This window comes from Deltaproteobacteria bacterium (assembly GCA_023382265.1).
Taxonomy (GTDB): domain Bacteria; phylum JAMCPX01; class JAMCPX01; order JAMCPX01; family JAMCPX01; genus JAMCPX01.
Window position 1 is genome coordinate 1 of record JAMCPX010000056.1, and the last position, 115,343, is coordinate 115,343.

Genomic DNA, 115,343 nt, shown 5'->3' on the forward strand with positions numbered 1-115,343 from the left:
AAAAGGAGGATACGTATGAAAATACAACCGTTAGAGGACAGAGTGTTGATAAAACCTCTGGAAGAGAAAGAAAAGAAACTCGGGACTATTATCATCCCGGATACTGTAAAGGAAAAGCCTCAGATTGGCGTAGTAGAGGCGGTTGGTACGGATGAAGAGCTTAAAAAGATTGTAAAGGCCGGTGATAAGGTGCTATTTGGAAAGTATAGTGGGACAGAATTTGAGATCGATGGCGTTAATTATCTCATTGTACAGAAGTCAGATGTACTCGGTGTTTTGAAAGATTAGTGTTCCGGCAGTCCCGCGTATGCGGGACTGTTTTTCTTAGAGGAGGGTTTTGTGAATTTATATAAATTCAAATCATTTGTGTTTATTATTTCTTTTTTATTATTAACAACTATAAATCTTTCTGCTGATCCGGGGAATAATGTAACTGCTACTACTGTTCAGGGAACAATCAGTAAGATTACAGTAGAAGGCACTGCAATGGTAATAAATGGGGATCAAACAACAGCTCGAAATGCTGCTATTAATAATGCATTGAAGAAGGCTGTAGAACAGGAAGTTAGCGCAATCCTGACATCTAAGGCAATAATTGATAATTACAACTTATTGAGTAATAAAATATATTCTAACACCACAAGCTATATTCATAACTACAAAATAATAAGCGAGGGGCAGAGTAACAATATTTATTCAGTTACTGCTCAGGTAACTGTTGGTACGGATCACCTTAAAAATGATTTAAGTGCTATTGGCCTATTGATGAAACAAAAAAGAATGCCAAAGGTTGCTGTGATCATACTTGAACAGAATATAGGTAAAAAAAGATTCGAATCCTCTTTATTCTATGCACCTTCAATGCTTTATGGAGGATATGTTGTAAGGGATGTGAGTATAGTGAATGAAACGGGTGATATGTCTATTGCCGAAAATGAGATGATGCAAAAACTTCTTGATAGTGGATTTAATGTGGTTGATGAGGCAACAGTTTTAAAGGATATAAAACTTCACAACGCCTTAAGGATTGAAAACCTCGATGATGATACGATAAAAGATATTGGTAAAATCTCAAATGCGGATGTTGTTATTTACGGAAAGGCACTTGCCATGCTTTACGGGAAAGTAGAAGGTTCTGAGATGAAGTCAGTGCAGGCAGATGTTTCTTTAAGAGCAGTAGATGCGGATGATGGACGTGTACTTGCATCAGGTGAACAGCATGCTGCATCAGTTAATATAGATGAAATTACGGCAGGTAACGATGCTATAAAAAAGGCTACTGATGAACTTGCCGATTCAATGATAGCCATTATTCAAAATAAATGGAAGCGAGAAATGAACAACGGCTCGATTATCCAGCTTACGGTGAATGGAATAAAAACAGCAGGTGATATTGCTGCCTTAAAAGATGCTTTAATGGCAACATCCGGTGTAAAGGATGCTTATACAAGAAGTATGGGTAATGGATCTGCAACAGTGGATGTTGATTATAAAGGGAGTGCATCATCCCTGGTTACATCATTGCTCAACAATAAAACGATTACAACTTTATACAACATTACAGGTACGACAATGAATACAATCGAGATCGGAATAAAGTGAACCCTGTTAGAAAGTACGTGACTTTAAACCGCACCCTTTTTATAAGGATTTTAAAATTTATAGTATTAGCCCCCGCCATAAACGGCTGGGCTTTCTAACGTGGAAAATTAAACGAACAGTTTTATTAGAAGGGTCGAGTTGTATGATTTAAACGGTTGCCTTTTTAATGCTCTTCGTGTAAATATAGAAACGGTTAATTAGACAGGGAGGATGTATGAAAACAAAGATATTAACAATAATGATAATACTCATTGGTTTTATCTCTTCAAGTTGTGCAACTACTTATAAAGAAGTGGAGGTTCCAGGCCCTTCTCAACAGCCTGTAGCAGGCAGGATTCAAAACTACACAGGACCCAAAAAAAGGATATGTATAGTAGATTTTACGAATAAGACAGAATATGGACAGGGCAGGCTTGGAAAAGCAGCGTCTGACATACTTGCTACGGAATTATTCAAATCGGGCGGATTTATTCTTGTAGAAAGACAAAAAATGCAAGAACTGTTGAATGAACAGTCTCTTGGACAAACAGGTGCTATAAACCCTGCAACAGCAGCAAAGGCTGGCGAGATACTTGGATGTGCAGCCATAGTAACCGGTTCTATCTCTCAATTTGGAGTAAGGGTACTTGGAGAGAACTATGGTGTATACAAGAAAAAGGTTCAGAAAGCCGATTGTACGGTTGATGTAAGAGTAGTTGATACTACAACCGGACAGGTGCTTTTTGCAGATTCTGGCACAGGTGAGTATGAACAAAAAGCAACACAGGTATTTGGTCTTGGGCAATACGCGGGGTATGATGAAAATCTTGGTCAAAACGCATTACGCTCTGCAATCACAAAATTTGTGAGTAATCTTATACAGCAGTTACAATCCGTTCAATGGACGGGCAGAATCGCTGTCGTCAATGGTAACAGGGTCTTTATAAATGCAGGTCAAAAAACGGGTTTACGGATTGGAGATGAATTGATTGTTACATCACTTGGTGAGGAAATAACCGATCCACAAACAGGGCTTGTCATAGGCAGAGAACCAGGTCCTACAATAGGTAGATTGAAAATTATCGCCTTTTTTGGAAATGACGGCTCTGTAGCTTTGGTAGAATCTGGTGGTGGATTTAAAAGAGGGGATCAGGTAAAACTTGCCCAATAAACAGGAGGATTAATATGTTAAAGAAGCTATCCATAGCAGCTATTATGATTTCTTTAATGTTGTTAGGCTGCGGCATGCCGTCAGAAACATTAAAAACAGTAGGCAGCGAAGGGATTGTAAAGATCATTGCAGACCCGGGTAGTGCTGATGTTTATGTTGATGGTAATTATATTGGTAAGGCATATAGATTTAACGGTAATCCGGAATTGCTTAAACTTGCACACGGAACCCATACAATAGAGCTGAAAAAGGATGGCTATCAAACTTACACGACAAGAATATTTGTTGGCAATCAAGCGATTGATACCGTAAACATAATGCTCATAAAGAATCCTTAAAAATCATGTCGGCTCAAATAATGCGGTTAAAAATATGCGGAACTCTTAGCTGTGAATAAAAGGTCTGCTTTGATTACAATACCCAATATCCTTACCTTTATAAGGATATTTTTGATACCCGTTTTATTTTTACTTATAAAAAACAATCAGCAAGAAGCTGCGTTTTACCTTTTGATAGGCATGGGGTTTACTGATTTGCTGGATGGTTTTATAGCAAGAACATTTAATCAAATGTCAAAACTTGGTTCATATCTTGACCCCATTGCAGATAAACTGCTTACAACTTCATTATTTATAACTCTCACGCTTTATAACCACATTCCATTATGGCTTACTATAATAGTTATAGGAAGGGATGTTATAATAGCTGTTGGATTGTTTGTTATCTTTTTGCCTCAGAAGTTTCCTGTGGTTTCACCTTCTTATCTGGGCAAGTTTACAACTTTTGCTCAGGCAATAACATTAATTATTTCCATATCAAGCGGTATAAGATATTTTAATAGCGTACTGAGCAGTTTTTTTATGCCGTCTGTGTATATAACGGCTTTGTTTACCATTGTCTCGTTGATCCAGTATATTCATCGCGGTATCGTAATGTTAGAGGACAGAAGGATGACTGACAAAAGTTAGTTGTTATTGTCCCGTTTTACCCACGCGGTTGGCACTTCCATTATTTATCTGCAACCCGAATGCGTTTTAACCGTCAATCAAGGTTCAAAAATTGGAGTTTAGTATGGATAATTTCAGTAATCTATACTATACTCGGCAAGTTATATAATGGAGGTATAAATTAGAGTATTAAGGTGTCTGCATGTTGAATTGGACAGCCTCTTCAGTGCTCTTGAAGTTTTCATAATGATCGGAATGTATTCTAATTACAAGGAGTAGAGAATGAATAATGATGTAAGGGTTAGGTTTGCACCGAGTCCAACGGGTTATCTGCACATAGGCGGAGCCAGAACTGCGCTTTTTAATTATCTGTTTGCAAGGCATAACAACGGTAAATTTATTTTAAGAATAGAAGATACCGATCAAGCCCGTTCTACAAAAGAATCTGTCGATGCCATCATAAATGGTCTTAGGTGGCTCGGGCTTGATTGGGATGAAGGCCCTTATTTCCAATCACAAAGATACGATTTGTACAGATCACATATAGAGATACTTTTGAAAGAAGAAAAAGCATACAAATGTTTTTGCACGCAAGAAGAGCTTGAAGAAAAAAGGCAAAAGGCATTAAAAGAAAAAAGAAAACCCATCTATGACAGAACGTGCAGAAGCATTAAGGATAAACCTTCGGATAAATCCTATGTTGTGAGATTTAAATCGCCCTTGTATGGAACAACGATCGTAAATGATATTGTAAAGGGCAACGTCGTTTTTAATAACGAAGAGATAGAAGACTTTGTTATTATGCGGAGTGATGGAAGTATGACTTACAACTTCGTTGTTGTTGTCGATGATGTTGATATGCATATTACACATATTATAAGAGGTGATGATCACCTTAACAATACTCCAAAGCAGGTTTTGCTGTATCAGGCGTTTGATTACTCTGTACCTCAATTTGCCCACATACCTCTTATACATGGTGAGGATAGAGCAAGATTATCCAAAAGGCATGGTGCATCCTCGGTAGAGGCGTATAGAGACACCGGTTATCTATCAGAGGCACTGGTCAATTATCTTGTAAGGCTTGGCTGGTCTTACGGCGATAAAGAAGTTTTTACAATGCAGGAGATGATAGAAAACTTTAGTCTTGACAGTGTATCAAAGTCTGCCGCTATCTTCAATCCCGACAAGCTCCTATGGCTCAACGCCTTATACCTTCGTGAAAAGCGTGCAGAGGATATCATAAAACTCTTAGAACCATTTTGTGAAAAGGTTGGTATCGGGTTTGACACAACGCAGGATTTTTTAAAACTTATAGATGAAACCAAGAAGCGATCGCGGACAGTTGTCGAACTGCTTGATATGATGGACTATTACTTTAAGGAAGAATTAAACTATGATCAAAAGATGGCGGGAAAGCTATTTACCCAAGAGAGGGTATCTTCTTTCAATGAGATTATAAAAAGGCTGACATCGATGAATGGTTTTACAAAAGACGGAATAGAATCTGCTATAAAAGGCTATGCCTCAGAAACGGGGGTAAAACTTGGAGATATTGCCCAACCGATAAGGCTTGCAATAACGGGCAGGATTGTAAGTCCAGGGCTTTTTGATATTATGGAGATTCTCGGGAAAGGCAGAGTAATAGAAAGATTGCAAAAAGCAATTAAATATATACAATATAAGGGTAATGTTAAACAGGATTAAGATTCTATCAGGTATCGTTATAGCAACTTTTATATTTGGGTGTGCCCACATCCAATCCTATACTACGCTACAAAAAGATAAGGCAGCTAACGCTTTAAAATTTGCAAAATCACAGGGTGCAACCGTGTATAATAAGGCAGAGTATGAAGAGGCTTTTAAACTTTATAAACAGGGTATAGAAAAGCAAAGAAAATCCATGACGGGTGAAGCAAATACCCTGTTCTCTTTGAGTACCCAATTAGCAAATGAAGTGGCGGTGATTGCAAAAGAAAACAGCATCAGAGCTGAGAAGGAAAGAAAAATTATCTTATCACATGTGCAACAATTTGCTAAGAAAAAGCAAACCGTTACTCTAAAAGTTAAACTTGCTCCATTCCCAAAGCCAGTCATGATTGCAAAATATAATACACCCGCCGGTAAAATAACAAAGACGGTAAAGCAAAAAACTGTCATAAAAACTGTGGTGTTATCAAAAAATAAAATTTATACAGTGGTAAAAGGCGATTGCTTATGGGACATAGCAAAAAAAGGGTACATTTATGGCAATCCGGCACTCTGGCCATTAATATACTGGAAAAATAGAAATAGAATCATAAATCCAAACTATATATATCCGGAACAAAAAATAATTATTCCCGAAAAATCTTACAGCAAAGAAAAGATAAGACGTATAATGGAGTATATCCGCAAAAAGCATTTTTTATAATAATTATACGGGAACATGAGTACACATAACCATAATGGATTAAATAAAAATAAAAAAGGGCTTGTGATAGCCCTTATCATTACGGTTATTTTTATGTTTGTAGAACTGATAGGCGGGTTTTTAAGCGGAAGTCTCGCGCTGATTAGCGATGCGGGACACATGATAACGGATGTATTTGCAATCGGATTCAGTATATTTGCATTCAAAATGGCAGAGAGGCCTGCAACCGAAACAAAAACCTACGGATATCATCGCCTTGAGGTAATGGCTGCATTTATAAATGGTATTATTTTAACAGCACTTTCTTTGATCATATTTTATGAAGCTTATGGCAGGATCGTATCCCCGCAAAAGATAAATGGTATACTGATGCTCTCTATAGCTTCTATAGGATTTATTGCCAATATCATAGGAATAATTTTACTAAAGGAATCTCAGAGGGATAATATAAATACGAGAGGTGCATTTTTGCACATTGTAGGTGATGCGATTTCTTCAATAGGTGTCATAGCCGGCGGTTTGTTTATAATTTTCAGACACTGGTATTTTGTGGATCCTCTAATCAGTATACTGATAGGGGGCATTATTTTGAGAAGTGCTGTGGGACTTATAATAGAATCTGGCGGTATAATGCTTGAGTATGTCCCTCGCGGTATTAAACTTGAAGAAGTTACAAACTCAATACTCGGCGTTAGAGGTGTTTTAAATGTACATGACCTGCACGTCTGGACTATTACCTCGGGTTTTCATGCGATGAGTACACACGTGCAAATAGATGATCAAAAGATAAGCAATGCTACAGAAATGGTACACAAGATAGAGCATATTTTAGGTGAGAGATATAACATAAATCATACAACAATACAGCTTGAGTGCGAAACTTGCAGCGGTATCGTGGTGTGTAGTGCAGCGACAAAATCCGTGAACTCAAAGGATGCGGTTAAAGAACAGGACAGGCTGTAAGGTGAATGCACCTATCTGTCCTGCATTCTTTTGGATTAATATTTTATGGCCGTCTTTCTTGACATAAACAAAATGCTAAAATATGGTTAGAACAATAAAAGGAGGTTATTATGAAATCAATACTGTCAAATAAACATGTGTGGTTTGTATCCGCAGTACTTTTGTTTTCTGCAATTGTGTTATCAAATTGCAGTGGTGGATCCGGTTATGTTCCTGGAAACAGCAACAGCAGTGTATGTTCACAATCACTTTCGGCTGACATGAAAAAGCTTCTTAACTGTCCAACAACACCTTCCGCTCCGCCAACAGCACCTACCAACACTAATTTGCCTCCGTCGATTGTTGTAGCCAATAGCGGCGTTTTTTCTTATAACTGTTTTGTTCCACCAACAGGTTCTACTATTGCAGTAACCGTATCTGCAACAGATTTTCAAACTAATGAATCTATTCCGGATTCTACAATTAATTTTTTCTCTACAACATCAGATACAGTTAAAAATAATCCGCCCGATAGTACCGTTAACACGGGTTCAAACGGGTGGCTGCCGGGTTTACTTCCCACGGGCATTCCAGTTGCAGTTGAGGGGATCAATTCCGCCAGCGGGTATAAAAATACTTATCAGTTTGGTCTTACACTTTCACCTACAGATGCAAACTCTATTTTTAAGGTTTTACTGATTTCAAGTAATACGGTAAACCTCGTCACTGCATTATCGCACGTCACACAGGATTGGACAAATGACGGTGCAATAGCAGGCACTGTATGGGATTGCTCCGGCAACCCAATTCAAAATGCAATCGTGACACTTGTCAATGCAGGCACAGACGTTTCCGTGTCAGCGAATATAATTTATTTCAGGTATAGCTCTGGCCTCGGCGATATTCCGGACCCCACTTTAACATTGACCTCTTCTGACGGGATATTTTTAGCGTTTAATGTTCCACCAGGTGATTACGATGTTATTGCACAGGGCGTTCTGCCAAACGGAAATGCCCTTGTAGAACTCGGGAGAAGCTATGTGGAATCATTTGCAGGTAGTGTAAGTATCTCAAACATACAGCCCGAGACATCCACAACAGTCACTACCACATCAATTCAATAGTTTATGCATGTTGTAAAACCAGGTATTAGAACAAGCCCCTGTAAACAGGGGCTTGTTCTTTAATTGAAAGTCTTGTTATGAAGACCATTTCTGTTGTTACCAAAAAAAGGATTGAGATGATTGATGTTACTTCAGAGATAAACAACATGTTAAAAAGATTGGGGGCTGTAAGAGGCGTATGCTATCTGTTTGTCCCACATACAACCTCTGGTATTACGATAAATGAGAATGCTGATCCTGCTGTTAAACAGGACATACTTGATACACTGGATAAGGTTGCCCCATACAATGACAACTATCATCATAAAGAAGGCAATGCAGATGCACATATTAAATCAAGTGTTATAGGCGTCACATTGTCATTGTTTGTTGAAAACGGCAGGCTTGTTCTTGGAACATGGCAGTCTGCATTTTTCTGTGAGTTTGACGGACCAAGGACGAGAAGCCTTTTGTTAGAATTTACCCCTTTATGAATTTAATATATCATGCACGTACACAAAGAAAACTCATCTGTATGCCTGTCCTTCTATCTATAGAGAGTATCAATAAATTCAAGATTGATTATACAACGGATATGAGTATTGGAGGATTACTTATTCAAACAGAAGAGCCTTATGATAAAGGTACAAAACTTGATATAAGATTTAGGATACCAGGGGCAATTAAGCTTATCGAGGTAAAAGGTGAAGTTGTCTGGTCCCATAAATACATACCTGGAACAGAACCAACACAGGAATCTCTGCCTGGAATGGGTATAAGGTTTTTAGAACTCGATGAACAGAGCAGACACTATATAACGTCTTATGTAGAGAGCAAGAAAGGCATAAGTGAGGAAGACATATTTGTTGACGGGTTTGACTCCACAAATTAAAAAGACATTGGGTTCAAAGATAAGGAACATCTTTATCGCCGGTATAGCTGTATTTATACCAATTATTATTACTATCTTTATTTTGAATGTACTTGTTTCATGGTCTGATGGCTTGCTAAAGATACTCCCTGGTGTAGCAAATCCTTTAACCTATATTCATATACCGGGCATAAGCCTTGTTATTGCCCTGGTGATAATATTTATTATGGGGTTGATGACATACAATTATATCGGCCAAAAGCTGTTAATTATAATGGAAGACATCTTTGCAAAAATTCCATTTATCAAGGGTATCTATTCAGGTGCGAAACAGATAACAGAGGCATTTACAGAAGACAAAAATAAGTTTAGCAGAGTAGTGCTTGCAGAGTTTCCTGGGGCGGGAAGTTATGCAATAGGATTTGCCATTAGTGAAGCAGTTATAAATAATCCGGAACCCGCAAGATATCTTACCGTTTTCATACCAACTGTTCCTAATCCGACATCCGGGTTTTATTTATTTGTTAAACAATCTAATTTATATGAGATAAATATTTCTGTAGAGGAAGCTTTCAGAATCATACTTACTATGGGTGTTGGTATGAACAAACCAATCAATGCGGCACCTTTTATAAAAGGCTTGTAAAAGCTATGAACTTGACTCAAAAAATGAATTTGGGTTAAGTAAGAAAGTTTGTCTTTTTCTTTTGCAAGAAAAACTTATTCTGATTGACTTGTCTGATTAAAACATTTCTGATATAAAACTAATTTTGATATGGAGGACTAATATGGAAGATTGTTTATTCTGCCAGATAGTGGAAGGTAAAATACCGTCCAAAAAGGTTTATGAAGATGAGGATGTAATTGTAATAGAAGATATAAGACCGGTTGCACCGGTGCATTTGCTTGTTATTCCAAAGAAACATATCCCTACACTTGTTGATATAAGACAGGAGGATCAGCTGCTTATTGGTAAGATGATGTTCGTAGCAAAACAAATGGCAGAAAAAACGGGTATTTCTGAAAAAGGATTTAAAGCTGTATTTAATGTTAAACAATGGGGAGGGCAGACAATATACCACATACACCTTCATATAGTAGGCGGAGCTCCTTTAAGAATTCACGTCGCATAAGTGTGAAATTTTATATCCATAACGTGATTCAAGTATCACACTTTTTTCACATCAAATCTCTATTCTATTGATATGTAAGCATTTATAGTCTGGCATGATCTTTGCCTAAAGATATATTCATGTTTCAAAAAACTGTAAAAGAAAAGGTAATATGTGAAGGGTATGGTTTACATACAGGAGAGTTCTCGCGCGTAACAATTCATCCTGCGGAGGCGTCGTACGGAATAGTCTTCATTAAAAAGAACGGCAGTTCAATTAGGTATATTCCTCTTAAACCTCAAAGCATTAAAAACACGTTATTTGCTACAACAATAGGAGACGAGGTAGTAACCATTTCAACAGTAGAACATCTATTAGCAACACTAAATGGCTTTGGAATAGACAACGCTATAATCGAAGTTGAAGGGGATGAACTCCCGGGAGGGGATGGAAGCGCTAACATATTTTCCCAGGCTATTTTTGATGCAGGCGTTATAACATTCTCGGATTTATCAAATGCAATAACTTTTGATAGAAAATTTACAGTAGAATATAATGATGGATATATAACATATCTACCCGATGATTTGCTAACGATAAATGGAACTATAGACTTTAGTCATCCAAAGATATTAAAACAAGTATTTGTTTATAAAAATTCCATGGAACGCTTTATCTCGGATTTATCAAATGCAAGAACTTTTGGATTCTTGAAAGACTATTCCACAATGCAGGCACTCGGGCTTGCAAAAGGTTCTTCGCTTGAAAATACGATTGTACTTGATGAAACGGATGTCATGAATATAGGGGGTTTAAGATACAACGATGAGTTTATTAGACATAAGATACTTGATCTTTTGGGGGATCTTTACATCATAGGTAATACAATCAACGGACGTATAAACAGCTACAAAAGCGGTCACGCACTCAACCATCTCTTTGTACAACAAATAATTTCGATGATGGAAAGCAATACCATAATAGAACAAGAGTTAATAAAGCCTGCCGTTGTATTTTCGTATTAATAAAAAAAAACGATAAAATAATATAATCATTATAGTCAATTTATTCTATCATTTGGGTTTTATAACCCAATATGGGTAAAATGACACATATTTTGAATCGCAGCAATATGTTTATAGTTTTAATGTATTAATAACTAAGTTTTTGAAATATAAGTTTTTATATACCGTTCTAATTCATTCATAATAAAGGGTTTTGTAAAAAGCCTTAGCACCTCTGGTTTTGAAGCATCCTTTGAAACATATGTTGGAGGTAATGAGGTAAGAAGTATTATTTCAGAAAAAGGTTTTGGCATTGCTCTTATAATCGCATCCATACCCTCAGAGGTGACTGTTTCAAGATCAACAAGGAATAAATATTGATCATTACCCCTAACGTGTTTTAACTTGTTTAAGGCGTCAGATACATTGGTATAAAAATAGAACTCATCCATGTAACAAGATAACACCTTTGATAAGGAAATCTTTAATAACTCACAGTCGTCAATAACAATAGCAATATTCATACTAAGACTTTACGCAAGCACCGTGCCAGATTGCACAGTAATCAACTATTACCATTACCCTATTTTATCTTTGTAAAGCAATTAATCCCCTACAAAGGGAATTAGCAGGCAAGCAACTATCTTGACACTGTTTATTTATATATGTTACTAAAGAACATTGATTAAATAAGGAGGCTTTATGGGGAAAAAGATCTTGCTCGCCGATGATTCGATAACCATTCAAAAGGTTATATCTATAACCTTTGCTCCACCAACGTATGATATCACCATTGTTGACAATGGGAACGATGCTATAAAAAAAGTGAGCGAGATAAAACCGGATGTGGTTTTGACAGACATTGTTATGCCTGGCAAAAACGGTTATGAAGTGTGTGAAGCTGTAAAAAGTAATACCGAATTACAGCACATACCTGTTCTTTTACTAACAGGCGCGTTTGAAGCCTTTGACGAACAAAAAGCTAAGCAAGTAGGTGCAGATGCATGGCTTTCCAAGCCTTTTGAGACGCAATCACTTATAGATAAGGTCAACATCTTGTTCTCAAAACCTGCTGTAAAAAAGCCTATCGAAGCTAAACCTGCAACAGCACCGGCACAACCATCCAAACCAGGAGTTCCTCCACCTCCACCGCCGAGGAAGCCTGCAGTTCCCCACCCAGCTCCTGCGAAAGAAGAGATTAATGAACCGGTTGAGGAAATTATGGAACCTGAAACCTTCAGCGCAAGTGAGGAGACTATAGGAGCAGAAAGCGAATGGGAAACAATCCCTCTCAGCGAAGATAACACCGGACCAAATAAGCAAGAGATAGAAGAATTCCCTGAAGAAGAACTAAAACCCCTTGAAGGTCCTGCTATAGGATTTGATGAGCTTGAAGAGGCAATAACCGAATCTGAAGAAAAAACAGAAATGGAAGTTTTACCTGCTGCAGAACATTACGAAAAAACTTATGAAGACCAAGAACTGATAAATTCTGAAGAAATTACAGGGACACAAAAAACAAAGGCTATACAATTGAGTAGAGAGGATGTAACTAAAATTGCATCAGAACAAATAGAAAAACTCTTACAGGATATATTACCCGATACAGTTAAGCAAGCTGTAGGAGCAAAGGTAGAGGCTATTATTAGAGATGTTGCAGAGAAAATTATATGGGAAGTTGTTCCAACTCTCACAGAAACCATGATAAAAGAGGAAATACAGCGTCTAAAGGCCGCTAAAAAGAAAGCCTGATCACCGCTTTCATCTTTGTATAAAAATATTAGCTTAGGCACATTATCCATATATAGATAATCTATGAATACAGTTTATGCTCATAATGACATTGAAGAAAAATGGTATAAAAAATGGATGGAAGCTGGTGTATTTCATTCAGAACCTGATGGCAGGAAACCATATTCAATAGTTATACCGCCGCCGAATATTACAGGTTCTTTGCACATGGGGCATGCGCTTAACAATACATTGCAGGATATACTCATTCGCTACAAAAAGATGCTCGGGTTCAATACACTATGGATACCAGGAACAGATCATGCAGGCATAGCAACACAAAATGTTTTAGAGAAACAGCTTTCCTTAGAGGGGCTTGACAGATTTAAACTCGGCAGAGACAAATTTATAGAACGGATCTGGCAATGGAAAAAACAATCAGGCGATACGATAGTAAAACAGCTTATGCGCCTTGGCGTCTCATGTGACTGGCAGAGACAAAGATTTACAATGGATGATGGACTCTCAAGGGCGGTAAAAGAGGTATTCGTTAGGCTATACACGGAAGGGTTTATATACAGGGATGAATATATTATAAACTGGTGCCCAAGATGTCTTACAGCACTTTCCGATCTCGAGGTTGAACATAAGGAAGAGAACGGGAAATTGTATTATATTGTCTACCCTATAAAGGGAGAGGATATCGGAATAACGGTAGCAACAACAAGGCCCGAAACAATGCTTGGGGATACTGCAATAGCGGTACACCCCGACGATCCAAGATACCAGCAGATGAGGGGAAAAGTGGTGACGATCCCTATTGCCGAAAGGGGCATACCAATTATAGAAGATAAGGCTGTTCACAGAGAATTCGGAACAGGTGCTGTAAAAATAACCCCTGCACACGACTTTGATGATTTTGAGATGTCAAGAAGACACAAACTCACACTAATCAACGTGATAGACAAAAATGGAAGAATGACAAAGGAGACCGGTATTTATTCTGGAATGGATAGATATAAGGCAAGAGAAGCAATCATAGAGAAGCTTCAAAAGTTGGGGCTGTTATCCAAAATTGAAGATTATAAGTTGTCGGCAGGCAGATGTTACAGGTGTGGCACAATAACCGAACCAATGGTTTCGACACAATGGTTTGTCAAAATAAAGTCGCTTGCAGAACCGGCAATCAAAGCTGTAAAAGAGCATAAAACAACGATCATACCGAAACAATGGGAAAAATCCTACTTTGAGTGGATGGAAAATATAAAGGATTGGTGCATATCAAGGCAGATATGGTGGGGGCATAGAATCCCGGCATGGTATTGTGACGACTGCAAGGGTATTACTGTTTCTGCAGAGCTGCCATCGACATGCTCAAAATGCGGAAGTAAGAATATCCATCAGGATGAAGATGTACTTGATACATGGTTCTCTTCAGCACTATGGCCGTTTTCCACACTTGGATGGCCCGATAAAACAGCCGAATTGAATTATTATTACCCTACAAGTGTAATTGTAACGGCATTTGATATCTTATTTTTCTGGGTTGCCCGGATGATGATGATGGGTTTAAAACTGATGAATGATGTGCCATTTGAGCATGTTTATATTCATGCGATTGTCAGGGATGAGTACGGCAAAAAAATGAGTAAAACGAAAGGTAATGTAATAGACCCCTTGATAATTATGGATAAGTATGGGACCGACGCTTTTAGGTTTACACTTGCTGCTATGGCTGCTCAGGGCAGGGATATAAAACTTTCAGAGCAAAGAATAATAGGGTACAGGAATTTTATTACAAAACTCTGGAACAGCACAAGGTTTGTAAGCATAAAAATGGTTGAAGCAGGTATTGTATCGCCGTTTAAACAAAGCAATGAACATCCTATAAATGCATGGATAAACAACAAACTGAGCAGTTTGATAACCGATGTTAAAGATGCCCTCGAAGACTTCAGGTTTAATGATGCAGCTATTTTGATTTATCAGTTTGTTTGGCACGAATACTGTAACTGGTACATTGAAATGGTAAAAATCCACTATAACACAACTCAGGATAAAATCACTGTTAACAACATGCTTTTTGTACATGATACTATTGTGCGATTACTCCACCCATTTATCCCGTTTGTTACAGAGGAGATCTACCATGTTCTCGGTTATGAAGATCTAATAATAAATTCAAAATATCCTGTTCCGGAAATATATTTAATGAGGGATGATACGGTTGCAAACAAGTTGAGTGGAGTAGACGAAATGATAAATATTGTAAAGGTTATAAGGAATATAAGGGCTGAGTGTAACGTGCCTGTTGCACAGGACGTTGATATTACATTTATATCTAAGCAGGATGAACTTGAGATTATACAGCATTATGCCGGATACATAAAAAAGCTCGCACATGTAAATAATATGTATATTAAAACAGAATCCCAGGATATAAGAGGTTCTGCGGTTGATCATCTGCCGGGTCTTGACATCCATGTACATCTTTCAGGTGTGATAGACCCAAAAATCGAGATTGTAAGACTGGACAAAGAAATAGCAAAACTAAATGAAGAATCCCAGAAATATAAGTATAAGCTATCCAATGAAGATTTCCTCAAGAAAGCGCCCGAAGATATCATAGAGGATACAAGGCTTACAAACGACGAACTGCTGGAAAGGTATAGCAATCTTGTAAGTGCAAGAAAAAGGCTTGAAGAAATCTTAAAATGAATGCATTTAAAAAGCTTGTAAAATCCGCCCTTGAAGAAGACATTGGACACGGGGATATAACAACAGATAGCCTCATTAAAGATGATGTTTACGCCGATGCCGTCGTCAGTGCAAAAGAGAATATGATTGTTGCTGGTGTTGATATAGTAGATATTGTACTTCATACAGTTGACCATGAGATTCAATTTCATAGTATAGTAAAAAATGGAGATACTGTAAAAGCGGGTGATACTATTGCAAATATAAAAGGAAAGGCATGCTCAATCTTAAAAGCAGAACGTACTGCTTTAAACTTCCTCATGCATCTTTCAGGCATAGCTACTCTTACAAGGACATATGTAAATGCAATTCACGGGTCCGGAGTTATACTGCTTGATACAAGAAAAACTACCCCTGGAATTAGAATATTTGAAAAATATGCAGTAAGAATAGGCGGCGGCACCAATCATAGGTTTGGATTATTTGATGGTATCCTTATAAAGGACAATCATCTTTTTGTCTCAGAGAATATATCCTTTGCCGTAAATAAAGCAAAAAAATCGCAGCCATTAAAAAGAGTAGAAGTTGAAGTAAAATCTATAAAGGAACTAAAAAAGGCAATTGATGCAAAAGCGGATATTGTTCTGCTTGACAACATGGATTTAAAACAATTGAAAGAGGCAATCAAACTTGCGAAAGGTAAGGTATTAATAGAGGTTTCAGGAAATGTCACACTTGATAATATAAAAGGTATAGCGGCTCTTAAACCGGATTTCATATCCTGCGGTGCCCTTACACACTCTGCACGGGCTATTGATATTTCTATGAAGATTACTAATTTTTACACAAAGGAGTAAACATGAAAAGGATACTTTTAACTTTAATATCTCTCACGCTGCTGCCAGCTATGGCTTTTGCGAAAAATGAACACCATGAGGCGGGTGCTATTATTTTAAAGGATATAGAAAATACCAAACTCTACAGTAACTTCACATATACCACATTATCAACTACTCAGATTAAGATATTGAACAAAAGAGGTGTTACCGATTATTGCGAGGTTGTGATACCCTATTCAACAATGTATCAAAAAATAGATATAGTTAACGCACAAACATTAACAGCGGACGGAAATGTTCTTATGCCGGGTAAAAAGGCTATTAACAATGTTACACCTCCATTCATATTTAGCGCCCCGATATACTCTGATGTAAAGTATAGGACGATCACCATGCCAGGATGCACAGCCGGTGCTACAATCAGCTATACCGTATTAATAACGACCATAAAACCTTACATGAAAAATAATTTCTTTGACAGGAACTCATTTCAAACGAGTGATCCCATAGAACTATCCGAATATGAAATAAGCATGCCCAAGGACATGAAATTCTATTTTAAACAATACAGGTTTGATACAACACCAATGATTTTAGAAAAGGGGAATAGAATTATTTATAAATGGGAGTTAAAGGATGTTCCGCAGATCATAACCGAGGCTAACATGCCGCCCATGTCGGATTTTTCAAAAAGAATTGCAATAAGCACCGTAGGTTCATGGGATGAACTTGCAAAATGGTACTGGGGGCTTGCAGGCACACAGTATGTTTCTGATAAGTCACTGGAAAATAAAGTTAAAGAACTTACAAAGGGATTAAACTCAAGGGATGAAAAAATAAAAGCTATCTATGATTATGTAGCACTTAATATTCGTTATGTTGGAATAGAGTTTGGGATAGAAGGCTATAAGCCGCATAAGGCTACAGAGGTGTTTAAAAATAAGTACGGTGATTGCAAAGACCATGCGACACTTCTTTTAACAATGCTCAAACTCGCAGGGATCACAGCGTATCCTGTACTTGTTGATACAACAGGTATTGCAAAAATGGATCCCTCATTACCGTCGCCGGGGCAGTTTGATCACGAGATTGTAGTAATTCCAGAAGGTAATAAATACTGGTTTTTAGATTCTACATCCGATGTTACTTCATATAAAGATCTGCCTCCGATGGATCAGAGAAGAGAGGTAGTCATAATTTATCCTGATAAAGCACAACTTGTAACCATCCCTATATTTCCGCCAGGAACGAATAATATAATTAACCGTAAGATTGTTAAAATAAACAATGATGGTTCTATAAATATAGATATGAAGCTTATTGCAAAAGGCGTGTACTCTATGGAGTATAAATATATCCTGAGGGGTATGAAACCGGAACAGAGGAGGACATTTGTCGAGTCCCTCGCAACAGGTGTGTGCCCCGCTGCAAATGTGACAGATTATAGTATATCCGACCTGTACAATCTTAATATCCCGGTTACAATAGGAGTAAATTTTGCATGCCGTGATTTTGTTATAAAGGCCGGTGATCTGTTGATTGTTAAGGTTCCTACCCCATCAATGCAGAATCTGTCTGATATAACCGCTAAAAATAAAAGGACATACCCACTTTTTATCGGATACAATCTCGAGAAAAACAGTACTGTCAGCTTAAACATCCCATCGGGTTATAGGATCAGGTATATGCCTGAAAATATGTATTATAAAGATAAATTCGGAGATTACAAAATCAGATATAAAAGACTTGAGAAGCACCTAAGCTATAGTGAAAATCTTATATCAACAGCATATTCTGTGGATCCACAAGATTATAAAGAGTTAAAACAATTGTTTGATAAGATTGTTATTAGCAATAAGAATCAGGTTATTGTGTTTGAGAAGCTGAATTTTAAGAGGCATGTCGTGAAAAGACACAAAGCAACCCATTGAGCTTAATAACGCATTTAAAAATTCAGGGGGGGCCTTATCTTTGTTTCATGGGCGTAAAAAGAAAACTATTCTCCCAATAGAGGGATATACAGATCTCACCGCTGTATTTTGGCGGTTAAAAATTGCATCCGTATTTTTATCATGCCTTGTAATGAGTAGTACTGCTATGTCGGAATCGCTCAATTTAAAAATATCAAGCCCGGCATTTATGGATAATGGTTATATACCTGTAAAATATACATGTCAGGGAAGCGACATAAATCCTCCGCTCATGTTTAAAAATGTTCCTAATAATACGGAATCGCTTGTATTGATAGTAGAGGACCCCGATGCTGCAGGAGGTACTTTTACACACTGGATTATGTGGGGTATCAACCCAAGAATAGAAGAGATAAAAGAGCATGATGTCCCTCAAGGTGCAAAGCAGGGTATGAATGATTTCGGCACAAATGGATACGGCGGACCCTGTCCTCCGTACGGGAAGGCTCATAGATATTTATTCAAATTGTTTGCCATTAACACTGTACTTCATATAAACGGACACATCACAAGACGAGAGATAGAAGAAACAATACACAGCCATGTTATTGCCCGTGCCATGTTTACAGGTTTATATAAAAGGCAATAAAGCATACTTTAAAAAACTCATTCTCTGTGGGTTAACGCATATCTTGAGTTTATTTATTACTTTACAATCTCTACGATAATTTTTGATGCCGCACCTTTCCCGATCGCAGCTTTTGTAGAACCAAAAGAAATTATAATAGGTCCACCCGCAGCATTTACAACTTTTACCCTGCTGCCATAATGAATCCCTATATTTATGAATTTTTTTATCAATCCGATACCGCCATTAAAACTTTTAACAATACCCTCGTCGCCCGATTTTAAATGGCTTAATGGCTTTAGGTTTTGCGTTTTAGGTTCTTTTTCAATTGTTTCCATAAGACTTGTGATAATGATTTTCACTAACAATGTCAATAGACTTTGGATATTGTCCGCAAAAACCGGGTGTAATCATGATGACTTATTGCATTATTCCGGGTTAATGAGTATACATAAAAACAGGGTGGTAGCATTGGAACCAAAAAGTAGAGTAGCGATTACAGGTATATCAGGTTATCTCGGAACACTTCTGTCAAGACTTCTTGTAGAGAATAAGGAGGTTGAGTCTATAACAGGCATTGATCTGAAGGAGCCCTCGTTCAAACATGACAAGATCCGATTCGTTAAGTGCGATATAAGAGACAGGCTGCTATTAAAGGCGATCAAAGGTTGCGGCACGGTTGTACATCTCACATTTGTAGTCCAGGAGCTCAGGGATAAAAAACTGATATACGACATTAATTTAAACGGCACGAAAAATCTCCTTGATGCATGCATGATAAACGAGCCGGGGAAGCTTGTTATCGCAAGCAGTGTTGCTGCCTATGGCTCGGTAAAACGGAACAGTATTATTACAGAGGATTCAGAGCTCCAGGGCAATAGAAGCTCATACTATTCGGATACAAAGAGAATCGTGGAAGGCATGCTTGATGGATTCGAAAAGAAAAACCCGGAAATGATCATTACAAGGATGCGTCCCTCAATATTTTGCGGTAAAAATGTGAACAATTTTCTTAGAGATGTTGTTAAGTCCCCGATTATCACTTATATTAGAGGCAACCCGTACGGCATGCCGCTGGTATATGAGGGGGATGTTGCAGAGGCTTTTTACACTGCAGTGATCGAGGATCACCACGGTGCGTTCAATATACATGCCGGTTTTTTGTCTGTACACAGGCTGTCTGAGATACTCGGGAAAAGGGCTGTAGGAATACCGTACAGGCTTGCAAAGATCCTTGCTGATCTGAATTTCAGGCTCGGGATTTCAAAGTTTTCCAGCCACTGGGTTGAACTTGCAAGGTATCCGATGAACATAAGTATTGCAAAAGCAGAAAAAGTTCTGCACTGGAAACCTGCAAAAACGCCTGAGCAGGCGTTTGTTGAGATGATGGACAGCGTAAAAAATAAAAGGAGGTAACAATGAAGGGTGATCTATTCAAAGGTATTGTTCAATGGGATATGCAGGATGCAAAAGGGTATAAAGGCAAACTCCCGGTATTCTATTATGAGAACACATCCATGACAGCCATATTAACGGCATCTACAGAAAAGGTCATGAAATACATTCCCCATCCGTACATGCATCCTGTTGAGGTATTCCCAGGCAGGTGTCTTGTCGGATTTTCTATGTTTGAGTACCGTAAAACGGATATTGAGCCTTATAACGAATTCAGTATTTCTATAATAATCAGCTTTGGCAAAAAACCAGTACCCGGTATTACAATTCTGTCAAACATGATTAATCGCTGCTTCCATGCCTATGTCTGGCACCTGCCTGTCACAACAGAGAGGGCGCGTTATGGAGGCGTTGAACTTTACGGGTATCCGAAATTCATAGCAGATATAGCTTTCAAGAGAGAGAAAGATCATCTCGAATGCACCCTTTCCGAGAAGGGAAGCAAGATTCTTACTATCAGGGGAAAAAAACAGAGTACCTCGCAGGGTAAGATACTCAGGTTCAAAACGTACTCCATCAAAGACGGCGTTCCCCTGTGTGCGAATATATATACTAATCCGATCGAGTTCAGACAGACCATGAACAGGAATGCAGCAGAACTTGAGATTGGGCCGGATCACACAATATGTGGTGAATTGAACGGTATAGGGCTGAGCAAAAAACCGCTCGTGTTCCAGTATATACCTCTTAATGAGATGATTCTGTTCGGCCCGAGAAACCTTATAGACGATTGAGTAAGGTTATAAATATGGATTTTGAAGCGGAGTACGGAAGTATTGTAGCGAACGACAAAAACGCTCAGGAGGTTCTTGTTAAGGGACGGGAATTCAGGGAAAGATATATAAACCCTGTGGCAGATGAGATTGATAAGAAAATGCTTTTGGACCCTCATTATTCCCCTGATGATATAATAAAGAACGGGTGCGATTACGGGTTCCTCAGCCTACCGATTCCCGAATTTATTGGCGGGGGCGGCAAGACAATTCTTCACAGTGCAATATTGCTTGAGGAGTTGTGTGCTGGATGTTCAGGTATAGGCAATATCTTTGGAGCACATTATCTCGGGCTGTCAGGCTTGATACTTGGTATGGATATAAATCAATATGACAGGTTTCTTTACGAGGTCGTGCAAAAAGAAAAGCAGGGTAAACCTGTTATCTTTTCAGCAGCAGTAACAGAGCCTATGGCAGGAACAGATGTTGAGGATGCTGAATTTCTTCCAAAGGCAAAACTTGTGACATTTGCAAAAAGGGTAAAGGGAGGCTATGTCCTCAACGGTAGGAAGGTATTTATAAGCAACGGGAGCATAGCAAAATATAACGTTGTAATATGCGCGCTTGAGAAAGACAGACCGTTAGAAACCTGGACCGGGTTTACAATCCCGGCAGATGCCAAAGGCTTTTCAGCAAGCAGGGTTGAATTGAAGATGGGACAAAGGGCTGCTCATGCTGCTGAGCTGGTGTTTGATGATTGCTTTGTACCGCGGGAAAACAGAATAGGACTTGAAGGTAAGGGCATGAAGATGACGGAGGTGATCCTCGGTGCATCCAGAGCACCCGTCGCTGCTATTGCAACAGGCATTGCAAGGGGTGCGTACGAAAGGACCCTGGAATTTGCGAAAAACAAGAAAAGCGGGGATGGAAGATTGATTGACAAACAATGGGTGCAGATGGCACTTGCCGATATGTACGCCAAGATACGGATCGCAAGGTACTCATATCTTGAGGCGGGCAAATTTTTCGATGACAATATAACCTCTTCGCTCATGGGTCATAAGATGATTATAAATCCGGTAATGAGGTCGTTGGGTATTATAAGCAGGACAGGCATTGGCATGAAGATCACATCATCGGATGCATTTAAAAAAATCACGACCTGGTATGTGGAGAAAAAAATAAAAAGTGTTTTGGCATATACATCACTTGGTCTGTCCTCACTTTCCAAATTTTCATGTGCAGATACTGCGATCAATGTCTGTCTTAACGCTCTTGAGATCATCGGCAATGAAGGTGCAGAGGAAAGAAATATTGTGGAAAAATACCTCAGGGATGCGAAATTAACGCAGATATATGAAGGTACAAACCAGCTTAACAGGTACACCGTGTATAAAAAACTTATCAAGGGTGACTAATGAGGGAGAAATATGAATATTGATGAGATGGACATTTTTCTAAGCTCAGTGGACAGGTTTATGAAGGCGGGAATAGCTCCGTATATAGATGCCATGGATCTTTATCCTCAGAAGGATCGACCCTTTGATGTTTATGATAAGCTGATAAAATCCGGTGTCATGAATATAGAAGAAATGGGTGAAGAGCTCCACAATCCAGGCAATATAGTAAGGCTACTGTTTACCATATCGGGATACTGTGCCGGAATTGGGGCATTTGTAGGCTACACACTGGCAGGCGAGATGTTAAAAAAAAGGTACGCACCGGAGCTTGTTAACAAAGGCACTGTAGGCATATGCATGTTTGAAGAGCGGGACATTAATATTGAATATGGTAAACCGGATTTCCATGCGGTGTTTAGCAATGGAGTTGTTAATGGGACAAAAAAATCCATTATCATGGGTGGTGATGCAAGTTTTTATGCGGTATTTACAAAAGGCGAAGACGGCTACTATCTTGCATGGATAGACAGACATGCAAAAAATATGAAGTTATCACAGCCTGCCGGATTGCTCGGTATAAGAACGGTTTCATGTATTGATGCGGCATTTGAAGCAACTCCTGTGATATCAGGAACAAAAGACGGACTTGATGCTTTATTATACGCCATTGCCATACTCAGCCTTTTTAATTCGGCCTGTGCATATGCAACAGCGGGTGCAGGGCTTAAAAAGGCATGGGAGTATACGGAACAGAGATACCAGGGCGGCTGGATGATAGAGAATTACGATGCAATAAAGCTTATGTACTCAAAGAATAAAGCCTTAATAGAATCTTCAAAAACGGCAATACTGTCTGTGGCAGACAATTTTGAAACCAGCCCTTCGAAATCCATGCAGGAATTCATCCGGGTAAAGATCAGTGCTACAGAGAATGCCGTGAAAGCCCTGCTTGATGCAATACAGATGCACGGCGGTTATGGTTATATGAGGGATTACGGCATCGAGAAAAGGTTCCGTGATGCTGTTACGCTTTCGCTCTTGCCGGTTGATAACACAAGGCTTTCGCTCATGCTTACAAATTCAGTAAGGAAGTAAAAGCATATTTTTACCACCAGAACGGAATTTTTGGAATTATTCCCCTTTGGGGGAGGCTATGTCACAATGGTCATTGCGAGGAATTGAAACGGCCGAAGCCTGACCGGGGTGGCATATTTACTTCTCTGCCAAGGGTGGCTGGCACCCATCCATGGAATGTACCGGGTATTTGAAAACGTCTGCATTTGTGGTTTAATCCTTTAGCAGTTTTCTTGCTATCATGAGCCTCTGAATTTCCGATGTACCCTCGAATATTCTGTATGCCCTTATATCTCTGAACATACGCTCTACTTTTGTCTCTTTCATAAAGCCCATACCACCAAAAACTTGCATAATCCTATCCGCAACCTTAAATGCAGATTCCGTTGCAAACAACTTTGTCATACTTGATTGCATCCGTATATCTTCACCTTTATCAAAACTGTATGCAGTATCGGCAAGCATTCTGTCTGCTGCATAAAGTTCTGTTGCACTATCGGCAAGCATCCACTGAACGGCTTCAAATTCTGCAATAGGTTTGCCAAATTGTTTTCTCAGTTTTGAATACTCAACACCCATAGATAAAAGCCTTTCACCTATTCCAATTGCAGAGGCTGCTGCAGATAGCCTGCCCTCATTTAATGTTTTCATAGCAATCTTAAATCCTTCGCCGATATTACCAACCACATTCTTATCGGGAACAAAACAATCATCAAATATTACCTCTGCCTGCAGCCACCCTTTACCGCCCATTGTATTATGAATATTCCCTATGCTGTGTCCCTTTGTCCCTTTTTCCACAATGAATGCCGTTATACCGCCTTTTGCCCTTTTTTCTTTATCGGTAACCGCTATAACAGTGAATATGTCAGCAATAGGTGCGTTTGTTATAAAGTGTTTCATGCCGTTTAATATCCATCCGCCATCCGTTTTCCATGCCGTTGTAGCAATTGAAGACGCATCAGAACCTGCACCAGGTTCTGTTAGAGCAAATGCGGCTATAGCTTCACCCGATGCAAGTTTTGGGAGATATGTTTCTTTTTGCTTAACCGTTCCATTATTTATGATTGCCATTGAGCCTATTCCATTGTTTACGCTCATAATCGCCCTTATGGCATCATGCGATTTGGATAGCTCTTTTAATACATAACAATAATCCAGGAGATTCATGCCCGACCCGTTGTATTGTTCAGGGATTCTTAAACCGAACAATCCAAGGGATTTCATTTTATTCAGGAGCGATTCCGGGAGTTTACCCGACTCTTCTATGGCATCTTCAACAGGCAGGCATTCGTCTCTTACAAATTTTTTTGTAACCTCTAAAAAATGCATTGCTTCTTGTGTTATTCTTTCATCCATACGAAAGTTTTATTGTTTCTCCGGTCATTTTATTGGCTGGGGGACTAGGATTCGAACCTAGATAGGCAGATCCAGAGTCTGCAGTCCTGCCATTGGACGATCCCCCAAGGAATAAGGTTTTATATAGTGATTGCAGTATTTATTGTCAATAATAATCCCAATGGCTGCAGTTATAACTTTATATGCAGTATGATAAATTCTATGATAAGATTGAAATGATAAAATACCTTAAAGGAGGTTTTTATGAAAAAGGTACTTATAACAGGGGCAACGGGATTTATCGGCAGTAATCTCCTAACGGCAAACATCTCAAAAGGCAATCATGTCCGCGCATTCGTTCTGCCCGATGATCCTGATGAACAGAAACTCAGGGACCGCGGCGTTGAAATCTTTCATGGGGACATAAGGGAATACGATGCTGTAAGAAAAGCTGCTTCAGGTATGGACATTATTTTTCATTGCGCTGCTGTTGTAACCGACTGGGCGCCATGGAAACTCTTTCGTGAAATTACAATCGGAGGTGCAGAGAATGTATGTAAAGCTGCTGTGGACGCAGGCGTATCAAGGCTTGTGGATATAAGTACAAACGATGTTTTTGGCACCGATGAATCCATAATAATGGATGAAACCTGTCCACTTGAACCATGGGGTGAACCTTATCCGGATTCAAAGATTGAAGCAGAAAAGATTACATGGAAATACTACAATGAAAAAAGGCTTCCTGTAACAATGGTTTATCCGTGCTGGGCATTTGGACCTGGTGATAAAACATTCGTTCCGCTTCTTGCCGATTCAATCATCAGGCATGAACTGATATTCTGGCGAAAAGATGTTATCGTCTGGCCTACATACATAGAAAATCTCGTTGATCTTTTATTGCTGATTTCAGAGGATGACCGCGCAGTCGGCAATGGCTATCTTGTGCATGACGGAGAGTCTGTAACACTGCAGGATTTCTGCAAAGGCATAGCCGATACGCTCGGTGTTAAACCTATTAACACGCATATACCATACTTTACCGCCTATGCAGCTGCTGTTATAATGGAAGCACTCTGGAAGATATTTAATATAAAGAAGAGACCATTGCTCACTACGTACACGGTAAAAAACCTTGGTTCACGATTGAAGTTCTCGATAGCAAAAACAGAGCGTGAACTCGGATGGAAGCCGAAGGTTCCATTTAAACAGGGGTTTGCAAGAACAATGGAATGGCTGAAAACACTTGATCAAAAGACCCTAAAACAAAAATAGAACAGTTTGAAGCCTGCCTGTTGATTATTGACAATACTATGGGCGCAGAAATTGATTATACTTTCCGCAGTAATATGTTTCCTCGTTCAAGCCTTTGAATCAATTGCCATTATCAACGCTGATACAAATCTGTACGCGAGATCAACAGCCGCAGGTTGGACGTTTTCGAAAACATCCGTTTTCCAGTGCCAGTTGGGCAATATCCCTTCATCGTCAAATGCCATGATGCTCATTGCCTTATACCCCCTGGACAGCGGCACAAGCGCATCCGTGGACATAGTTGTAAATACCTCCGGTTTGACATTATCAAACCCATTATTCCTGAGCTGATCTGCAATTGCAACCATACCATGATCAGCCGCATACTTTTTCATCATGCCCTCTTCAACGATGTATGAGACGTGCCCTGCACCGCAGTTATCTATGTTTATTATGAGTGAGTCGTTTAATAGTTTCTGGTGATGTTTCACAAAAGATATCATACCCACCATGCCTACCTCCTCTGCCCCTGTTGCGACAAGGTAAAGCTCTGTATCATCAAGTGGTTCTTTTTTGAATTTTTCCGCTATACCTAAAAGTACACCAACACCCGATGCATTATCATTTGCGCCGTGCGTGTAATCACCTGTTATCTCTCTATGAATCAACATAGCAACCGTTACAATCGGATCGATCGCTAAAATTGCGACAAGGAACTTAAGCCATACTACGTGTGTTATCCAGTACATGGCTGTAAGAATGAACATTAAAAAAAGAGATATCACGAGACCTATAAATGTATTTCTGAATCCCCTTACGAACCTTGGTGAGAACATAATGCCTGAACGGGAGGAATCATAATGTGCGGTTACTATTAATCTGTTTTTAATCTCTTTTGCAGCATGTATATAGCCTATTACATTGCTTGATGTCTTTTTGGGTAACAAAAATGCAACAAGCTCAAAAGATGTGTTCTCCAAAAAGAATGTTACAGCTCCTAAGCCTGTAAGCACAATCGCAATAACCGGATGATGCAACAATAAAAAGATCGCTCCGGCCACACTCATAAGATAGATCAATATATAAGGGTAAGAAAAAGATGTTATTGTTTTGAACGGCTCTAATGAATTCTTAATCCCGATGTTATTAAATGTATTTTTTATATAATCTCTTGCCCCGTATTCTCCCTCTGTAGCAGTTCCTCTTTTTCCTATTTTTACGGAGAGATTATAAATGTGATCTATCACCGGCATCATCCCATAACGTGTATCACAACCTTTGCAGCTTGTCTATGCCTTAATAAAGCTTAAGTTCCTCCGTTTTATCTTTGCCTCTTTTGACTTATAGAGCAACGGGAATACGATGATCATTTACCCTGCTTACAAACTCTAATGCGCAAAATCCGTATGATGTCAGTGTTATAAGTTTTTTATCGTCTTCAAACATATCGATCTTGAGGTCTGCAACCTCTGTATTGCAGCACCATAGCTTTTCTCCATCCGGGTCTGTATACTCAGCACCTACAAATGATTCAATCCCGGCACTGATCTCACCTCTAAACCGTATTCTCCCTATCTTAGAGAAAAATCTCCATACAGGGAATGTGCTGCTGCTTTTGTTCTTGAAAAGCTGGATAATGCCGTTAAGGTAATAGTCCCTGTTAAGGCATCTTATAAAAAATAACGTTAACTCCGGACTAAGTTTATTTCGTATCCTTATCCGTGCTGATATGCCTTCAAAGATTGCATCTTTATCCTCAATGAACATGTTTGAGTTTGCCCATGTCCATTCATCTGCATGCTTTGTACCCCATAGATGGGTCTGCTGACCTGGCTCACCGTTGCAGTAATAGGATTTACCGTTAACCTCAACCATACCATGGACCTTTATACTGAAGTTTGGTGATAACACCTTTGTTTTAGCAATCCCTGTTCTATACATAAGCTTATGTGGAAAATGATGGAAAATCTGAAATAACGGCTCAAATCTTATATCCCATTTTATCGTACCTTTTGCACCCTTAATCTCACCCTCTGCTCCTGTCTGAAAAATTAAAGCATCTTTAATCCTTAATGAAAAGCTATCCTTTTTGATCACTGCATCAGAGATTGAGAATGTGTTTTTGATAGCGATGTTGTTTAATGGATTTCGGGAATCAAAGAAGGTGCCCCATAGCTCTGCAACTGTATTACCTTTTAAAGATGCGAGCAGAGTATACCTTAACCAGTAAGCTGTAGAGCTTTCAGTGTGGTTAAATTTTATGTAGTATACTTCGTAGTAGCCTGGTTTACCATTCCACCTTGTTATATTTGCTGCCTCAGCCTCTGAGATCATCATGCTTTACAGTACCTATTTTTAACCTGTAATACAAGTACGACAGCCTGTAAGATTATATTAACTGCATTTTTCCCTATCCACACCTTTACGCCGAGACACGGCTCTCCCTTTTATGCGGATGCCGGCAATAGGCTGAATCAGTCCTATGTCTGAGAAGGGAGGAGGCGGCAGGCGGGGTTATGAAAGTTTTGACTCCCCACTTATCAGCATAGGAATAAAACCCATTGACCCATGCTTTGTCTTGGAAAACGGGGGTGCCAGCCTATTATGTAAGATCGATGCCTCAAAAATCCGACTCAAGCCATGCCGCTGCTTCTCCCGTTATCGGTTTGATTTTTTGTATTTGTGTTAGATCTATACAATATTAATTGTCTTACAAAGATTAAATCTGGGGGTGGACAAGTCAGTTTGTCATCTTGACATGATATACCAAATAAGCGATATATTCTGCAGTGCTGGACTGGAGGGTCAAGATGAATGCTGTTTACCTATTACTCATTGGTCTTGCAATATTTGCCCTTGGTTATAGATACTATTCCGTATTTATAACAGCAAAGGTGCTTGTATCCAATGAGAAAAGAAAAACGCCTGCTTATACAAAAACCGACGGCAAGGATTTTGTACCAACGAACAGGTTTGTACTGTTCGGACATCATTTCGCTGCAATAGCAGGGGCAGGACCTCTAATCGGCCCGGTGCTTGCCGCACAGTTTGGCTTTTTACCGGGTGCTGTATGGATAATCTTTGGTTCTGTGATAGCTGGCGCAGTTCATGATACCGTCATACTGTTTGCCTCTGTAAGGCATGGTGGGGAAGGTTTACATAACATCGCAAGAAGATACATGGGTAAATTAAGCGGCATAACAACTGCTGTAGCAACATTGTTTATCATAATAACCGCACTAGCGGGACTTGCAATAGCGGTTGTTAATTCAATGAATGAAAGCTCGTGGGCAACATTTACAATTGGTTTTACTATCCCTGTAGCATTGATCGTAGGGTGGTACATGAAAAGCTTTAGGCCCAATAAGATTGCAGAAGCGAGTTTTATAGGTGTAGTACTTGTGTTTGCCGGTGTAATATTGGGCAGAGTTTTTCAAGAATCCGGTTCATCTCAGACGCTTATGTTCTCAAGACATCAGCTTGCCATTATCCTTGCCGTTTATGGATTTAGTGCATCGGTTCTTCCTGTATGGCTGTTACTTGCACCAAGGGATTACCTCAGCACATATATGAAGCTTGGAACAATCCTCTTACTTACAATAGGTATTTTTATCGCGCATCCTTATCTTAAAATGCCTGCTTTAACGCAATTTGTACATGGAAACGGGCCCGTTATTCCGGGTAAGGTATGGCCTTACGTATTCATAACCATTGCGTGCGGAGCAATTTCAGGCTTCCATTCACTTATCAGCTCCGGCACAACACCGAAGATGCTGTCCAATGAAAAGGATATAAGGTTTATCGGCTATGGTGCTATGATCACAGAAGGCTTTGTTGCGTTGATGGCACTAATCGCAGCAAGTGTGCTTCCGCCTGGTGATTATTTTGCAATAAACACGCTGCCCCATGTGTTCGCAAAACTCGGTATGCATGATGTTGAGCTCGCTTCACTCTCAAAGATGGTCGGCGAGCATTTAGCGGGCAGGCCCGGAGGTGCTGTTTCACTTGCGGTTGGTATGGCTTATATCTTTGGGAAGATACCGGGGCTAAAAAGCCTCATGTCTTACTGGTATCATTTTGCGATCATGTTTGAAGCACTGTTTATACTTACAACTATTGATGCAGGAACAAGGGTCGGGAGATACATACTTCAGGAATTTAGCGGGAGTCTCATACCAAAATTAAAAGAGATTTCGTGGCTGCCAGGTGTGATAATAACAAGTGCTGTTATATCGCTTTCATGGGGCTATCTTTTATACTTTGGGAGTATAGGTACTATTTGGCCCATGTTTGGTGTTGCCAACCAGTTACTCGCGGTAATAGCTTTAACTATCGGGACAACTTACATCCTAAATCATGCTGCAAAAAAGGTTTATGCTTTAACCACTTTTATACCATTTCTATTCATGTTCGTAGTAACGTTCACGGCAGGGATAGAGAACATCTTCAATATCTATATGCCCCAATCGACCACTCCTGCAAAGATAAATATTATTCTTACCGTATCAATGCTTTTGCTTGTTCTGATTATCGCGCTTGACGGTATAAGAAACTGGATAAAGCTCCTAAACGGCACTGCCATACCAATAAAGGATGACATAGCAGAGGAACCATTACCCGAGGATATAAAAACCTCTCTAAAAAACCTTGATTAAAATTTTTCATCTTGACATTCTATTAAATATTTTATATAAAATGCTGCAGGAGGTATTAAATATGTGGCGTCCTGCACCAAGATAAAAATTGTTTATCAATTAAATGCATGGTTTTAGTTCATGATCTCTTCACCGTTGGATTTCTGTAGCATATTCGGCGGTTAAAGGAATCGTGGAGGGAGGAAAGGGTAGACGTTTAGGTGAACAGGTTATAGACACCTTTGATAATATTAAGGGGTTTGATTGTTCTAATCTTAAAGAGGTGATTGTAGATCATACTGGGTCTCATATAGAATTCTTTATTTGCAAGCTTTTGTACTGTAAGCAGTTCTACGGGTGTCATCTTATCAGGATAGTATACGAGTGAATCTGGTTCGGGATTGAATGTTGAGAAATTTTCCCAATCTTTTCTATTCCATTTGCCCGTTTTTACAAGACCATCGTATATCTCTGTTCCCGGATAAGGTATAAGAATGGCAAACTTCGCAAAATCCAGAGGCAGGCTTTTCGCAAACTCTATAGTTTGTCTGCTCATCTCGGTTGTTTCCCCTGGTAAGCCGAGCATGAATAAGCCTATGGTCTCAAGCCCTGCCCTATGCGCATTTTCAACGCCTGTTCTTACCTCATCGAGCGTATAATTCTTGTTTACGTTTCTTAATAACTGCTCAACCCCTGATTCTATTCCAAAAATAAGTCTCCTGCAGCCTGCTTGTTTTAACATGCTTGCAGTATTATAATCGATGATATCAACCCTTGTCTCTGTAGTCCAGATCACTTTTTGGTTGATGCCGCTGTTTATCATAGCATTGCAAAAATCATTACTATGCTGTTTACTTAATGGAAAGATAGCATCAACAAAGCCTATCTGCTTTACCTTAAACCTATCTATAAGATATTCAAACTCGTCTACCACCTTTGCTACAGCCCTTTTCCTATAAGCTTCTTTTTTGTATGTAATACCGCAGAAGCTGCAATCAAAAGGACAGCCCCTTGATGAAAGCAGTGTAAGAATTGGTTTATCAATGTCAGCAAATGGGAGTAAACCGTATTTATCTACAGGGAAAAGATGCCACGCCGGATAAGGGAGTACGTCAAGATCCATAAGTAATTCTCTGTCCGCATTTCTTATAACATCCTTACCATTCCTGAATGAAATACCTTTTACGTGTTCGGGTACTGTATTGTTTTGATAGGCAGCAACGAGTTCAGACATAGTATACTCGCCCTCTCCATGTACAATTGCATCTGCATACCCGTTGTTAAGAATCTCGTTTGCAAAATAGCTTGCATGTATATTACCCCATACTACTTTTATTGAAGGATCAAAGCCCTTAATCGCCAATGAGATATCTTCGCACTGTTTTTCTGACGGAGTAAGACATGATAGCCCAACAACATCTGGATGCCAGTCTCTCACAGTATTCATAATACCGTTAGCTCCGAATCTATATGCAAAATCATCTATAACCCTGACATCATGCCCCTGCTTCTCAAGCATAGACGCGATATATGCTATACCTATGCACGGCATAGGCTCCAGCAAATTTTTAAATTTACCAAACTTTGAAAAATTTATGGAAGGATTTATGAGTAGAACCTTCATATTGGTTTAATATACGGTTTTTAAAATAATTGTCAAGATGGGTGTAATAGTCTAAGCCTCTGTAACAGCTTTTATAGATCTCTCGATAGAGCTTAAAAGGTGCGAGATCTCTTTTTTTGTTATAGATAGAGGCGGCATTAACACTATAACATCACCGAGTGGCCTTAAAAAAATACCATATTTTCTTGTTTCATAGCATACCCTTGCACCTATCTTTTCCTCATATAAGTATGGCTGCTTTCCGGGTTTATCCCGGACAAGTTCTATTCCGACCATCAAGCCAAGCTGTCTTATTTCACCAACATGCTTTAATATCGCGATCCTCCTCAAACCCTGCTTGAGTTGTTTTATTTTTGGTTTGATTCTCTTTAGGATCTGCTCCCTTTTAAAGAGCTTAAGGTTTGCTATTGCTGCTGAAACCCCGAGTGGATTTGCTGTATATGTGTGACCATGGTAAAAGGTCTTTTTTTCTTTATACTTGCCAATAAAGGCATTATAAATCTCTTCCTTTGTACATGTTGCGGCAACAGGAAGGTATCCTCCTGTTAGACCTTTTGCAATTGCCATTATATCAGGTTTTATCCCTTCGTGCTCGCATGCGAACATCTTGCCTGTTCTTCCAAACCCGGTTGCGACCTCGTCTGCTATAAGCAATATGCCATTCTTTTTTGTAATTGTTCTAACCTTATTCAGATAACCCGCCGGAGACATTATAAAACCTCCAGCAGCCTGCACCATTGGTTCAACTACAAGTCCGGCAATCCTGCCGCGATATTTTGTTATCAATTCTTCAATCTTGTCTGCACATGCAAGTCTACACGAAGGATACTCGAGCCCAAGCTCGCACCTATAACAGTATGGGGATGGGGCTTTTAGGGTTTTAAATAAGAGCGGCTTATACGTTGCGTGAAACAAATCTATACCTCCTACACTTACAGAACCGATTGTATCCCCGTGATATGCATTATTAAATGAAATGAATATATTTCTTTTTGACGTACCTTTATTAAACCAGTACTGCAGGGCAATCTTTATTCCAATTTCAACCGCGGTAGCCCCGCTATCGGAGTAAAATACCCTTGTGAGGCCATCGGGCACAATATCGAGAAGCATCTTTGCAAGAATTATTGCACCTGAATGGCTTAACCCAAGAAATGTGGAATGAGAGATTTTTTTAAGCTGAGATATGATTGCCCGATCTATTTCTTTTTTTCTATGACCGTGAACATTAGCCCATAAGGAGGATACACCGTCAAGATACCTTTTACCATTTACATCGATGATGTAATTCCCCGTGCCCTTTTCTATGATTATTATCTCCTCTTTCTCCCAGTCCTTCATCTGTGTAAAAGGATGCCAGATGAGAGTCTTATCCATTTTAGAAAGTTGTTTATAGGTATAGCCTTTCATATTTATTCCCCGTTTTATCTGCTCTTTATTACACCAATCTTAAAACAATATCCACTTACCGGGCACACAGAGCATCGTGGAGATACAGGATTGCAGATTGCCTGCCCAAGCGACACGAGCAGATCATTATAAATGATCCAGTATCTCTCCGGGAGTGTCCTTCTCAAAGCCATTTCTGTATCATAAGGCGTTTTTGTTCTTACATATCCAAACCTGTTTGAGATCCTGTGAACATGCGTATCAACACATATACCGGGTTTGTTGTATCCGAGCGATATTACGAGATTTGCTGTTTTTCTTCCCACGCCTTTAAGCTTGATCAGGTCGTCAATTGTATCGGGAACCGTGCCGTTGAATTCGTTAATCAACACATGCGACAATAGTTTAATTCTCTTTGCCTTTGTTCTATAAAAGCCAACAGGATAGATCGCATTTCGAATCTGTTTTTCTTTTAGCAGTGCTATTGATTTCACATCCTTAGCCAGGTTAAAAAGTCTTTCAGAAGCACCCAGTGTAACAGCATCTTTTGTTCTCTGACTGAGGATGGTAGATATAAGTATTTTGAATGGATCATGGCATCTACGGCTTATAACCGTAACAACAGGGGCATTCCATGCCTTGTAAGATTTTTTTAGAATATTTATGATCTTGACTATGTCCGGTTTTACCTCTGCCATATAAGATGTCGTCCTTTAAGCATCATCCGCACAACCCTTTTAGTGTTTTCTTTCATTTTGATGCTGCATATACCTTTTTTATGAATGCCTCTGCGGATTGTTTTGTAGGCTCTATTGTACCTTCTAGTATCGCATCAACGACGGCCTTTTTTATCTCGCCTATCTTGGGGCCTGGCGGGATATTGAGCAGATTTTGTATCTCGCTGCCATCCAAGGGTGATTCAAGCCTGCCCACCTCATCAAGCTTTTGTTCGTGTATCCTTGATTCAAATTCATTAACGCCATTTAACATGTAATCTTGATCTGCGAGTGATGATGCGTCGGCCCTGTGGAGATCAAGTAGTTTATCGAGTATATCATAATTTGTTCTTATAAACTTCTTTATAGTTGAATCCTTCCAATCAGAAGTGTAATTGATCATGTGCCTTTTTATAAGAAGTCCTGCAGTAGCAGCAATTGAATATGGAATCTTCAACCTGCGTGCAAATGCCTCGAACAGCTCTGAACTTTTGTCCTGATGCCCGTAGTATGTTACCTTCTTTCCCTGCTCATGTTTTGATAGCGGTTTACCGACATCATGGAAGAGCGCAGCAAGTCTTGTTGAGATATTTGGTTTGGTTTTATCCATTACCTCAAGGCTATGGATGAATAGTTCGTCCTTATGGTAGTGGGATCTCTGATCAAAACCTACTGTAATTTTAATCTCAGGCATAAGTACATCAAGTATTCCAAGCTCATTCATAAGCTGTATACCTTTAGAAGGCTTTTGAGAATTCATGATCATAAAAAGCTCTTCCCTTATTCTTTCTGCAGCAACTCCATTGATGAGGCTAACATTTGATCTTATAGTATCCTGCAAGCTTTGTTCCATATTAAATTCGAGAATGCACGAGAATCTTATTGCTCTGAGGATTCTCAGTGGATCATCTTTTATCGTCTGTACCGCGTCTACGGGTGTTTGTAAAATTTTATTTTCGAGTGCCAAGAACGCTCTGCCAAGTAAATCTGAAATCTCGTATGAAAATCTGTTTATCCTTTTCATTATAAGCGTGTTTATTGTAAAGTCCCTGAGCAAAAGATCGTCAATGATATTTTTTGCCCTGATTGGAACAAACTCCATCTGAATGTTATAATCGTTATGTATGCCTGTTCTAAAATTACCGAACTTTTCAAAAGAAACCGGATAAAAAAATCCTGCCGATCTATGAAGCTCCATCGGCACTTCTATTGCATCGCCTTTTACAACTATAAAATCGATGTCTTTCGGAGACTTATTTAATAGCAGTTCTCTTGGTGCACCGCCGACTATCAACAGCTCCACATTATGCTTTTTTGCTATCTCATCGGCAAATTCAATGTACCTGTCAATGTAAGCGTTTTCGAATCGCACTATTTTTTTTAACACGGTATCCATATTATGATCTCGAACAATTATAAATATCAGAATTAAAACTGTTTACAAGCAATAGAGTTGATCTGCTAAAATAAGTAGGCTATGAAATATCAATAAAACGGGGCATAGCTCAGTCTGGTTAGAGCGCTTGGTTCGGGACCAAGAGGCCGACGGTTCGAATCCGCCTGCCCCGACCATTTAGGACTAAGCCACTGAAACTTACAGTGTTAAAAAACAGACTTTACTGTTGTATTCCCTTGGTTAAATCGGATTCAAAGCCATCTTTTGTTGTTAACTTATTTGATATATAATCAAAATAGTTCTATAATGTGAAATATTAAAAGGAGTAAGTATGAATAAAAAATTTGTGTATATAGTTGTTCTCTTGGTAACTTTTGATATTATCGCATGCGCACCCTCAATTCCGAAAACAGTTTTATCTAATGTAGATAAGGTAATTACATTTAAAATGCTTATAACAGATCCCGCATTGTACAAGAATAAAATAGTTATACTCGGAGGTGAGATTGTCAGCTCCAAAAATGAGACTAACAATACCACTTCATTGGAGGTTATAGATTTTCCTTTGAAAAGTGATTATAAGCCTCAAATAGGAGATCATAGTGATGGAAGATTTATAGCAGTTAACAATGGTTATCTTGAAACAGAGATATATAAACCTGGCAGGCTTGTTACAATCGTAGGCTCCGTAACCGGTGCAAAGGAAGGTAAGATTGGTGATATGAAGTACAATTTCCCTGTTATAAATATAACATATGTAAAGCTATGGCACATACATCATAAAGAATATTTATATCAATATCCTTATCCAATGTTTTATAACGGCCCTAATTTTTATCCACCATGGTGGTATTATCCTTATGGAATAACATTCCCGTATTAAGGTTTACATAAATGGTGAGTGCATTATTCTTTGCTGTTGTGGTTATTTCATCTAATGGTCATAAATATATCCAGCCAAAAACTTTATACGGAGAGGCAGTCCAGAATTATTATATCCTGCATTCAAACCCTCAGAAGCAACAATACAGGGACAATTGGTTAAATGTAATAAGTGCCTTTAAACATTTATATAAACGGTATCCAAAAAGTAGCTACGCACCTAAGGCGCTTTTTAACATAGGAAATCTTTATAATAATCTTTATAACCGTTCATTTCTTGAAGAAGACCTTGATAAATCCATATCTGCTTTTAAAGAATTGATAAAAAACTACAAAAAAAGCCCTCTTGCCGATGATGCGTTATTAAAGATTGCAGAAATCTACAGGACAAAGAAGGGTAATCAGAGGATCGCATTAACATTTTATAAATCGATTCTAAAAAAATATCCCAGAAGTGATTCAGCCCCGATAGCAAAGTTGTGGATAGTAAAACTTGGAGGGAATATCCCTGAGCAAAAAACCCCTGCAAAATTGTTACCCGCTATAATCACAGGTATAAAGTTCTGGTCAACAAATGATTATACAAGGGTTGTGATAGATTTAAGTAAGGATGTTGCTTATACAGGGCATTTGCTTGAACAAACAGAGAATGGAAAGATAGGTAAAAGAGTATATGTAGATCTAAGCGGTGCCAGTATAACCGGGGACACAGCACCAATTATAGTAAAAGACGGGCTTGTAGAAAGGATAAGGGAGGGACAATTTAAGCCTTCTACTGCAAGAGTGGTTCTGGATCTCGGGAATATAACCGATTATTCTATTTTTAATCTTGAGGACCCTTTCAGAATTATCATAGATGTAAAAGGGAGAAGAAATGATAAAGCAATGACTTTAAAGACTTCTAATCCAACGGTTACAAGTATACTTACACAAAGTTCAACTGTTTCCACAGAAAAGCGGCAAACCGGTACTACATTGACAATTGGAAATATCATAAAAAAATATGAGGACTTGCGGGACGAAAACAACGTAGGGCATGTGGCTATACATCATGAACAACAGGTAAAGTCTGTGGCATATTCGTCGATAAAGACAATCGTAATAGATCCGGGACATGGCGGGAAGGATCCCGGTGCTATCGGGCCAGACGGCGTAGAGGAAAAAAACATCACCCTCGCTATCGGGAGAATCCTTGCCGATAGACTAAGAAAAATCGGTTTTCATGTAATAATGACACGGGACACGAATGTATTTATTCCACTCGAGGAGAGGACCGCAATTGCGGATATGCGTAACGCAGATCTTTTCATATCAATCCATGCAAATGCAAGTATAGATAGACGGACAAAAGGTATAACAACATACTACCTGAGTCCTGCCAGTGATAGAAATTCTTTGATCGTTGCAGCAAGAGAAAATGCAACATCAGCAAAAAAGTTGAGTGATCTGCAGTTAATCCTTGAGGATCTTATGAAGACCGCAAAGATAAACGATTCAAATATGTTCGCACAGGACGTACAAAAGAGTATGGTATCTGAACTCAGGCTGAATAAATATAAGACACCCAATCTTGGCGTGCGTGGCGCTCCATTCTATGTTTTAATGCATACAAGTATGCCAAGCATACTTATAGAAACCTCATTCGTTACAAACCCTGCGGAAGAAAGATTACTTACAGAAAAACGGTATCAGGATACAATTGTTGACGGCGTTGTAAAAGGCATTCTTAAGTATGGATCAAAAATCAAAATGGCGTATCAGTAATACGATCCTCGATCGGACAGGTATGCCTGACCCAAAATACATAATTTGGGTTAATAATTAAATAAGTTTAGAACAGACCCTCCGTATAGTTTACAATATTGTTATAATATTACATTTTTGCAATATTATTTGACACCATCCAAATAGAAAATTGCACACTAAACCTCTCCAATAGCCTATTTGAGGATACTGGCATACGTTGTGCTTTTACCTCTTGCAGGAGAAAAAATATGAAACCAATTAAGTTTGTAAATTTTATTGTGTTCGTTGCAATGCTGGGAACAGCGACAAGCAGTTTTGCCTGGGAAACTACGGAATACTGGACCCCGTGTATTATCGATGTTCACACGTATGCGGTCCCTGAAGTGATGATAGGGAATTTTTTCACTATTAATAAAAAGATAGCAAATGGCGGGGGCGCTTTTCCTACGGATATAGGTCTTGAGATCGGCGTCCTTCCGTTTAACAAGGTGCAGATGGAGGTGGGTATAGACGCTATGGAGCCATCCGATGCTCCCTACATGTTCAATACAAAGATAGGAACACCGGAAGACGCCATGTTCAAGGGGGCCCCAGGACTGGCTGTGGGAATATTCGATATGGGTACTAACCCGTTTACGACAGCATACGACATTGTAGACGCGATCATAGGTAAAACCATTCCTTACATAGGCAGGCTGCATGCCGGTTATTATTACGGCAATCATGCGGTGCTTGTGAACGGTAAAGGTCAGCCGGAAAACCAGGGATGGATGGTCGCTTATGACAGGACCATTCTGACCTTAAACAAGGACTGGCTGAGTTCGATCGTCCTGGCTGCGGATTACGCTTCGGGTAAAAACTATGTAGGTGGAGGAGGCTTCGGGCTTTATTTTAACTGGACTCAAAATATAAGTTTGCTCACAGGTCCTGTATGGTTCAACGATTCCGTCATCAACGGGGCGTGGAAATGGACCACGCAGGTCTATATAAACTTTTAAAGGAGGTAGTTATGAGTGAACAAAAAACAAACACAGCAACGGAAAAGCCAGTTAGGAAGGATGTTTCTAATGGGGTAAAATCGACGCTTGGTCTGACAGGCGTAACGGTAAATGCAATGGCACTGATAGCACCTGGCGCGTTCCTATGGATAACCTATCAAATGCAGGCCGCCGCAACATCGCCCAGCGGAGCTTCGGTAGCTTCCGATATATGGCCGGGTATCATTTTTGCATTGATCCTTGCATTCCTCACAGCACTGTCGTATGCAGAGCTTGCTAAGATTTATCCGGAGTCTGGGTTTGGCAGCTCCTATTACTTTGCTGAAAAGGCCTTTCTGGACCAGGAAAACGAGGCCCATCATAAATGGGCGCGTATTGCCAAACTGCTGACAGGATGGGCTGCGCACCTGTTCTACTGGGTGTACCCGGGTGTCATGGTTGCAATGATGGCCATCCTGATCGGCTACATATACACACAGTTTACCGGGCATACGCTGAACAACACGAAGCTTACGGTCATAGCTGTAGCTTTTGCCGCAGCGACCGGATATATAGCATACCGGGGTGTTACAGGGTCGACCCTGACAGCACTTGTCATCAACATCATCCAGTTGATCTCGTTGATCGGCTTCAGCGTTGCGGCTATTATTTACAGGCTGCACAACCCACAGCATGCAACAATATGGGCATTCACCAGTGCATGGGACGTGGTGAAGATACACTCTTTGCAGGGCGTGCTGATACAGTCCACACTGGCAATACTCATACTGGTTGGGTTTGAAAGCTCCACTGCATTTGCAGCAGAGGCAAAGAATCCAAAACGCGACATTCCAAAGGCCGTCATAATATCTCTCGTGATCCAGGGATTGTTTGCCTATCTCTTCGAATACTTCTCGGCAAACTATATGGTCAGTGAGAAGCTGGTCAATACAGCTGTCAACGGGGCTGTTGCCACCACGGTGACTGGGCTTGCCGCTGCAGGTGCATCCAGTGCACCGATGGGTGACATGGCGATACTCATAGGCAACAGCCTGCTCGGCGGTATAGGGTTCGGATTGATGATCTCTATAGCTGTTACCGTAGCTATTGCGATACTCGGAACAACCCTGAGTGCGATGAACACCGCTGTACGGGTCAGTTATGCAATGGCACAGGACAAGGAGATGCCGGCACTGCTGAATTCCCTGCATGGCCGTTTTGCAACACCGCACCGGGCGATATGGGTGCTTGTAGTCGTGTCCTCGCTCATAGCTGCCGTTGGTGTACGTTCTGTCGTCGGTTTAACCGGGATCACCCTTGCTTCTAACTTAGGGACCTTTGTTCTATACGGTTTGACATGCGTATGGACGATCGTGGCCTTTTCGCAGCGCAAAGGACACAGTGTTATAAAACACATGATCATTCCCGCACTCGGTCTTATGGCTAATTTGGCCATGTTAGGGGCAATTCTTTATCTATACATCATAGGCAGCAGCGATGCCAAAAGTGAGGCGTATATCTGTTTCGGGATAGCCGGTATGTGGGCAGCCGGGAGTGCACTGTACGTAGCAGTAAACAGTAAATGTGAGGGGCGTCCAATTATAGGAATTCAGTATAAGCAGTTATGAATTCTATCAAACCGCAAATAAACTTTTTTCAACTGACGGATAAAGGTCCGGTGCGTGAAAACAACGAGGACGCAGTAGCCTCCTATCAGTACGAAGACGGCGTTTTGATGATTGTGGCAGACGGGCTGGGTGCTCACAACGCAGGTGAGGTTGCTAGCACCATTGCCATAGAAGTAATGGAAAGGGAGATGTCCCTTGCGGCCGGCCCGGTGTTATCAATGAAAAATCTCAGGCATGCCATCCAGCAGGCAAACCTTGATGTCTATCAGAAGGCAATAACAGTCCCTGAATTATACCACATGGGGACAGCGGTGATAGCGAGTGCGATAACTGGCAGCACGCTATTCACCGCTCATATCGGCGATTGCAGGCTCTACATGCTGCGCAACGGCGTATTTACTCAGCTTACCAAGGATCACACGTGGGTCGGGGAAAGGGTACAGTACGGTATCCTCACACCCGAAGAAGCCCGGACACACCCTAACCGACACATGCTCACACGCTATCTTGGTTATGAGCTGCTTGCATCAATAGATTTCTTAAAGATAGATGTCCGGGCCGGGGATATACTTTTGCAGTGCAGCGACGGCGCGTATGAGGCGCTGCTTGATCCGGAGCTGGCTGAAATTGTACGATCAAATAAACCTGAACAATCCTGCACGTCCATAGTCCGTAGATCCCGTGATGCCGGGGCAGAGGACAATATCAGCGTACAAGTAGTATCGGTTGTCACGCCGGGAACCGCTATAGAGCAGCCGTCATGGTGGAGATTCTGGTGGCGGTGAACCTGCTCTCACGGTGTCATACGTTTGACAAGCGGTGTACTTTCAGTTAGTTAAAAGCCTCACATATGAGTGAACTTACCCCCGGACAAATGCTTGATCAATACGAGCTGCTTGACAGTATTGCCAATAGCGGGATGGCGGCAATATTCCGTGCACGCGATACAGAAGACGGTAAAATAGTCGCGGTGAAGGTGCCGCACCTCCAGTATGCAAGCGATATTGTATTCCATCAGAGGTTTCTGAGAGAGGAGCATATAGGCTTAAGTCTTGACCATCCTGGCATTATAAAGGTTTTTCGCACAAAAGAAAAAAGCAGGCTTTACCTTGTCATGGAATATTCAGAGGGTGAACTTCTGAGCAAGCTGATCCAGATGGAACACCGCCTGCCGGTCCCAACTGCTGTTGATTTTGCGGTTCAGCTTTCCGATATACTCATCTATCTCCACGACCGCAATGTGGTACACAGGGACCTGAAACCCGACAATATCATGATCATGCCGGGCGGAAGATTAAAATTGATAGACTTCGGAATTGCACTCGATACGGCCCTGCGCAAGATCACATGGACAGGACTGTCCCAGCCTGTAGGTACCCCCGATTATATGGCACCGGAGCAAATAAAAGGACAGCGCGGAAGTGCACGTACAGATATTTACAGCCTTGGCATCATTCTGTACGAAATGCTTACAGGCAAAACACCATTTCACGGCCAGAATATCTATACGGCGATGCAGGCAAAGATGATTGAAAATCCCATTCCACCGGGTAAACTCCGCGATAGCATATCTCCTCAACTCGAAGAGATCGTGCTGCACGCAATTGAGCGGGACCCCCGTGAACGGTTTAATAGTGCACAGGAATTCCGTGATTCACTCATTCATCAGGATAGAGTGATAGTAACGGATCGTGCCATAAATCAGCATCCAAAATCAAGGATAGCCTTCTGGCTGTGGAAACTGCGGGCTCTTACTCTAGGCATATTATCTTCCGAAAAATAAATAAACTCAAAAGATTAAAAAAATAAAGGTGCGGCAAAATCAAACAATTAAAAATCATGCCTCTATTATATCAGTTCTTTAAGGTTTTCCTGTATTTTGTTTATGTTTTTAGAGATGCCGAAGTTTTTCATTGCTTTTTCTCTTGCTTCTTTACCTATGACTTCCCTTGAAAGAGGATCATTAATAAGTCTGATTATCGTATTTGCCAATGCATCTCTATCTCCTGATCTGTAAAGTATGCCATCAACATCATTCTCTATCAACTCAGTGGGACCCCCTTTATCTGGAGCAACAACAACTTTTCCTGCTGCCATACCTTCCATTACGACCTGACCCAGTGCTTCCGATATAAGCGTTGTAAGAACAACAATATCACTATTCATGATAAAAGCATCAACATCATTTCGGAATCCGGTAAAAAGTATATGATCCGTTATTCCGTATTGGTTTGCAAGCTCGTCCAGATGTTTTTTGAATGGCACATTACCGGGGAAGATATCTCCGATAATCAGGAACATGCTATTTTTGTATTTATCCAATATGAGTTTTGCAGCTTCTATGAATAATTCCTGTCCCTTAATGCGACTTATTCTTCCGATATCGGATACAATAAGGTATCCTGCCTTCCTCAATTCAATTAGCTCTTCCGGGACAGCTACATTTGATGATCGAAATCTGTTAAGATCAATGCCATCATATATGACATCCAATTTCTTTATACATTTCTTACTAACTTGTTCGCCAACGGTATTGCCTATAGCTATTATTTTTTTTGATACGAAACACATAAACGATCTATGAAAAGAAACGAGAGTCGGATAATCGTCGTAAAACTCTCTCAGATGGTAAACATGAGGGACACCGCATAATAATGAGGCAAGCGGAGCACCAATTATCACACTTGTATTTGAGTATACAAGATTTATATGTTCATTTTTAACGATCCGTATAATTTTAATTATAGAAGCAGGTAAGCTGAAAATGTATTTTATAAATTTTATGCCATGAAATATGCCCTTTCTCATAACCCATGGATCAATGAAATAAGTTTTAATGCCGAGCTCTTTCAACTTGTCCGATAGAATACCCTCGTAGGGTAGAATTACTACAGGAGAAAACTGCTTTTTATCAATTCCTTTTATCAGTTCATAAAGGCATCTGTCAGATCCATACATTTCTGAAGAAGAGTGCACAAAAAGAATTTTAATGCGATTGAACTGCTGCATCTTTTATTAATACTGCAATTCCACTGCCCTGATTTTAAACTTTATATCTTTAATGTGAGGTGTCCCTTTTATTGAATTTATTTTTTTTATCATTTCAACTTTTTTAAATGTAAGTTCTTGAAAAATAACGTTGTTATTCACGGCAACAATCAGAATATCATCACTGTTTATTAGAATTGGAGTCGCGACATTTGAGTTGTCCTTATCTACAATATCGGCCCAGTGTTCATAGATCTTCATGCCCTGTCTCTGCTTGTCAAATTTGGTATTGTCCAACTCAATTATAATATCTTTCAGATCTTCCATGTCTCTATGCAAGTTCCTTCTTAAGCGATTTTATCATATTCCCTGCCTTTTCTCTTATTATCTCAGGTAGCTTTGAGTCGTTTGCTATGAGCATTAAATCAGGCATGAGTATGTGAGGTAAAATAGCAATCGTAAGCTCAATAGGCGTATATGGATTCATTGCGATAGAACACTCGATTCTGTACCTGCTTATCCATTTGGAACTATTGTATACCGTTTTTAATATATTTGCTGAGTTGGGTTTTTTTGATACAATTTTGAGTACATCACTTTCCAGTATTTTTGGGTTAGAAAGTAAGCCGCGAATAACCAGCGGATTAGAATCATACAATAGCCTTTCAATAATATCGTGGTTAAGTGATTTTGATAACGATTTTCTCTCACCCAGTGTAAGACCTTCGGTGCGGTAATCCTGAAGCGGCTCATCAATCTCCCGGTTTTTTATGTCTGTTATATTCTCAAGTAATGTCAGTATAACCTCTCTATATCCCTTTTCTCTGGCAATTGTTAACATCCGGTAAAAACCTTTTTCTCCTACCGCATTTTTAATTAAAGATTTATTGGTAAAGATGTTAACGACACGTAGAAACCTCTCCTCTTTCCTATCTGCCATTGTAATAACATACATAATGAGTCCTGCTAATTTATCAACCGGTATCTCTTTTATAAGATCAGCAAAAGCTCCCTCCCTTATTTCCATATCTTTATAAACGAGCAACCTGTTAATCATATTTATCGCCTTTTTTTGGTTGTCCTCGTCCTTCATATACCACTACTACTGTGTTCCCGGATGTGCGCTCTCAGGAATAATTGTATAGGAACTCAAGTTGTTCGGGACATCAAAGAAAACCACTGCAAAAGGAATAGAAGTTTCGGGAGGAACATTAAAATTCTTCAAAGATTGTCCCATTTCATTGTTAAGTTTTTTATTTATCTGATCGCTCGTTAATGTTCTCAGTTCTTCATCCGTAAATACATTTGCTGCATAAAAGGATTTAGAAGAAACAAGGTTGTTATTGTTATCGAGAATACTTGCCTTCAGCTTAATAAAACTCAATGACTTATTTTTTGTATTAGTGACATCACCCTCTATCACAAATAATTGCTGCCCTCTTACGTTTTTCATGAAGTATCCTTTCGAACTCGCAACACTAACGCCAACATTTATCGGTTTTTTGTTAGCAATTTGTTCTGATAGCAGGAGATATACTTTATTAGCTTCCTCCGTAATTTCATGTTTGTACATATACCCGGAATAACCTATGACCGACATTAATATCAGTACTGAAAATATGAGTATAATTTTTTTGAGCACCAATGCCGTATTTTTTGCCGCATCTTCTTCTCTCCCGTGTTTAATGGTTTCTCGTATCATATGTTCCACTATAGGAGTTGGAAGATCCGAAACTTCTGGCGCAGATACGGGCTGATCCTGTGCATGATCTATAATCGGTTCTTCTTTTTTAATAGCATCATTAAAGTCTGATAGCTCGTCTTCCGGTTTAGGCTCAGAGTATTCATGTTCCGGTGATGCCTCTTTGTTTTCTATTAACGCTGACCAATCAAACTCTGTACCGGGATTCTGTACGGCGGATTTTTCCCCAGCAATATCGCCTATTGTCTCTTTTATGGCTTTATCAAGTTCATCATGGATATCGGATTGCAAATAACCTGCGTCTTGTTTAGACTGGGCAAGATTTTCCACATCTTCCTTCTTTGGCTTTTTTACTATAAAGGTATTCCCGCATTTAGTGCATCTTACCTTTACGCCATCTTCTGTAATAGCAGTATCATCGAGCTTGTACTTTGTATTACATTTATCACATATAACGATCATATATACTCTTCTCTTTTCCGCAGAATATTAACAATTAATTTTAAAAGTGGCAAGTAGTAAATAAAATCCGCGCGCCTCCGGTTTTTAATAAATAAAGGCTGATTCATTTAACCTGAAGATTATAAGGTGAGCAAGACTAAAAAAGCCCTGCCTCCGGCCGGGTTTTGATATATTATTCTATGTGGATATATGCCTGCCACAGTAGTAGCAAATCGGAAAGCGCGTTCGCTCAAGCCACAGTGCTCCATTTTATTCCACGGGCTTGTCGAATCAAGCACCATCATCCGCATAGGCAATGGCAAAAACACGGTGTACAAATTGGCAAATGTGCGAATGCGAATGGGGCGTCCTGACATCATATTGAGATATGTGGAGAACTGAGGAGCGCTGAATCGCATCAGACTATAAGCAGCGTAGGTATCCCAGTTGAAAGAAATAATGTTGTCTTGAGGCTGGAGACAACTGAATAGCTGGTTAAGATATTCACATGATGTCCTGCTCGACCATCCGGATGCCGAGAAGGTTATTATTTGTATAGATGCGGAATGTGAAAAAGAAATTAATGAAAAAGTGAAGAAGGTAGAGCAAAGTCTCTCTAATAAAATCGATAAACCTATATTCTATGTAATTGTTGTAAACGCTGTAGAGGGGTGGTTACTTGCAGATACAGAGACTATAAAAAATAGCTTGGAACATAATGCCAATGTCAATATTTCGCCTTCTGCTACCCTCGATTGTAAACCGAAAGAACTCTTAAAAAAATTTTTCACAAAACTAACAAAGATTTTATTCATATGCGTGATAATCCAAAGATTGCAGAAAGACTGGACATTGATGAAGCAGCAAGAAACAACCCAAGCTTGGCTTACTTTGTGGAAAAACTTATGATCCTTAAGATTTCAATCTATATTAGAGATGGGTAGACCTATAGAGGGAAAACTAAAATGTCATCTTCTCAATAAAATGGCATAAAACAGCATTTTCTGTACGTAAAGTTCTCGCTCATTGCACAAACTTCCTTGTTTTTTAAACGCATTTCCTGGGTTCATCATTAGAATTGTCAAATAGAAGAGTTTTTGTGTTGTTATTTTAAAATTCAGTGTTTTAAAGATATTTTTGTGAATCAAAGAATGGGACATGTGATCACATGCCCCATTTGATTCTCATTCACTCCAGTATTGATATTATGCGAACTTACTGAGGTTTTTCAAGCCGTTCCAATTCTTTATTGGTGATGTGTTCTAATGTTTTAATCTGTTCGGGTGTGTAACCGAGTGATTTAAAGTCCATTTCCCCATGTGTAGAATGACATTTATCACACGATAGCCCGATCTTCTTTACTGCGTGATTTACCGATATGTAGGATGTGCCCGGGACCTGCATCGCCATCCATTCCCCGCTCCAGGTGAAGCCCATTGCTTCGAACGGTTTCATACCTGCATCCAATGCCGCTTTTACATTACCCGTCTTGTTATAAACCTCTCTGTTCGGAGCAAGCAGTGCCGGGAAGTTTGCCATCTGGGGGTTATCTTTCAGGAAGCCCATGCCGGGCTCCTGCCACATCTTGAGTTTTTTGTCGAACAGCAGCACCTGTGTCAATCCACGCACAGGATATATCTTTGCACCGGGTGATTTTATACTCGATATCTCAAATGCCATCCAGCTCTGTACATCCTGATGATACTTGGTATTGGGGACCCTCCAGATGTAAACAGGATGGCCCATTGTTATCTTTACCGTGGGAACATAGATGCCCGGTATTGAAGGGATTTTATCGTATTTTGAAAGTTCGCTGTATTTCCCGTTTATGGTATCCTTTACAGGTTTGCCCCAGTTTTCATAGGATATGCCGGATACAACGGGTATATGGCATGTCTGACACGCAATCTTTTCTATATGTGCGTTAAGAATTTTTCCTATCTTACCTTGATGCGGCATATATCCGTGACAGTTTGAGCATGTAACTTTTACGTCTGGCAGATCATTAGCAGCCATGTCGGACTCAAATTGGCCCTTTGGAATTTTATGATGTTCTGTAACATGGCATGTTATGCATTTAAGCCCTGCCTTTGCGTGAACATCAGTCTTAGGTGTATATGGAGTACCTCTTTTATAATCATAAGAAAATGCATGCTCATGACATCTTAAACATGCTTCGTTTGTTGGAACCTTTGTTATACTTAGAGCTGCTTTAAGCGATTTATCTTCTCCCCAGTGAGTACCTGTTGAATCTGTAACAAGCGTCATTCTATCCTTCATATTATAATCCCGGGCATGACAAACCAGACAATCCACCGTGTTTGCCTGATCCTGTGTTGGGGGTTGACCGGGCGGGAGTGGAGGCATTGGCAATGCCCCTATATGGCATACGCCGCATCCTGCAGCCTGAACAGTAAAATGCCCGTTTGTAGAAGCAGTCCAGTTGGAAATGGTAAGAGAACCTGCGAGTGCGCATTCTCTGTTTAACATGCCCCACCACGAGCCGTCGGGTAATCCCTGGACATTCCTGATGGGTGTAGCCATATGCCAGTGCACTGTCTGTGTAATCTCATTTAATGCCTCAGGATGACACATAGCACACGTCTGTGCACCCTGATAACCGTTCTCTTTTATCATCTCGGCTCCGGGATGGACCCATGGTTTCAGTAAACCGTTTTGCTTTGCTAATGCAGTTCCACTAAGCCACAGCAGAGCAAAAGCCGCTAAATAAAACTTAAAATTTGATTTCATGCACTTATCCTCCTATATTATTTTATATAGATTCAATCTATCCTTTTTATAAAGCGTGTCAATTGTTCAGCGTAGAATTGTTTTTTTAATTTTATTTCTGTAACAACTTTTATTCTCATTTTTATTGCTACTTAAAATTGAGTGTGTTTGTATACATAATATGTTAAGGAGGTAATATGGAGAAGATATTTTATAACATAAACATATTTATAATATTGTTTGTTTTGTTTATCCCTGTAACTGCAATAGCTTCATCAAACAATATAGGGCTTTCTTCGGATACTTATGTTGGAGGATATAACCTTGACGTGAATAGCACAACGCAACATTATATGCCTTTTTATGAATCCCTTGATCTTAATTATCCTCTGAATAATTCAGAAATATCTTTCCATGCATCTGGCTGGCTCAGGTATGACGCAATTGATCAGCTTTATTCGGATAGAACTTATTCAGATCTCAGTTATGGGTATTTGAATTATCAGCCCAGGACAGTACCTATTAGATTCAGGCTCGGCAGATTGAACAGCTGGTTTGGAGCTGCGGATGATCATTATGACGGGTTTGAAATGCTTTTGCATACAAAACAGGGTATAGGATTTGGAGCTTTTATAGGGAATGAAATTAATGAGTTATCCGAGTATGAGACAGGAAATATTACAACAGGAGGGAGGGTATCGATAGATAGATATATATTTGGATTAGGTGCATCGGCTTTTTATACAAAACAAGGTATGGAGATAAGACAGGCAAGGTGGGGCCTGGATGGATGGCTAAGGCCTACAAGCATGTTGTATTTATTTGGACGGTATTATTATGATATAGTGGACAAAGAATTATACGATGGTTTAATAAAGGCATCTTTGACTCCAACAAGCAGGTTATTCTTAAATGCACAGTATGCGTATTTTAACCCCGTATCTTTAATAGATAAAACAAGCATCTTCTGGGTATTTTCCACAGAGTTTTACAGAACGATAGAGGGGGACATCGGGTATAGATTGATGGATAACCTTTCAATTGATATTGATGCAACAAAATATATGTACAGTTCGTACGGCAACTCATACAGCTATGGAGGAAAGTTGACATACGATCGATCCCCGTATGCTGCAGGTATTGAATTGCACAAGGCGGATGCAAACCCAACAGATTATTTAACAACAAGGCTTTATGTATTAAGGAACTTCATGATGGGATTTTATGCAAACATAGACATGATTTATGCATCTTATCTTGGAGAACTCAACGGTTATAATCATAGTATTACAGGACAGGTTGCTGTCGGGAAAAATATTCTCGATGATTTAAAAGTTACGATATCAGCCGATTACTTGGACGGACCTTATGTAAGACATGGCGGGTTTGGTATGTTAAGTATTAAATACGATCTATAGGGGGGCATAATGAAAAAATTATTATTTATGACATCTGCTTTGATTTTAATTTTAGCCATTACTTCTTGTAATAAAGTCTTATCCTCTAATAAGGATAGACTTAAATTCTCTCACAAACTTCACATATCAAATGGTATAGATTGCCTTACCTGTCATTCTGGTATTGAAAAAGCAAAGAATGTATCAACAAGTTTTATCCCTGAGATGAGTGTATGCTTTCAGTGTCATAGTGATGCACAAAATAAATGCTCTATGTGTCATACAAATCCCGATAAAGCTCAACCTTTTAAAGTAGAAAAAAAGGATATTGTTTTTGCACATGATGAACACATACCAAGGGTAAAAAATGATTGCACTTATTGTCATACACGTATACCGTTTGAAACAGAGCCGACACCCGGAAATCTTCCAACAATGCAGGTATGCATGACATGTCATCAAAAGGACTATGATTCTCTTAAATGCTCTATGTGTCATACCGAGTTAAGTTCAATATCTATTAAGAGATTAGCAAAATTTTCGCATAATGCCGGCTTCAAGTACAATCACGGGGCTCTTGCAAGAACAGATATACAGAGTTGTGAGCAATGCCATCAACTGTCTTTCTGTGATACCTGTCATAACACACAGGACAAGATACTCCCGGCTATAAGATACCCTGAGGCACCACAGAAGGCACTCATTCACAGAGGGGATTGGCTTGCGGTACATTCCATTGAGGCACAGCAGGATCCCGCATCATGTTATAGATGTCATACTGCTGATAGTTGCAGGGCGTGTCATATAAGAAACGGGGTAGGTGCAGATACATCTTCTCCTGTAGCAGCACCACATCCTACGGGAACAGACTTTTTATTTAATACTGCCTCAAGCCAATTTCATGGAAGGCTTGCAAGACAAAATATAAATACATGCGCATCATGCCATAGCGGTGGGACTGATTCTATATGTGTACAGTGTCATAAAGTTGGTGGTGTAGGCGGGAATCCACATCCGGCTAATTTTAAATCATCTTTAAATCAAAACAAGGACGCTGTTTGTGTAATATGTCATGGACAATAATATTTTTGTTCAATAGCTGAAGTATATAATTTACTTGTTTTTTTGAATAAAAGGATTATTATTTACATAATTCATATATGCTGAATTTTGTCAAAACGTTAATTAAACATAAAGGAGAGCGTATGACGGCCGCTCCTAAAAAAGTTCAAAAGAAAAAGCTAGTAAAAAAGAAGATTTCTATTAAAAAAACTGCTCTATCAAAAAAACCTAAAAAGAGTGACAAATTGGTTTCAAAAGTTGCAAAAAGTAGTATCAGAAAAAAAATATTAAGTAGAAAAAAGAAAGAAAATATGAAGAAAACACATTTGAAAACGCATATTGAAGTAGTAAAAAAAGAATCGATTTATTATAATGAAATAAAGCAAATGCTCTTAAAGATGAAGGCTTCTATTATGGAAGCTCTTGAAAAGAAAAAGCTTTCTCCCGATGAAGAAAAGAATATGGAGATTGAGGAGCTTGATGCGATGGCGGAAGAAAGAAATAGGGAATACGAATATCTTCTCACAAGCATGGATATCAAGAAACTTCGCGAGATTGATGAAGCCTTAACAAAGATTGATAACGGTACTTATGGTTTTTGCGAGGATTGCGGGGAGCCGATTCCAATTGCAAGATTAAAGGCATTACCTTTTGCTAAATTGTGTATTGATTGCGCCTCAAATCTTGAACAGGAAGAGGCTATAAGACAATCATTGCAAAGCGAGAAAGATATATTCTCAAATACAAGCAATGAAGAAGAAGGGGAAGCAGAGTAATCTTAAGGGAATAGGGGTGGTGTAAAAAGTCCCTCTTTTTCATCAAGTCCGAGTGCAAGATTCATATTTTGAATAGCCTGTCCTGAAGCACCTTTGACTAAATTGTCTATTGCAGAAAATAAAATGACGATCGAATCCTGCTCATCAAAGCGCACTGCTATGTCTATAAAATTAGAACCTTTAATCGCATTTGTGTCTGGAAGTTCTGGCGATTTTAAGATCCTCACGAAAGGTTCATCCTTAAAGGCACTTATGAGCAAATCTTCAAGCATCGCTTGCGTTATTTTTTTGTTGCTTTCTGCTGAAGCATAAATTGTTGTAAAAATGCCTCTATTTGAGGGTACAAGATGTGGGACAAAAGTTACATTAACTCCACCACCTGTAATTACATTCAATGCCTGCAATATCTCCGGAACATGCCTATGGAATATGGGTTTGTAAGCCTTAAATCCTTCATGTACCTCTGAGAAATGCAATTCCTGGGATGGATTTCTTCCTGCTCCAGTTACACCAGATTTTGAGTCAATGATAATACGTTCTTTTTTTATAATGTTTGCTTTTAGGAAAGGTGCTAATGGTATAATCGCCCCTGTGGGATAACAGCCCGGATTGGCAATTAACTTTGCAGATTTTATTTGAGCACGATTTAATTCCGGTAGACCATAAATTGCATCTAACAATGAATCATGTTGTTTGGTTTTAAGCCTGAAAGCATCGCTGAGATCTATTATAATTGAGCCGGGATTTAAAAATTCTTTTAAGACAGATTTTGATTGCTCTGAAGGTAATGCGAGAAAAACAACATCAAATTTTTCTGTAATTATATCTTCTATCTTTTTACAGGTTAATCTATAGTAACCTTTTAGAGGCGGAACAACCTTATCGAGCGTGTATCCTGAATTCTTATCTGCTGTAACCGCCTTAACGTCAACCTTAGAATGAAAAGTCAACAGTCTTAATAGCTCTATACCGGAATAACCTGTAGCACCTAATACTGCTACACTATACATGCATTATCTCTTGGTAAACTGGAATCGCTTTCTTGCTGCCTTTCTGCCGTATTTTTTCCTTTCCTTCATTCTTGGATCCCTTGTTGTTAGTCCTTCTTTTTTAAGCCCTACACGTAGATCGCCATTAAAAGCTACAAGCGCCTTTGTAATGCCATGCGCCATTGCCTGAGCCTGTGCTGAAAAACCCCCGCCGTATATGTTTGCGACAACATCAAACTTTGCCTTAGTATCGGTTATATTTAAAGGCCTTAATATATCTTCTCTTACTGTTACTGCAGGGAAATAAGTTTCAAATGGTTTTTTGTTTACAATGATATCTCCCGAACCCGGCTTAAGCCATACCCTCGCAACTGCTGTTTTTCTTTTTCCTACACCGTGAAAAATAAGTTCACTCATTGTTTACCTCCATCGTCCTTTTTAAATATCTGTGCACTATGAGGATGTTCAGGACCAGCGTAAACCTTTAACTTGGTTAATAACTTATTCGATAGTTTATTCTTTGGAAGCATGCCTTTTACTGCATGTGTGATAACCTTTCCTGGATCCTTTTTCAGCACTTCCATAATGCTCATTGTTTTTAAACCACCGGGGTAATGTGTATGATGATGGTATTCCTTTTGTGTTAATTTGTCTCCTGTTAGTTTTATTTTTTCAGCATTTATTACAACTACAAAATCCCCCGTATCTTCATAAGGCGTATATACAGCCTTATCTTTTCCTCTAAGCATAAAAGCTATTTTTGTAGCTAACCTGCCGAGTACTGCCTCATTTGCATCTATTAGATGCCAATTCTTTTTTATGTCTGCCTTTTTTGCAATATAAGTTTTCATGCCTTTCTCCATTCTTCGTTAACCATATAATTATGATAAGCTTTCTTATATACAGTGTAAAAAATAAAAGTCAAGGAAGTGTACAGCCAAATATAATTACGTTATCTTATAGCTTAACCTTAGCAAAATATTATACTATCCTTGCAAATTATTTAAAAGGTGTATAGAACATACATTAATTGAGCTTACCTTGATGAAAAAAAGAAAACTCATAAATATCTGGTTGAATACTATCAAATATAACGCATAATAGACTATGCTAATACAGAAAAAATTATTTTTAAATACGCCGGTATCGGATTCATCACTAACTGGTGTGGCTGAGAAGATAACTAACCATACAAGGCTTGATTCTTTTGATGCAAAGTTAATCTTAAATTCATCAGATATACATCTGATTGGTGCAATGGCTGAGTATAAAAAAAAGGTGAAAAGCGGTAACCTTATCTATTTTACAGTAAACAAACACATAAACTACACAAACGTCTGCAGGGTTCATTGTCAGGTATGTGCATTTAAAAGAGGAAAACATGCATCAGATGCATACGTTTTAGACATAGATCACATTATTAACAGCCTGAAACTGTATGGCGATAATCTTGATGAGGTCCATATTGTTGGCGGTCTTAATCCCGATTTGCCTTTTGATTATTACATATCAATGATAAAAATAATAAAAACAAATTTCCCCGGAATAACTGTTAAAGCATTTACTGCGACCGAGATTAACTTTTTTGCAAGTCTTTATAAAACAACAATCCATGATGTGTTATCCAAATTACTTGATGCAGGCCTGGATACAATGCCTGGCGGAGGAGCGGAGATGTTATCCGATCATATCAGAGCCATGTTATTTAAAGGGAAAGAACAAAAAGATGTATGGCTTGAAACCCATAGAACGGCACACTCACTCGGCATAAAAACTAACGCCACAATGCTTTACGGTCATATCGAAACGGATGACGATATTATCAATCACCTTGAAGAACTGAGAAAACTTCAGGATCAGACATACGGGTTTCTTACATTCGTTCCTTTAGTTTTTCATCCGGACAATACGCCTATGTACAGAAAGGTCCGGACTCCTTCTGCTATACGCAAACTTAAGATTATAGCATTGTCACGGCTTTATCTTGACAATTTTCCACACATAAAAGCTTACTGGGTTATGCTGTCGGAAGGTATTACACAAATAGCGCTCCATTTTGGAGCCGATGATATAGATGGCACGATAGGTGAAGAAAAGGTAACACACGCAGCAGGTGCAAAAACACCTTACGGTCTTGCAAAAGATAAAATGGTCAATATAATCAAGGATGCCGGTTACGTACCTGCTCAGAGAGACGGAATATATAAAATAATAAAATTGTACGATAAATAGTGAAGCTATGAAAATCGCGCGTATGCCATATATTAATGTAGATCCTTTTTTTTATACGCTTGAATATGAAAAGGAAGAACCTCTGATAAACCTTGTTTCTGTATATCCAAGAAGGATGGGAGAACTTGCCCATAGGAAAGATGCACTTGATGCAGGGACTATCTCTGTCATGGATTTCTTAAAGCTTCAAGATACTTATGAACCTCTTGATAAGTTATGCGTTGCAGTAAAATCAAAAGCAGGCAGTGTTACCCTGTTTTCAAAAGCACCTCTGGAAAAATTGAAATTGCGTAAGATCGGCATAACAAATCAAACATCGACATCTAAGGTATTGCTCAGGATTATACTGGAAAACAGGTACGGCATATCATCCATTGAATATATTGATAATCCCGAGCCCGACAATGTCGATGCTTATCTTTTTATAGGAAATGCTGCGCTCACTTATACACATATCGGGTTAAAAGGGTTTAAATATATATATGACATTGGTGAGGAGTGGTATAAATGGACAGGCTTACCTTTTGTTTTTGCTATATGGGCAGTAAATAAAAATATGAAAAAGCCGGATAGACAGCGTCTGATTGGCATATTGAGCGCGTCTCTTGACGTTTTCGGCAAGTATGAAAAATCAATGGCAAAGAAACGTGCAGCAGAATTATCCCTCAGTCCTTCTATTATAGAAGATTACTGGCATTTGTTTATTTACAGGCAAACAGAAACTGTAGATAAAAGTCTTGAGTTGTTTATATCTTATGTAAAACGAATAAAGGAGGTATGGCATGGATAATAAAAAAACCGAGGAGGATTTTAATAAGCCGGACTCTGATCTGTACGATGAAGAAAATGGAACCGATTTTGATCAGTACGAAGACAGTTTTGGGCTTAATGAAGATGAGATATCAAGGATAAGGTTTACCGTTCAGTGTATAAAAAATCCTTTTCCAGAAGATAGTGATGATTGGCTTATTGTACAGGCTTTACAAAAGGAAAAACCGGAGGGATATGAAGAGTTAAAATATGTCCTGATGTCTTTGTTTGATTTTGATAATTTTGATATGACGCCGGATGAGTATACAAAAGAGATATTATACTTTATGATAGAAAACCGGGTCATAAAGTTAGATTAATTAAAAGCATAACACTATGCTGATAACTTTAAATCTTAATTGTGGAGGTAGATTATGAAAAGGTATTCAATAAGAATATCTATAGCTTTACTTACTATATTACTGATACCCGTGTCTGCGTTTTCCAATGGATACACTTCTCCATGGCTTGGCGGCGAGCTTTCAGGTCCCGGTGTGGCTAATGGTGCAGGTGTATACTGGAATCCGGCAGCAATCGGTGCAATAAAGGGGAACAGCATATTTTTTACTTTAGAGCCTACCTATGAATATGTTAGCTATCAAAGATATGGTGTTAATCAAAACGGGTCTCCTTATAACAGGGTTAGTTTTAATGACTGGGCACCCTTACCAACATTCGCTGCAACATTTGAGTTACCGAAAAACTTTGGATTTGGTTTGGGCATTTATGCACCGTTCGCAAGAATCGCAAACTATCCTTCAAATGGTCCTGAACGTTTTAATGGTATTTCTGAAACACTCGCTATAGTGAATATTACACCGGCCTTGACGTACAAGATAACACCCGCATTAATAATCGGTGCCGGGATTAGTTACGTATATGGTTCGCTTGATGTGCATGAAAGTACAACCCTTGATACCGTAAATCCTTCCGATGAAAATCCTTTGTACGAAGCAAAGGTTCATTTAAAAAACAATACGGGTTCTACCTACGGTTGGAATGCGGGGATATACTACCATCCAACGCATAATTTTACCGCGGGCTTATCGTATATGGCAAGAACATATTATACCTTAGAAGGTAATGCCGATATTACAATTTCACCTCAGATGGCAAGCCTAATCGGTTCTTCCCAATTTACGGCAAAATCACAATTGTCTTTCTCAATGCCTCAAATGGTAGCTCTTGGTATACATTTTGAGCCGACGCCTTCATGGATTGTTGATATAACAGAACAATGGATCAATTGGTCAATATATAAAACCATTCATATAAAACTTTATGATGCATCAAACGTTCTTGCAAACAGAGAAGAAAATATGCTGACGGGTTTTGAAGATACTCTAAGTTCAAAGATCTGGACGGGCTACAAAGGATTCAAAAAGTGGCTAATAGCAGCAGGTGCAACTTATGATCCCTCTGGTATCCCGCTTAATCACATATACGCCCTTAATCTTGAATTTAATAAAATCGAGTTATTTGCTGAGGCTAATTATGATATAACAAAATCTTCAACTATCGGAATTGGCTTTGACCATAACATTACACAGGATGCGAATGTTACCGAAAGTGTTATTCAACCGTCATCAAATGGTTTGTATAAGGCTGATATCGAGAAGATTACCTTGCTCTATAATTATAAGTTTTAATAAAAAAGCTTATATATTAAATAGTTAAAATGTATTCTAATCTTGGATAACAATTTATTTTAAAAAGTACTTGAAATTATCAATAACAGTGTATAATATAATACGTTAAAAGAAAAGGAGGGAATATGCAGATAAAAGTTGTAAATGATAACATCTCAAAATATCTTGCGCAGATAGAGAAATACCCTCTTCTTACACCAGAGGAAGAGGAAAAGTTAGCTATAAAATACTATGAACATAAGGACATAGATGCGGCACATAAGCTTGTAACTGCAAATCTTAGGTTTGTTGTTAAAATAGCACTTGAATATAGGCACTATCACACAAAGCTCATGGATTTGATACAAGAGGGTAATCTTGGCATGATGATGGCAGTTAAGAAGTTCAACCCTTATAAAGGTTTCAGACTCATTTCATATGCGGTTTGGTGGATAAGGGCTTATATACAGAATTTCATAATGAAAACATGGAGCCTTGTTAAGATCGGGACTACACAGCTTCAAAGAAAGCTTTTTTATTCTTTGAATAAGAAATCTGCTAATCAAAACAACGTTGAATTATCAATTGACGAGCTTGAGATTGAGAAAAAAGCAAAAGATTTTGAGAACAGGCTTAGGTTAAGCGATGTTTCTCTTGATACGACACTTGATGAAGAAAGCAGAGAGACACATCTTGATCAGCTAACAGACGAAACAGAAGACATAGAAGGAAATATAAGTAAGATAGAAGAAAGAAAAGTGCTGAAAAAGACGGTTAACCATGCACTTGAACTTTTACCAGACAGAGAGAAGTATATTATTAAGTACAGGGTTATGTCGGAAAATCCACTGTCACTTCAAGAAATAGGCGATAGATACAACATATCTAAGGAAAGGGTAAGACAGCTCGAACAAAAAGCGCTTACAAAGTTAAAACATTCTATAGTTCCGGCTATTGTAAATTAAAAAAATTTAAAGGCAGGGATGTCTATTCCTGCCTTTATTATCGTTTTGTTTATAAAACATATTTGCCGGCATAACGCGGTTTGTTCAGTAAGTAATGACCCTGCAATTAACTCCAAAGATGTAATAGGGATGTTTGTTCCTTTAACGCCGCCGTCCGCCTCCTGTAGAAAACCGTTCGCACTATTTGCAAAAGGGCCATATACCCTTTATTGCTTGCAATAAATATTTTTTTGTTATTATTTTAAATAATATATGAAATGGTGGAAGTATGTTTGAAAAATTTAAAGGGATAAATTCGGATAGCATTGGAACGGTAAAATACTGGAAGCAAAAAACTGGGAGAAAGGTCATAGGTGTTATGCCTGCATATTTCCCTAAGGTTGTTATCACGGCACTTGATGCTTATCCTGTTGCTTATATTGGAGAGAATATCCCTATTGTCCAGGCAGATACATATCTTCAGTCATTCTCCTGTACAACTACAAGAACGATACTTGAGCAGGCTTTAAAAGGGGATATGGACTATGTGGATGGATTTATATTCACAACCATGTGTGATAACCAGCAAAACCTTTCCGAGATTTTTAAAAAATTATTCAAGAATAAAAGGACAATAAACTTTATGATACCTTTTGCATCTTCAATCCCAGCGAGAAGCTCATTTACAAAAGCACAAATGGAAAAAACAATATCAGCTCTTGAGCAGATCACCGGCAATATTTTTTCTTTAGAGAACTTTAATAAGGCAAAGGCCATTTATGAAAGGCTGGGTGTACTGATAAACGAGTTGTATGATCTGCGGCGCAGAAGTCCTGCGATTATATCCGCGTATGATTTTTATTCTATTATAAATGCGGGTTTATTCCTGCCGGTAGATGAATACATAAAGTTGTTGGAACCTGTTATCCACGAGTTAAAGAATAAACCAGTTAACAGTGAAGACAATTATAGAGTTATCATATCTGGAATTACCGCGGAGCCGTTATCCCTTACGAAGATATTTGATGAAGTAGGGCTGGCTGTTGCCGATGATGATCTGACCAATGGATCAAGACTATATTCAAAGGGCGTACTTCAGGGAATAGATCAAGAAAGTCTTGATAGATACTTGTTCGGCGGAGAGCCTTGCTCTACATTGTATGACCCTTCAAGGGATAGAAAGGAACACCTTCTTAAAAAAGCAAAAGCACACAAAGCAACCGTTGTTTTCTGGCAAATAAAGTTCTGCGAGCCGGAGGCATTTGATAGACCGGATATAATAGATCATTTGAAGCAGCATAATGTTAAAACCCATGTCTTCGAAGTCGAATTACAGATGAACAGCTTTGAAAGTATAAAAACAAGACTTCAGGCATTTAAAGAGCTTATGGAGGTGTAGAATGACACAATTTAATGTGTCATCCACAATGAAAGAAATAATGGCGGCGTATTATCTTGAAGCAAAGAACGCTTCGTACAACAATACCCCTGTGGCATGGATTACATCGGGCGCACCTGTAGAGTTTCTTTATTCAATGGGCGTAATACCTGTATATCCTGAGAATTACGCACCAATGTGTGCAATAACAAGGGTCAGTAAAGATCTTATAGAGGTAAGTGAAGCAGCAGGATATTCAATGGATGTTTGCTCTTATGCAAGAACAAACATAGGCGTAGATATGACTCAGGGTGGACCTATCATGGGTTTACCAAAACCGGATATGCTTATTGTGGGAACGAATATATGCCATACGGTTGTAAACTGGTTTGCAATACATGCAAGAAAATATAATGTCCCGATGTATATGATTGATATGCCGTTTTTACATGACGGTATGACTCAGGATGCTAAGGATTATGTTGTAAAACAATTTTACGGGTTACAGGATTTTTTATCCAGAACATTAAAAAAGCCTTTTGATAAGGATAAGTTCAGAGAAACGCTCATTTTGGCAGGAGAAACATCCGCGTTATGGAAGAAGATCCTGGAGATCGGGAAGAAAAAGCCATCGCCCATAAACTCTTTTGACACATTTATTCATCTCGCACCTATTGTAACACTCAGGGGTACACAAAGGGCGGTTGATTATTACCGGCAGTTTTATGATGAGCTTGTTGATCGCAGCAACAAAGGCATTGGCTCAATACAGCATGAGAGGATCAGGCTGTTATGGGATAATCTACCCATATGGTATAAGATGAAATACCTTTCTGAAATGCTCGGCAATCGCGGTGCTGCACTTGTTGTATCCACATACACAAACTCATGGGCAGCCATAGAGGGCGATATAGACATAAATCTTGATGAGGCAAAGGCTTATGATGAGCTTGCAAGAGCTTATCTCTCACCTTACATAAACAGGGATTTTAACTATAGGATTGAGTACCTTGTTAACCTGATAAATGAATTTTCACTTGACGGTATTGTATTTCATTCCGACAGAAGCTGTAAACCTTATTCGATAGGACAGTACCTTATAAAAGAAGAAATTACAAAAAGAACCGGTAAGCCATGCCTTATCATTGAAGCAGATATGAATGACCCCAGAATGTTTTCCGATGCACAGGTAGAAACAAGGGTGGAGGCATTCTTGGAAGGTTTTGAAAAATGAAATATTTTGCAGGTATTGATGTAGGTTCCTTAACGGCAAAGGCCGTTTTGATTGATGAGAATAAAAGTATTCTCGGTTACTATGTTCAGCCAATAGGCTATGACAGCCTGGCTTCAGGGACTCACGTGCTTGAGCAGGTACTTAAAAAGGCAGGTCTCAAGCAGGAGAATATTACAGGTACTGTTACAACAGGCTACAGCAGAAAAAGATTCTCCGAATCGGCTATACAGAAAACGGAGATAAGCTGTCATGCAAAGGGCATATCGATTGTGTTTCCTCAAGCGAGAACGCTCATTGATGTAGGGGGACAGGACAGTAAGGTTATGAAGATTGGTAATAACGGCAAGGTCCTTGATTTTGCAATGAACGATAAATGTGCAGCAGGCACTGGCAGGTTTGTAGAGGTTATGGCCCATGCACTCGGGCTCTCACTTAATGGGATATCCGACTCAGCCCTTAATCATAGTAACGAACTTCTGCTCAGCAGTACCTGTACGGTCTTTGCAGAATCAGAGATTGTTTCCCTTTTATCACAGGGTAATATCGTACCCGATATATCATGGGCTATTATGAAGTCTATTGCAGACAGGGTTGCTGCACTTGTTGGCAGGGTCGGTACAGAAAAAGAGGTAGCAATGAGCGGAGGAATGGCTAAAAATCAGGCACTTGTTCAAAGACTTGCGGATAAGCTTGCAACAAGTATACTTGTACCAGAAGAACCCCAGATAATTGGTGCTCTTGGTGCTGCCGTCATAGCCATGGGGCAGTAAAATATTTATACATGCCTGCCACCGGTAAAATTAAGGGACTCTATCAGTATAGGGTTAGAGGGATTAACGGGTAATATTTTCAAAGACCTGTAGCCGCAAAATCGTTTCTTTACAGATGATCACATTTTAATTTGTAAACCGGTAATCGGTATGATATTTAAGTGGTTAAAATGACCAACAAACCTATTAACCCAGTTACACCTGTAGCAAAAAGTGCAGCTTTACTTATTATTAATGCCTGCTATAAAAAAAGCAGGTGTAAATGGGTTAATTTACAAAACATGCGATGGAGTAAATGAAAAAATGAAAGTATTGCTTCTGGCAACGAACAGACTCACGACCCCATACCCTGTATATCCTATAGGCTTGGATTATGTTGCAGGGGCCATAACTCCTCCGCATAAAACGCATATTATCGATCTTTGCTTTGAGGGGGATGAGCCTGATAAAATTGAAACTAGGATAAGGGAATTTGCGCCCGATATTGTAGGATTGTCCCTGAGGAACGTGGATACGTCGGATTCAATTAATACACAGCAATTCATCGATCAGTATAAGGATGTAATATCGATGGTCAGGCGGGCGACACGTGCACAGGTTGTTCTTGGGGGAAGTGCTTTCAGCATATTCCCGGAACAGTTCATGCAGACTTTGGATGCGGAATACGGGATCGTCGGGGATGGTGAACGGCTTGCACAGCTCGTCGATGCCATAGAAAAAGGAGACGACGTTTCTGCTCTGCCCGGGGTGATCGTGAACCCCGGATTTAAATCAACTGCTTTCTCAAACGGGGTAAACGGTGGGAAGATGACAGAGAATTCCTCTTTATGGGAAGGTACTGTTACAAGGGCATTTGATAAAAACCGCCCCTATCTGAATTTTTACCTGAAAAACGGAGGTATACTCAATCTCCAGACCAAGCGAGGGTGTCCATTCAGGTGCATCTACTGCACCTACCCGCTCATCGACGGCAGCTATATGCGGTGCTTTGAACCCGAATCGGTCGGCCGGACGGCGCGGGAGCTTCAGGATGCCGGGGCAAAATTTATCTATATAACAGATTCTTCATTCAATGCGGATGTTGCTCACAGCATTGCCGTGGCTGAAGCATTCGTACGCAATCGCATCAGTATTCCATGGGGAGGTTTTTTCACGCCGAGACACCTGCCTGCGGACTATTTCCGTAAGATGGCGGACTGCGGCCTGACCCATGTGGAGTTTGGTACGGATGCACTTTGCGATGCGACCCTGTCTTCTTATCATAAACCGTTCAAGCTTGAACAGGTGTTTGAGAGCCACCGTATGGCACGCGATGCAGGCCTGTTTGTTGCACACTACCTTATCGTAGGCGGTCCGGGTGAGAACGAACAGACACTTAAGGAGACGCTGGATAATGCTGAAAAACTCGAGCAAACGGTGCTGTTCTTTTTTTTCAGAATGCGGATCTACCCCGGGACTTTCCTGCACACCATTGCCTTGAACGAGGGCAACCCTGAATACAACGATGTCTTCACCCGCCAGGTATTTTATCAGACCGATCCCATGTGGAATAACATGATTGTACGCACAGTACGGGAGCGGTCACACGGGCGGCCTAACTGGATTACCGGATCCGGCGGGGAAAATATGGAGAAGGTCATCTCCCGTATGTACAGCCGCGGCCGTACAGGACCATTATGGGAAAAACTGATCCAGTAGCACCTGTGCAGGTAACAGTGTTTCCGCTTTCCATCGCAGTACTTGCAGGCATCACAGCCATCCAGATTTCGGTCGTTCTTTTTTTTGTATCGCCTTCCATGTTTGTTGTGCCCCTGTCAGTGTTCATCATCCTTTGTTTAGTCGCACCGTTTTTCCCGGGATTATGGTTCTTTATGCCAGTTATTACCCATGGGGCTAAACAGAAAATTGCCGTGGCACTCACCTTTGATGACGGACCGTCTCCGGAAACCACACCGCTCCTGCTAAACCTGCTGGATAAATACGGTCTCCATGCCACGCACTTCGTGATAGGTGCAAAAGCTGCGTCTTATCCGGATCTCATAGAGGGGATACTTTCCAAGGGGCATGATCTCGGAAATCACTCAATGAACCATGACGTTTTTCTGATGCTGAAATCCTCAAAAGTCCTCGGAGAAGAGATTATACAATGTCAGCGTGTGCTGGCAGCATACGGTGTCCGTCCGCTCATGTTCAGACCGCCGGCCGGTATCGTGAACCCGAGGTTGTGGCCAGTGCTTCTGAGACAAGGTTTATACTGCATTACATTCTCCCGCCGCGGCCGGGACTTTGGGAACCGGAGGATGCAGGGGATTGCCCGCAGAATCCTCAGACATGTAAAGGCAGGGGATGTTGTTATGCTGCATGATTGCACACCCAAAACAAAAGAACAGATCGATCACTGGCTCAGGGAAACCGAGGATTTAATAAAAGGAATACTGTCAAAGGGGTTTAAAATTATCCCGCTTTCAGATTTGATCGGGCGGCCAGTTATGGTCCCTGCCGGAGAAGGCAACAGTTCCAATCCCACAGCCGCATTTTACGACGGTATAGCAGGATCGTATGATGATGAACAGCAGGGTACATTGGTTGCGATCTCAAGGAAACCGGAACATGACGCGGTAATAAAGAGACTACCGGGTTTTGTCCGGCCATCGGACAGTGTTCTTGAGATCGGCCCGGGCACAGGCATGTACACGCTTGAGCTGGCACGCATGGCAAAAGAGGTCATGGCAGTTGACGTGTCCGTCAGGATGCTGAAAATCCTTGAACATAAGGCAGTACACAAGCATTTGACGAATATAAAATATGTAAGGGGCGATATCCAGGAAATCTCTCTGGACAGAAGGTTTAATCATATCTGTGCGTTTTCATCTTTGGAGTATGTCCCGGACATTGCAGCCCTGATTAAACTATTATCAGATCATCTTGAACAAGAAGGCACATTATATTTTACTACAGCACACCGGACTTTTTTTCGTTTCTGGACACAGGTTGGCAATGCAATGCGGCAGGGGGTATGGCTTCACGCAAGGAGCATACCCGGGATCAGGAGGGCCCTTCTGCAAGCCGGGCTTACACCAGTAGTCATACAAACCCATGGATTGAATCTGGGATTCAGCAATAGAGTATTCCTTGGGGGGGTCCTCCTTGAGGTCATGGCAAAAAAGACATAGCATTAAGAAAAAAGGAAGTAGTAGTGTGTAAATTTCATCTTATGTTAAATTAATCTATATCAGTAATTATCTATATATTGGTATTACTACTTTTTTCTTATGCTTCATGTTATATATGTTTCTCTAATACACCTTTGTTGCTTCTATAGTATCAAGCGGCATGCCGTAAGCTTACCTTTCCGTTTTGACAGTTACCTATCTCGCTTGCTGCATTATACCCCGCACACCCCTGGTTGTAACCAGGCACAATGGTGCTGCAGCCAGGATAGGCTGTAGAAGACTGGTACAAGGATGGATCTGTTGAAATAGTCCCGGAGCTGCTGCAATAGGAACCATCAGAAGTATAAAAGAATAATTGTGCATTTGTATTTGCACCACTATAAAACCAACCCCAAGGCTGCATACTGGATCGTGTGAGTGCGGAACACGCTGTTAAAATATGTCATAAACCCTCCGTAAAGCTTTATATCTTCTAATTCCCGGTTGACCGGAAACTAAATTCTAATCTGCGTTCAGAGGTGGATAAGGTCGCATTCAGTCTTGATTATATGTAAAGCATAAGAGACTGGAATTGTAAAATTGATTTTTGTGATTGAATATTTATAAGTTAAATATTAATGAGGCTGTGCAAAAAAGATAATCTAAAGCCGGCAGGCATCACAATAGTTCATGCTCTTTTAGTGCATTAAGCATTGCTTCACGCATAACGTCAATAGGTGGTGTAATGCCTGTCCAGATCCTGAAGCTTTCCATCCCCTGATATAAGAGCATACCAGTGCCATTGTGCGTTTTTAATCCATATTGTTTTGCTGATTTTAAAAAGGGTGTTTCTATCGGGTTATAAACAATGTCGGATACTATTACATCCTTTTTTAATCTTGAGAAGTCTATATTGATACTGCCGCTTTCTTTCATTCCAACCGATGTAGTATTAACAATAAGGTCATACCGGTTATTCGATACCTCATTTATACGATCAAGCGGGAGCACCCGTATATCGGAGGCTTTAAAGTATGTTCCGAGATGTTTTGAAAGTGATTCTGCACGGGCTATGCTTCTGTTAACTATGAGCAAAAAATTTATCCCTGACTCAAGTAATGCGAATGCCACTGCTTTTGATGCCCCTCCGGCTCCTATAATAATTGCACGCTTGCCCGATGGATTAAAATCAAGTTCCTGTTTTAGTGAATGTATGTACCCGAGCCAATCCGTGTTATAGCCTTTTAGCTTTCCATCTTCCCTGTTCACCGTATTTACGGCACCTATTTGATGGGCTTTAACATCCATATCATCAAGGTACGGAATGATTGCTTCTTTATACGGGATGGTTACATTAAAACCTTTTAAGCCTTCGTGCTTGAATTGTTGAACGGCAAAGGATAGATCCTGCGGCATTATATCAAAGCTCATATACACATAGTCCATACCGAGTTTGAAAATGGCAGACATCTGCATGGGAACGGATACGCTATGGCCGAGTGGATGACCAACTATACCCAGTATCTCCGTCATACACGAACCTTTATTTTGGATGTACCGATCTCAGATGAAAATATGTTTTTTGCAGTTTTTATATCGTTTAGGATCTTTTGTTTTAGCTCTTCCGCACTCGAGAACCGTTCTTCATCCCTTATCTTATGAATAAATTCTACTTTTACATATTCACCAACAATGTTTTTATTGAAATCGAGTATGTGTACTTCAATTTTTAATTCATGTCCCCCGAAAGTTGGATTCAAACCTATGTTTGCTACGGCATTGTAGCTTTGATTATTTACTATTGCCTTTACAACGTAGACGCCGTTTTGTGGAATAAGCTCCCATCCGGTTTCTATGTTAGCCGTCGGACATCCGAGAATATTTGTGCCGCGGTGCGTGCCTGTTACGACCCTACCTTTTATATAAGGCTTATAACCAAGAAACCGCGCGGCATCTTCAATCTGTCCATATTTCAAGTATTCCCTGATCTTTGAACTTGATACAACCCTTCCGTCTACAATATAGGGGTAAACAATATTTACATTAAAACCAAATTCACTGGCGAATGTTTTTAAAAGTGATACATCCCCGCTTGCCATCCTGCCGAATGTAAAATTATTACCCACGATGATTGTAGAGGGATTGATAAGTTCTTTTAGTATCCTTCTTGCATACTCATGAGGTGAGAGTGTTGCAAAGGAACTTGTGAAATCTGTGACAACAATAGTCTCTATGCCTATCTCTTTTATCATGTCATACTTTTCCTCGTAAGGCAGAAGGAGATAGTATTTTTCATCGTGGTTAAAAAATTTATAGGGATGAGGTTCAAATGTCATAACAACAGGAACTGCGCCAAGTAGCCTTGCCTTAGAAATTGCTTCTTTGAGTATATATCTGTGGCCAACATGCACACCGTCGAAATTACCTATTGTCAGTACACACCCGTCGAGTGTACTGTTTTTATTTATATTGTTAAGAACGTTCATAGCCTATCCTGAATAATGGTATCAAAGAAATCGGTTCCTTTTATGTCTCCGTGTATTGAAAAACTCTTTAATATTGTTTTTCCTATATCGGTAAAACTTGATCTTATCCCGAGAGATTTACCTTTTATTCCATTCATGTAAACAAGAATCGGTATATACTCTCTCGAATGATCTGTTCCCTGAGTTGTCGGATCGCACCCGTGATCAGCGGTTATTATCATCATCGATTGCTCATCCATTATATTTATAAGATCCTTTAATCGCGTATCAAACTCCTCAAGTGCATTCTTAAAACCCCGTACATCATTCCTATGACCGTATAGAGTATCAAAATCAACAAGGTTTGTAAAAACAATACCATGTTCGATTGTTCTGTAAGCCTCGATAGTTTTGTTTATTCCATCATTATTATCGGTCGAATGGATGGAATCTGTTAAGCCTTTACCTGCAAATATGTCTCCTATCTTACCTATACCGATAACATCAAGCCCGTGATTCTTTAATATATCAAGAACGGTGTCCGAACCTGGTGGTATTGAAAAATCTTTTCTGCGTGATGTTCTTTTAAAATGACCCCGAGTGCCTACAAATGGCCTTGCTATGACCCTACCGACATTGTAAGAGTTTAGCATCTTTCTCGCGATATTACAATAATCGTATAACTCGTTGACAGGGATCACATTCTCATGTGCCGCTATCTGGAACACGCTGTCAGCGGATGTATAAACAATAGGCATACCCGTTTTTATATGCTGCTCTCCGAGTTCTTCAAGTATTACCGTTCCAGATGCGGGTTTGTTACCTATAACCCTTTTACCGATGGCCGCTTCAAACCGTTTTATGATTTCATCGGGGAAACCGTGTGTAAATACCCTGAACGGTTCTGTGGTTATGAGACCCATTATTTCCCAGTGCCCTGTTGTTGTATCCTTACCTTTTGATTGTTCCATTGCCTTGCCGAAAAAACCTTCCGGATATGGTTCCGGAAACCGGAAGGGGAAATCAACAATATTTGCAAGCCCGAGTTTATACATGTTAGGCAAACTCAGACCATTTACTGCCTTTGCTATGTTTACAAGTGTATTGCTGCCTGCATCTCCATAGTCGCATGCATCCGGCATTTCACCTATGCCGGCACCGTCAAGCACAATAACAATTATTTTCTTTATAAACTTTAACATTCTTGCTTCATCAACAAAATTATGCTGTAGTATATACAATAAATAAAAAATTTGGTATAGATAAGTCAATAAGAAGGAGGGTATTATGAAATATGTATCTTTGATCATAGGATTGTTTTTTATGGTTATTGCAAGCTGTACAGCAACGAAAACTTCAAACACAGCAGCAGGTTATTACGTACAGGTCGTTGCTGCACAGTACTCGATTCCTGCGGATGGGACTTCAACCACCGTTATTACGGCAACAGTGAAATCTTATACAGGCTTGAGTGTTACCGATGGTACTGTTGTACATTTTCAAACAACCAAGGGCGATTTCGTTACACCAACCGTTTTAGGGCAAACAGCAGATGTCCCTACAAATGGCGGTACAGCCTCAATAAATCTGCAAAGTACTACAACAGCAAACCAGGCAATGGTAACAGCAAATGTAGGAGGTATTAGCAATTATACGTCGATTCAATTTACAGGAACAAGCAGCAGTAATAGTAGTAGCAACGGCAGCAGCAGCGGTAATAGTAATAGCAGCGGTAGTGGTAATTCTGGAACAGGGACAACGCCTACTACTTTTGTGGCGTCTAATCTTACTGCAACCGTAACAGAACTCAGGGTTACACCGTTTAAACCAAATCTGACGACACTAATACTCACAGCGAGTGATGCGGCAGGTAATGCTGTCCCTAACAACACTGCGGTAACATACACAATAAACAATAATCCGGGGGGATGCGCGTTTATTTCTTCATCCGGTGCAAATCTTGGAACTGCATTTACCACACAAACGGTTAGCAGCACCGCTTCCGCACTTTTTAGCAGCGGTACACATTCTGGTGTTGCACTCGTTACAGCAGCTTATTCAATAAGTGGACAGACATTTACCAATTCCGCATGGATTGTTGTAGATGGAGGCCCTGTTGCAGGTGGAGTCCATTTTGGTATGGCAGTAGTGCATGCCAATATGCGGGGGTTAACCTGTTATGGAGAACCGGATCAGGTGAGTGTTTATCTAACGGATAGATACTCAAACCCTGTACCGGATGGTACTCCAGTGTATTTTTCTTCCCGCGGCGGGCTGATAGCTCCAATTGCATATACTGTAAACGGACAAGCAAGTACGACACTTTATTCAAGTATCCTTCCACAGATAATGCTAATTCCATGGCCATCAGATGTCCCTCTGTATGATAATGCATTTGATACAACGGAAACTACCCAACCATTTACTGCTGTGGCAACTACTCCGGTAAACGGATGGAATGAGGTTGTTGCGTATACTTATGGGGAGGAATGGTTTAATGATGAAAATCAGAATGGTGTCCATGATCCAGGAGAACCGGTCATACATCAGGGCGATCCATGGATTGACGCAAACCAGGATTTTACTTATGATACCTATGCAACGTGGTATCATTCAAATGATGGTACTGTATGCAGTACTTATGCTGCCGGGTGTTTTACAGATACAATAACATTAACAGGCCCTCTTGAACCTTATATTAATGATAAGACAGGACTTGAATGGTACTGGCCAAGCACGACCGGTGCACTATATTCCCCACCGGCAGCTGATCCAACCAATTCTGAGTGGTCATCTCAAACCGCTGTATGGAACCATATCATCGTTGTGTATTCCGGTGAACCTGCAATATCATTTACACCGACTGCTGCTACATTAAATACCACAACAGCAACAGTATCTGCATTTACTGTATATTTTGGTGATATGAATGGCAATGCATTATCTGCAGGGAGTACTATTGCGGCAGCGCTGCAGGGACTCAGTGGAGTAAATGTTTCTCCTCAGAACTACGATGCCCATACCAGAACCATAGGTACTTTTGTGTTATCAACTACGGCTCAAAGCACACCAGGCTCCGGATTTTTAGTCCTCACCCTCACAACGCCCAATTTTGGATGTAATGGCGGCAAGGAAGTTGTCTCTATACCGGTTATTGTTCAATAGCTTGGTATCACAATTGAATCCGAAAAAGGCGGGTAAAACCCGCCTTTTTTTATTTGAAGTCGAATATGTAGATTGACTTTTCATATAATAGTAATATCTATTTCTATCCATAGTCATAGTATATGGACAATAAGAAAATATGGATATTGTAACCAACAATCTATCGGATTTATTTGATAAGCTCCGCGGTAGCTTATCTTATCTGCTTGCTACTGACCCTTACAGCTCCATTATAAAACTATTGGCAGGCATTATCTTATTTTATTTAGCATATTTGATAATAAAAAGGCTTTTCTCTCATGGCAGCTCGAATAAGACAAATTTTGCAAGCTCTGCAAGAAATGCGTTACGGCATGGCGATTATGCAGCCGCTGCTGATTATTATATGTACGACGGCAAACTTCAAAAGGCTTATGAATTGTATTTGAAAGCTGGTGCAAAGAAAAAAGCCGCAGATGCAGCACTTCAAATGAAAAAGATCGATAGTGCAATAAATTTAATGCTTGAAGCAGGGGATCCTTCCGGTGCGGCAAAGATAGCAAAAGGTAATAATAATTTTGTCAAAGCTGCTCAGATATATGAATCAATAGATAGTACAACGGAAGCTGCAAGTGCTTATGAGCAGGCAAAGGATTATACAAAAGCAGCGCAGATGTATGAGAGAGCAGAGATGTTCCAAAATGCGGGAGAGCTGTATTTAAAAATAAACAACATTAGCAGAGCAGCGCAATGCTATCTGAAAGCATTCAACAGCGATTATGCAAAGGATAAGATGGAGATTGATCCCGAATATGCGTCAAGAATGGTAGAACTTGCCGATAAAACTGGTGATCTCTTGAGTAAAATCAATATGCACGAGAAGGCTGCAAAAATTTATGCAGTAATGAGGCTTTATGATCTTGCCGCACAGGCTTATAAAAAAGCAAACAAGCCTGTTGATGCAGCTGAGGTCCTTTTAAAAATGAATAAACCGATTGAGGCTGCCGAATTATTGGAGAGCGCGGGTGATCATGTAAAGGCAAATACCATAAAGGCAGAATATTACAGGGGAGAAAATCAGCCGGAAAAGGCTGCGCAGCATTATGAAGCGATAGGCGAATACGTAAATGCAGCAGAGCTTTACGCTATTGCGGGGAATTATAAAAAGTCGGGAGAGATGTATGGAAGCTCGAAAGAGTATGAACTTGCGGCAGAGATGTACGAGAATGCAATGGAGCTTCAAGCATCTGCAGCATTTTATGAAAAAGCGGGTAATCTGATAAAAGCAAAACAGCTCTATGAGTATATTGGAGACAGGAAAAGTCTTATCATCACACTGAGCAAGGAGGGGAAATTCATAGAAGCGGCGGAGCAATACATCCAGCTCGGGCTGGTTGATGCTGCTATACAGGTTCTTCAAAAAGTGACCCCCGACAGAGAATCAGACTACATTCGTGCTTGTGTAATGCTCGGGGATCTCTTTATAAATAAAAGCATGTATACACAGGCACTTGAAAAGTATAAGAAAATTATTGGTAAGAAACCGCTTGATAAAATAACCATTGATGCATATTACGGTGTTGCCGTAGCGCTTGAAAATACGGGTGAGAGTCAAAAGGCTCTTATGATCTATGAAAAGATTATAGCGGAAGATATCAATTATAAGGATACACAAAAACGTATAGATAAAATCAGAAAACAATCCGCAGCTCCTTTTCAAAAAGTGGCATCGGAAATAAAGAGGTATGAGATAATCAAAGAGATCGGCAGGGGTAATATGGGTAAGGTATACGAAGCTTATGACAATGTACTCGAGCGTAAAGTGGCTTACAAAGTCCCTTCAATTGATCTCGAGCACAATGCGGAACTTTTAAATGATTTTTTAAGGGAAGCAAAGTCCGCTGCTGCATTAAATCATCAAAACATAGTAATCGTGTATGACGCCGGTAACCAGGGCAATGAGTATTATATAGCAATGGAGCTGGTGCAGGGTAAGATGTTGAAGGATATGCTGGCTGCAAGGGGCAGCTTACCTCTTAAACGGATATTAAATATTTCTCAACAGCTTGCCAGAGCGCTTGTATACGCACACAATAAAAATGTTATACATAGGGATGTAAAGCCCGGGAATGTTATGATAACAGAAGATAGTACAGTAAAATTGATGGATTTCGGGCTTGCAAAGATCATCCATGATGCAACGCAGCATACAACAAAGATAATCGGAACCCCCTATTATATGTCTCCTGAACAGATCAAAGGTGATAAAATTGATTTTAGAACAGACATATATTCATTTGGGGTGGTTTTATTTGAAATGATCACCGGTACTCCGCCTTTTACAAAAGGAGATATATACTATCATCATTTACACACGGCTCCTCCTTCGCCGAAAGATATCGTGAATGATATACCTCAATCATTAAACGATATTACTGTAAAATGCCTGCAAAAGGAACCAACCATGCGGTTCAATAAGACATCGGATCTCCTCGTCTCAATAACAGCCGTTGTCTGATGCAAGGTTATTAACCCGCGTAATGCATTAAAAAGAATGCACGCGATAGCAAAAAACATATTGCAGGGGCAGGACTTGCCCCTGTGGAGAAAAACCGCGGCGTTCAACGAGCAGGCTTTCTTATTGTTGCCTTTTGTGTTTAGATCGGTATATCTTTATTTTTTATTTAAAGGAGACAGCGTTATGAGTTTATTGGTCGTTGGTTCTGTTGCATTTGATACAGTTGAAACCCCATTTGGCAGGGCAGAGGACGTACTCGGTGGCTCTGCAACATATTTTTCAACATCCGCCAGTTTTTTTACGGATGTAAAATTGGTTGCTGTTGTAGGCATGGATTTCCCGGAGAAGCATATAGAGTTTCTTAAGCAGAGAAAGATAGATATAACCGGACTTCAGCGGGCAAAAGGGAAAACGTTCCGATGGGAAGGAAAGTATGATTTTGATCTTAATAATGCCAAAACACTTGATACCCAGCTTAATGTGTTTGCTTCATTCAATCCTCACATTCCCAAAGAATACAGGGACACCGATTATGTATTTCTCGCTAACATCGATCCAGAGCTTCAGCTTGAAGTGTTAAAACAGATAAAAGAACCAAAACTTGTAGCATGTGATACAATGAATTTCTGGATCCAGAGAAAACCCGATGAATTAAAAAAAACAATCCGGCATGTGGATATCCTTACCATTAATGAGGCAGAGGCCAGGGAACTTGCACAAGAAGTAAATCTGGTGAAGGCTGCAAAAGCGATCATGTCTTATGGTCCCAAAACAATTATTGTGAAACGCGGTGAATACGGAGCGATTATGTTTTCCGACCACAGCATATTTTCAGCACCCGCTTATCCACTTGAAATGGTTTTTGATCCTACCGGAGCTGGAGATAGTTTTGCGGGCGGTTTTATGGGTTATCTTTCAAAAATCGATGGTATGTCTGATAAAAACATCCGGCAGGCCATAATTATGGGAAGTGTTATGGCATCATTCGATGTTGAAGATTTCAGTCTTAATCGTATGAAAAAACTCACGCATCATGACATTGAAAAACGATTTATGGAATTTAAACACCTCACGATATTTGAAACCATATAGATGCAAGGTTTCATCCTTTTACGTCAGCGTGACTGCCAAATTTTGCCTCCATACCGGTTTTACCTATCGCATTTTTTGAGTTAATCTTGTGTCATTCGGGAACAATTCTAATGCCTTATTCAAAAAATCCTGTGCATTTTTTCTTAACCCCTGTTCCTTATATATACGGATTATTTTGACATAGCCATCTTCATATCGCGGATTCATCATGATAGCCATTTTGTATGATAATAAAGCGTTATACCAGTCTTTATCCTTTCCATATAAATTACCGAGCATTACATAAAACGAATAATCGGAGGGTATATAGTAGATTGCATTCTTTAATGTTTGTATCGCCATACCGGATCTGCCTGTTGATACGTAAAGATTTGTAAGAAGTTCGTAAGCCTGTTTGTTTTTTTTATCTTTATCTATAATTTCATGCAACAGTCCGATTGCACCTGTTACATCATTTACCCTGGCTTTTAAAGAAGCTTCATAAAATAGTATGGTTGTATTTGTTACACCTAATGATTCTATCTGTTTCAGCGCCTTCATACTATCAGGGATTATCCCTACGAGTGTGTGGAGATAGCGGTCTGCATGTATATTATCGGATACTATAAGCCGTTTTAATATCTTTATTGCCTGTTTGTTTTCCCCTTGCTTTATGAATGTATTAGCAAGCACCCATTCCCCGTCCTTAAGCTCCTCGGCCAGCTTCCATACTCTTTGTTCGTTAACCCCGTGTGATATAAGTTCGGCAATTGTGTTCCGTACGTAAGGAGGATATATATTACATGCCCTTCTGTAATACGATATTGCTTTACCGGCGTTCCCGTGTTCGAGTTCAAGGGATGCAAGCCTTAATGCAAGAGATGCGTTTGTGGGATCAAGACTTAATGACTTTTGTGTATATATGACGGCACTGTCTATATTTCCCTCATACTCATAAAGTGCCCCGATATCTTCAGGGTAATATGGATTCCATGTGCACAAAGTCTGAGAGATCTTCATCTGGACTATTGCATCATCAAGCTCGTGCTGCTTTCCATCTCTTATGAATGACTGAAATAATGCCTCTCCATATATGTTATGAAGTTTATCCGTGTTTAGGAATTTCAATGATTTTATTAATGTTTGTTTGGCATCGGCTATTTTGTCCTGCTCAAAAAATGCCCTTCCCTTTTTATACAGATAATCCCCATAAATCGCCCTCACACATAAAATCGATAAGGTTAAAAATAAAACGATAGAAATAATACCCATGGAGATGCGAACTCTGGCAGATAATTTTTTAACATAATCTGGCGGAAAGTTGTTGTTATGAAATTGTAAGACTGAAAGTGTTGCAGACATAAGCAATAGAGCAGAAATCAAATTGGATGGAACGATAATACCGAAATCGACGAAATTATGAAAGATTAAAAACAGGGTAGAGGTTAATCCCGCCCAGATTATTAACTTTTTAAAATTTGATTTTGTACTCCTTATCCCCTTGATCAGGGAATATATCCATAAAACGATTATCCATAAAATAATAGCAATCCCGATACCGCCGGTATCATCAGCGATCTCTATAAAAACATTATGAGCATGATTGACAAGGTACAATATGCCGGCAGGCCTGAATCTGTGAAATGCGTCTTCATATGTTCCTGCTCCCCATCCAATAAACGGATGTAGCATAAACATCTTTACAGAACCAGACCAGATGCCCAGCCTTTGAGAAGCGCTGAGCATAAATAACTTGCTGAACATTCTTTGTTCAAAAGGATAAAGACTCAGTACAAACATACCAGCTGCTATTACCGCTACGAGCATTACAACCGCTGTCTTTTTGTTATAAAGCCGGAGCCACGGGGCAATGAGAAATGTGATGGATATCGCAAGAATAAATGAGATGTACCCCCCTCTTGAAACAGACAATAAAAATCCAATTCCAATAACAAGTACCGCCGATATCATAAACAGTCTTTTTTTTAACACATCCCTTTTGTACATGCTTAAAGCAAGTGCATATGGCAGCAGCATACCGGTAAGCATTGCGATATGATCATGATTAACAAGCCAGCCGGAGAAAACCATATTGTGCGTTTTAAAGTGGGAAAAATATACGATCACGTATATCAAAAGCAAAAAAACATTTGTGTAGAGTACAGCTTCTATAAGCAGTTTACTTAGATTAAGACTGCCGTAAGAAGCGTAAATATAAATTAAAAAAAAGATTATCATTGATTCTGCAAAAAACGATTCAAAAACGTACCTCTGATTGCTCTGCCTTATTATCAATGCCTGTATCAAAAGGTATGCAAATAGTGTGATAACGGGAAACAGCATATTGAATTTTGGATAATTTAAAAAGCCTTCTGAGATCCATTGTATTAAGACGAGCATTGAGAGCAAAGACACGCCCAACACTATAAGCAGCTTATCCATTAAAAACGGTGAACCGTAATGTAATGATGTCCCTGCAATAAAAAATATACCGAATAAAATTATTATTCTTTTTATCATACTTTACAAATTGAATTATTCCATTTATAGCATATATTTAAGTGGAGTTACTAATGGAAAAAGAAAAATTAAAAGAATTCCAGCAAATCCTTTTAAGGATGAAGCAGGATATACTTAATGACGCTTCAGAGCTATCAAATAATTTTCAAAACGGCGCAAATGTCCAGGAAAGGATCCCGGATACAAACGACAGGGCTTCTATGGAATCCGATTCAAGATTACTGTTAAGACTAAATGATAGGAACAGAAAGCTGATATTAAAAATAGAAGAATCCTTGAAAAAGATTAAACAGGGCAGTTACGGTGTATGTGAGATATGCGGTGAAGAGATCTCCGAAGAAAGATTGAGGCTGAGGCCTGTAACAACCCAATGCATAAGCTGCAAAACGGAGCTTGAGGGTAACGAAAAGCTTTTAAAAAAGACTACAAAAAAATAGCATAGATCGTTTTTTGGCAGAACAAAAGGAGGAAATATGGGCACAGGGGCATGGATACTATTAATAGCAGTTTTGACGATAGCATTCTGGGCAATTGCAATTTATAACGGGTTTGTAAGAATGAATGCAGGGATTGAAAATTCATACAAGCAGATCGATGTTCAACTAAAAAGAAGATACGATTTAATCCCGAACCTTGTTGAATCCGTCAAAGGCTATATGAAGTTCGAAAAGGAAACACTTGAGTCTGTCATAAATGCAAGGTCAAAGGCAATGACATCGCCTCCGGGTACGGATAAATTTGCTGCTGAGGGGGCTTTATCGGGTGCTTTGTCAAAGTTGTTTGCTGTTGCAGAAAATTACCCCGATCTTAAATCAAACACAGAGGTCCAAACATTGATGGAGGAGCTGAGGACAACCGAAAACCAGCTCGCATTCTCGAGGCAGTACTACAATGACAGTGTAATGAGATTTAATACAAAAACGATGCAGTTTCCTGCAAACATCATAGCAGGCATGTTTAACTTTAAGCCCAAAACTTATTTTCATGTTGAGGAAGCAGCAAAAATAACCCCAAAGGTTGACCTGAACATCGGTGCGTAAATAATATTTATATTATAATTGCCCAGTCCTGTTTGCAACGAGATGACTACTTGAAATGATGAATTATAAAAATCATAATTACGAACAGCTAATGTTTCTCGCCATAAAGCTCGCTAAAAAGGCGCAGGGTATGACATCCCCCAACCCGCTTGTTGGTGCTGTTATCATAGATGGGAAAGGCAGGATCATCGGCAAAGGGTTTCATAGTAGGGCAGGACAGCCACATGCTGAGATAACCGCTTTAAGGGATGCCGGTAAAATGCCGGCAGGCAGTACAATGGTTGTGACACTGGAGCCGTGCAATCATTTTGGGAAAACACCCCCATGCTCACTCGCGATTAAAAATGCTGGGATTAAAAGGGTTGTTATAGCGAATCGTGACCCAAATCCTGATGTAAAAGGCGGCGGAATCAAATATCTTAGAAGAGCAGGTATTGAGGTTGTAACAGGTATTTGCAGCGGAGAAGCAAAAAAGATGAACGAAGATTATTTTAAGCATGTGACAACTAAATTGCCTTATGTTCATGCAAAGATCGCAGCAGGACTTGATGGAAAGATGGCCGCTTCTGACGGTACATCAAAGTGGATCACATCTGATCTGGCAAGGAAATTTGCACACAGGTTAAGGAATACAGTAGATGCAATTGTTGTAGGTATTGGAACGATAGAAAAAGATGATCCGGAACTTACCGTTAGGTTTGTGAAGCCAAGACAAAGGATACTTTACAGGGTTGTATTTGATACACATTTAAGTATCCCTATTAATGCAAGGGTTATAAAAAATCAAAATAATATGTACAGAACAATGGTCATTACATCATCGCATGATCAGGCATTGATACACAGGTTGGAGGAAACAGGTGTTGAGGTTGTTTTTGCAAATATGAAGGAAGGGCACGTATCAACAGGCAATGCATTGTCTATCCTTGGCAAAAGGTTTATGTCCATACTTGTAGAGGGCGGGGCCGGTATGCTCGGCAGCTTTATGAGGGGACATCTTGTTGACAAGTTGCACTTTTTCATAGCGCCAAAAATTATAGGCGAAGACGGGCTTTACCCCTTTAAAGGTTTATCATTGAATAATATAGATAATGCAATCAAACTTAGAGATATAACTATAAATACGAAGAAACTCAAAGGAGAGTTTTTTGTAGAAGGTTATCCTGTCTGGATGTAGGGGGCAGCCTGTCAATAGGTGCCCCCTATGCCACCTTGTTCAATCTTGATCTTTGACATCACACATCTATACTATTATACTGATCTGTTATGATTAAAGAATTATTATTCAATTTTGAAAAAGAATTAACTTTCCTCTCAGATGCAGGCACTGGGGATAGTAGCTATCCGATGACCGGGCAACAGGGTGTTGCTCAGATGCAATCATGCCATATAAAAGCATCGGAGACATCTTTTAGAGCTATTCTGTTATCGGAGTATATAAAAAACTTTCACAAACGTGCTTTTGTAATAACTCCCTCAGGTGAATATGCAGAAAAACTTGCACAGGAGCTTTCATGGTTATTAGGCTCCGGTACGGGAGTTAAAGTGTTTCCCTCATGGGAGATAATGCCGTACAATGGTATATTCCCTACGGTAGAGATACAGGCAGAAAGAATTACGGTTATCAGTGAACATGTATGCTACAAAAACAACGAAGTGATCATAGCATCTGCAAAGGCATTGATGCCGCGATTGCCGGCACGCGATACTATAGAATCCTTTAGCCTTATTATCAAAACAGGCGGTAACTATTCCCTTGGTGAGATATCGGAAAGGCTTATTAAGCTTGGCTATAACAGGCAGACAACGGCAACGTCTATCGGGGAATTCAGCATAAGAGGCGGTATACTGGATATATATCCTCCAAATACCGATTATCCTGTCAGGATTGAAATGTTCTCCAACACTGCCGAATCAATAAGATACTATATGTCTATTGATCAAAGATCCTTTGAAAAAATAGATGACATCTACATACCGCCTGTTACAGAATTTTTAGAACAAACGATATACAATAGAGTCACCTCACCGGAGGAAATCCAGTATAAAGAATCATCCACTATCTTTGATTACATCAACATTGATTCAGACATAATTATTATCAACCCGGAGGAAGTTGATAATACAATTGAGATATATACAGAAGATATCCATAAGTATCATAGGCAGGCTACAGAAGAACAGCGCAAGGTTAATGATGCCGATGCAATGTTTGTTACAATAAATGAACTCAATGATGCCATAAAAAAACACAAGGTTATCGCAATAAGTGCATCAGGCTCTGCTCATGCACCAATGATTGATACGGATAAAGCCTTACCCTTGGAAGATTTAGAATTGTTATCGCAGTCAGGGGAGAATAAACTTTATGCTGCCTATGAGTACATCAAACACCTTACAAGAAAACATACATTAAATGTGCTTGTAATGAATGGCATGGAACATGTTGAGCACATAAAGCAGCTTCTTGAAAAGGATGATATCCGGGTTAATATAATTGATGAAGCATACCCTGAATGTCTTTCAAGGCTTAAACCGGGTATTAATATAATATACGGATTAATTACAGCTGGTTTTATTTATAATGATATACCCTTTGTATCGGAGTGGGACCTTTTTAAAAGGAAATTAAGGAAAAGCCGTAAGCACATTTATCACGGTGAGCCATTAAACCTTGATGAATTAAAATTCGGCACATACATTGTACATAGAGAATATGGTATAGGCAGACTTAAGGGTATAACGGTAATGGAGGTTGAATCACAGAAGAACGAGTTAATAGAGATTGAGTACAAAGATGAGGCAAAGCTATACCTGCCTGTAGAGCGGGCGAATATGCTCAGTCAGTATATACCATCATCCGATATCGTTCCTGTACTTGACAGGCTTGGCGGGAATGGTTTTCTGAACAGGATCAAAAAGATAAAAAACAGGCTGTACGAGATAGCCAATGAGTTTATGAATAATCAGGCTATAAGAGAAGTAAAGGGAGGTTATAGCTTTTCTGCTCCGGATACGATATTTCATGCATTCGAAGATGATTTTCCATACGAAGAAACAGCCGATCAAAAGAGGGCAATAGAAGAAGTTATAGATGATATGCTCAGCAGTAAGGCAATGGACAGATTGATATGCGGTGATTCGGGTTATGGTAAAACGGAAATTGCCATGCGGGCAGCCTTCAAGGCTGTCATGGATAATAAACAAGTAGCTTTGCTCGCACCTACGACAATACTTTCAGAACAGCATTACAGGGTTTTTTTAGAAAGATTTAAAAAATATCCTGTAAAGATTGAGTTGTTGAACCGTTTTAAAAATCCTGTACAGAAAAAGAAGATCATAAACGAGCTTGCAAAAGGAACAATAGACATATTAATCGGGACACATGCAATACTTAAAGGATCCGTACGATTCAAGTCCCTCGGATTGATTATTATAGATGAAGAACATAAATTCGGTGTTGATCATAAAGAGGCTTTAAAAAAGTTTAATCCTTCTGCAGATATACTTGTAATAACAGCAACCCCTATTCCAAGAACATTAAAAATGGCACTTACAGGCATTAAGGATATAAGCATAATAACGACCCCGCCTTCTGACAGGAAGATGTCTCAGTATTATATAATGAAGTATGATGAATACAGCATAAGAAATATTATAATCAAGGAGCTTGAGCGCAAGGGGCAGGTTTTTGTAATAAATAGAGAGATAAGGGGGCTTGAGCAACTTGCGGATAGAATAAAAAACATTGTTCCCGCGGCATCCATTGCAGTGGCGCACGGGCAATTGCCTTCAAAAAGGCTTGAAGAAATGATGCGGCAGTTTATACTAAAAGACATCAATGTTCTTGTGAGTACCGCTATCGTTGAATCTGGCATTGATATACCTTCAGCCAATACGATCATCATAAATGATGCGGATATGTTTGGGACATCGGAGCTTTATCAACTAAAAGGCAGAGTAGGACGATCGGATCAAACAGGCTATGTATATTTTATCTTACCATTAAAAAGGTCTGTGTCCCAGCAGGCTATTTCAAGGTTGAAACTTGTAGCATCATCATCAGAAATGAGCTCCGGATTTAAACTTGCAATGCATGATATGGAAATGCGGGGTGCCGGCAATATTGTCGGCAAGGCACAATCAGGGCAAATAGATGCAATAGGACTCGAATTTTATTCGGAGCTGATGAAAGAAGCCATATCGAGCATTAAAGGTGAAGATATCGAAGAGGAAATCGAGCCAAAAATTAATTTTCCCGTGCCTGCCTATATACCAGATTCCTATATTAATGACCCTGAGCTGAGGCTTATGTTTTACAGGAGGCTTTCAGGCTCTGACGAAAAAACACTTTATGACATAATAGATGAGATCAAGGATAGATTTGGCACTATACCATCAGAGCTTGAAATGCTATTAAAAATTATTAGAATAAAGCTATTAATGAAAAAGATTAAAGCAACAAAGCTTGATAGACTTGTTAATAATTTTAGATTAACATTTTCACAAAGCACGCCGATAAAAGTTGAACACATTGTTAAATTGGTCAATGAAAGGATTATAAGTGTTCTAGAACAAAAACATACGCAAATTCTATTTGAGCCTATTAATACAAAAGGTATCGGCGGTGTTTTAAAGATACTCGAATTCCTATCATCAAAGGTGGAGCAATAGTTTATGAAAAGACTTCTAATTATTATAGCCTTAATACCGGCAATGATCGGTTGTAGGAATGGTACATCGATGGCTCTTAGTAGCGGTGTGGTTGCCAATATCGGAAAACATAAAGTAACATTGGAAGAATTCAAAAAGCGTTTAAATGTATTTGCAGCAGAAACGGGTGTTAATCCGAATCGTATTTCAAAGGATATTGTACTTGCCAATCTGAACGAACTGATAAACACTAAATTGCTCCTCGACCAAGCAAAAAAGTCGGGAATATCGGTTACCACAGAAGAAATCAACAAAGAGCTGAGCAATTTAAAACAGGGCTATACGGAAACGCAGTTCGATAAGATATTCATAGAAAAGCTTATTGATAAACGTCTATGGTTAAAACAGTTGCAAGAACATCTTATAATAAAGAAGCTTCTTGCCTCGCATTTTTCTGCCATCACCGTAAACGGTGCAGCGATTAAAGACTACTATGATACACATAGAAAAGATTTCTCCGAACCGGAGATGATACATGCAATGCAGATGCAGTTCAAATCCATGGATGATGCACAGAACGCTTTGAATCTGCTTAATTCAGGGCAGAGTTTTACCAGCATTGCCAATAAATACTCGATAAGCCCTGATGCAAGTTCAGGCGGTGATATGGGATGGCTTTCCGTAAAAGAACTGCCAGGCGAGTTTGTTGATGTATTGGCCACCCTGCCTGCCGGCAAAAATAGCGGCATAGTAAAAACAAGATTCGGGTACCAGATATTTTTAGTTGCGGCAAAGCTTCCCGGACATACAAAATCACTGGATGAATCAGAAGATGAAATTGCAGGTATACTTAAAAATCAAATGATGGATAAAGAACTCTCCCAATGGCTGCAGCAGCTACGTACCGAAGAGGATGTGAATATAAATTATGAACTTTTAAAAAGGGCAGGATTGATATGAGATATATGAAAATTTTATTGTTGATTACGGGCTTATTTGCAATTATGGGTGCAAAAAAAAGTGTTATGAATGCCGTTGTTGCAGTTGTTAACGGCAGACCTATCACCCTGTACGATGTTCAACAGAGAGCTAAAATAATAAAACAAAGGAATAATCCAGGTATTACCGATTATCAAAAGCATGCATTAGACGAGTTGATAGATGACGATATTATTTACGATGAATTGAAAAGTCTTGGTACGACAATAACAAATTTTGATATTGATAACGCAGTAAAACAGATGGCTCAAGGGAATGGGGTATCCCTGGACGCATTAAAGGCAGATTTGGCAAGCAAGGGTATAAGCTTCGATGCTTATAAAGATGCGTTAAAAAGCGAGGTCGCAAAATCAAAGCTTGTTAGTTATAAATTCAGGACGGAAGTCGCTGTATCGGGAGACGACATACATAGATATTATGCGGAGCATAAGGAGCAATTTGTAAAGGGTAAAGAGGCGGGATTAAAGCACATATTGATTTCTCTTCCGCAAAATGCATCAAAAGAGCAGAACTCAGCTGCACTTAAAAAAGCCCGGATGATCATATCTAAAATTAAGAACGGCGAACCTTTTACAGCACTCGCGATGATATACTCTGATGATAATGCGACCAAAAACAACGGCGGTGAACTCGGCTATGTAGAACAGGGAACTTTATACCCAATACTTGATAAGGCTATATTTAATGCTAAACCTGGCGAATTACTTGGACCATTTCAAACCCCAAGCGGTTATGAGATTATACTTGTAGAAGACATAAGATCCGAAAAGGAACTTCCTTTAAGAGATGTCGAAAATAGGATTAAAAATGCAATCTATCTTAAAAAACTTGATGAATCGCTTAATAATTGGCTATTGACAAAGAAACAAAAAACTACGATCATAATATATAAAGATTTACTATAATACTGGAGGTATAAATGGAATTACCAAAAATAGGCATAACTATGGGTGATCCTACAGGTGTTGGGCCTGAGGTAATAGTTAAGTCCTATCTTGAACCTAAAATAACAAACGAATGCATTCCTGTCGTACTTGGCGATGCCAATGTTATGAAAAAGACGATAAGTGATTTGAAGGCAAAAATAGAACTGAATGTCATATCTGTTGACGATATTAAAACACTGAAGCCGTCCGCGAAAACAATGTACTTGATAAAACTATCGAATTTGGATCCTTCCCGGCTCAAGGTTGGCAGGCCTGATAAGATTGCCGCCAAGATGATGGTAACATACATAAAGGAGGCTGTCAGACTTGCAATGCTCGGTTCTATAAGTGCAATGGTTACTGCCCCTATCAATAAGGCTGCTATAAATAATGCAGGGTTTAGATATGCAGGGCATACGGAGCTGCTTGCAGAGATAACAAGAACAGAGGATTACTGTATGATGCTTGTGGGGAAGAAGCTTAAAGTATCACTTGTAACGACGCATTCACCAATCAGGGAAGTGCCTGGCATGCTGACCCCAGGACTGGTGTTTAAAACGATAAAACTCTCCTACGATGCACTTGTTGATTACTTTAATATCAAGAATCCGAAAATTGCAATCGTAGCACTTAATCCTCATGCAGGAGAGGACGGACTATTTGGTGTTGAAGAAAAAGAATTGATAATACCGGGGATTAAAAAGGCAGAGAATATGGGCATACAGGTATTTGGTCCGCTTCCAGCTGATACAGCATTCTATTTTGCCTATAAAACTAAATACGATATTGTTGTAGGCATATACCACGATCAGGCTTTGATTCCATTAAAGGTGGTAAACTTTGATGATGCTGTTAATGTAACTCTCGGGCTTCCGATTATTAGAACATCCGTTGATCATGGAACCGCTTACGATATATCCGGTAAAGGCATTGCCAATCCGGAGAGTATGAAAGCCGCTATACTGCTTGCGGGTAAAATGGCAGGCATTAAAATGAAAAAACAACATGATGGGAGTATGTAATTATACGGATCACGGATTTGAGTAACGGTATTTACGGGTTTAAAATCCGCTTCGATTTCTTATTACATTTTCGGATTAAGGTAAGACGTAATTCTAATTAGCAGAGAGGATGCATGGATCGCATCATTGTAAGAGGTGCAAGAGAACATAATCTTCAGAATATCGACGTTGAGATTCCAAGAGATCGATTTGTAGTTATTACCGGTGTTTCCGGCTCAGGCAAAAGTACACTTGCTTTTGATACAATATACGCGGAAGGACAGCGTAGGTATGTGGAATCTTTATCTTCGTATGCAAGACAGTTTCTCGGGCAGATGAACAAATCGGATGTTGACTCAATTGAAGGACTATCTCCTGCAATATCAATAGAACAAAGATCCTTAAGCCACAATCCTCGATCAACTGTAGGGACAATAACAGAGATATACGATTATTTAAGAGTACTCTATGCAAGAATTGGAATACCGCACTGTCCGCAATGCGGCAAGGAACTTGTTTCACAGAGTGTCGATCAGATGGTTGATCAGATTTTATCTCTTGAAAAAGGCACTCGCATACTGATAATGTCACCGGTTGTCAGGGGTGATAAGGGAGAGTTTAAGAAAGAGCTTATACAATGGAGAAAAGCGGGATATACTAAAGCGAAGATAGATGAAAAAATAGTTGAGATACAGGACGAGGTTCATCTCGATAAGAATAAAAAACATAAAATATCTATCGTTGTGGACAGGATTGCCATTGACGAACAGATGAGATCAAGGATCGCTGATTCGATTGAAGTCGGCACTTCACTTGCAAACGGAATTATCGAGATAGAACTTATTGATAAAAATCAGATATTAATCATGAGCCAGAGGTTTGCATGTGTAGACTGTGGCATAAATCTCTCCGAACTGGCGCCGCGGATATTTTCTTTTAACAGTCCCTACGGTGCATGCCCACATTGTGACGGCATAGGGTATCTTGTTGATTTTACGCCAGATCTTATAGTACCGGATAAGACGCTTTCAATCAATCAAGGCGTAATAGTTCCATGGCGCAGAAGAACAGGTTTTTATTTTCGCGAAATGTTACATACGCTCCATGATCAATTGGATATTGATCTCGATATACCTTTTCAGGATTTACCGGAAGTTGTCAGACACATAATACTCTATGGGACCAATGCAATTGAAGAACCGCCTCAATCAAAAAAGTATAAAAAATATACATACACCTTTGAGGGGGTAATCCCATATCTCAAGAGGAAGTATAACGAAGAGGATGACCCGTTTATATTATCCGAACTTGAGAAATATCTCCAGTATAAAACGTGCCCTGTTTGTAATGGCGCAAGGCTTAAGAAGGAAAGCCTTGCAGTTACAGTAGGGGGTAAAAACATTTATGAGTTTACGCAGATGAGCGTTGAACAGGCATCAGGCTTTATCAATAAACTTGCCTTAAATCAAAAGCAGGCCATTATATCTGAAAGGCTTATTAAAGAAATAAACAGCCGCATACAATTTATGTATGATGTCGGGCTTGACTACATTAGTCTTGACAGGATGGCATCTACTTTATCGGGCGGAGAGTATCAACGTATAAAGCTTGCAACACAGGTCGGCTCAGGGCTTGTGGGTGTACTCTACATACTTGATGAACCAACCATTGGTCTGCATCAACGGGACAACAGAAAATTGATCAATACTCTTTTGAAGATGCGGGATCTGGGGAATACGGTTATTGTTGTTGAACATGATCCAGATACAATCGTATCCGCTGATTATGTAATTGATATGGGGCCTGGCGCGGGTCATAAGGGCGGCAGGATAGTTGCTAAAGGTACTCCGGAAGAGATAATGGATAACGATGCATCACTTACAGGAAAGTACTTATCGGGTAAATGCTCTATTGTGATTCCACAAAAGCGCAGACCCATCAATAGAGGATATATAAAAATATATGATGCGCATATTAACAATCTTAAGCATATCGATATTGCCTTTCCGATCGGGGTATTCACATGCGTAACAGGGGTATCCGGTTCAGGGAAAAGCAGCCTTGTCGTAGATACGCTTTATAATGTTCTTTATCAAAAACTTTATAACCCAACGGGTGTAACTGTTAAATATAGAAAGATCGAAGGCGTTGAGCTTGTTGACAAGGTTATACAGATTGATCAATCGCCTATAGGAAGAACACCCAGATCTAATGCCGTAACATACACAGGGGTATTCGATCATATACGGGATATATTTGCCCAAACTGTAGAAGCAAGGGCAAGAGGCTATGAAAAAGGCAGGTTCAGTTTTAACCTAAAAGGCGGAAGATGCGAGGTATGTGAGGGACAGGGTGTTATAAAAATAGAAATGCACTTTCTTCCAGATCTCTATATTCAATGTGATGCATGCAAGGGGAAAAGGTACAACAGAGAAACGCTGGAGGTATATTATAAAGGCAAAAGTATCGCCGGCATTCTTGACATGTCTATAGAAGAGGCTATCGAGTTCTTCGCAAATATTGCGACCATAAAAGAGAAACTGCAAACACTTTATGAGGTAGGACTTGATTACCTAAAACTCGGACAGCCTGCCACAACACTCTCCGGCGGAGAGGCTCAGAGAATAAAGCTTGCAAAAGAGTTAAGCAAAAGAAGCACAGGCAAGACCATATATATACTTGATGAGCCTACAACCGGCCTACATTTTGAAGATGTCAAAAAGCTTCTAAATGTACTAAACCGTCTTGTTGACGAGGGTAATACGGTTATAGTGATAGAGCATAATCTCGATGTAATAAAATCCGCCGATTATATCGTTGATCTGGGACCCGAAGGCGGCGAAAAGGGCGGTTACATTGTAGCTAAAGGCACACCGGAACAGATCATACAGATCGATACATCGTACACCGGAGAATATCTAAAACCAATACTTGTACATAAACAATAATACTCAAACCTTTAATTCCGCTCACTCCACTGTAACCCAGATAGGATTTGAGAATGCAAATCCGCCATTGTTTGTAAAAACCTCAATTCTGTAGAAGCCGGAGTCATCGGGATGGTATTTGTAATTTATTGAAGGTTCATCAAATATTTTAAGTATATATCCATTCTTGAACAGTATGATCCTCTGCATATCAATCTCATCGTCAGGTGCACCGGCATGCTGCAGATACGCAATATGCATGTCAAGAGGTTGTCCTTTTTTTATAGTTAGTTCAGAGCCCATTGGCTGCCCATTGATCATAAAAGCAATCATCGGTCCATTTGTGCCATAAAACACACCATTCCTGAAACCATTCTCTATTGCAGCTAATGTAAATGACGCTGCATATACATAATCTCTGTATGTTCCTATCGCATAAGGCGTATGAGCATCTGAATCAGCTATGCCGTAAAGGTGCAAACCTTTTCTGTTCAATTCATCCCATTTGTCAAATGCCTTTATACTGTCCGGATCCATTGGGATCTTTGCGCCATTCAGCACCTCAATACCATTATAGCCGGTTATATTATAATCTCTCCATTTCTTCATATCAATGAACGGATGGTTGATAAAAAACATACCCCCCTGTTTTTTTACGTCATCGATCCAATGCTGGGGCGGCAAAAACTCATAAACCTTCTTATGTATAAACTGTGCATTTGCATGTCCCCAATATGGGTTTGCTATCTCTTCTCCGGGGATACATATAAAATCTTTTGTTGACAATGTCCTGCACGCATTTGCCTGTGAAAATGTATTGTAATCCGTGAGGCTGACTATGTCCAGTCCCTTCGCCTTTGCAGCTTCCACCATGTTGGTAACAGGATAATTCTGAAAATTAAAACTGTAGGTAGAATGATTATGCATATCTGCACTATACCATCCCGAACCGTTTGAGAATACCTTTGTCCATGCACCTTCTGCATAACTGCCGTTTACAATCACAGCAGGATATATGTAAAAGCTCCCTCCCGTTTTTGGAGTTATTTTAAATGTAAAATGCTTTATTCTTCCGGGCATGATGTATACAAAACCGGTGTATGGGTCACTGGTATGGACATTGTCTGTTGTAAATACAATGACATTTGAAATGAGTTCTTTAGTATCTGTTATGTTTTTAACATAAACATTATACATAACAGGTTTATTTTGCAGCGTGAAAATATTTTCCGGTGATGCTGTTATGTCAACGCCGTGTTGAAGTGCGGTAAAATGTTTATACTGGCTATCGGCAACCTTTTTATAATCCATGCCTGTAGTTGATCTCGTTGATATTACCCTTTTAAGAAGAAAAGGCTTATTACTTATATCAACATGGGAATAAACACTCGCAATCCAATTCCATTCATACATAATGTACGGTGGATCGTTTTCACCAAGATAATAAAAACCTATAAGCTGATTTGCCCTGCCGATCATCGCAATATAAGGTTTCTGTGGAGATACGGCGTCCCTTGGTCCTGTAAAAATATCCCCGACACCAGGTATATAAAACCAGATAGATCGGGTATTCGTCTTTATTCTATCCCCTATCTGTACGAATGTATGTTTTTTTGTAGAGCTTATGTCTGAGGTGATGAACACGGTATCAGAATCAGACACACTGTATGTGGTCTGAACATGTATATATGGATGTGATTTTACAAAACCCGAGAAAGTAACTGCTGTGACCTCACCGCCTGCTTTGAATACCCGGGATGTTTTATAGCTGATCACCTCTGTTCTGAGCTTCCTCTCCGCCATTGGATCCTTTAAAAGAATATACGGTGCGTAAAGATCTGTTATTGTTCCTATCCATGCTCCATTTGAGAGATAATTAAGATTTCCATGATTATTTATTCCGGCTACAAGATTGCCGCGTCTTAAAACGGTATCCTTTTTGAGTGTATCGGCGGGGGATATGGTATATCTGTATATAACCTTATGCCAGTCCTCGGGCCATATAAACCATGTCATTATTACAACAACGGCAAGTGCGATGATCGCTAAAAGTATCTTACGCATAATTAGCTAAAAATAATCTCTTGAGTATAATTGTCAAGCTGTTTTCGTTTCTTGTCCATACCGGGTTTTATCTTTATAAAAATGACAGAGACTCCCATGGTTGGAACAAATTTATCAGATAATGTTATTCAAAACTCTCTCTTAATTAATTTCCTTACCCGCTTCTAACGGGGTGAAGCCGCGTCTTTTTTAACGCTGTTTGCAGCGGGGAGCACATTGACAGTCTTGCTCGTAACCAATGCTGTCCCTATGCCGTGCTCATACACCATTCTGCCGCCGTAACTTGCTCCGAATCCGATGATACCCGCTGCCAGGGTAAACAGGGCCAATCGTACAATACGGTACCTGTTTTTCATGACCAATGTCCAAAGCGCAGCGGCAATGGCAATGGAACCACCCGTTCCCTCCAGATCCCCGTGGATATCGATCAGGTGGCTGACGGATGCAGGATGCGGCACGCTGTCCCCTGCCAGCGAACCCGTTATCATTGCTGCTATTGCAGCCAGGGCGGCAATGACGATAAGATTTGTGGAAGTTGTGTCAAACGCGTCCCGTTTGAACAGCCAGTAGAGTACTTCGAACAGCAGTGCGCTCAAGGTCAAAGCTATCGGAAAGTGAACAAACAATGGGTGTATGTTTTGCATAGTATCCTCCTTTAACAGGCTTCATACCACATTTATGCGTTTATTCAAAGGAACGGATGCTGATCTGGCACTTTACAAAAGATAGCAGGAATCCCTTAATTTTCCGTATGTCTCTTCGATTCCATCTCCGCTGCATGGATGAAATTATTAAGCCGGAGACTTATAAGTCTTGGGCCTGGTCTGGAGGCTATAAGGGGTTAGTCCGTAATTATTACAACATTACCCGAGGACAATGCGTTAACGGCTTTTCGATCTTGTTCTAATTTTGCTGCATCCGGGTTATCTATAACGATATTACTTCCGGAATTCCCCGATGTCTTTATAGCTTTTATGTAAACATCCCCTGCCTGAGATGTTGTTGTTAAATCATAACTTACCATCCCATTATTTATCAGCTCGGTTTTATTGACGCTACCGGCGGTATAGAGATCCACGTCATGCTGATCCAAAACCTTTATAAACATTACAGGCTTCAGCCCTATTCCCCTTGCATCAATAATAAGCCTTTTTTTTGAAACATTATTAGCGGTACCTGACCATGGCTTTGCTTTTACGTAAGCGTTGATAAAAATGGCTGCAATACCTTTTATTCCATAAAACGGCACCCTAATCTTAACACTGTAAACGCCATTATTTGCATGCTCTTCAAAAGGTTTAACCCGCGCAATTATACCTTTTAATCTATAAAATAATCTTGTATCTTTTGAGATAAAATCACTTACACTTTTATCCCCGTCCAGATTCATTTTTTCGATCATCTCTATAGCCACGGCATGTGCATCAATCAAAGCAGCCCTCCTTGCCATGGAAATGCATATCTTTTTATTATAACCATTTATTATTTTGCCCTTGCCGTACGCTATTGCATATCCCTGCCCCCAGTTTATATAACCGTAAGCATTTTTTACTATAAGTGGTGCTGAACTGCTTGAATCGGTGAATGCGCTGACCGCAGTTATACCCTGCACATGTGCAGAACCCTTTGAATTGATAGTCGCTTCTGTAAATCCGGTTTCTGTTTGTGCATAAGCAATTGATGCCCACACAAGCATAATGATTAAAAATGCAGGTCTTTTCATATACACTCCAACATCTGCCCTACAGGTGTTTTATAACTGCCATGTGCGTTTTATCATTAAATAATGACAGAAGATCATTTATTGATGCAGACATCTGTTCTTTTATGCCTATGAACTTTTTTATCGTATCTATCCTTAATAAGGATGCTTCGATCCGATCCTTATTTATCATACCATTGTTTATGGTTCTATCAAGCTCCTGCATAATGTTTTCAAATTCCTGCGGCGTGGTGTTGCTGAGCATTATCATATCGGCATCCGCATTCAATGCATTTACTAAAGCTTCAAAAGGCGTGTAGTGCTTGGATATCGCACCCATTTTCATGTCATCGGTAAGTATTATACCATTGAACCCAATCTCTTTTCTTAATATCTCGTGAATGAATTTATTTGATATGGATACGGGGGCATCATCGACGGCTTTAAATATTGTATGTGATGCCATAATACTGCCAACATAGTTTTTCGCTACATGTATGAATGGTCTAATATGATGAGTCAGTGTTTCCATATTTATATTTATAGAGACACTTTCTTTATGCGGATCAACCTGTGTATCCGTATGTCCTGGAAAATGTTTTGCGCACGCTATGATCCCGTTATCCTGCATACCTGCAATAATGCTTGCACCTATTTCTTCTATTATAAGGACATCATCGGAGAATGCGCGATCGCCTATAACCCCGTCTTCTTTAATAGAGAGATCTATTACGGGCATAAGGTTCATATTGAACCCGGCCATCGAAAGCTCATCCGCCATCATTTTACCGTACTCATACATAAGCTTTATATCGTTATGTTTAATGTATGATTCACCGATCTTTTTTGCAGATGGAAGTCTTGTAAATGGATGCTTTAACCTTTGGACCCTGCCACCCTCCTGATCAACAGCTATGATCGGGGTAAAACCATCTTCGAGACCGTGCAGCGATTGATTCAGCATAATTATTTGCTCGGGGTCTTTCAGGTTTCTATCAAAAAGCACAAAACCGCCGATACCATATTTTTTTATTAAGGGCTCAAAGTCTATGGGTAATTTTATCCCTTCAAATCCGATCATTAAAAGTCTTCCGGCCTTCATATCCTACCTTTCATATATTGCTCTTAATTTGTCTCCTATATCATTAAACAAAACTACAATAACTGTCAATGTAATACCGGGGAATATTGCCATCCATGGTGATACCATTATAACAGATATCGCTTCATAAAGCATCTTACCAAGACTCGGTGTTGAAGGACTTGATAAACCGAGGAATGACAGGCTTGCTTCGGAAATAATCACAACGGCTATGCCGAACGATGCTTCAACGATCAGAGGCTCAATAATGTTCGGCAGTATATCAGAGAGAAAGATACTTATTCCATGCTTGGCAAGGGCTTTTGATGCAAGTATATAATCGCCGTGCTTTATGGACATAACCATTGCCCTGCTATATCGCGCATACCCAACCCAGCCAGCTGCTGTAAGTGCTATTATGATATTAACGGTGCTTGGTCCCATAACACCTGCGATAGCGATTGAGAGTAATAGACCGGGGAAAGCCATTAAGATGTCGATAATGCGGGATATGATTACATCCGTAATACCGCCGGCATAACCTGAGATACAGCCGACAGGCACGCCAATCATTATAGAGATAGCAACTACAATAACACCTATTGCCAGTGATGTCCTGATCCCGTAGATTACACGGCTGAGTATATCCCTGCCAAGTTCATCCCTTCCCATTGGAGAAGTCAAACACGGAGCTTCATACGATAACGGCAATACCTGTTTGTAAGGTTTATGCGGGCTTATCTCGGGGGCAAGTATCCCGATGAACGCCAGACACATTAACATAAAGACGCTGCTTTTTAGTCCTTTCATAACTTCTGTATCATCCTTGGGTCCGCAATATAATATATGATATCGGTGATCAAATTGATTGTTACATACACGAATGCAACTACGAGCACATCCCCGCTCAGCAGCGGATAATCCCTGGTCATAACACTATCAACAAGCAGCCTTCCCATTCCAGGCCATGAGAATACCGTTTCTGTTACGATTGCACCAGACAATAAAAGTCCAAACTGCATACCGATAAGCGTTATTACAGGAACGAGCGTTGCCTTTAAGGTATGGATGAACAGGTTTCTTTTAACGCTTATCCCTTTGGCAAGGTTCATTGCAAAGTTATCCTGATTTATAGCCTTTATTGCATTAGCCCTTATCATACGGATAGTGATTGCACTCATTCCGATAGCAAGCGTAAGACCGGGAAGTATTATTGATGAGACAGAATCAGCTCCCGCAACGGGCAGGATATTGAGCTTTATGGCGAACAGCATAATAAGCATAATTCCTATCCAGAAATTCGGTAAGGATATACCGAGTATTGATACACCCGATACAAATTTATCAAGCCATTTATCATGTTCATATCCCGAAATGAGTCCCAGGGGGATGGATATAATAAGAGAAAGGAGCATTGCGAATACCGCAAGTACGAATGTATATTTGAATCTTTCAAAAACAAGCCCTGCAACGGGCTTTTTATAATATATGGATGTACCAAGATTCCCATGTAAAAGATCGTCGAGAAATAAAACATACTGTGTTGATATGGGTTTATCGAGATTAAGCGAACTCCTTGTTTGTTCGATCTCCTGTTTTGTAGCATAATCGCCAAGCATGAGAACGACCGGATCCCCGGGAACGAGATGAATAAGCAAAAAAGTAAACGTAACAACACCAAGAACGGTTGGTATAAATAATAAAAGTCTTAACAATATAAATCTGTACATCTAATAATACTTATCAAAAGCGGCCGATCATAGCAATATGGATCGTACATGACGGGGATTTCGTGGCCAGGTTTTATCTTTATATGACAACCGATTCTGTGGAAAAATATTGGTGAGCGGTCATTCTCGTTTTATAAAGCAGCAAATCCGGCATTAAACTATGATCGTCCTATTGTATTCGTCCAGAGAAACAATTTTAGGGGTTATGAGGTTAGGTGTTTTTAAAATATTAATTAATGAAACAGAAAGATGTATATCAAGGGAATAGCGGCAACCCCTGCTATTGAAAATATAAGTCCGATAACGAAACTCAACGGCATATAATCTAACTTAATCTCGTGTATGCCTTTTGGAACAAATACCCCCTGAAACGCATAATCTGTTCTTATGACCTTTGACTTCCTACCGTCAATATAGGCATGCCAGCCGGGGAAATACGTGTTGCTTATTACAAGCAGCCCGGGTGAAGCTGTATCAACATGCAGCTTTATATAATTTGGTGTGTATTTATCGAATGAGACATTATTGTCCGGTGGAGCGGCAGCTGCTACATTGCCAGGTGTAAATGAGGCATACTTTGCATCTTCTTTGAATATAACGGCCGTATCACTTAACTGTGATGCATACTGCCTTACAAGTTCGAAGGCCTCATCGTGCGTATCTGCGATCTTGTAGTCATACACCATGAATGCCCTGTTGAATACGTACGGGTTCTCATAAAGTGTAAAGCCGTTGTACCCCATTATCGGCTTGAACGAACCGACGGACATTCCCATGCCGATGTCATATCCGCCAATATCGTATTCTTGATTTGAGTTATAAAATACCTTTGGTCTTGGCGATGTTACGATAAATTTAACATTTAAAAAATTTATTATAAATGGTTCGCTGAAAAAGTTTAAAGCAAATTTATCATACCATTTTACACCCATTGTATCATAGTTTCGGGGATCTTCTATATCATAAAAAGTATTTATGTCTGCACCCCATGCTTCCAAACGATTTTTCGTTATCGCTATAGATCGGAAGTGCCCCTGTTCTTGTTTTATCCTGTTTATAATAGGATTGGTTGGATAAAAGTATTTATAAGTTCCTCCGGAAAATCCTGTCATTGTTAAACCCGTTGTCATAAACACAAATATACCTAAAAGTATTGCTTTGATATTATTGTTTTTAATCCTTATTAAGAAAAACAGTATTACCAATATCACCACATTAATAATTATCATTGGTTTTATATTCATCAAAGTATAATATTTACGATGTATTATGAGCAGGACAAACATTAAAATCAATGTAATATATATTGCTGTGTTGATTGTTTTAGACTTAATTTTCTGTTTAAATATTTCATCAAGATATAGAGAACCTGCTATAATTAAACAGTATCCTGAAAAAACCCATAGATATTGTTTTTCAGAAACATTAAGTAGCGGAATTGCAGAAACAATATTATTAACTAAGGGTACATTGAATGGTATGATAAAAGTTATGAACGATAATACACTTATTGCCTTAACAAATTTACTATCAAAAGACTTCATTATTCCAGAAATGCCGAATATGAATAGAGGTATACCGATATAGATGGGTATAATTAGTTCAGAATCGCTGTTACTTATTATACTTCCATTAAAAAACTTATTTAATACGGCTATACTAATCGTTAAGGAATGAAGTAATGAGCTTTGAATATAATTTCTAAATGCGAGTATAGCACTAAAATGCAGATATTCAATAAACGGCAACAATTGAATCGATGATATAAGAATACCGGCAGATATAACTAAACCTGTTTTCCCTATAATAAGATATGCTTTTTTAGTAAATCCGTATTCACTAAATAGCCTTATCAAGAAATACATACCAATGACAAATACCATAAAGAATAGCATCTCAGGATGGCCTGCAAATACAGCGATAACAAATGCAAGCATTAATAAGCCATACCCTTTAAATCTATCGAAATGTTTTATTATAAGTTCTATCGACCATAATCCAAAGAAGAAACAAAACACTATTCCGCTCTGTGGATATTGGAACATAGCCATAAGTCCTGAATACATAGTAGCTATTGATGCAATAATGGATGCCCTATAATCTATTCCGATCTCCGATAAATAAAGATACGCAAACAGCCCGACCAAAAAGAATTTGAAGAAATATAAGAGCAATAGCCCCCATTTCCAATCAAAAAGATATACAAATATATTAAGGGGATAAAAAAATTCTGATTGCATATTTGCTATATACGGCGCACCACATCCATTATATGGGTTCCACAAAGGCAATTCATGATGTTTTAAAGATTCTTTGTTAAAATGCAACCATGGAAAGAATTGATAAAAAGGATCATAAGTCTCTACGCCTAAATTTGTTGGTAGTTTATGAGCAATTCTGAAAAAAGGATTAGGCTTTAAAGGAAAGATAAGATTATTTGTAAATATAGAACGTGAGAAGACGATTACAAATGTAAGAGCAAAGATGGTGCATGCTAAAAAAAGTTTGTGTTTATTCCCCATCGTCTATTTCATATACCAACAGTCAGGAAATTGCATGAGCCTGAAAACTGCATTTACCTACGACATGCTACCAGAGCCAATTCCATAAAACATCGCTAAGCGGTTCTGCCATTACACTCTCTCCTATTTTTGTCTTGTTCATTCAAATGTATTTTCCAGATTAAGCCATCAATATCCATATTCATTGCAAATATAATAGAAGCTATTGCCATCGTTGCTGTTTACAGCAGCGGTCGAACTATAGCTTGTTACCGTAAATTCATTATCCGCCGCTATTGTTATTCCCAATGCACCAGTTACAATTGCAGGCGTATCTTTGTAATTAACATTGCAAGCGAAATTTGTGTCTGGGAATGGATAAGAAAGTGTTATTGTTACACTACCATTTGTAAGATTACCAGTGCCAGCTTGGTAATTTGTTATTGTATTGGCTGTCACTGCATCACCCGTAAGACCACCTGTAACTTTCATCTGATTATTGTTTGTGTTGATCAGTAATGATTTACCAACAGTTTGAATGTCTCCTATTCCTGTACTACTTTCTGCATTAAAATTTATATAGGGGTTACCAGTAACTGTTAAATTTGGACTATTGTATACCGCAAGATATGGACTGCTGCCATTGTTTGTAAGGACTCCAGCATCATGATCCATGGTGATTTCATAACTGCCACTATCTATTACACCATTCTGAAACCACGAATCGGAAACCTTTATATATGTCGAGCTTGATATATACAAAGTTGGACTACCAGAGCCTGCTTCAATTGTAAGATGCCTGAAGCTAAACGTACCCTCGGTTACGTATTCGAGTACCATCTGATACGCAGTTGCGTTATTGACATTAAAGGTATTTGCAAAACCACCGTTGATAAATTTACCATTGAGAATGACAATACCATTCACGCCACCATAATCTGCATTAAGATCCGATATATGTAAACTACCAATAGTTTGACTTTGACTGTTATCGACATACACACTTGCAATATGTCCACATATAGATACACTGTCAATCAAAATACCTTTACCATTTGTACCAATATTAGTCCCACTAACAAATAAACCATATTGTGTATTCGAGCCACAAAAACCTCTAATGTTCTGGAAGGAGTTATCATAGCCAGTATCAGATATCAAGGTTCCTGTTATATAATTATGCAAGTTGTCTTGCAATGTTATATTTTTTAATGTTGATGTTGATGAGGAAAAATAAATCAAAGTTGTCATTGTAACCGAAGGAGATATAAATGAAGGACCTTGCAGACTAATTTGAAATCTTTCATAGGAAGATGGGATAATGATTGGTGTGGAAGGTTGACAAAATGATGGTAGTTTAATCACAAGATTTGTACCGCCATAAGGTGCTGCTGCTATTGCCTCTGATACACCGCAATCAGATGTACCCGGTGCATAAAAACCCGCATCTTCATATTCAGTTCCACTATTATAGACCGGCACATTTGATAATGCACCATTGGCACTAACAGTTACATAATCACCGGTGCTATCTGTTATGTAAGATATAGCTCCACTGCTACTTTCTGTAATAGGATTACCATTAAATGTCAGCCCTATGTTATCAATACCAAGTGTTCCCCATGCAGTAGATAGAGTATAGCCAGAGCCGGACACTGTTTCCGTCGCAGAGAATGTCTGCCCATTAGTAGAATACATATTTTTTCGATACATGGTTGAATCGCCTATCTCATTGTAAAATGTAGTTCCAACTATGGTACCAACGGAGCTTGCATAACTTTGCCCCGGAGGTGGAGCTATAAGTTCCCTGATACCACCATAATTACTCCCTACATTCAGCAAATTATTTGGGTCATACATGTACCAGATACCAGACCCATTTAAGATTAAACTATATGGAATGCTTACACCTTGCACTTGATTCCAGCCGGGCAAAGGCCAATTGGCCCAATTTCCTACAACCGATGTCCATGAGATCGGATCTCCTAGCCATGCGGGAAAACCATAAACAGGATTAGAGCTATTGTTGGGGGTTGTGAACGGGTTTGCTACAAATGATATACTCCCATTACTGCTCATAATTACAGCAGACTGTGTTAAAGTGGTACCTGTCACAGTGCCCCCATAGGAGGCTGTTGTACCGTTGCTTACAACTCCATTAGTACCTGTGATTGTTTGTGAACTTATAGGATTATTTGTATTTGTAATTGTGAAGGCAAGTCCAGTTGCTGTTACATTCCCGCCACTTATAGACAGAGTACTGCATAAATCAAGATTATCTGCATACAAGCAAGGAGAAAACAAAAGATCTACAAACAACCCCAAAATTACATACAACAGTTTTTGTGCGCAAAGCACACTCTTTGACCTTTTCATAGAGCCTCCATTTTTTATTGCCTCTATCATTCAACCCATTAATTAGGTTTAATAATCTAAAAGCCAATTTACTTTTGGAGTTTATTTAAAGTCATCGCTGCTTTCTTGATAGGTACTACTATATGTACAAAATCAAACAACTGTCAAGTTCTTGTAGGACGCACTACACTAGTGACCGTTCTTTTTGGCGGGGCTTTGACGTTCCCCCTGAAAACCAGAGCACTTGCACTTAGAGTCCCCTGTTCTTAAAACATAACAAAAGGAGACAAGAATGGAAAGGAAAAGGTACAGCGAGGAACAAATCATACGGGTCCTTCAGGAAGAGCGTGCCGGGACCAAAGTCATGGATCTGTGCCGCAAACATAGGATGAGCGATGCCATATCAATCGGCAGGGAGCGCGCCATGGGCAAGACTCTCTCGTTGTTCAAGGTTGACATAGAGATTGGAGATTATCGGTACAGCGTATGGGTAACGAACCTCGAAGACGATATCGAGCAGGTATGGAGGAAATGCCGTCCCCGTGCAAACGATGAGAACACCATCAAGGAATTTAAGGAAGATTTTGCTGTGGGTGGATTTTCCATGAAACAGTTTTATGCAACCGAGGCTGCGATGGTTATCAGGGCATTGCTCTACAATCTGTTTCTATTGTTTCATCAGGAGGTATTCGAGAACAAGGAAAAGACACAAAGGCTTTTGACGTTGAGGCACGAATACTTTGTACTGCCCAGTCAGTTGGGCAGCGACGGCAGGAGCAAAGTCCTGCGGATCTCCGCTGTAAAACACAAACTCAGAGCGAAACTGAGATACCTGTTTAACCGTATAAATCAATATGTTCCGGCTGATATGGCCAACTGCAATGCATTTGGGTGAACACGCAGAAATAATAGGAGGTGTGACGGCAGAACCGCATAAATAATGAATCTGAGCAGGCTCGTTTCGGTAAATACTTTGTAGGATTGGTTCTACCGGTGTGCCCTATGCAAATGCATTTTTCGGGTTAATGAAACAGAAAGATGTATATCAACGGAATAGCGGCAACCCCTGCTATTGAAAGTATAAGTCCGATAACGAAACTCAACGGCATATAATCTAACTCAATCTCGTGTATGCCTTTTGGAACAAATACCCCCTGAAACGCATAATCTGTTCTTATGACCTTTGACTTCCTACCGTCAATATAGGCATACCAGCCGGGGAAATACGTGTTGCTTATTACAAGCAGCCCGGGTGAAGCTGTATCAACATGCAGCTTTATATAATTGGGCGTGTACTTATCGAATGAGACATTATTGTCCGGTGGAGCGGCAGCTGCTACAATGCCAGGTATAAATGAGGCATACTTTGCATCTTCTTTGAATATAACGGCTGTTTCGCTTAACCGTGATGCATACTGCCTTACAAGTTCGAAGGCCTCATCGTGTGTATCAGCGATCTTGTAGTCATACACCATGAATGCCCTATTGAATACGTACGGGTTCTCATAGAGTGTAAAACCGTTGTAAAACATAATCGGCCTAAATGCATTAACAGTTATACCCATACCAATGACATAACCCAAGTTATGACTTCCATAATTGGGGATTAAATTCTTAGCCCTTACTATATATTTTATATTCAGGAAGTTAAATACAGCAGGTTCGTATATTAGATCTTGAACGAATCTGTCATACCACTTAATACCTATAGAATCATAATTCCTAATGTCCTCTATATCATAAAACGTATTTATATTGGCTCCCCATGCCTCCACACCATTCTTCATTATTGCTATCGATCTAAAATGACCATGCTCTTGCTTTATTCTATTAATAATTGGATTGGTTGGATAAAAGTATTTATAATCTCCTCCGTAATATACAGTCTTTCCAAGACCTGCTGTCACAAATACCAATATGCCGATAAATATTGCTTTGGTATTATTGCTTTTGAGTCTTACCAGAAAAGCCACCATGACCAATAACGCCAGAATAATAATTACAACTAACTTTACATTCATCAAGGTGTAATATTTGCTATGTATTGTAAGCAAAGCTAACATTAAACCCAATGTAATATATATTGCTATATTGGATGTCCTTGGCTTAATCTCCTGTTTAAAGAGCTTATCAAGATATATAGAACCTACTATGATTAAGCAGAATCCGGAGAAAGCCCATAAATATTCTTTTTCTGCAATGTTAAACAATGGCACAGTTGAAACGATGTTATGAATCAAAGGAACATTAAATGGTAAGATAAAAGTTATGAGTAACAATACGCTTACTGGCTTAACATATTTATTGTTCCAGAATTCGATGATCCCGGAAACACCAAATATGAACATTGGTAAACTGATATAATTAAAGTCAAATTCGAGCCATGTATGAGAATTAATTATGTCTTTACTGAAGAAATTATCTAATGCGGCTATTATAGCATCAAACGAATAAAAAGATGAACTTATAATAGAATTTCTATATAATGATATCGAACTAAAATGCAGATATTCAATAAACGGCAACAATTGAATCGATGATATAATAATGCCGGCAGATATAACTAAACCTGTTTTCCCTATAATAAGATATGCTCTTTTAGTAAATCCGTATTCACTAAATAGCCTTATCAAGAAATACATACCAAGGACAAGGCTCATAAAAAACAATACCTCGGGTTGACCGGCAAATACAGCAATAACAAACGCAAGCATCAATAAAAAATACCATCTAAATTTATCAGAGTGTTTTATTATAAGCTCTATTGCCCATAACCCGAGAAAGAAACAAAACGCTGCTCTTGTAGGGCAAAATTGGAACAGGTTCATAAGTCCCGAATACATAGCAGCTATTGATGCAATAATGGATGCACGGTAATCTATGCCGATTTCCGATAAATAAAGGTATGCAAACAAACCGACAAGAAAAAACTTAAAAAAGTATAAAAGTAACAGTCCCCATTTCCAGTTTAAGAGATATACGAATATATTAAGCGGGTAAAAAAAGTCCTGACTGTATATTTGCTATATGAGGCACACCGCAGCCCTGATACGGGTTCCACAGAGGCAATTCATGATGTTTTAAAGATTCTTTGTTAAAATGCAACCATGGTATAAATTGATGAATTGGATCATATGTACTTCCTTTTAATTGCGGCGATGGTTTATTGTTTATATTAAAAAAGGGGTTAACACGCAGTTCGTTTACCGGTGCAATAATTCCATCTTTTGATATAATAGGAAAGAAAGCAATTATAAATGTAAGGGCAAAGATGGTGCATGCTAAAAAAAGTTTGTGTTTATTCCCCATTCTTCATGCATATCTAAATCCTATAATTTATCAAGTATTTTATCTGCTTTGCCAAACACATAATTCCGAAAAATTTTATAAGGAGGTGTACATTCAACAGCCTCTTTAATCGGAGGTTTACCGCTTTCCAAGCTGAGCAGCCTGTGTAAGCCAGTGTATAATGTCTGCATAAGGAAGAAATCTGCTTGAAAAAGGCTTAAAAAACTATCATAATAATAAAATGCAAAAAAGAAACTATTTCCGTATGAGTATGGATTCCAAGGATTTTGTCCAAAAAACAGCCATTAGGGGAATATAAGATGGGAAAATCATTCTGGGATAACAAGACAGTAATTGTTACAGGCGGCGGTGGATTTGTGGGTGGCTATGTTGTGGACATGCTGAAAAGGTTAGATACAAAGAAGATAATTGTCCCAAGGAGTACGGATTACGACTTAAGGGATGAATCGGCTGTAAAAAAACTGCTTAAGCAGAGTAATACTGATATTATAATTCATCTTGCGGCAGCTGTAGGCGGGATAGGTGCCAACAGAAAGTATCCGGGTAAGTTTTTCTATGATAACCTGACGATGGGTGTACATCTGATGGAGCAGGCAAGGCTTCACAGTGTGGAAAAATTTGTAGCAATAGGTACTGTATGCGCGTATCCAAAGTTTACGCCTGTACCCTTTAAAGAGGAAGATCTGTGGAACGGCTATCCGGAGGAGACCAATGCTCCGTACGGGCTTGCTAAAAAGATGTTACTTGTACAATCCCAGGCTTACAGGCAGCAGTATGAATTTAATTCCATCTTTCTTTTGCCAGTTAATCTGTATGGACCTGGTGACAATTTTGATCCATCAAGCTCCCATGTTATACCTGCACTGATAAAAAAATGCGTTGATGCCATTGTGAATAAGGAAGATAAGATTGTTGTATGGGGTACGGGCAGGGCATCAAGGGAATTTATGTATGTTGAAGACTGTGCAAGAGGGATTATAATGGCAGCGGAGCGATACAACAAGCCTGATCCGGTGAACATTGGTTCTGGTATGGAAATTAAAATAAAGGAACTTGTAAAGTTGATAGCAAGGTATACGGGATTTAAAGGAAAGATAACATGGGATACATCGAAACCCGATGGCCAGCCAAGGAGAAGTCTTGATACATCAAAGGCATATAATGAGTTTGGTTTCATGGTTAAAACAAACTTTGAAGATGGACTCAGGGACACAATCGAGTGGTACATGAAAAAAAGAGACATAAAATTCTGATCAAATGAAGGCAGCATGCAAAACTTAAGCTTGACATTATCATAAAAGATGTCTTTTCATAGTTATAGCTCGCGGCTTTATAAATATTGATAATAGCTTGGAAAAATTCAATAGCGTGGTTGTTCTTCAGCTATTTTTAATAAACTTTTTGTATAAAGATGGGAATATAATGGCAAGGGTATTGGCTATAGGCGGTGCAGGCTTTATCGGTTCACATATTGTAAGGTTGCTGCTTGGACAGGGTCATGAAGTAACTGTTGTAGATAATTTCTCAAGATACGGTTACATAGCCTATGATTTCTACACACATCCCCGGTTTAAACTTATAAATAAAGATATCAGAGATGTATCCCCGGATGTTTTTAGCGGTTTTGATCACATTCTGTGCCTTGCTGCTCATGTGGGTGGTGTAAGATACCTAAATATGAACCCATACAGCATACTCAGGGATAACACGGATATATTGATGCATGCCATTGATTCAACCATCTCATCCTCACCATCCGCGGTGTTTTATTTCTTTTCTTCCTCTATGGTATATGAACGGACGATTAATGTGGAGGAAAATAGAGAAGAGCAAAGGATGCCGTCAACAAGTTATGGTATGCAGAAGCTATATGGAGAGCATTTGGTAAAGTATGCCTCTTCACAACAAGGGCTAAACTATATAATAATCAGACCATTTAATGCGGTCGGAGCAGGCGAAATTGTCGAGCAGAGTATAGAGGGCAGGGTGATTTACGGTATGTCTCATGTTATACCGGATTTCGTTCATAGGGCATTGATAAAGCAATCTCCTTTTGAGATACTCGGAGACGGAAGCCAGGTTAGGATATTCACGCATGTCGATGATATTGCTGCTGCTGTAGCAATTATGATTGAGAAGGGAATAAAAAACGATGATTTTGATATATGCGGCAGGGAGCGTTTGACTATGAGGGAGCTTGCTAAAAGGGTATGGACACGGGTGTACAAGGATATACCTTTCCCAGGGCTTAAGCACCTTACCAAACCCAATGGAGATGTCAGTTATATGTATGGAAGCTATGCGAAAGCAAGGGATAGATTGGGATGGGAGCCGGCGCATGGGATTGATGATATGATAGATGATACCATCGGATTTATAAAAGGGCATTTAATGATTTGATATGCCGCGGCGGTGGTACGAAATATTATCGGGTAAGGATTACGATAAGCGATTAAATTATATTAATCTTTTTTTACTACTCCTGCCGGTATTTCTTGCGTTTTTTTATGTCTTTTTATTCGGCGTAAATGGCGTGTTCGGGGATCAGTGGAACATCGTTTATCTTTTCCAGAAGGTCTTTTCCGGTACTATAACCGTCTCTGAGCTCTTTGCACAGCACAACGAGCACAGGATATTTTTCCCTTTAATATTTATGCTTCTGCTGGGCGTGATTACACATTACAATAACATCGTTGAGATGTACAGCATTGTTGTGTTTCTTTCGTTAAGCTGGATTATACTATTGTCAGGTATTAAAGAGCTATTCAATAACAAGCTGATAAGGGTTACAGCAATCTGTATACCTGTTACATTCCTCATCTTTACATGGAGGCAATGCACAAATATGCTGGCAGGATTTCAGATTACATATGCCTTTGCCCATACATTTAGTCTTCTCTCTTTATACCTTGTTTATAGGTTTATAAGATCAGATAAACGCGGCATGAGGGTTACATATCTTATCCTTTCAATGGCCGGTGCGGTAATTGCGTCTTTCTCATCTGCTATGGGGTTGGTTGTATGGATAGCCGGCTTATCCATGCTTGCAGCGGGTACACCGGAACATCGCAGGAAAATAGGATGGCCTACAGCGGTATGGATTGCTGCCGGAGCATTGTCCTGGCTCTTATACTTTATTAATTATCATAGCCCTACAGTATCTGCAAGATTTGGCGGGGTTTTTAATTTTATAGATATGCCATTTAAGGCTGCCTTATACTTCTTTACACTATGCGGCGGATGGTTTACGTGGAACACATTATTATCTATGATCGCCGGGATAGTAATCTTGGCATTGTTTTTTCTAAGTTTATTTTTTGTGTATGGAACCGGCAGGGTCAAAGAAAACCTGTTCTGGATAGGCACGGGCTTATTCTCCCTGTTCACAATGGCTGCAATAACAGCAGGCAGATATAATGAAGGGAACACTCAAGCATTGAGTTCAAGATATGTAACCTTTTCAGTGCTTATGGTTATAGCGGTATATGTAATGCTTGCTGACTTATCAGTACATAAGCAAAATAAACAGTCAAAATACATGGTACTGCTTGTACTGTTTATGATCATAACGAGCATACCGGTGTCATTTTTTTATGGCTCTCTTGTTGGTAAGAAGGATATGCTCCAGAGAGAGAAAGATGCCTGCATCCTGTATAACTACAGGTCCAGCGATGACAGATCGCTTCTGGAACTGTATCCTTTAGCGCACGCAGTAAAACATTGGGCCGGTATACTGCAAAGGCTGGACTATAATGTATTCTATTATAACCCTGTCTACACGTACAATTGTGATAAGATGAGCATTAAGGAATAGCCATTATGCAAAAAGAGCTCTCCATTATTGTCCCGGTTTACAATGAAGCAGATAATATAGAGGCTATGCTTAATGATCTTCAGCAAAAAATAAAACGGACAACCTTTGAATTGATTATAGTGTATGATTTTGATCAAGACAATACTATTCCGGTAATTAATAGTATAAAGCACAGTTACACATTTGAGATAAAGGTTTTTAAGAATATTTATGGCCATGGTGTACTAAACGCTTTAAAAACTGGTTTTACACTTTATTCGGCTGATACTTTAGTTGTTATGATGTCAGATAGGTCTGATGATGCATCTGTCGTGGATCGCATGTATGATCTGGTAAAAGAGGGTTACGCTCTGGTGTGCGGCTCAAGGTATATGAAGGGAGGGAAACATACTGGAGGTGGGTTGATAAAGGGATTGCTTTCCAGGTTTGCAGGGCTTTCACTTTATTATCTGTCAAAGGTGCCTGTTCATGATATAACAAATAACTTCAAGATGTACACCAGGGTGTTGCTTGATAAAATAAAGATAGAAAGCAATGGTGGTTTTGAGATCGGTACTGAACTTACGATAAAGACTTATCTAATGGGCTTTAAAATTGCAGAGGTGCCGGATATATGGATAGAAAGGAGAAAGAAGGGACAATCAAGGTTTAAGATGTTTAAATGGATGCCAGGCTATATTAAATGGTATTTTTATGCACTAAGCAGAAGAATAAAATGATCGAATTCTTCTAAAATGACCTTCCCCGTTCTTTTTTTGTTAAGTGTTTTTAGCCGCTTGACATCCGGTGATTTATATAATTAAATCTTACACTCAAAAATGCTGGAATTCTTACAAGTAAAATTTACAGAGCTTTTTGATAGATTATCAAAAAGAGGTTTACTCTCCGAAAAGGATATCGATGAAACCTTAAGAGAGATCAGGATTACTTTGCTTGAAGCTGATGTGCATTACAAAGTCGTCAAAGAGTTGCTTGATACCGTAAAACAAAAGGCAATGTCGGAAGAGCTGTCGAAAAGTATTGATCCGTCGAAATATCTTTTAAAAGTCCTGAAGGAAGAGTTTATAAATGTCATGGGCGTATCAAGACCTCTTAAGATAGCCCATTCTGGCGATGTTTTAATGCTGGTTGGTTTGCAGGGTGCCGGTAAAACTACTACAGCTATAAAGCTTGCAAAGTACATAAGGGAGAAAAAGGGTTTAAATCCTTATCTTGTATCTATAGATTTTAAGAGACCTGCTGCTCAGGAACAGCTTGTTACGCTTGCGAAAGCAAACGGTTTCCCGGTAAGCGAAGATATTGCCGTTAAGGGTATTGAGGGTTTAAGGGAACTCAGGTTAATCGCGGCAAGAAACGGAGCCGATTGTATCATTGTTGATACAGCGGGAAGACTGCACATAGATCAGGATTTGATGAATGAGTTGAGGCACGCAAAGGACATTCTAAACCCCGTGGAAACGCTCTTTGTTGTTGATTCAATGACAGGGCACGATATACTTAAGATCTCCGAAGGATTTATGAATGCCGTTGGCTATGACGGCGCTATTTTTACAAAATTTGAAGGGGATGCCAGGGGCGGAGCTGTAATATCATTTAAAAAAGTAATAGATAAGCCTATACTGTTTATAGGTACGGGTGAGGCTGTACAATCCCTCGAGCCGTTTGATCCTCAGAGGATCGTTTCAAAGATGATAGGTTCCGGTGATATTGAAGGCTTGATGGAAAAGGTATCTGAGACGGTTGATGAGAATGAAATCAAGGAACTTGCCGCCGTGGGTAAAGATAAATTCACTTTTTATGATTTTATGAAGCAGCTAAAGATGATAAAAAAACTTGGTTCTTTAGACTCGATCTTTAATATGCTTCCAGGTTTCGGAAAATTAAAAAAGGGTGTAAAACCTGGAAATATAGAAGATGATCTTAAAAAGTATGAGGTTATAATCAGCTCAATGACAAATAAGGAAAGAAGCCATCCTGAGATAATAAATGGTAAAAGGAGGCTGCGTATAGCCCAGGGAAGCGGAACAAAGGTGGAAGAAGTAAACAGACTTTTAAAGGCTTTTTTTGAATCACAACGAATGATGGACATTGTTAAAAAAAGTGGTATAAGAAGCCTAAACAAATATTTACATTGATGGAGGAACATAATGTCGGTAGCTATAAGATTAAAAAGGATTGGCAGAAACCATATTAAGGATTATAGAATAGTTGTGGAAGATTCAAATTATACGGGCGGCGGAAGAACCTTGACTGTAGTCGGCTCTTTTAATCCTGATAAGAAGCCATACAAGTTGAACTTGGATATGGATTTAATAAAAGAATGGGTCAAGAAAGGTGCCAGCTTGTCACCGAGAGTAAAAAGTCTATTAAAGGCTCAACAGATCAAAATATGATTTTTTTGTTGGGAGGTGTACGGTGAAGGAATTGGAGGAATTGATAGGGGCTATTACAACATATATCGTGGATAAGCAGGAAGAGGTTCAAATAAAGACGGTAGAAGGAGAGCAGACATACATAATAGAATTGAAGGTAGCAAAGGATGATACCGGTAAAATTATAGGCAAAGATGGCAGGACCGTCACGGCTATAAGAACCTTACTCAATGCTATCGGTAATAAAATTAAGAAAAAAATTGTGCTTGAAATAGTAGAGTAGAGATTCTTTAATTCTATTAGTTCCTTCAAAATTCTCAGCTTTGGTTTATGATTAAATTTAAGATCTTAACTATTTTCCCGAGATATTTTATATCTCCGTTTATGGAAGGCTTATTAAAACGTGCAATAGATAATAGGATCATTATGCTTGAAACAATTGATATAAGAGGCTTTACAAAAGACAAACATAAAACAGTTGACGATACTCCTTATGGAGGCGGTGCAGGCATGGTAATGAAGCCCGACCCTATTGTATCTGCATTGGAATATGCTTCCGATGAAAAAGGATACAGCATTATAGTTTTTTCACCGAAGGGCAAAAAATTTGATCAGATCGCGGCAAAAAGGTTTGCCCTGCATGATAAATTTATACTTGTATGCGGCAGATACGAAGGCATTGATGAGAGGGTTATGGAGTTTTATTCTGATGAAGAGATATCCATCGGCGATTATGTTCTTAATGGCGGAGAGGTCTCGGCCCTTGTTTTTATTGAAACGGTGGCAAGATTGACGCCAGGTTTTCTTGGGAATGATCAGTCTGTTGTTGATGAATCATTTGAGAACAATCTGCTCGAGTATCCTCAGTATACCAGGCCAAGGGATTTCAGGGGACACACTGTCCCGGACGTGCTTTTTTCGGGTAATCATGAGTTAATTAGAGAATGGAGATTAAAGCAATCCATGAATCTTGTAAAGGAACGCAGGAGTGATCTGTTAGAACTTGCAAAAAACAATGAACAGGCTTTAGATGGTGTTAAGAAAAAAAATAATGGAGGAAACAATGGATAGACTTAAGTTTTTAGAAAATGAGATATACAACGGTGAAAAAAAAATAATAGATTTTAAAGCTGGTGATACGATCAAGGTGTACACAAAATTTAAAGAGGGCGATAAAGCAAGGATTCAACAATTTGAGGGCGTTGTTATCGGCATAAGAGGCTGCGGCATAAATACCAATCTCACGGTTAGAAAAACATCATACGGGGTTGGTGTTGAACGCATATTCCCTCTCTACTCCCCTTCTATAGAAAAGATAGAGATCGTTCAGAAAACGAAAGTGAGAAGAGCGAAATTATATTATTTAAGAGGTTTGAGTACAAAATCGAGCAGGTTACAAAGAGAGCAGAAGTTACAGTCACAGGATACGGATACTACTGTAAAGGAATCAAATGATAATCCATCATGATCATTAAAGAATTCGTACTTCAGGGAATAAAAAAATTTAAAGAACCGATAAAGTTTCAGTTGCATAACGGATTTAATGTATTCTGGGGTAATAACGAAAAGGGTAAAACTACGATAGCGGACGCCCTCTTTTTAATCCTGACATGTACTTCTGATAACGAAAGAAGATTAAAACTAAAAAGTTATGATTCTGCGGATTCAAGACTCGGTATTATATTTGCGGAAGGTCCCGATACGTACAGAATGCTTATGGACATTGTGTCTGGAGCAATGCTGTTGTCAAAGTATAATCGGAATACAGAAAAGTATGATGCAATTTCAAAGGATGAAAGAGATATAAAGGACTTTTTTAAAAGGGAAATGCTGTTTAAACCGCTTGATGAGTACAACTCATTATTCCATGTAAACCCGTATACACTTTTAAACCCTTATACAACGGATGATGCATTAGCTCCAGCCGCTGCGACTGATCCCGTACGATATGATTCCTTTACACTGAATGATATCGGCAAAAGCGGTTCAGAACAGTTGGGTGATTTTGAGCCTACCTCTTACTCGGAAACACAGACGATGCAGCAGAATAACATGTCTAAAGAAGAGATACTGTCGCAAATTAAAAAACTTGAAGCTGAGCTTTCATCGGCATCAAATATTTCTGCTAATGAAGACAGGATACAACAATTCGAATCACAGCTTTCGGATGTGCAGGAAAAGTTAAAGGCAATCAAATCCGCTGAAGCAGAATTGCGTTCTATGGAAAGGGGTATAGAAGAAAACAAAAAGTTCGCGGAACTTCCGGAGGACATAGGACAGAAGATAGAGGATTATATCCAGCTTGAAAATAAAGTAAAAAAAGATATCGGCAATATTGACAGGCAAAAAAACCAGTATACAGCAATGAACGTAACAATGCAGCCCTTTTATAAGGGGAAGCTGTTTATAGCAGGAGGTGCTGTCGTTGGTTTATTTGTTTTAACGCCGGTTATACTATCATTCGTACTTGATGCATCATGGACTGGGTATTTGTCCATCGGTATTTTTGCGGGATTTGTCATGATGGGTTATGCTCTGTGGAATGATTCTGTAAAAAGATCCGTGGTAAACATGGAAAAAGATAGGCTGAGTGAGCTTGAAAAACGATTACAGGAATTAAATAAAAAATATGAGATAGAGAGCTCTGTAATAAAAAGTATTGTAAAATCACTTAATCTTGAATCGGTAACGGCATTAAAGGAAAATATAAAATCATACAAAGCCGTATTGGTTCAGTATAAGCGGGTAAAAGAAAAATACGACAACATGCTTTCAGAGTATAGTGAAGCATCTTTACAATCGCAGGAAGAAAAAATAAAGTCTGAAATATCATCTATACAGGAGCAGGTCAGAATATCGGGCGGTGCAGGTATCGATCCCTATGCGATCTCACAGCAGATCAATGATTTGAAAGCAGGGTTGGCCTCTTTTGAGGGCAGTCCATCTCAGAAAAAGGAAAGGGTTATCTTTGAAGAAAAACCTGTAAAACCTCCTGATAGGGCAGTAAAAACGAGTATGCCTTTATACATAAAAAATATAGAGATTATATCCCAATTAACGGATGAACCACCGGAGAGAATTACGGCCATTGCGGTATCAAAAGCAAGCTCATATTTGAATAAACTGACGAATAATTATTTTCAGGAAATAGCTTTTAAAGAGGGTAAAATGATATCTGTTGACAATAAAGGCAGGGAGATAGATTTTGAGCAGTTGTCTGATTCTTCAAAGTTAAAAGCCTTGTTTGCCGTATTTTTATCAATCACGGATATCGCAGCTGACAAATGGCAGTGGCCTGTTATTATGGATGAACCTTTTATGTTGTTTGATGATAACAATAGATCAACGATTTATGATATCTTAAAATCCTTTTCAAAGCAAACGCAGTTAATGCTTTTCACGTCGGATAATAAAGCCAAACCGATGGCGGACAACTTCATATCTCTTTGATTATTTTAATCAATAAATCGTATTATGGTCAATATAAATGTTTATGCATGGTGCATGAGATTCATTTGTTTTTTTAAAAAAGTTTTTTTATTATACTTTAATTGACAATACGGTATAGTTAATTTATGAAATTATAATTTAAAGGAGGAAACATTGAATATAAATACAATTGCGTATGCAGCAGTACAGACCGCAGGTCAACCGGGGGGTACAGGATCACTTGTTAGTATGTTGTTACCCATAGTGATAATCTTTCTTGTGTTCTATTTGTTACTGATAAGGCCGCAGAGCAAAAAACTAAAAAAGCATCAAGAATTCCTATCCAATCTTAAAAAGGGAGATGATGTAATAACAGCAAGTGGCATTTATGGCAGAATAACCGGTATTGCAGATAATGCAATTACGATTGAAATATCGGAAGGCGTGAAGATAAAGGTTGAGAAATCATACATTGCCGGCTATGCGGCTACAACCTCTGCTACTGCTATTGATAAAAATAAAACGGGCAACACCGGTTCCTAATAGAACTATAAAATAGCAGTTTTAAAGGAGATAATATGCGAAGGAATATAACATGGAGATTAATACTTATAGGTGTTCTGACGGTAATTTCTATATTTATTGTAACTCCATCGTTTGTAAATAATTTGCCAGGCTGGTGGAAAAATCTGTTTCCATCCACAAAACTTAATCTCGGACTGGATTTGAAAGGCGGGACGTATCTTGTATTTGGAGTAGATATTAACAAGGCAATAAAAGATGACCTCACAAGAAAGACAAGGGAATTACAAGCCGAGTTTACTCAACAAAAAATTGCGGTGCAATCTATATCGGTTACAACTACAGGCAATATAAACTTAGCGCTCTCGAGTCCTTCTGATAGAGACAAATTGTACACCATACTCAAGGATGATTTCCAGGATCTTAGGATTACAGAAGAACAACCCCCGTCATTTGTGCTTTCACTTACTGCCTCTGAGATAAATTATATGAAAAACAATATACTCACCCAGGCTGTAGAAAACATAAGAAACAGGGTTGATCAGTTCGGGGTTACAGAACCGATAATACACCCGCAGGGCACAAACCAGATTGTGGTTGAGTTGCCCGGGATAAAAAACCCTCAAAGGGCTATAGATATAATAGGTAAAACAGCCCAATTAGAGTTTATTCTTGTTGATGAACAGCCTGCCTTTTTAGCTGATATTATAAAGAACACCAAACCACTGCCTGACGGCATATATGCAGGCTCAAACACGGTTTCACTTCCGGATGGTGAAACGGTGCAGAGTCCTTATCTATGGGCATACAGCAAGGGTCAGCTTGAATCCTTTCTTCAGGGCAAAGTGCCAGATAAATATATGATAGGTTATTCCGTTATAAAGGATAAAAATACAAACAGCACTACGTATCAAACCGATGTTCTTGAAAAAAATGTCAATTTGACAGGCGATATGCTTTCCGATGCAAGAATGCAAATAGGAGGAGAGTATAACCAGCCTTATGTGAGTATAAGGTTTAATGCAAGAGGTGCAAAACTATTTGATCAACTTACCGGAGCGCATGTAGGTGAAAGGCTTGCAATAGTGCTTGATAATATTGTTTATTCTGCACCTGTTATAAGGGAAAGAATAAGCGGCGGTAACGCTCAGATATCCGGTAATTTTACAGAAAACGAAGCAAAGGATCTCGCAATTGTTCTTAGAGCAGGTGCCCTGCCAGCCCCTGTTAAAGTCCTTATGAAGAACGTTGTTGGACCAACCCTCGGTTCTGATTCTATAAAAGAAGGTATGACTGCGGCGATCATCGGCGGCATTATGGTAATAGCTTTTATGCTCGTATACTACACGATTGCGGGAATAATTGCCGATATCGGACTTGTATTAAATGTGATGATGCTTCTCGCCATCCTCGCTATGTTTGGTGCAACACTTACGCTGCCAGGTATAGCGGGTATTATTCTTTCTATCGGAATGGCGGTTGATACGAATGTGCTTAACTTTGAAAGGACCAGGGAAGAGCTGAAAATCGGCAAACCCGTTAAAACAGCCGTTGACGCAGGTTATGATAAGGCTTTTTATACGATCATAGACTCGCACATTACAACCCTTATAACAGCTATTGTGTTGTACATCTTTGGAACCGGTCCGATAAAAGGCTTTGCGGTAACACTAAGTATTGGTGTTACTCTTAACCTTTTCACAGGCCTTTTTGCAACCCGTGCGATGTTTGATTACCTTAACTCAAAGGTAAGACTCACAAGATTGAAATTCTTTGAAATTATTAAAAACACGAA

At 39.4% G+C, this 115,343-nt stretch carries 99 protein-coding genes, 2 tRNA genes and 1 pseudogene (1 of these 102 running past the window's edge); 70 read left to right on the plus strand and 32 right to left on the minus strand.

Annotation, left to right across the window (positions count from 1 at the left end; all coding sequences use genetic code 11):
• Positions 1-15 precede the first annotated feature (15 nt).
• The 14 genes from M1381_10005 to lpxC all read left to right on the plus strand — a co-directional run bounded on the left by M1381_10005 (position 16) and on the right by lpxC (position 11,165).
• On the plus strand, positions 16-288 hold the full coding sequence (locus M1381_10005) for a co-chaperone GroES (GenBank protein ID MCL4479415.1): 273 nt from the start codon (positions 16-18) through the stop codon (positions 286-288).
• A gap of 51 nt (positions 289-339) precedes the next feature.
• Positions 340-1,602 (plus strand): flagellar assembly protein T N-terminal domain-containing protein, encoded by a 1,263-nt coding sequence (locus M1381_10010; protein MCL4479416.1) that lies wholly within the window; start codon positions 340-342, stop codon positions 1,600-1,602.
• Positions 1,603-1,816: 214 nt separating this feature from the next.
• Positions 1,817-2,752 (plus strand): CsgG/HfaB family protein, encoded by a 936-nt coding sequence (locus M1381_10015; GenBank protein ID MCL4479417.1) that lies wholly within the window; start codon positions 1,817-1,819, stop codon positions 2,750-2,752.
• Positions 2,753-2,766: 14 nt separating this feature from the next.
• Complete coding sequence (locus tag M1381_10020) at positions 2,767-3,090, plus strand: PEGA domain-containing protein (protein ID MCL4479418.1); 324 nt, start codon at positions 2,767-2,769, stop codon at positions 3,088-3,090.
• A gap of 51 nt (positions 3,091-3,141) precedes the next feature.
• A complete protein-coding gene (locus M1381_10025) occupies positions 3,142-3,720 on the plus strand; it encodes a CDP-alcohol phosphatidyltransferase family protein (protein ID MCL4479419.1) in 579 nt (192 codons plus the stop codon).
• 261 nt (positions 3,721-3,981) lie between these two features.
• Complete coding sequence (gene gltX / locus M1381_10030; protein MCL4479420.1) at positions 3,982-5,406, plus strand: glutamate--tRNA ligase; 1,425 nt, start codon at positions 3,982-3,984, stop codon at positions 5,404-5,406.
• Positions 5,390-6,112, plus strand: coding sequence for a LysM peptidoglycan-binding domain-containing protein (locus M1381_10035; protein MCL4479421.1), 723 nt, complete (start codon positions 5,390-5,392; stop codon positions 6,110-6,112). Before gltX ends, M1381_10035 begins: the two co-directional genes overlap by 17 nt.
• A 15-nt stretch (positions 6,113-6,127) precedes the next feature.
• Complete coding sequence (locus tag M1381_10040) at positions 6,128-7,075, plus strand: cation diffusion facilitator family transporter (GenBank protein ID MCL4479422.1); 948 nt, start codon at positions 6,128-6,130, stop codon at positions 7,073-7,075.
• Between the two features lie 110 nt (positions 7,076-7,185).
• Positions 7,186-8,178, plus strand: coding sequence for a carboxypeptidase-like regulatory domain-containing protein (locus M1381_10045; GenBank protein ID MCL4479423.1), 993 nt, complete (start codon positions 7,186-7,188; stop codon positions 8,176-8,178).
• A 77-nt stretch (positions 8,179-8,255) separates the two neighbouring features.
• Positions 8,256-8,651 (plus strand): secondary thiamine-phosphate synthase enzyme YjbQ, encoded by a 396-nt coding sequence (locus M1381_10050; protein ID MCL4479424.1) that lies wholly within the window; start codon positions 8,256-8,258, stop codon positions 8,649-8,651.
• The gene (locus M1381_10055; protein ID MCL4479425.1) at positions 8,648-9,049 is read left to right on the plus strand and encodes a TIGR02266 family protein; all 402 of its coding nucleotides are present in this window, start codon (positions 8,648-8,650) and stop codon (positions 9,047-9,049) included. The genes M1381_10050 and M1381_10055 overlap by 4 nt, the downstream gene beginning before the upstream one ends.
• The gene (locus tag M1381_10060) at positions 9,024-9,674 is read left to right on the plus strand and encodes a DUF502 domain-containing protein (protein ID MCL4479426.1); all 651 of its coding nucleotides are present in this window, start codon (positions 9,024-9,026) and stop codon (positions 9,672-9,674) included. The genes M1381_10055 and M1381_10060 overlap by 26 nt, the downstream gene beginning before the upstream one ends.
• A gap of 142 nt (positions 9,675-9,816) precedes the next feature.
• Positions 9,817-10,161 carry a histidine triad nucleotide-binding protein gene (locus M1381_10065; GenBank protein MCL4479427.1) on the plus strand — a complete coding sequence of 115 codons (345 nt, stop codon included), beginning with the start codon at positions 9,817-9,819 and terminating at the stop codon, positions 10,159-10,161.
• A gap of 119 nt (positions 10,162-10,280) precedes the next feature.
• Positions 10,281-11,165 carry a UDP-3-O-acyl-N-acetylglucosamine deacetylase gene (gene lpxC / locus M1381_10070; GenBank protein MCL4479428.1) on the plus strand — a complete coding sequence of 295 codons (885 nt, stop codon included), beginning with the start codon at positions 10,281-10,283 and terminating at the stop codon, positions 11,163-11,165.
• 134 nt (positions 11,166-11,299) lie between these two features.
• Here lpxC and M1381_10075 read toward each other — a convergent pair whose 3' ends face one another.
• A complete protein-coding gene (locus M1381_10075) occupies positions 11,300-11,668 on the minus strand; it encodes a hypothetical protein (protein MCL4479429.1) in 369 nt (122 codons plus the stop codon).
• A gap of 178 nt (positions 11,669-11,846) precedes the next feature.
• On the opposite strand from M1381_10075, the gene M1381_10080 reads away from it, so the two are divergent.
• The 5 genes from M1381_10080 (at position 11,847) to M1381_10100 (ending at position 18,970) form a co-directional block, all read left to right on the plus strand.
• Positions 11,847-12,896, plus strand: coding sequence for a response regulator (locus M1381_10080; protein MCL4479430.1), 1,050 nt, complete (start codon positions 11,847-11,849; stop codon positions 12,894-12,896).
• 63 nt (positions 12,897-12,959) lie between these two features.
• Positions 12,960-15,593 (plus strand): valine--tRNA ligase, encoded by a 2,634-nt coding sequence (locus M1381_10085; GenBank protein ID MCL4479431.1) that lies wholly within the window; start codon positions 12,960-12,962, stop codon positions 15,591-15,593.
• Complete coding sequence (nadC, locus tag M1381_10090) at positions 15,590-16,429, plus strand: carboxylating nicotinate-nucleotide diphosphorylase (GenBank protein ID MCL4479432.1); 840 nt, start codon at positions 15,590-15,592, stop codon at positions 16,427-16,429. Before M1381_10085 ends, nadC begins: the two co-directional genes overlap by 4 nt.
• Before the next feature lie 2 nt (positions 16,430-16,431).
• A complete protein-coding gene (locus M1381_10095; GenBank protein MCL4479433.1) occupies positions 16,432-18,342 on the plus strand; it encodes a DUF3857 domain-containing protein in 1,911 nt (636 codons plus the stop codon).
• A gap of 151 nt (positions 18,343-18,493) precedes the next feature.
• Entirely contained in the window at positions 18,494-18,970 is a 477-nt protein-coding gene (locus M1381_10100; GenBank protein ID MCL4479434.1) for a YbhB/YbcL family Raf kinase inhibitor-like protein, read from the plus strand.
• A 56-nt stretch (positions 18,971-19,026) separates the two neighbouring features.
• On the opposite strand, the gene M1381_10105 is transcribed toward M1381_10100, so the two are convergent.
• The gene (locus tag M1381_10105) at positions 19,027-19,287 is read right to left on the minus strand and encodes a ferrous iron transport protein A (protein MCL4479435.1); all 261 of its coding nucleotides are present in this window, start codon (positions 19,285-19,287) and stop codon (positions 19,027-19,029) included.
• 103 nt (positions 19,288-19,390) lie between these two features.
• Here M1381_10105 and M1381_10110 point away from each other — a divergent pair, with 103 nt between their 5' ends.
• The 4 genes from M1381_10110 to M1381_10125 are packed head-to-tail and all read left to right on the plus strand — an operon-like array spanning position 19,391 to position 23,612.
• On the plus strand, positions 19,391-20,365 hold the full coding sequence (locus M1381_10110) for an NAD-dependent epimerase/dehydratase family protein (protein MCL4479436.1): 975 nt from the start codon (positions 19,391-19,393) through the stop codon (positions 20,363-20,365).
• 2 nt (positions 20,366-20,367) lie between these two features.
• Entirely contained in the window at positions 20,368-21,138 is a 771-nt protein-coding gene (locus M1381_10115; protein ID MCL4479437.1) for an acetoacetate decarboxylase family protein, read from the plus strand.
• Positions 21,139-21,152: 14 nt separating this feature from the next.
• A complete protein-coding gene (locus M1381_10120) occupies positions 21,153-22,535 on the plus strand; it encodes an acyl-CoA/acyl-ACP dehydrogenase (protein ID MCL4479438.1) in 1,383 nt (460 codons plus the stop codon).
• 12 nt (positions 22,536-22,547) lie between these two features.
• On the plus strand, positions 22,548-23,612 hold the full coding sequence (locus tag M1381_10125; GenBank protein MCL4479439.1) for an acyl-CoA/acyl-ACP dehydrogenase: 1,065 nt from the start codon (positions 22,548-22,550) through the stop codon (positions 23,610-23,612).
• Between the two features lie 192 nt (positions 23,613-23,804).
• Here the strand turns inward: M1381_10125 and M1381_10130 are convergent, their stop codons facing one another.
• On the minus strand, positions 23,805-24,950 hold the full coding sequence (locus M1381_10130; protein MCL4479440.1) for an acyl-CoA dehydrogenase family protein: 1,146 nt from the start codon (positions 24,948-24,950) through the stop codon (positions 23,805-23,807).
• 33 nt (positions 24,951-24,983) lie between these two features.
• Positions 24,984-25,057, minus strand: a tRNA-Gln gene (locus M1381_10135).
• Positions 25,058-25,193: 136 nt separating this feature from the next.
• Here M1381_10135 and M1381_10140 point away from each other — a divergent pair.
• On the plus strand, positions 25,194-26,201 hold the full coding sequence (locus M1381_10140; GenBank protein MCL4479441.1) for an NAD-dependent epimerase/dehydratase family protein: 1,008 nt from the start codon (positions 25,194-25,196) through the stop codon (positions 26,199-26,201).
• Positions 26,202-26,287: 86 nt separating this feature from the next.
• On the opposite strand, the gene M1381_10145 is transcribed toward M1381_10140, so the two are convergent.
• The gene (locus tag M1381_10145; GenBank protein MCL4479442.1) at positions 26,288-27,427 is read right to left on the minus strand and encodes a M28 family metallopeptidase; all 1,140 of its coding nucleotides are present in this window, start codon (positions 27,425-27,427) and stop codon (positions 26,288-26,290) included.
• A 94-nt stretch (positions 27,428-27,521) separates the two neighbouring features.
• Positions 27,522-28,517 (minus strand): hypothetical protein, encoded by a 996-nt coding sequence (locus M1381_10150; protein ID MCL4479443.1) that lies wholly within the window; start codon positions 28,515-28,517, stop codon positions 27,522-27,524.
• Positions 28,518-28,990: 473 nt separating this feature from the next.
• Here M1381_10150 and M1381_10155 point away from each other — a divergent pair, with 473 nt between their 5' ends.
• The gene (locus M1381_10155) at positions 28,991-30,835 is read left to right on the plus strand and encodes a carbon starvation protein A (GenBank protein ID MCL4479444.1); all 1,845 of its coding nucleotides are present in this window, start codon (positions 28,991-28,993) and stop codon (positions 30,833-30,835) included.
• Positions 30,836-31,031: 196 nt separating this feature from the next.
• On the opposite strand, the gene M1381_10160 is transcribed toward M1381_10155, so the two are convergent.
• Genes M1381_10160 through M1381_10175 form a run of 4 tightly spaced genes read right to left on the minus strand, consistent with a single transcriptional unit; the run spans position 31,032 to position 35,939 of the window.
• Positions 31,032-32,438 (minus strand): B12-binding domain-containing radical SAM protein, encoded by a 1,407-nt coding sequence (locus M1381_10160; GenBank protein ID MCL4479445.1) that lies wholly within the window; start codon positions 32,436-32,438, stop codon positions 31,032-31,034.
• A 51-nt stretch (positions 32,439-32,489) separates the two neighbouring features.
• Positions 32,490-33,848 carry an adenosylmethionine--8-amino-7-oxononanoate transaminase gene (gene bioA / locus M1381_10165; GenBank protein ID MCL4479446.1) on the minus strand — a complete coding sequence of 453 codons (1,359 nt, stop codon included), beginning with the start codon at positions 33,846-33,848 and terminating at the stop codon, positions 32,490-32,492.
• A gap of 14 nt (positions 33,849-33,862) precedes the next feature.
• Positions 33,863-34,525, minus strand: coding sequence for an endonuclease III (locus M1381_10170; protein MCL4479447.1), 663 nt, complete (start codon positions 34,523-34,525; stop codon positions 33,863-33,865).
• Positions 34,526-34,577: 52 nt separating this feature from the next.
• Positions 34,578-35,939: an HD domain-containing protein gene (locus M1381_10175; GenBank protein MCL4479448.1), complete on the minus strand. Its 1,362-nt coding sequence runs from the start codon at positions 35,937-35,939 to the stop codon at positions 34,578-34,580.
• A 98-nt stretch (positions 35,940-36,037) separates the two neighbouring features.
• Between M1381_10175 and M1381_10180 the strand changes: the two genes are divergently transcribed.
• From M1381_10180 to M1381_10210, 7 genes are all read left to right on the plus strand, one after another.
• A tRNA-Pro gene (locus M1381_10180) sits at positions 36,038-36,115 on the plus strand.
• 155 nt (positions 36,116-36,270) lie between these two features.
• Positions 36,271-36,822, plus strand: coding sequence for a Slp family lipoprotein (locus tag M1381_10185; GenBank protein MCL4479449.1), 552 nt, complete (start codon positions 36,271-36,273; stop codon positions 36,820-36,822).
• Between the two features lie 11 nt (positions 36,823-36,833).
• Positions 36,834-38,585, plus strand: a complete 1,752-nt coding sequence (locus M1381_10190; protein ID MCL4479450.1) for an N-acetylmuramoyl-L-alanine amidase — start codon at positions 36,834-36,836, stop codon at positions 38,583-38,585.
• A 230-nt stretch (positions 38,586-38,815) separates the two neighbouring features.
• Complete coding sequence (locus M1381_10195; GenBank protein ID MCL4479451.1) at positions 38,816-39,565, plus strand: hypothetical protein; 750 nt, start codon at positions 38,816-38,818, stop codon at positions 39,563-39,565.
• A gap of 11 nt (positions 39,566-39,576) precedes the next feature.
• Entirely contained in the window at positions 39,577-41,172 is a 1,596-nt protein-coding gene (locus M1381_10200) for an APC family permease (GenBank protein ID MCL4479452.1), read from the plus strand.
• On the plus strand, positions 41,169-41,957 hold the full coding sequence (locus tag M1381_10205; protein ID MCL4479453.1) for a protein phosphatase 2C domain-containing protein: 789 nt from the start codon (positions 41,169-41,171) through the stop codon (positions 41,955-41,957). The genes M1381_10200 and M1381_10205 overlap by 4 nt, the downstream gene beginning before the upstream one ends.
• Positions 41,958-42,022: 65 nt before the next feature.
• A complete protein-coding gene (locus M1381_10210) occupies positions 42,023-42,955 on the plus strand; it encodes a serine/threonine protein kinase (GenBank protein MCL4479454.1) in 933 nt (310 codons plus the stop codon).
• Between the two features lie 65 nt (positions 42,956-43,020).
• Here M1381_10210 and M1381_10215 read toward each other — a convergent pair whose 3' ends face one another.
• The 5 genes from M1381_10215 to M1381_10235 all read right to left on the minus strand — a co-directional run bounded on the left by M1381_10215 (position 43,021) and on the right by M1381_10235 (position 49,054).
• A complete protein-coding gene (locus tag M1381_10215) occupies positions 43,021-44,130 on the minus strand; it encodes a glycosyltransferase (GenBank protein MCL4479455.1) in 1,110 nt (369 codons plus the stop codon).
• Between the two features lie 57 nt (positions 44,131-44,187).
• The gene (locus M1381_10220; GenBank protein MCL4479456.1) at positions 44,188-44,487 is read right to left on the minus strand and encodes a DUF721 domain-containing protein; all 300 of its coding nucleotides are present in this window, start codon (positions 44,485-44,487) and stop codon (positions 44,188-44,190) included.
• A 4-nt stretch (positions 44,488-44,491) separates the two neighbouring features.
• Complete coding sequence (locus tag M1381_10225; protein ID MCL4479457.1) at positions 44,492-45,217, minus strand: hypothetical protein; 726 nt, start codon at positions 45,215-45,217, stop codon at positions 44,492-44,494.
• A 45-nt stretch (positions 45,218-45,262) separates the two neighbouring features.
• Positions 45,263-46,324 carry a zinc-ribbon domain-containing protein gene (locus tag M1381_10230; protein ID MCL4479458.1) on the minus strand — a complete coding sequence of 354 codons (1,062 nt, stop codon included), beginning with the start codon at positions 46,322-46,324 and terminating at the stop codon, positions 45,263-45,265.
• Positions 46,325-47,518: 1,194 nt separating this feature from the next.
• Positions 47,519-49,054: a hypothetical protein gene (locus M1381_10235; GenBank protein MCL4479459.1), complete on the minus strand. Its 1,536-nt coding sequence runs from the start codon at positions 49,052-49,054 to the stop codon at positions 47,519-47,521.
• 176 nt (positions 49,055-49,230) lie between these two features.
• On the opposite strand from M1381_10235, the gene M1381_10240 reads away from it, so the two are divergent.
• From M1381_10240 to M1381_10250, 3 genes are all read left to right on the plus strand, one after another.
• Positions 49,231-50,451, plus strand: a complete 1,221-nt coding sequence (locus M1381_10240; protein ID MCL4479460.1) for a hypothetical protein — start codon at positions 49,231-49,233, stop codon at positions 50,449-50,451.
• Positions 50,452-50,460: 9 nt separating this feature from the next.
• Positions 50,461-51,513 (plus strand): hypothetical protein, encoded by a 1,053-nt coding sequence (locus M1381_10245; GenBank protein MCL4479461.1) that lies wholly within the window; start codon positions 50,461-50,463, stop codon positions 51,511-51,513.
• A 77-nt stretch (positions 51,514-51,590) separates the two neighbouring features.
• Positions 51,591-52,268, plus strand: a complete 678-nt coding sequence (locus tag M1381_10250; protein MCL4479462.1) for a TraR/DksA family transcriptional regulator — start codon at positions 51,591-51,593, stop codon at positions 52,266-52,268.
• A 2-nt stretch (positions 52,269-52,270) separates the two neighbouring features.
• On the opposite strand, the gene argC is transcribed toward M1381_10250, so the two are convergent.
• Genes argC through rplM form a run of 3 tightly spaced genes read right to left on the minus strand, consistent with a single transcriptional unit; the run spans position 52,271 to position 54,108 of the window.
• A complete protein-coding gene (gene argC, locus M1381_10255) occupies positions 52,271-53,278 on the minus strand; it encodes an N-acetyl-gamma-glutamyl-phosphate reductase (protein MCL4479463.1) in 1,008 nt (335 codons plus the stop codon).
• 3 nt (positions 53,279-53,281) lie between these two features.
• Positions 53,282-53,674 carry a 30S ribosomal protein S9 gene (gene rpsI / locus M1381_10260; protein MCL4479464.1) on the minus strand — a complete coding sequence of 131 codons (393 nt, stop codon included), beginning with the start codon at positions 53,672-53,674 and terminating at the stop codon, positions 53,282-53,284.
• Entirely contained in the window at positions 53,671-54,108 is a 438-nt protein-coding gene (gene rplM, locus M1381_10265; GenBank protein ID MCL4479465.1) for a 50S ribosomal protein L13, read from the minus strand. The genes rpsI and rplM overlap by 4 nt, the downstream gene beginning before the upstream one ends.
• Positions 54,109-54,364: 256 nt before the next feature.
• On the opposite strand from rplM, the gene M1381_10270 reads away from it, so the two are divergent.
• From M1381_10270 to M1381_10315, 10 genes are all read left to right on the plus strand, one after another.
• The gene (locus M1381_10270) at positions 54,365-55,489 is read left to right on the plus strand and encodes a CofH family radical SAM protein (GenBank protein MCL4479466.1); all 1,125 of its coding nucleotides are present in this window, start codon (positions 54,365-54,367) and stop codon (positions 55,487-55,489) included.
• A gap of 22 nt (positions 55,490-55,511) precedes the next feature.
• Complete coding sequence (locus tag M1381_10275) at positions 55,512-56,279, plus strand: menaquinone biosynthesis protein (GenBank protein ID MCL4479467.1); 768 nt, start codon at positions 55,512-55,514, stop codon at positions 56,277-56,279.
• Positions 56,272-56,619: a hypothetical protein gene (locus M1381_10280; GenBank protein ID MCL4479468.1), complete on the plus strand. Its 348-nt coding sequence runs from the start codon at positions 56,272-56,274 to the stop codon at positions 56,617-56,619. The genes M1381_10275 and M1381_10280 overlap by 8 nt, the downstream gene beginning before the upstream one ends.
• A gap of 54 nt (positions 56,620-56,673) precedes the next feature.
• The gene (locus M1381_10285; protein ID MCL4479469.1) at positions 56,674-57,948 is read left to right on the plus strand and encodes an outer membrane protein transport protein; all 1,275 of its coding nucleotides are present in this window, start codon (positions 56,674-56,676) and stop codon (positions 57,946-57,948) included.
• Positions 57,949-58,073: 125 nt separating this feature from the next.
• Entirely contained in the window at positions 58,074-58,892 is an 819-nt protein-coding gene (locus M1381_10290) for an RNA polymerase factor sigma-32 (protein MCL4479470.1), read from the plus strand.
• A 268-nt stretch (positions 58,893-59,160) separates the two neighbouring features.
• Positions 59,161-60,270, plus strand: a complete 1,110-nt coding sequence (locus tag M1381_10295) for a 2-hydroxyacyl-CoA dehydratase family protein (protein MCL4479471.1) — start codon at positions 59,161-59,163, stop codon at positions 60,268-60,270.
• 1 nt (position 60,271) lies between these two features.
• Positions 60,272-61,483 carry a 2-hydroxyacyl-CoA dehydratase family protein gene (locus M1381_10300; protein MCL4479472.1) on the plus strand — a complete coding sequence of 404 codons (1,212 nt, stop codon included), beginning with the start codon at positions 60,272-60,274 and terminating at the stop codon, positions 61,481-61,483.
• Positions 61,480-62,253, plus strand: coding sequence for an acyl-CoA dehydratase activase (locus tag M1381_10305; GenBank protein ID MCL4479473.1), 774 nt, complete (start codon positions 61,480-61,482; stop codon positions 62,251-62,253). The genes M1381_10300 and M1381_10305 overlap by 4 nt, the downstream gene beginning before the upstream one ends.
• Positions 62,254-62,487: 234 nt before the next feature.
• Positions 62,488-63,951 carry a cobalamin-dependent protein gene (locus M1381_10310; protein ID MCL4479474.1) on the plus strand — a complete coding sequence of 488 codons (1,464 nt, stop codon included), beginning with the start codon at positions 62,488-62,490 and terminating at the stop codon, positions 63,949-63,951.
• Complete coding sequence (locus M1381_10315) at positions 63,930-65,426, plus strand: polysaccharide deacetylase family protein (protein ID MCL4479475.1); 1,497 nt, start codon at positions 63,930-63,932, stop codon at positions 65,424-65,426. Before M1381_10310 ends, M1381_10315 begins: the two co-directional genes overlap by 22 nt.
• Before the next feature lie 657 nt (positions 65,427-66,083).
• Here M1381_10315 and aroE read toward each other — a convergent pair.
• The 3 genes from aroE to M1381_10330 are packed head-to-tail and all read right to left on the minus strand — an operon-like array spanning position 66,084 to position 69,072.
• The gene (gene aroE / locus M1381_10320) at positions 66,084-66,938 is read right to left on the minus strand and encodes a shikimate dehydrogenase (protein ID MCL4479476.1); all 855 of its coding nucleotides are present in this window, start codon (positions 66,936-66,938) and stop codon (positions 66,084-66,086) included.
• Entirely contained in the window at positions 66,935-67,891 is a 957-nt protein-coding gene (locus tag M1381_10325) for a bifunctional riboflavin kinase/FAD synthetase (protein ID MCL4479477.1), read from the minus strand. The genes aroE and M1381_10325 overlap by 4 nt, the downstream gene beginning before the upstream one ends.
• A complete protein-coding gene (locus M1381_10330; protein ID MCL4479478.1) occupies positions 67,888-69,072 on the minus strand; it encodes a phosphopentomutase in 1,185 nt (394 codons plus the stop codon). The genes M1381_10325 and M1381_10330 overlap by 4 nt, the downstream gene beginning before the upstream one ends.
• Before the next feature lie 85 nt (positions 69,073-69,157).
• Between M1381_10330 and M1381_10335 the strand changes: the two genes are divergently transcribed.
• The 3 genes from M1381_10335 to M1381_10345 all read left to right on the plus strand — a co-directional run bounded on the left by M1381_10335 (position 69,158) and on the right by M1381_10345 (position 74,624).
• Positions 69,158-71,035: an Ig-like domain-containing protein gene (locus M1381_10335; protein MCL4479479.1), complete on the plus strand. Its 1,878-nt coding sequence runs from the start codon at positions 69,158-69,160 to the stop codon at positions 71,033-71,035.
• Between the two features lie 139 nt (positions 71,036-71,174).
• Complete coding sequence (locus tag M1381_10340) at positions 71,175-73,532, plus strand: protein kinase (GenBank protein MCL4479480.1); 2,358 nt, start codon at positions 71,175-71,177, stop codon at positions 73,530-73,532.
• Between the two features lie 183 nt (positions 73,533-73,715).
• On the plus strand, positions 73,716-74,624 hold the full coding sequence (locus tag M1381_10345; GenBank protein ID MCL4479481.1) for a PfkB family carbohydrate kinase: 909 nt from the start codon (positions 73,716-73,718) through the stop codon (positions 74,622-74,624).
• A 63-nt stretch (positions 74,625-74,687) separates the two neighbouring features.
• Here the strand turns inward: M1381_10345 and M1381_10350 are convergent, their stop codons facing one another.
• On the minus strand, positions 74,688-77,123 hold the full coding sequence (locus M1381_10350) for an O-antigen ligase family protein (GenBank protein MCL4479482.1): 2,436 nt from the start codon (positions 77,121-77,123) through the stop codon (positions 74,688-74,690).
• 53 nt (positions 77,124-77,176) lie between these two features.
• On the opposite strand from M1381_10350, the gene dksA reads away from it, so the two are divergent.
• The 8 genes from dksA (at position 77,177) to uvrA (ending at position 88,690) form a co-directional block, all read left to right on the plus strand.
• Positions 77,177-77,560 carry an RNA polymerase-binding protein DksA gene (dksA, locus tag M1381_10355; GenBank protein ID MCL4479483.1) on the plus strand — a complete coding sequence of 128 codons (384 nt, stop codon included), beginning with the start codon at positions 77,177-77,179 and terminating at the stop codon, positions 77,558-77,560.
• 36 nt (positions 77,561-77,596) lie between these two features.
• Positions 77,597-78,163, plus strand: a complete 567-nt coding sequence (locus M1381_10360) for a LemA family protein (protein ID MCL4479484.1) — start codon at positions 77,597-77,599, stop codon at positions 78,161-78,163.
• 55 nt (positions 78,164-78,218) lie between these two features.
• Positions 78,219-79,340, plus strand: a complete 1,122-nt coding sequence (gene ribD, locus M1381_10365; GenBank protein ID MCL4479485.1) for a bifunctional diaminohydroxyphosphoribosylaminopyrimidine deaminase/5-amino-6-(5-phosphoribosylamino)uracil reductase RibD — start codon at positions 78,219-78,221, stop codon at positions 79,338-79,340.
• An 89-nt stretch (positions 79,341-79,429) separates the two neighbouring features.
• Complete coding sequence (mfd, locus tag M1381_10370; GenBank protein MCL4479486.1) at positions 79,430-82,837, plus strand: transcription-repair coupling factor; 3,408 nt, start codon at positions 79,430-79,432, stop codon at positions 82,835-82,837.
• Positions 82,838-82,840: 3 nt separating this feature from the next.
• Positions 82,841-83,776, plus strand: a complete 936-nt coding sequence (locus M1381_10375) for a peptidyl-prolyl cis-trans isomerase (GenBank protein ID MCL4479487.1) — start codon at positions 82,841-82,843, stop codon at positions 83,774-83,776.
• A complete protein-coding gene (locus M1381_10380; protein ID MCL4479488.1) occupies positions 83,773-84,720 on the plus strand; it encodes a peptidylprolyl isomerase in 948 nt (315 codons plus the stop codon). Before M1381_10375 ends, M1381_10380 begins: the two co-directional genes overlap by 4 nt.
• Positions 84,721-84,734: 14 nt before the next feature.
• Positions 84,735-85,763 carry a 4-hydroxythreonine-4-phosphate dehydrogenase PdxA gene (gene pdxA, locus M1381_10385; protein ID MCL4479489.1) on the plus strand — a complete coding sequence of 343 codons (1,029 nt, stop codon included), beginning with the start codon at positions 84,735-84,737 and terminating at the stop codon, positions 85,761-85,763.
• Between the two features lie 113 nt (positions 85,764-85,876).
• On the plus strand, positions 85,877-88,690 hold the full coding sequence (gene uvrA, locus M1381_10390; protein ID MCL4479490.1) for an excinuclease ABC subunit UvrA: 2,814 nt from the start codon (positions 85,877-85,879) through the stop codon (positions 88,688-88,690).
• Between the two features lie 21 nt (positions 88,691-88,711).
• Here the strand turns inward: uvrA and M1381_10395 are convergent, their stop codons facing one another.
• The 8 genes from M1381_10395 to M1381_10430 form a co-directional block, all read right to left on the minus strand.
• Entirely contained in the window at positions 88,712-90,733 is a 2,022-nt protein-coding gene (locus tag M1381_10395) for a CehA/McbA family metallohydrolase (protein MCL4479491.1), read from the minus strand.
• 164 nt (positions 90,734-90,897) lie between these two features.
• Positions 90,898-91,221 (minus strand): hypothetical protein, encoded by a 324-nt coding sequence (locus tag M1381_10400; protein ID MCL4479492.1) that lies wholly within the window; start codon positions 91,219-91,221, stop codon positions 90,898-90,900.
• 353 nt (positions 91,222-91,574) lie between these two features.
• Complete coding sequence (locus tag M1381_10405; GenBank protein ID MCL4479493.1) at positions 91,575-92,456, minus strand: hypothetical protein; 882 nt, start codon at positions 92,454-92,456, stop codon at positions 91,575-91,577.
• Between the two features lie 19 nt (positions 92,457-92,475).
• Complete coding sequence (nagZ, locus tag M1381_10410) at positions 92,476-93,516, minus strand: beta-N-acetylhexosaminidase (GenBank protein MCL4479494.1); 1,041 nt, start codon at positions 93,514-93,516, stop codon at positions 92,476-92,478.
• Between the two features lie 24 nt (positions 93,517-93,540).
• Positions 93,541-94,326 (minus strand): ABC transporter permease, encoded by a 786-nt coding sequence (locus M1381_10415; GenBank protein ID MCL4479495.1) that lies wholly within the window; start codon positions 94,324-94,326, stop codon positions 93,541-93,543.
• On the minus strand, positions 94,323-95,246 hold the full coding sequence (locus tag M1381_10420) for an ABC transporter permease (protein MCL4479496.1): 924 nt from the start codon (positions 95,244-95,246) through the stop codon (positions 94,323-94,325). Before M1381_10420 ends, M1381_10415 begins: the two co-directional genes overlap by 4 nt.
• A gap of 233 nt (positions 95,247-95,479) precedes the next feature.
• A complete protein-coding gene (locus M1381_10425; protein ID MCL4479497.1) occupies positions 95,480-97,768 on the minus strand; it encodes a YfhO family protein in 2,289 nt (762 codons plus the stop codon).
• Between the two features lie 168 nt (positions 97,769-97,936).
• Positions 97,937-100,123, minus strand: a complete 2,187-nt coding sequence (locus M1381_10430) for a hypothetical protein (protein ID MCL4479498.1) — start codon at positions 100,121-100,123, stop codon at positions 97,937-97,939.
• A 271-nt stretch (positions 100,124-100,394) separates the two neighbouring features.
• Here M1381_10430 and M1381_10435 point away from each other — a divergent pair.
• Both M1381_10435 and M1381_10440 read left to right on the plus strand, forming a co-directional pair.
• Positions 100,395-100,502, plus strand: a pseudogene (locus M1381_10435) (transposase).
• A 24-nt stretch (positions 100,503-100,526) separates the two neighbouring features.
• Positions 100,527-100,997, plus strand: coding sequence for a transposase (locus tag M1381_10440; GenBank protein ID MCL4479499.1), 471 nt, complete (start codon positions 100,527-100,529; stop codon positions 100,995-100,997).
• Positions 100,998-101,124: 127 nt separating this feature from the next.
• Here M1381_10440 and M1381_10445 read toward each other — a convergent pair whose 3' ends face one another.
• Both M1381_10445 and M1381_10450 read right to left on the minus strand, forming a co-directional pair.
• The gene (locus tag M1381_10445) at positions 101,125-103,017 is read right to left on the minus strand and encodes a YfhO family protein (protein ID MCL4479500.1); all 1,893 of its coding nucleotides are present in this window, start codon (positions 103,015-103,017) and stop codon (positions 101,125-101,127) included.
• 73 nt (positions 103,018-103,090) lie between these two features.
• On the minus strand, positions 103,091-103,411 hold the full coding sequence (locus tag M1381_10450) for a hypothetical protein (GenBank protein MCL4479501.1): 321 nt from the start codon (positions 103,409-103,411) through the stop codon (positions 103,091-103,093).
• 299 nt (positions 103,412-103,710) lie between these two features.
• Here M1381_10450 and M1381_10455 point away from each other — a divergent pair, with 299 nt between their 5' ends.
• The 12 genes from M1381_10455 to secD all read left to right on the plus strand — a co-directional run.
• Entirely contained in the window at positions 103,711-104,664 is a 954-nt protein-coding gene (locus M1381_10455) for a GDP-L-fucose synthase (GenBank protein MCL4479502.1), read from the plus strand.
• Positions 104,665-104,761: 97 nt separating this feature from the next.
• Positions 104,762-105,811, plus strand: a complete 1,050-nt coding sequence (locus M1381_10460) for an NAD-dependent epimerase/dehydratase family protein (GenBank protein MCL4479503.1) — start codon at positions 104,762-104,764, stop codon at positions 105,809-105,811.
• Between the two features lies 1 nt (position 105,812).
• Entirely contained in the window at positions 105,813-107,225 is a 1,413-nt protein-coding gene (locus M1381_10465; protein MCL4479504.1) for a hypothetical protein, read from the plus strand.
• 5 nt (positions 107,226-107,230) lie between these two features.
• Positions 107,231-107,944 (plus strand): glycosyltransferase family 2 protein, encoded by a 714-nt coding sequence (locus M1381_10470; GenBank protein MCL4479505.1) that lies wholly within the window; start codon positions 107,231-107,233, stop codon positions 107,942-107,944.
• 99 nt (positions 107,945-108,043) lie between these two features.
• Positions 108,044-109,360 carry a signal recognition particle protein Srp54 gene (locus M1381_10475; protein ID MCL4479506.1) on the plus strand — a complete coding sequence of 439 codons (1,317 nt, stop codon included), beginning with the start codon at positions 108,044-108,046 and terminating at the stop codon, positions 109,358-109,360.
• A gap of 12 nt (positions 109,361-109,372) precedes the next feature.
• Positions 109,373-109,618, plus strand: coding sequence for a 30S ribosomal protein S16 (gene rpsP, locus M1381_10480; protein MCL4479507.1), 246 nt, complete (start codon positions 109,373-109,375; stop codon positions 109,616-109,618).
• Positions 109,619-109,649: 31 nt separating this feature from the next.
• Positions 109,650-109,880, plus strand: a complete 231-nt coding sequence (locus M1381_10485; GenBank protein ID MCL4479508.1) for a KH domain-containing protein — start codon at positions 109,650-109,652, stop codon at positions 109,878-109,880.
• A 47-nt stretch (positions 109,881-109,927) separates the two neighbouring features.
• Positions 109,928-110,668 (plus strand): tRNA (guanosine(37)-N1)-methyltransferase TrmD, encoded by a 741-nt coding sequence (gene trmD / locus M1381_10490; GenBank protein ID MCL4479509.1) that lies wholly within the window; start codon positions 109,928-109,930, stop codon positions 110,666-110,668.
• A complete protein-coding gene (gene rplS, locus M1381_10495; protein MCL4479510.1) occupies positions 110,661-111,065 on the plus strand; it encodes a 50S ribosomal protein L19 in 405 nt (134 codons plus the stop codon). Before trmD ends, rplS begins: the two co-directional genes overlap by 8 nt.
• Positions 111,062-113,047, plus strand: a complete 1,986-nt coding sequence (locus M1381_10500) for an AAA family ATPase (protein MCL4479511.1) — start codon at positions 111,062-111,064, stop codon at positions 113,045-113,047. Before rplS ends, M1381_10500 begins: the two co-directional genes overlap by 4 nt.
• A gap of 153 nt (positions 113,048-113,200) precedes the next feature.
• Complete coding sequence (gene yajC, locus M1381_10505) at positions 113,201-113,569, plus strand: preprotein translocase subunit YajC (protein MCL4479512.1); 369 nt, start codon at positions 113,201-113,203, stop codon at positions 113,567-113,569.
• 35 nt (positions 113,570-113,604) lie between these two features.
• Positions 113,605-115,343, plus strand: partial view of a protein translocase subunit SecD gene (secD, locus tag M1381_10510; protein ID MCL4479513.1) — the 5' portion only. The gene runs 895 nt beyond the window's last position; 1,739 of the gene's 2,634 nt are visible here — the first part of the coding sequence; its start codon is at positions 113,605-113,607; its stop codon lies beyond the right edge, outside the window.

Bases quoted from the DNA above. Each gene is read 5' to 3' on its own strand.
- M1381_10005 (MCL4479415.1), top strand. From the start codon at position 16: ATGAAAATACAACCGTTAGAGGACAGAGTGTTGATAAAACCTCTGGAA.
- M1381_10015 (MCL4479417.1), top strand. From the start codon at position 1,817: ATGAAAACAAAGATATTAACAATAATGATAATACTCATTGGTTTTATC.
- M1381_10020 (MCL4479418.1), top strand. From the start codon at position 2,767: ATGTTAAAGAAGCTATCCATAGCAGCTATTATGATTTCTTTAATGTTG.
- gltX (MCL4479420.1), top strand. From the start codon at position 3,982: ATGAATAATGATGTAAGGGTTAGGTTTGCACCGAGTCCAACGGGTTAT.
- M1381_10035 (MCL4479421.1), top strand. From the start codon at position 5,390: ATGTTAAACAGGATTAAGATTCTATCAGGTATCGTTATAGCAACTTTT.
- M1381_10040 (MCL4479422.1), top strand. From the start codon at position 6,128: ATGAGTACACATAACCATAATGGATTAAATAAAAATAAAAAAGGGCTT.
- M1381_10045 (MCL4479423.1), top strand. From the start codon at position 7,186: ATGAAATCAATACTGTCAAATAAACATGTGTGGTTTGTATCCGCAGTA.
- M1381_10050 (MCL4479424.1), top strand. From the start codon at position 8,256: ATGAAGACCATTTCTGTTGTTACCAAAAAAAGGATTGAGATGATTGAT.
- M1381_10055 (MCL4479425.1), top strand. From the start codon at position 8,648: ATGAATTTAATATATCATGCACGTACACAAAGAAAACTCATCTGTATG.
- M1381_10065 (MCL4479427.1), top strand. From the start codon at position 9,817: ATGGAAGATTGTTTATTCTGCCAGATAGTGGAAGGTAAAATACCGTCC.
- lpxC (MCL4479428.1), top strand. From the start codon at position 10,281: ATGTTTCAAAAAACTGTAAAAGAAAAGGTAATATGTGAAGGGTATGGT.
- M1381_10075 (MCL4479429.1), bottom strand. From the start codon at position 11,668: ATGAATATTGCTATTGTTATTGACGACTGTGAGTTATTAAAGATTTCC.
- M1381_10080 (MCL4479430.1), top strand. From the start codon at position 11,847: ATGGGGAAAAAGATCTTGCTCGCCGATGATTCGATAACCATTCAAAAG.
- M1381_10085 (MCL4479431.1), top strand. From the start codon at position 12,960: ATGAATACAGTTTATGCTCATAATGACATTGAAGAAAAATGGTATAAA.
- nadC (MCL4479432.1), top strand. From the start codon at position 15,590: ATGAATGCATTTAAAAAGCTTGTAAAATCCGCCCTTGAAGAAGACATT.
- M1381_10095 (MCL4479433.1), top strand. From the start codon at position 16,432: ATGAAAAGGATACTTTTAACTTTAATATCTCTCACGCTGCTGCCAGCT.
- M1381_10100 (MCL4479434.1), top strand. From the start codon at position 18,494: ATGAGTAGTACTGCTATGTCGGAATCGCTCAATTTAAAAATATCAAGC.
- M1381_10105 (MCL4479435.1), bottom strand. From the start codon at position 19,287: ATGGAAACAATTGAAAAAGAACCTAAAACGCAAAACCTAAAGCCATTA.
- M1381_10110 (MCL4479436.1), top strand. From the start codon at position 19,391: ATGAGTATACATAAAAACAGGGTGGTAGCATTGGAACCAAAAAGTAGA.
- M1381_10115 (MCL4479437.1), top strand. From the start codon at position 20,368: ATGAAGGGTGATCTATTCAAAGGTATTGTTCAATGGGATATGCAGGAT.
- M1381_10120 (MCL4479438.1), top strand. From the start codon at position 21,153: ATGGATTTTGAAGCGGAGTACGGAAGTATTGTAGCGAACGACAAAAAC.
- M1381_10125 (MCL4479439.1), top strand. From the start codon at position 22,548: ATGAATATTGATGAGATGGACATTTTTCTAAGCTCAGTGGACAGGTTT.
- M1381_10130 (MCL4479440.1), bottom strand. From the start codon at position 24,950: ATGGATGAAAGAATAACACAAGAAGCAATGCATTTTTTAGAGGTTACA.
- M1381_10140 (MCL4479441.1), top strand. From the start codon at position 25,194: ATGAAAAAGGTACTTATAACAGGGGCAACGGGATTTATCGGCAGTAAT.
- M1381_10150 (MCL4479443.1), bottom strand. From the start codon at position 28,517: ATGATGATCTCAGAGGCTGAGGCAGCAAATATAACAAGGTGGAATGGT.
- M1381_10155 (MCL4479444.1), top strand. From the start codon at position 28,991: ATGAATGCTGTTTACCTATTACTCATTGGTCTTGCAATATTTGCCCTT.
- M1381_10160 (MCL4479445.1), bottom strand. From the start codon at position 32,438: ATGAAGGTTCTACTCATAAATCCTTCCATAAATTTTTCAAAGTTTGGT.
- bioA (MCL4479446.1), bottom strand. From the start codon at position 33,848: ATGAAAGGCTATACCTATAAACAACTTTCTAAAATGGATAAGACTCTC.
- M1381_10170 (MCL4479447.1), bottom strand. From the start codon at position 34,525: ATGGCAGAGGTAAAACCGGACATAGTCAAGATCATAAATATTCTAAAA.
- M1381_10175 (MCL4479448.1), bottom strand. From the start codon at position 35,939: ATGGATACCGTGTTAAAAAAAATAGTGCGATTCGAAAACGCTTACATT.
- M1381_10185 (MCL4479449.1), top strand. From the start codon at position 36,271: ATGAATAAAAAATTTGTGTATATAGTTGTTCTCTTGGTAACTTTTGAT.
- M1381_10190 (MCL4479450.1), top strand. From the start codon at position 36,834: ATGGTGAGTGCATTATTCTTTGCTGTTGTGGTTATTTCATCTAATGGT.
- M1381_10195 (MCL4479451.1), top strand. From the start codon at position 38,816: ATGAAACCAATTAAGTTTGTAAATTTTATTGTGTTCGTTGCAATGCTG.
- M1381_10200 (MCL4479452.1), top strand. From the start codon at position 39,577: ATGAGTGAACAAAAAACAAACACAGCAACGGAAAAGCCAGTTAGGAAG.
- M1381_10205 (MCL4479453.1), top strand. From the start codon at position 41,169: ATGAATTCTATCAAACCGCAAATAAACTTTTTTCAACTGACGGATAAA.
- M1381_10210 (MCL4479454.1), top strand. From the start codon at position 42,023: ATGAGTGAACTTACCCCCGGACAAATGCTTGATCAATACGAGCTGCTT.
- M1381_10215 (MCL4479455.1), bottom strand. From the start codon at position 44,130: ATGTATGGATCTGACAGATGCCTTTATGAACTGATAAAAGGAATTGAT.
- M1381_10220 (MCL4479456.1), bottom strand. From the start codon at position 44,487: ATGGAAGATCTGAAAGATATTATAATTGAGTTGGACAATACCAAATTT.
- M1381_10225 (MCL4479457.1), bottom strand. From the start codon at position 45,217: ATGATTAACAGGTTGCTCGTTTATAAAGATATGGAAATAAGGGAGGGA.
- M1381_10230 (MCL4479458.1), bottom strand. From the start codon at position 46,324: ATGATCGTTATATGTGATAAATGTAATACAAAGTACAAGCTCGATGAT.
- M1381_10235 (MCL4479459.1), bottom strand. From the start codon at position 49,054: ATGAAATCAAATTTTAAGTTTTATTTAGCGGCTTTTGCTCTGCTGTGG.
- M1381_10240 (MCL4479460.1), top strand. From the start codon at position 49,231: ATGGAGAAGATATTTTATAACATAAACATATTTATAATATTGTTTGTT.
- M1381_10245 (MCL4479461.1), top strand. From the start codon at position 50,461: ATGAAAAAATTATTATTTATGACATCTGCTTTGATTTTAATTTTAGCC.
- M1381_10250 (MCL4479462.1), top strand. From the start codon at position 51,591: ATGCTGAATTTTGTCAAAACGTTAATTAAACATAAAGGAGAGCGTATG.
- argC (MCL4479463.1), bottom strand. From the start codon at position 53,278: ATGTATAGTGTAGCAGTATTAGGTGCTACAGGTTATTCCGGTATAGAG.
- rpsI (MCL4479464.1), bottom strand. From the start codon at position 53,674: ATGAGTGAACTTATTTTTCACGGTGTAGGAAAAAGAAAAACAGCAGTT.
- rplM (MCL4479465.1), bottom strand. From the start codon at position 54,108: ATGAAAACTTATATTGCAAAAAAGGCAGACATAAAAAAGAATTGGCAT.
- M1381_10270 (MCL4479466.1), top strand. From the start codon at position 54,365: ATGCTAATACAGAAAAAATTATTTTTAAATACGCCGGTATCGGATTCA.
- M1381_10275 (MCL4479467.1), top strand. From the start codon at position 55,512: ATGCCATATATTAATGTAGATCCTTTTTTTTATACGCTTGAATATGAA.
- M1381_10280 (MCL4479468.1), top strand. From the start codon at position 56,272: ATGGATAATAAAAAAACCGAGGAGGATTTTAATAAGCCGGACTCTGAT.
- M1381_10285 (MCL4479469.1), top strand. From the start codon at position 56,674: ATGAAAAGGTATTCAATAAGAATATCTATAGCTTTACTTACTATATTA.
- M1381_10290 (MCL4479470.1), top strand. From the start codon at position 58,074: ATGCAGATAAAAGTTGTAAATGATAACATCTCAAAATATCTTGCGCAG.
- M1381_10295 (MCL4479471.1), top strand. From the start codon at position 59,161: ATGTTTGAAAAATTTAAAGGGATAAATTCGGATAGCATTGGAACGGTA.
- M1381_10300 (MCL4479472.1), top strand. From the start codon at position 60,272: ATGACACAATTTAATGTGTCATCCACAATGAAAGAAATAATGGCGGCG.
- M1381_10305 (MCL4479473.1), top strand. From the start codon at position 61,480: ATGAAATATTTTGCAGGTATTGATGTAGGTTCCTTAACGGCAAAGGCC.
- M1381_10310 (MCL4479474.1), top strand. From the start codon at position 62,488: ATGCCTGCTATAAAAAAAGCAGGTGTAAATGGGTTAATTTACAAAACA.
- M1381_10315 (MCL4479475.1), top strand. From the start codon at position 63,930: ATGGGAAAAACTGATCCAGTAGCACCTGTGCAGGTAACAGTGTTTCCG.
- aroE (MCL4479476.1), bottom strand. From the start codon at position 66,938: ATGACGGAGATACTGGGTATAGTTGGTCATCCACTCGGCCATAGCGTA.
- M1381_10325 (MCL4479477.1), bottom strand. From the start codon at position 67,891: ATGAACGTTCTTAACAATATAAATAAAAACAGTACACTCGACGGGTGT.
- M1381_10330 (MCL4479478.1), bottom strand. From the start codon at position 69,072: ATGTTAAAGTTTATAAAGAAAATAATTGTTATTGTGCTTGACGGTGCC.
- M1381_10335 (MCL4479479.1), top strand. From the start codon at position 69,158: ATGAAATATGTATCTTTGATCATAGGATTGTTTTTTATGGTTATTGCA.
- M1381_10340 (MCL4479480.1), top strand. From the start codon at position 71,175: ATGGATATTGTAACCAACAATCTATCGGATTTATTTGATAAGCTCCGC.
- M1381_10345 (MCL4479481.1), top strand. From the start codon at position 73,716: ATGAGTTTATTGGTCGTTGGTTCTGTTGCATTTGATACAGTTGAAACC.
- M1381_10350 (MCL4479482.1), bottom strand. From the start codon at position 77,123: ATGATAAAAAGAATAATAATTTTATTCGGTATATTTTTTATTGCAGGG.
- dksA (MCL4479483.1), top strand. From the start codon at position 77,177: ATGGAAAAAGAAAAATTAAAAGAATTCCAGCAAATCCTTTTAAGGATG.
- M1381_10360 (MCL4479484.1), top strand. From the start codon at position 77,597: ATGGGCACAGGGGCATGGATACTATTAATAGCAGTTTTGACGATAGCA.
- ribD (MCL4479485.1), top strand. From the start codon at position 78,219: ATGATGAATTATAAAAATCATAATTACGAACAGCTAATGTTTCTCGCC.
- mfd (MCL4479486.1), top strand. From the start codon at position 79,430: ATGATTAAAGAATTATTATTCAATTTTGAAAAAGAATTAACTTTCCTC.
- M1381_10375 (MCL4479487.1), top strand. From the start codon at position 82,841: ATGAAAAGACTTCTAATTATTATAGCCTTAATACCGGCAATGATCGGT.
- M1381_10380 (MCL4479488.1), top strand. From the start codon at position 83,773: ATGAGATATATGAAAATTTTATTGTTGATTACGGGCTTATTTGCAATT.
- pdxA (MCL4479489.1), top strand. From the start codon at position 84,735: ATGGAATTACCAAAAATAGGCATAACTATGGGTGATCCTACAGGTGTT.
- uvrA (MCL4479490.1), top strand. From the start codon at position 85,877: ATGGATCGCATCATTGTAAGAGGTGCAAGAGAACATAATCTTCAGAAT.
- M1381_10395 (MCL4479491.1), bottom strand. From the start codon at position 90,733: ATGCGTAAGATACTTTTAGCGATCATCGCACTTGCCGTTGTTGTAATA.
- M1381_10400 (MCL4479492.1), bottom strand. From the start codon at position 91,221: ATGATAACGGGTTCGCTGGCAGGGGACAGCGTGCCGCATCCTGCATCC.
- M1381_10405 (MCL4479493.1), bottom strand. From the start codon at position 92,456: ATGAAAAGACCTGCATTTTTAATCATTATGCTTGTGTGGGCATCAATT.
- nagZ (MCL4479494.1), bottom strand. From the start codon at position 93,516: ATGATCGGATTTGAAGGGATAAAATTACCCATAGACTTTGAGCCCTTA.
- M1381_10415 (MCL4479495.1), bottom strand. From the start codon at position 94,326: ATGAAAGGACTAAAAAGCAGCGTCTTTATGTTAATGTGTCTGGCGTTC.
- M1381_10420 (MCL4479496.1), bottom strand. From the start codon at position 95,246: ATGTACAGATTTATATTGTTAAGACTTTTATTATTTATACCAACCGTT.
- M1381_10425 (MCL4479497.1), bottom strand. From the start codon at position 97,768: ATGGGGAATAAACACAAACTTTTTTTAGCATGCACCATCTTTGCTCTT.
- M1381_10430 (MCL4479498.1), bottom strand. From the start codon at position 100,123: ATGAAAAGGTCAAAGAGTGTGCTTTGCGCACAAAAACTGTTGTATGTA.
- M1381_10440 (MCL4479499.1), top strand. From the start codon at position 100,527: ATGGGCAAGACTCTCTCGTTGTTCAAGGTTGACATAGAGATTGGAGAT.
- M1381_10450 (MCL4479501.1), bottom strand. From the start codon at position 103,411: ATGGGGAATAAACACAAACTTTTTTTAGCATGCACCATCTTTGCCCTT.
- M1381_10455 (MCL4479502.1), top strand. From the start codon at position 103,711: ATGGGAAAATCATTCTGGGATAACAAGACAGTAATTGTTACAGGCGGC.
- M1381_10465 (MCL4479504.1), top strand. From the start codon at position 105,813: ATGCCGCGGCGGTGGTACGAAATATTATCGGGTAAGGATTACGATAAG.
- M1381_10470 (MCL4479505.1), top strand. From the start codon at position 107,231: ATGCAAAAAGAGCTCTCCATTATTGTCCCGGTTTACAATGAAGCAGAT.
- M1381_10475 (MCL4479506.1), top strand. From the start codon at position 108,044: ATGCTGGAATTCTTACAAGTAAAATTTACAGAGCTTTTTGATAGATTA.
- rpsP (MCL4479507.1), top strand. From the start codon at position 109,373: ATGTCGGTAGCTATAAGATTAAAAAGGATTGGCAGAAACCATATTAAG.
- trmD (MCL4479509.1), top strand. From the start codon at position 109,928: ATGATTAAATTTAAGATCTTAACTATTTTCCCGAGATATTTTATATCT.
- rplS (MCL4479510.1), top strand. From the start codon at position 110,661: ATGGATAGACTTAAGTTTTTAGAAAATGAGATATACAACGGTGAAAAA.
- M1381_10500 (MCL4479511.1), top strand. From the start codon at position 111,062: ATGATCATTAAAGAATTCGTACTTCAGGGAATAAAAAAATTTAAAGAA.